89 protein-coding genes, 1 tRNA gene, 1 other RNA gene and 2 pseudogenes (1 of these 93 running past the window's edge) are annotated in these 115,343 nt (G+C 47.6%); 52 read left to right on the top strand and 41 right to left on the bottom strand.

The features are described from left to right. A tRNA-Lys gene (locus BN102_RS08030) sits at positions 1 to 58 on the bottom strand. 144 nt (positions 59 to 202) lie between these two features. Between BN102_RS08030 and tilS the strand changes: the two genes are divergently transcribed. Then, on the top strand, positions 203 to 1,507 hold the full coding sequence (gene tilS, locus BN102_RS08035; RefSeq protein WP_019208608.1) for a tRNA lysidine(34) synthetase TilS: 1,305 nt from the start codon (positions 203 to 205) through the stop codon (positions 1,505 to 1,507). On the opposite strand, the gene pgeF is transcribed toward tilS, so the two are convergent. After that, the gene (gene pgeF, locus BN102_RS08040; RefSeq protein WP_245545375.1) at positions 1,484 to 2,287 is read right to left on the bottom strand and encodes a peptidoglycan editing factor PgeF; all 804 of its coding nucleotides are present in this window, start codon (positions 2,285 to 2,287) and stop codon (positions 1,484 to 1,486) included. The genes tilS and pgeF overlap by 24 nt on opposite strands. Positions 2,288 to 2,351: 64 nt before the next feature. Between pgeF and BN102_RS08045 the strand changes: the two genes are divergently transcribed. After that, on the top strand, positions 2,352 to 2,750 hold the full coding sequence (locus BN102_RS08045) for a YccF domain-containing protein (RefSeq protein WP_019208610.1): 399 nt from the start codon (positions 2,352 to 2,354) through the stop codon (positions 2,748 to 2,750). A 398-nt stretch (positions 2,751 to 3,148) separates the two neighbouring features. Here BN102_RS08045 and htpG read toward each other — a convergent pair whose 3' ends face one another. Both htpG and BN102_RS08055 read right to left on the bottom strand, forming a co-directional pair. Beyond that, complete coding sequence (gene htpG, locus BN102_RS08050; protein ID WP_019208611.1) at positions 3,149 to 5,194, bottom strand: molecular chaperone HtpG; 2,046 nt, start codon at positions 5,192 to 5,194, stop codon at positions 3,149 to 3,151. A 102-nt stretch (positions 5,195 to 5,296) separates the two neighbouring features. Next, on the bottom strand, positions 5,297 to 7,813 hold the full coding sequence (locus tag BN102_RS08055) for an ATP-dependent Clp protease ATP-binding subunit (protein WP_019208612.1): 2,517 nt from the start codon (positions 7,811 to 7,813) through the stop codon (positions 5,297 to 5,299). Positions 7,814 to 8,233: 420 nt separating this feature from the next. Between BN102_RS08055 and gyrA the strand changes: the two genes are divergently transcribed. The 9 genes and pseudogenes from gyrA to BN102_RS08105 all read left to right on the top strand — a co-directional run bounded on the left by gyrA (position 8,234) and on the right by BN102_RS08105 (position 21,747). Next, positions 8,234 to 10,819, top strand: coding sequence for a DNA gyrase subunit A (gene gyrA / locus BN102_RS08060; RefSeq protein ID WP_019208613.1), 2,586 nt, complete (start codon positions 8,234 to 8,236; stop codon positions 10,817 to 10,819). A 12-nt stretch (positions 10,820 to 10,831) separates the two neighbouring features. Further along, on the top strand, positions 10,832 to 12,052 hold the full coding sequence (locus tag BN102_RS08065) for a hypothetical protein (protein WP_036787785.1): 1,221 nt from the start codon (positions 10,832 to 10,834) through the stop codon (positions 12,050 to 12,052). A 360-nt stretch (positions 12,053 to 12,412) separates the two neighbouring features. Next, the gene (gene bamG, locus BN102_RS08070) at positions 12,413 to 13,711 is read left to right on the top strand and encodes a BamG family beta-barrel-assembly machinery protein (RefSeq protein WP_019208615.1); all 1,299 of its coding nucleotides are present in this window, start codon (positions 12,413 to 12,415) and stop codon (positions 13,709 to 13,711) included. A 45-nt stretch (positions 13,712 to 13,756) separates the two neighbouring features. Further along, the gene (locus BN102_RS08075) at positions 13,757 to 15,112 is read left to right on the top strand and encodes a tetratricopeptide repeat protein (protein WP_036787862.1); all 1,356 of its coding nucleotides are present in this window, start codon (positions 13,757 to 13,759) and stop codon (positions 15,110 to 15,112) included. Further along, positions 15,109 to 15,750 (top strand): annotated as a pseudogene (gene lptC / locus BN102_RS08080) (LPS export ABC transporter periplasmic protein LptC); the annotation flags it as partial. The gene BN102_RS08075 and the pseudogene lptC, both read left to right, overlap by 4 nt. 145 nt (positions 15,751 to 15,895) lie before the next feature. Continuing rightward, a complete protein-coding gene (locus BN102_RS08085; protein ID WP_035456517.1) occupies positions 15,896 to 17,152 on the top strand; it encodes a hemolysin family protein in 1,257 nt (418 codons plus the stop codon). 111 nt (positions 17,153 to 17,263) lie between these two features. Next, positions 17,264 to 19,399: a SurA N-terminal domain-containing protein gene (locus BN102_RS08090; RefSeq protein ID WP_036787866.1), complete on the top strand. Its 2,136-nt coding sequence runs from the start codon at positions 17,264 to 17,266 to the stop codon at positions 19,397 to 19,399. 689 nt (positions 19,400 to 20,088) lie between these two features. Further along, the gene (locus BN102_RS08100; protein ID WP_019208621.1) at positions 20,089 to 20,556 is read left to right on the top strand and encodes a nucleoside deaminase; all 468 of its coding nucleotides are present in this window, start codon (positions 20,089 to 20,091) and stop codon (positions 20,554 to 20,556) included. A gap of 60 nt (positions 20,557 to 20,616) precedes the next feature. Further along, entirely contained in the window at positions 20,617 to 21,747 is a 1,131-nt protein-coding gene (locus BN102_RS08105; RefSeq protein WP_019208622.1) for a TlpA disulfide reductase family protein, read from the top strand. Between the two features lie 15 nt (positions 21,748 to 21,762). Here the strand turns inward: BN102_RS08105 and BN102_RS08110 are convergent, their stop codons facing one another. Beyond that, complete coding sequence (locus BN102_RS08110) at positions 21,763 to 22,773, bottom strand: endonuclease/exonuclease/phosphatase family protein (protein WP_019208623.1); 1,011 nt, start codon at positions 22,771 to 22,773, stop codon at positions 21,763 to 21,765. 1 nt (position 22,774) lies between these two features. Beyond that, positions 22,775 to 24,235, bottom strand: a complete 1,461-nt coding sequence (locus BN102_RS08115) for an aminoacyl-histidine dipeptidase (protein WP_036787871.1) — start codon at positions 24,233 to 24,235, stop codon at positions 22,775 to 22,777. Positions 24,236 to 24,420: 185 nt separating this feature from the next. Between BN102_RS08115 and BN102_RS08120 the strand changes: the two genes are divergently transcribed. The 3 genes from BN102_RS08120 (at position 24,421) to BN102_RS08130 (ending at position 27,391) form a co-directional block, all read left to right on the top strand. Next, the gene (locus BN102_RS08120) at positions 24,421 to 24,627 is read left to right on the top strand and encodes a hypothetical protein (protein ID WP_019208625.1); all 207 of its coding nucleotides are present in this window, start codon (positions 24,421 to 24,423) and stop codon (positions 24,625 to 24,627) included. A gap of 52 nt (positions 24,628 to 24,679) precedes the next feature. After that, complete coding sequence (locus BN102_RS08125) at positions 24,680 to 25,291, top strand: OmpH family outer membrane protein (protein WP_019208626.1); 612 nt, start codon at positions 24,680 to 24,682, stop codon at positions 25,289 to 25,291. Positions 25,292 to 25,462: 171 nt separating this feature from the next. After that, positions 25,463 to 27,391, top strand: a complete 1,929-nt coding sequence (locus BN102_RS08130; protein WP_019208627.1) for an NAD(+) synthase — start codon at positions 25,463 to 25,465, stop codon at positions 27,389 to 27,391. Between the two features lie 55 nt (positions 27,392 to 27,446). Here the strand turns inward: BN102_RS08130 and BN102_RS08135 are convergent, their stop codons facing one another. The 4 genes from BN102_RS08135 to mutY are packed head-to-tail and all read right to left on the bottom strand — an operon-like array spanning position 27,447 to position 31,027. After that, the gene (locus tag BN102_RS08135; protein WP_021311913.1) at positions 27,447 to 28,106 is read right to left on the bottom strand and encodes a 4'-phosphopantetheinyl transferase family protein; all 660 of its coding nucleotides are present in this window, start codon (positions 28,104 to 28,106) and stop codon (positions 27,447 to 27,449) included. A 3-nt stretch (positions 28,107 to 28,109) separates the two neighbouring features. Then, positions 28,110 to 29,489, bottom strand: a complete 1,380-nt coding sequence (gldE, locus tag BN102_RS08140) for a gliding motility-associated protein GldE (RefSeq protein WP_035456508.1) — start codon at positions 29,487 to 29,489, stop codon at positions 28,110 to 28,112. A 36-nt stretch (positions 29,490 to 29,525) separates the two neighbouring features. After that, complete coding sequence (locus tag BN102_RS08145) at positions 29,526 to 29,957, bottom strand: single-stranded DNA-binding protein (protein ID WP_019208630.1); 432 nt, start codon at positions 29,955 to 29,957, stop codon at positions 29,526 to 29,528. Between the two features lie 23 nt (positions 29,958 to 29,980). Continuing rightward, complete coding sequence (gene mutY, locus BN102_RS08150) at positions 29,981 to 31,027, bottom strand: A/G-specific adenine glycosylase (protein ID WP_019208631.1); 1,047 nt, start codon at positions 31,025 to 31,027, stop codon at positions 29,981 to 29,983. A gap of 193 nt (positions 31,028 to 31,220) precedes the next feature. Between mutY and BN102_RS08155 the strand changes: the two genes are divergently transcribed. The 7 genes from BN102_RS08155 to BN102_RS08185 all read left to right on the top strand — a co-directional run bounded on the left by BN102_RS08155 (position 31,221) and on the right by BN102_RS08185 (position 38,888). Further along, complete coding sequence (locus BN102_RS08155; RefSeq protein ID WP_019208632.1) at positions 31,221 to 31,496, top strand: HU family DNA-binding protein; 276 nt, start codon at positions 31,221 to 31,223, stop codon at positions 31,494 to 31,496. Positions 31,497 to 31,729: 233 nt separating this feature from the next. Further along, on the top strand, positions 31,730 to 33,304 hold the full coding sequence (locus BN102_RS08160; protein WP_019208633.1) for an Rne/Rng family ribonuclease: 1,575 nt from the start codon (positions 31,730 to 31,732) through the stop codon (positions 33,302 to 33,304). Positions 33,305 to 33,486: 182 nt separating this feature from the next. Next, the gene (locus BN102_RS08165) at positions 33,487 to 35,145 is read left to right on the top strand and encodes an ArnT family glycosyltransferase (protein ID WP_019208634.1); all 1,659 of its coding nucleotides are present in this window, start codon (positions 33,487 to 33,489) and stop codon (positions 35,143 to 35,145) included. Further along, the gene (locus BN102_RS08170) at positions 35,142 to 35,876 is read left to right on the top strand and encodes a glycosyltransferase (protein ID WP_019208635.1); all 735 of its coding nucleotides are present in this window, start codon (positions 35,142 to 35,144) and stop codon (positions 35,874 to 35,876) included. The genes BN102_RS08165 and BN102_RS08170 overlap by 4 nt, the downstream gene beginning before the upstream one ends. Positions 35,877 to 35,879: 3 nt before the next feature. Then, positions 35,880 to 36,512 carry a lipid-A-disaccharide synthase N-terminal domain-containing protein gene (locus tag BN102_RS08175; RefSeq protein WP_019208636.1) on the top strand — a complete coding sequence of 211 codons (633 nt, stop codon included), beginning with the start codon at positions 35,880 to 35,882 and terminating at the stop codon, positions 36,510 to 36,512. A 180-nt stretch (positions 36,513 to 36,692) separates the two neighbouring features. Next, positions 36,693 to 38,123, top strand: a complete 1,431-nt coding sequence (locus tag BN102_RS08180) for a RapZ C-terminal domain-containing protein (RefSeq protein WP_019208638.1) — start codon at positions 36,693 to 36,695, stop codon at positions 38,121 to 38,123. 18 nt (positions 38,124 to 38,141) lie between these two features. Next, positions 38,142 to 38,888 carry a nucleotidyltransferase family protein gene (locus tag BN102_RS08185; RefSeq protein WP_036787877.1) on the top strand — a complete coding sequence of 249 codons (747 nt, stop codon included), beginning with the start codon at positions 38,142 to 38,144 and terminating at the stop codon, positions 38,886 to 38,888. 19 nt (positions 38,889 to 38,907) lie between these two features. Here the strand turns inward: BN102_RS08185 and BN102_RS08190 are convergent, their stop codons facing one another. Continuing rightward, the gene (locus BN102_RS08190) at positions 38,908 to 39,723 is read right to left on the bottom strand and encodes a DUF3805 domain-containing protein (RefSeq protein WP_019208640.1); all 816 of its coding nucleotides are present in this window, start codon (positions 39,721 to 39,723) and stop codon (positions 38,908 to 38,910) included. 13 nt (positions 39,724 to 39,736) lie between these two features. Further along, the gene (locus tag BN102_RS08195; protein WP_019208641.1) at positions 39,737 to 40,117 is read right to left on the bottom strand and encodes a RidA family protein; all 381 of its coding nucleotides are present in this window, start codon (positions 40,115 to 40,117) and stop codon (positions 39,737 to 39,739) included. A gap of 300 nt (positions 40,118 to 40,417) precedes the next feature. On the opposite strand from BN102_RS08195, the gene rho reads away from it, so the two are divergent. Next, the gene (rho, locus tag BN102_RS08200) at positions 40,418 to 42,340 is read left to right on the top strand and encodes a transcription termination factor Rho (protein WP_019208642.1); all 1,923 of its coding nucleotides are present in this window, start codon (positions 40,418 to 40,420) and stop codon (positions 42,338 to 42,340) included. A gap of 100 nt (positions 42,341 to 42,440) precedes the next feature. On the opposite strand, the gene BN102_RS08205 is transcribed toward rho, so the two are convergent. After that, positions 42,441 to 42,824 (bottom strand): DUF3127 domain-containing protein, encoded by a 384-nt coding sequence (locus BN102_RS08205; RefSeq protein WP_019208643.1) that lies wholly within the window; start codon positions 42,822 to 42,824, stop codon positions 42,441 to 42,443. Between the two features lie 149 nt (positions 42,825 to 42,973). Here BN102_RS08205 and dnaN point away from each other — a divergent pair, with 149 nt between their 5' ends. From dnaN to BN102_RS08230, 5 genes are all read left to right on the top strand, one after another. Beyond that, positions 42,974 to 44,098 (top strand): DNA polymerase III subunit beta, encoded by a 1,125-nt coding sequence (gene dnaN / locus BN102_RS08210; protein ID WP_036787790.1) that lies wholly within the window; start codon positions 42,974 to 42,976, stop codon positions 44,096 to 44,098. Between the two features lie 36 nt (positions 44,099 to 44,134). Further along, positions 44,135 to 44,911 (top strand): 3'-5' exonuclease, encoded by a 777-nt coding sequence (locus tag BN102_RS08215; protein WP_019208645.1) that lies wholly within the window; start codon positions 44,135 to 44,137, stop codon positions 44,909 to 44,911. 98 nt (positions 44,912 to 45,009) lie between these two features. Next, a complete protein-coding gene (gene recN, locus BN102_RS08220; protein ID WP_019208646.1) occupies positions 45,010 to 46,689 on the top strand; it encodes a DNA repair protein RecN in 1,680 nt (559 codons plus the stop codon). 4 nt (positions 46,690 to 46,693) lie between these two features. Next, positions 46,694 to 47,452 (top strand): 23S rRNA (guanosine(2251)-2'-O)-methyltransferase RlmB, encoded by a 759-nt coding sequence (rlmB, locus tag BN102_RS08225; RefSeq protein ID WP_019208647.1) that lies wholly within the window; start codon positions 46,694 to 46,696, stop codon positions 47,450 to 47,452. 24 nt (positions 47,453 to 47,476) lie between these two features. Beyond that, positions 47,477 to 49,168, top strand: a complete 1,692-nt coding sequence (locus BN102_RS08230) for a serine protease (RefSeq protein WP_019208648.1) — start codon at positions 47,477 to 47,479, stop codon at positions 49,166 to 49,168. Positions 49,169 to 49,373: 205 nt separating this feature from the next. Here BN102_RS08230 and BN102_RS08235 read toward each other — a convergent pair whose 3' ends face one another. From BN102_RS08235 to lipB, 8 genes are all read right to left on the bottom strand, one after another. Beyond that, the gene (locus BN102_RS08235; protein WP_245545378.1) at positions 49,374 to 50,675 is read right to left on the bottom strand and encodes a glucoamylase family protein; all 1,302 of its coding nucleotides are present in this window, start codon (positions 50,673 to 50,675) and stop codon (positions 49,374 to 49,376) included. A 25-nt stretch (positions 50,676 to 50,700) separates the two neighbouring features. Further along, entirely contained in the window at positions 50,701 to 52,341 is a 1,641-nt protein-coding gene (locus BN102_RS08240) for a glucoamylase family protein (protein WP_019208650.1), read from the bottom strand. Positions 52,342 to 52,354: 13 nt separating this feature from the next. Then, positions 52,355 to 53,191 carry a LamG domain-containing protein gene (locus BN102_RS08245; protein WP_036787793.1) on the bottom strand — a complete coding sequence of 279 codons (837 nt, stop codon included), beginning with the start codon at positions 53,189 to 53,191 and terminating at the stop codon, positions 52,355 to 52,357. Positions 53,192 to 53,211: 20 nt separating this feature from the next. Next, positions 53,212 to 54,729, bottom strand: coding sequence for a RagB/SusD family nutrient uptake outer membrane protein (locus tag BN102_RS08250; protein WP_036787883.1), 1,518 nt, complete (start codon positions 54,727 to 54,729; stop codon positions 53,212 to 53,214). 13 nt (positions 54,730 to 54,742) lie between these two features. Beyond that, a complete protein-coding gene (locus BN102_RS08255) occupies positions 54,743 to 57,745 on the bottom strand; it encodes a SusC/RagA family TonB-linked outer membrane protein (protein WP_019208653.1) in 3,003 nt (1,000 codons plus the stop codon). 233 nt (positions 57,746 to 57,978) lie between these two features. Further along, positions 57,979 to 60,270 carry a beta-glucosidase BglX gene (gene bglX / locus BN102_RS08260; protein WP_036787886.1) on the bottom strand — a complete coding sequence of 764 codons (2,292 nt, stop codon included), beginning with the start codon at positions 60,268 to 60,270 and terminating at the stop codon, positions 57,979 to 57,981. 146 nt (positions 60,271 to 60,416) lie between these two features. Beyond that, on the bottom strand, positions 60,417 to 63,251 hold the full coding sequence (locus tag BN102_RS08265; protein ID WP_083867229.1) for a ligand-binding sensor domain-containing protein: 2,835 nt from the start codon (positions 63,249 to 63,251) through the stop codon (positions 60,417 to 60,419). A gap of 219 nt (positions 63,252 to 63,470) precedes the next feature. Next, positions 63,471 to 64,235, bottom strand: coding sequence for a lipoyl(octanoyl) transferase LipB (lipB, locus tag BN102_RS08270; RefSeq protein ID WP_281032480.1), 765 nt, complete (start codon positions 64,233 to 64,235; stop codon positions 63,471 to 63,473). A 153-nt stretch (positions 64,236 to 64,388) separates the two neighbouring features. Here lipB and BN102_RS08275 point away from each other — a divergent pair, with 153 nt between their 5' ends. The 5 genes from BN102_RS08275 to gcvP all read left to right on the top strand — a co-directional run bounded on the left by BN102_RS08275 (position 64,389) and on the right by gcvP (position 70,111). After that, on the top strand, positions 64,389 to 64,994 hold the full coding sequence (locus tag BN102_RS08275; RefSeq protein ID WP_156810961.1) for a hypothetical protein: 606 nt from the start codon (positions 64,389 to 64,391) through the stop codon (positions 64,992 to 64,994). Positions 64,995 to 65,101: 107 nt separating this feature from the next. Further along, positions 65,102 to 65,956, top strand: coding sequence for an RsiV family protein (locus tag BN102_RS08280; RefSeq protein WP_019208658.1), 855 nt, complete (start codon positions 65,102 to 65,104; stop codon positions 65,954 to 65,956). A gap of 8 nt (positions 65,957 to 65,964) precedes the next feature. After that, positions 65,965 to 66,591 (top strand): 16S rRNA (guanine(527)-N(7))-methyltransferase RsmG, encoded by a 627-nt coding sequence (rsmG, locus tag BN102_RS08285; RefSeq protein ID WP_019208659.1) that lies wholly within the window; start codon positions 65,965 to 65,967, stop codon positions 66,589 to 66,591. Positions 66,592 to 66,597: 6 nt separating this feature from the next. Further along, the gene (locus BN102_RS08290) at positions 66,598 to 67,236 is read left to right on the top strand and encodes an MBL fold metallo-hydrolase (protein WP_035455931.1); all 639 of its coding nucleotides are present in this window, start codon (positions 66,598 to 66,600) and stop codon (positions 67,234 to 67,236) included. Between the two features lie 25 nt (positions 67,237 to 67,261). Next, positions 67,262 to 70,111 (top strand): aminomethyl-transferring glycine dehydrogenase, encoded by a 2,850-nt coding sequence (gene gcvP, locus BN102_RS08295; protein WP_019208661.1) that lies wholly within the window; start codon positions 67,262 to 67,264, stop codon positions 70,109 to 70,111. A gap of 78 nt (positions 70,112 to 70,189) precedes the next feature. Here the strand turns inward: gcvP and BN102_RS08300 are convergent, their stop codons facing one another. Further along, positions 70,190 to 70,690 (bottom strand): redoxin domain-containing protein, encoded by a 501-nt coding sequence (locus BN102_RS08300; protein ID WP_019208662.1) that lies wholly within the window; start codon positions 70,688 to 70,690, stop codon positions 70,190 to 70,192. A gap of 264 nt (positions 70,691 to 70,954) precedes the next feature. Here BN102_RS08300 and serB point away from each other — a divergent pair, with 264 nt between their 5' ends. Beyond that, positions 70,955 to 72,187 (top strand): phosphoserine phosphatase SerB, encoded by a 1,233-nt coding sequence (serB, locus tag BN102_RS08305; RefSeq protein ID WP_019208663.1) that lies wholly within the window; start codon positions 70,955 to 70,957, stop codon positions 72,185 to 72,187. Positions 72,188 to 72,222: 35 nt separating this feature from the next. Further along, positions 72,223 to 73,437: a DEAD/DEAH box helicase gene (locus BN102_RS08310; protein WP_019208664.1), complete on the top strand. Its 1,215-nt coding sequence runs from the start codon at positions 72,223 to 72,225 to the stop codon at positions 73,435 to 73,437. Positions 73,438 to 73,820: 383 nt separating this feature from the next. On the opposite strand, the gene BN102_RS08315 is transcribed toward BN102_RS08310, so the two are convergent. Beyond that, positions 73,821 to 74,615 carry a DUF4738 domain-containing protein gene (locus BN102_RS08315; protein ID WP_019208665.1) on the bottom strand — a complete coding sequence of 265 codons (795 nt, stop codon included), beginning with the start codon at positions 74,613 to 74,615 and terminating at the stop codon, positions 73,821 to 73,823. A gap of 129 nt (positions 74,616 to 74,744) precedes the next feature. Between BN102_RS08315 and BN102_RS08320 the strand changes: the two genes are divergently transcribed. The 6 genes from BN102_RS08320 to cobC are packed head-to-tail and all read left to right on the top strand — an operon-like array spanning position 74,745 to position 79,205. Continuing rightward, complete coding sequence (locus BN102_RS08320) at positions 74,745 to 75,827, top strand: HU domain-containing protein (RefSeq protein ID WP_019208666.1); 1,083 nt, start codon at positions 74,745 to 74,747, stop codon at positions 75,825 to 75,827. Between the two features lie 9 nt (positions 75,828 to 75,836). Next, positions 75,837 to 76,352 (top strand): FHA domain-containing protein, encoded by a 516-nt coding sequence (locus BN102_RS08325; protein ID WP_035455832.1) that lies wholly within the window; start codon positions 75,837 to 75,839, stop codon positions 76,350 to 76,352. Continuing rightward, positions 76,349 to 76,879, top strand: coding sequence for a bifunctional adenosylcobinamide kinase/adenosylcobinamide-phosphate guanylyltransferase (gene cobU, locus BN102_RS08330; RefSeq protein ID WP_019208668.1), 531 nt, complete (start codon positions 76,349 to 76,351; stop codon positions 76,877 to 76,879). Before BN102_RS08325 ends, cobU begins: the two co-directional genes overlap by 4 nt. A 13-nt stretch (positions 76,880 to 76,892) precedes the next feature. Next, complete coding sequence (cobT, locus tag BN102_RS08335; RefSeq protein ID WP_019208669.1) at positions 76,893 to 77,930, top strand: nicotinate-nucleotide--dimethylbenzimidazole phosphoribosyltransferase; 1,038 nt, start codon at positions 76,893 to 76,895, stop codon at positions 77,928 to 77,930. A 1-nt stretch (position 77,931) separates the two neighbouring features. Beyond that, on the top strand, positions 77,932 to 78,678 hold the full coding sequence (gene cobS / locus BN102_RS08340; protein WP_019208670.1) for an adenosylcobinamide-GDP ribazoletransferase: 747 nt from the start codon (positions 77,932 to 77,934) through the stop codon (positions 78,676 to 78,678). Beyond that, on the top strand, positions 78,678 to 79,205 hold the full coding sequence (gene cobC / locus BN102_RS08345; protein ID WP_035455829.1) for an alpha-ribazole phosphatase: 528 nt from the start codon (positions 78,678 to 78,680) through the stop codon (positions 79,203 to 79,205). The genes cobS and cobC overlap by 1 nt, the downstream gene beginning before the upstream one ends. A 3-nt stretch (positions 79,206 to 79,208) precedes the next feature. Here the strand turns inward: cobC and BN102_RS08350 are convergent, their stop codons facing one another. Beyond that, the gene (locus BN102_RS08350; RefSeq protein ID WP_036787893.1) at positions 79,209 to 80,456 is read right to left on the bottom strand and encodes an ABC transporter permease; all 1,248 of its coding nucleotides are present in this window, start codon (positions 80,454 to 80,456) and stop codon (positions 79,209 to 79,211) included. 156 nt (positions 80,457 to 80,612) lie between these two features. Between BN102_RS08350 and BN102_RS08355 the strand changes: the two genes are divergently transcribed. The 5 genes from BN102_RS08355 to BN102_RS08375 all read left to right on the top strand — a co-directional run bounded on the left by BN102_RS08355 (position 80,613) and on the right by BN102_RS08375 (position 86,402). Beyond that, positions 80,613 to 81,848: a hypothetical protein gene (locus BN102_RS08355; protein WP_019208674.1), complete on the top strand. Its 1,236-nt coding sequence runs from the start codon at positions 80,613 to 80,615 to the stop codon at positions 81,846 to 81,848. A gap of 109 nt (positions 81,849 to 81,957) precedes the next feature. Continuing rightward, complete coding sequence (locus BN102_RS08360) at positions 81,958 to 82,431, top strand: DUF4494 domain-containing protein (RefSeq protein WP_019208675.1); 474 nt, start codon at positions 81,958 to 81,960, stop codon at positions 82,429 to 82,431. A 33-nt stretch (positions 82,432 to 82,464) separates the two neighbouring features. After that, on the top strand, positions 82,465 to 83,136 hold the full coding sequence (locus tag BN102_RS08365; protein ID WP_036787895.1) for a YggS family pyridoxal phosphate-dependent enzyme: 672 nt from the start codon (positions 82,465 to 82,467) through the stop codon (positions 83,134 to 83,136). Between the two features lie 213 nt (positions 83,137 to 83,349). Continuing rightward, the gene (locus tag BN102_RS08370; protein ID WP_019208677.1) at positions 83,350 to 85,011 is read left to right on the top strand and encodes an AMP-binding protein; all 1,662 of its coding nucleotides are present in this window, start codon (positions 83,350 to 83,352) and stop codon (positions 85,009 to 85,011) included. Continuing rightward, positions 85,008 to 86,402: an LA_2272 family surface repeat-containing protein gene (locus BN102_RS08375; protein WP_019208678.1), complete on the top strand. Its 1,395-nt coding sequence runs from the start codon at positions 85,008 to 85,010 to the stop codon at positions 86,400 to 86,402. The genes BN102_RS08370 and BN102_RS08375 overlap by 4 nt, the downstream gene beginning before the upstream one ends. A 127-nt stretch (positions 86,403 to 86,529) precedes the next feature. Here BN102_RS08375 and BN102_RS08380 read toward each other — a convergent pair whose 3' ends face one another. Genes BN102_RS08380 through BN102_RS08415 form a run of 8 tightly spaced genes read right to left on the bottom strand, consistent with a single transcriptional unit; the run spans position 86,530 to position 94,078 of the window. Next, on the bottom strand, positions 86,530 to 87,732 hold the full coding sequence (locus tag BN102_RS08380) for a transporter (RefSeq protein WP_019208679.1): 1,203 nt from the start codon (positions 87,730 to 87,732) through the stop codon (positions 86,530 to 86,532). After that, positions 87,729 to 88,373, bottom strand: a complete 645-nt coding sequence (locus BN102_RS08385; RefSeq protein ID WP_019208680.1) for an ATP-binding cassette domain-containing protein — start codon at positions 88,371 to 88,373, stop codon at positions 87,729 to 87,731. Before BN102_RS08385 ends, BN102_RS08380 begins: the two co-directional genes overlap by 4 nt. A 1-nt stretch (position 88,374) precedes the next feature. Beyond that, complete coding sequence (locus BN102_RS08390) at positions 88,375 to 89,883, bottom strand: DUF4836 family protein (RefSeq protein WP_021311404.1); 1,509 nt, start codon at positions 89,881 to 89,883, stop codon at positions 88,375 to 88,377. A gap of 1 nt (position 89,884) precedes the next feature. After that, the gene (locus tag BN102_RS08395) at positions 89,885 to 90,583 is read right to left on the bottom strand and encodes a 16S rRNA (uracil(1498)-N(3))-methyltransferase (protein ID WP_019208682.1); all 699 of its coding nucleotides are present in this window, start codon (positions 90,581 to 90,583) and stop codon (positions 89,885 to 89,887) included. 39 nt (positions 90,584 to 90,622) lie between these two features. Then, on the bottom strand, positions 90,623 to 91,189 hold the full coding sequence (locus BN102_RS08400) for a bifunctional nuclease family protein (protein ID WP_019208683.1): 567 nt from the start codon (positions 91,187 to 91,189) through the stop codon (positions 90,623 to 90,625). An 8-nt stretch (positions 91,190 to 91,197) separates the two neighbouring features. Then, positions 91,198 to 92,469: an MFS transporter gene (locus tag BN102_RS08405; protein WP_019208684.1), complete on the bottom strand. Its 1,272-nt coding sequence runs from the start codon at positions 92,467 to 92,469 to the stop codon at positions 91,198 to 91,200. Between the two features lie 60 nt (positions 92,470 to 92,529). Continuing rightward, complete coding sequence (locus BN102_RS08410) at positions 92,530 to 93,684, bottom strand: MFS transporter (protein WP_019208685.1); 1,155 nt, start codon at positions 93,682 to 93,684, stop codon at positions 92,530 to 92,532. Next, positions 93,668 to 94,078, bottom strand: a complete 411-nt coding sequence (locus tag BN102_RS08415) for a DUF8479 domain-containing protein (protein WP_019208686.1) — start codon at positions 94,076 to 94,078, stop codon at positions 93,668 to 93,670. The genes BN102_RS08410 and BN102_RS08415 overlap by 17 nt, the downstream gene beginning before the upstream one ends. A gap of 97 nt (positions 94,079 to 94,175) precedes the next feature. Between BN102_RS08415 and BN102_RS08420 the strand changes: the two genes are divergently transcribed. Further along, positions 94,176 to 94,838, top strand: coding sequence for an HAD family hydrolase (locus BN102_RS08420; protein ID WP_019208687.1), 663 nt, complete (start codon positions 94,176 to 94,178; stop codon positions 94,836 to 94,838). On the opposite strand, the gene BN102_RS08425 is transcribed toward BN102_RS08420, so the two are convergent. The 3 genes from BN102_RS08425 to BN102_RS08435 form a co-directional block, all read right to left on the bottom strand. Then, the gene (locus tag BN102_RS08425; protein WP_019208688.1) at positions 94,824 to 95,273 is read right to left on the bottom strand and encodes a hypothetical protein; all 450 of its coding nucleotides are present in this window, start codon (positions 95,271 to 95,273) and stop codon (positions 94,824 to 94,826) included. The genes BN102_RS08420 and BN102_RS08425 overlap by 15 nt on opposite strands. A gap of 147 nt (positions 95,274 to 95,420) precedes the next feature. Further along, positions 95,421 to 96,281 (bottom strand): sigma-70 family RNA polymerase sigma factor, encoded by an 861-nt coding sequence (locus BN102_RS08430; RefSeq protein WP_019208689.1) that lies wholly within the window; start codon positions 96,279 to 96,281, stop codon positions 95,421 to 95,423. Positions 96,282 to 96,851: 570 nt separating this feature from the next. After that, entirely contained in the window at positions 96,852 to 98,378 is a 1,527-nt protein-coding gene (locus tag BN102_RS08435) for a trypsin-like peptidase domain-containing protein (RefSeq protein ID WP_036787800.1), read from the bottom strand. A 288-nt stretch (positions 98,379 to 98,666) separates the two neighbouring features. Between BN102_RS08435 and rnpB the strand changes: the two genes are divergently transcribed. Beyond that, positions 98,667 to 99,046, top strand: an RNA gene (gene rnpB, locus BN102_RS10590) — RNase P RNA component class A. A 43-nt stretch (positions 99,047 to 99,089) separates the two neighbouring features. Here the strand turns inward: rnpB and BN102_RS08440 are convergent. After that, entirely contained in the window at positions 99,090 to 100,427 is a 1,338-nt protein-coding gene (locus BN102_RS08440) for a DNA recombination protein RmuC (protein ID WP_019208692.1), read from the bottom strand. A 503-nt stretch (positions 100,428 to 100,930) separates the two neighbouring features. Here BN102_RS08440 and BN102_RS08445 point away from each other — a divergent pair. Together BN102_RS08445 and BN102_RS08450 are read left to right on the top strand one after the other, a co-directional pair. Next, complete coding sequence (locus tag BN102_RS08445) at positions 100,931 to 104,167, top strand: SusC/RagA family TonB-linked outer membrane protein (RefSeq protein WP_036787803.1); 3,237 nt, start codon at positions 100,931 to 100,933, stop codon at positions 104,165 to 104,167. Between the two features lie 20 nt (positions 104,168 to 104,187). Continuing rightward, positions 104,188 to 105,705 (top strand): RagB/SusD family nutrient uptake outer membrane protein, encoded by a 1,518-nt coding sequence (locus BN102_RS08450; protein WP_036787807.1) that lies wholly within the window; start codon positions 104,188 to 104,190, stop codon positions 105,703 to 105,705. 450 nt (positions 105,706 to 106,155) lie between these two features. On the opposite strand, the gene BN102_RS08455 is transcribed toward BN102_RS08450, so the two are convergent. Further along, positions 106,156 to 107,034, bottom strand: coding sequence for a hypothetical protein (locus tag BN102_RS08455; RefSeq protein WP_019208695.1), 879 nt, complete (start codon positions 107,032 to 107,034; stop codon positions 106,156 to 106,158). Positions 107,035 to 107,202: 168 nt separating this feature from the next. Continuing rightward, positions 107,203 to 107,937 (bottom strand): annotated as a pseudogene (locus BN102_RS08460) (response regulator); the annotation flags it as partial. 249 nt (positions 107,938 to 108,186) lie between these two features. Between BN102_RS08460 and BN102_RS08465 the strand changes: the two are divergent. From BN102_RS08465 to BN102_RS08475, 3 genes are all read left to right on the top strand, one after another. After that, on the top strand, positions 108,187 to 109,269 hold the full coding sequence (locus tag BN102_RS08465; RefSeq protein ID WP_245545376.1) for an OmpA family protein: 1,083 nt from the start codon (positions 108,187 to 108,189) through the stop codon (positions 109,267 to 109,269). A 39-nt stretch (positions 109,270 to 109,308) separates the two neighbouring features. Further along, positions 109,309 to 110,580 (top strand): methyl-accepting chemotaxis protein, encoded by a 1,272-nt coding sequence (locus BN102_RS10580; protein ID WP_083867230.1) that lies wholly within the window; start codon positions 109,309 to 109,311, stop codon positions 110,578 to 110,580. 280 nt (positions 110,581 to 110,860) lie between these two features. Beyond that, on the top strand, positions 110,861 to 111,082 hold the full coding sequence (locus BN102_RS08475; RefSeq protein WP_019208699.1) for a hypothetical protein: 222 nt from the start codon (positions 110,861 to 110,863) through the stop codon (positions 111,080 to 111,082). 22 nt (positions 111,083 to 111,104) lie between these two features. On the opposite strand, the gene BN102_RS08480 is transcribed toward BN102_RS08475, so the two are convergent. From BN102_RS08480 to uvrA, 3 genes are all read right to left on the bottom strand, one after another. Then, on the bottom strand, positions 111,105 to 112,622 hold the full coding sequence (locus tag BN102_RS08480) for a peptide MFS transporter (RefSeq protein ID WP_036787906.1): 1,518 nt from the start codon (positions 112,620 to 112,622) through the stop codon (positions 111,105 to 111,107). Positions 112,623 to 112,759: 137 nt separating this feature from the next. After that, entirely contained in the window at positions 112,760 to 113,239 is a 480-nt protein-coding gene (gene ybaK / locus BN102_RS08485; protein ID WP_019208701.1) for a Cys-tRNA(Pro) deacylase, read from the bottom strand. Then, on the bottom strand, positions 113,236 to 115,343 hold the 3' portion of the coding sequence (uvrA, locus tag BN102_RS08490; protein WP_036787909.1) for an excinuclease ABC subunit UvrA. The gene runs 760 nt beyond the window's last position; only the last 2,108 of its 2,868 coding nucleotides appear in the window; its start codon lies off the right edge, out of view — the gene reads right to left on this strand; it ends in the stop codon at positions 113,236 to 113,238. Before uvrA ends, ybaK begins: the two co-directional genes overlap by 4 nt.

Consider the following 115,343-nt stretch of genomic DNA (forward strand, 5'->3'; position numbering starts at 1 on the left):
TCAGGGATTCGAACCCTGGACCCACTGATTAAGAGTCAGTTGCTCTGCCAACTGAGCTAAGGATGCTTCTTTGGTTTGAGCGGCGGCAAAGGTAGGCCATTCCTTTCGATTCGCCAAATCTTTTGGAAGCTTTTTGCCGATGGTAAAAATCAATCTTCCGGCCGATACCTGCTTATCAACAAAATATATTAATTTTGTGCACATGTTACGGCAAACGGTCAAGACATTCATTGAAGACAAAGCATTGTTCTTTCCTAATCAGAAAGTCCTTGTTGCCCTAAGCGGCGGAGCCGACTCCGTAGCGCTGTTACGCATTCTATCGTCCATGGGCTATGCCTGTGAAGCGGCGCATTGCAACTTTCTTCTGCGAGGCGAAGAATCGGATAGGGACGAAGAGTTTGTCCGTCGACTGTGCGAGGAGCAACAGATACCGCTGCATGTCATCCGTTTCGATACGGTAACGTATGCGCAAACGCATCGTCTTTCCATAGAAATGGCCGCAAGAGAACTCCGTTACCATTGGTTTGAACAGTTGCGCAAGGAGATAGGAGCGGATGTCATCGCCCTCGCCCACCATCGGGATGATAGTGTGGAGACGGTTTTGCTGAACCTAATTCGTGGAACCGGTATCAACGGCTTACGAGGCATCCCGGCGAAAAACGGATATATCGTTCGTCCCTTATTAAACGTCAGCCGGACGGAGATTCTGGAATATTTAAAACGATTGGAACAGGAGTATGTAACAGATAGCACCAATCTGGAGAATAAATTCGTCCGGAACAAGATTCGTTTGGAGGTGTTGCCCTTGTTGCGCGAAATAAATCCGTCGGTGAGCGAGAAAATCGCTGAGACGGCGAATCACCTTTCGGAGTCGGCAGTCGTATGTCGTTTGGCTATGCAAGAAGCTGTCAGACGAACGCTTGTCAAGGATGAGCCGGAGGAGAAAATCATGGATATCCCATTGCTTTGGCAAGAGGTATCGCCGTCCTCCGTGCTGTTCGAGTTCCTTTCTCCACTGGGTTTCAATACCGCCCAAATAAAAGAGATCTGTGACGGCCTGCATAGTCAGTCGGGTAAGCTGTTTTTATCCGAAAAATGGAAAGTTTTGCGCGACAGGACTCAACTCGTTGCTTTGAAGAAGGAATATCCATCTATTGAGCCTCAGTTAGTTATGAAAATTGTCGATAAAGGTAGCTCTTTCTGCATCACATCGGATAAAGAGATCGCCTATTTGGATGCCGACAAACTTCACTTACCGCTGAAGGTTCGACGGTGGGAGAGAGGGGATAAGTTCATCCCGTTCGGAATGACCGGAAAGAAAAAGGTAAGCGATTATCTGACCGATCGGAAATTTTCGCTCTTCCGAAAAGAGGGGCAGTATGTGGCATGTTCCGGAGAGGATATCGTGTGGCTCATCGGAGAACGGATCGACCATCGTTTCCGCATTACCGATCAAACCAGACGGGTGTTGATTCTCCGTCTGTCAGAGCAGCATGATTCCGTTTAAAATTCGTCCGGAACGATTGCCCAGACGTCGCGCCGAGAAGAAATCCTCCGAATGGGTATAAGTACAAATCCCTGAAATCTCTGTGTGCCCTTCTCCGACCCCCTGATCCGACAGTATTTGCCGATTAGCTTCCCAGAGATTGATGTGCCATTTTTCGTCGTGTCGGGCTATCGTATTCATGTCGAAGCCGGCATTGCGGAAAGCCTCATAGACTTCGTCGCCGACTTCAAAGGCGTCGACGGAAATGCTCGGTCCGATACACGCCAAAATATCTTTGGCATCGCAGGCATAGTGCTGTCTCATCGTTTGGATAACCGTCTCGACGATACGGATAACCGTTCCGCGCCAACCCGAATGTACGGCAGCCACCACTTTCTTTACCGGATCGTACAGCAAAACGGGCACACAATCGGCTGTAGATACGCATGCACAGATACGGGGGACAGCTGTTACCACGGCATCGATACCTTCTAATTTGGAGGGAATATCGGGAGTATTCACCAAACAAATGCTGTCCCTATGGCATTGATGAGGAATGACGAACGCTTTCGGCGGTTCGGGGAACAACCTCGACAGCGCATGCAAATTCCGTGCGGCATGTTTTTCCGAATCTCCGCCGTGAACCGTACAATTGAACGTCGCATACGTCCCCTTGCTGCAACCGCCGTGGCGGGTCGTGGAGAAAGCGATGATTTCCGGATGGGTTTCCAACAGATGATAAGTGATAAAGTGCCTTTGGGTAAGATACGACATCGTTTCAGCATCAATTATAAATCTCATTTGCTGCGAAGGTACGAAAATATCGTATATTTGCACTGTGGAAAACGATAAATGAGCGGAAAACATGAGATTGATAGGCAATATCGTCTGGTTACTCCTTGGCGGCGGAGCCACGGCCGTAGAGTATTTTATAGCGAGCATCGGACTGATGCTCACGGTCATCGGCATTCCGTTCGGTTTGCAAACGATGAAATTAGGTCTGCTATGCCTGTGGCCGTTCGGTTCGTATGTCCGCCCCGCCGAAGGGCAACCAGGCTGTCTGAGCACGCTGATGAATTTCATCTGGTTCTTTATCGGAGGCGTTTGGATATGCCTTACTCACGTTTTCTTCGGGGTCTTGCTATCCATTACGATCATCGGTATTCCGTTCGGGAAGCAGCACTTGAAGATGGCTCACCTCGCTCTGACTCCTTTCGGGAGAGAGATCGTCGGTCGTCGATCCCGTTCCCGATACGGCATGTAAAAGAGCTTACCACTCGGATCGTTTCTCCCTGCCGACGACTCGTTTAAAAAGCGTATCCCAGCCCCAAATAAGGATAAGATACGTTCGGGATCCCGTCGGCGAGGTTGTTTATCCCGTCGGCGAGGTTGTTTATCCCGTCGGATAGGTTGTACAACCTATCCGGACACGTCCGAAACGTCAAATTTGAGGTTGTCTAACCTCAACGGACAGGTTACCCGACGTATCCGGTGAGGTTCGGGATGTCAACGGACAGGTTACCCGACGTATCCGGCGGGATCCGGGACGTCAACGGACAGGTTGTACAACCTGTCTCGCGAGGTAAAATACCCCGTCGGTTCTATTTTCGACTTCAACAATGGAGTTTGGGACGTCTCCGCCGAGGTACGGCGATCGATCGCTCAAATCAGACGGATGCTCCGTTTAATGAAGGCATCCAAAGCTTCTCCCCGCAAGAGGTTATTTTGCAAGAGGGCCAAGTCGATTAGCTGATGTACAACCTGATTCTCTTTCGCATAATGGGTGATGATAGCCTCTTTTTGGTTCTTCTTGTCGGAAATTTTTTGTTCCGTCTCGGTCCATTCGTCTTTTTCCGCCTGCGGAATTTCTTCTTCTTTCTTTCCTTCTTTCAATCGAAGCAGTTCGTCGCGACGTTTCTCTATGGCGGCGATTTCGGCGTCTATGGGTTCGATAGTCGGTTTGCACTTACGCTCCGCCTCGCTTAATACGTCTTTTATCAATCGATGATCCACGTTCAGCACCACCGTGTACATGTCCGGCATTTCTCCATAGAAGCTCATACCGTTTTGGATATGGGCCATGTCTTTCATCCGTCGCATGTATTCGCTTTGGGTGATCACGACCGGTCCGTTATTTTCGCCCATCGCTTGGGTTTCGACATGGAATTCCATCTTTTCGTGCTTCGGCATCTGCGAGCTGAACAGGGTGGAAAGCATATCCGTCTGAGCAGCTTGAAGCTTCGATTTCTCAGCGTCCGCTTTCGGGATAAGCCGATCTGTCACCTCGCTGTCCACCCGTGTAAAACGCGTTTTTTCCAATTTTTGTTCCAAGAGGTTCACCATCGCCACGTCAATCTCCCCATCCATCAGCAATACGTTATATCCTTTGTTATTGGCGGCCTCGATGTAACTGTATTGGTCGTCCTTGTTATTGGCATAGAGGTAGACTACCGTCCCGTTCTTGTCTGTCTGCTCGCCTTGGATGAGCTCCTTGTATTCGTCCAAAGTATAATAATGTCCTTCCGTATCTTTCAGCAATACGAACTTGGTGGCGCGCGTATAGAACTCGTCCTGGGTCAGCATGCCGAAGTCGATGAAAACTTTCAAGTCGTCCCATTTTTTCTCGTATTCCTTCCGATCGTTCTTAAAGAGCTGATCCAGTCGGTCTGCCACTTTCTTGGTGATGTAGGTGGCGATCTTCTTTACGTTCGCGTCGCTTTGCAAATACGAACGGGATACGTTCAAGGGGATATCCGGCGAGTCGATGACCCCGTGCAGCAACGTCATAAATTCGGGTACGATGCCTTCCACGCTGTCGGTAACGAATACCTGGTTGCAATAGAGTTGGATTTTGTTCTTTTGCAATTCCACATTTCGACGAACTTTGGGGAAGTAAAGAATACCCGTTAAATGGAAGGGATAATCCACATTCAGATGAATCCAGAATAGCGGTTCGTCAGACATGGGATAGAGGTCGCGATAGAAATTCTTATAATCCTCGTCCTTCAGATCTGCCGGCCGACGGGTCCACAACGGATTGACGTCATTGATAATCAAATCTTCGGTCGTCTCCACCTGTTTGCCGTCTTTCCATTCCTTTTTCTTGCCAAATGCGATAGGGATGGGCAAGAAACGGCAATACTTCTTCAACAGGTCGCTCACGCGCGATTCTTCCAAGAACTCCTTGGCATCGTCGTCGATATGGAGGATGATATCCGTGCCGCGATCGGCCTTATCCGCCTCTTCGATGGTAAACGAGGGTGATCCGTCGCATGTCCAACGCACCGCTTGCGCCCCTTCCTGATAAGACTTGGTAACGATTTCCACCTTTTTAGAAACCATGAAGGCGGCGTAGAACCCCAGTCCGAAATGTCCGATAATGGCATTCGCATCGTCTTTATATTTTTCGAGGAAGTCGTTCGCTCCGGAAAAAGCGATCTGATTGATGTATTTGTCGATTTCTTCAGCCGTCATGCCGATGCCTTTGTCCGAGACGGTCAAGGTGTCTTTCTGGAGATCAATCCGAATCGTCAGATCGCCCAATTCACCTTTAAAATCGCCTTTCGAAGCCAACGTTTTGAGTTTTTGCGTAGCGTCGACCGCATTGGAGACCAACTCGCGAAGGAAAATTTCATGATCGCTGTACAAGAATTTTTTAATAACGGGGAATATGTTTTCCGTGGTTACCCCTATCTGACCTTTTTGCATACTGTTATTATTTTGAATTTCAATTTTTGAAAACGAGAGAAACAAAAAAAATGCCAGATACGAACGTATCTGACATTTTGTCGGTGAAGATACCGAATACCGTTATCGAATCGACATGACTAATTTTTCTTTCTCCTTGTCGTAAGAAGCCCGGATGGTGTCGCCGGCTTTCCATTCCGAAGCCAGCATACATTCCGAAAGCTCGTCTTCGATATATTTCTGGACGGCACGCTTCAGCGGACGGGCACCATATTCGATATCGTATCCTTTTTCTGCCACGAACTTTTTGGCTTCGGCATCGATTTCAAAATGATATCCGATCTTTTCAATACGATCGATCAGACCTTTGAGCTCTATATCGATGATTTTGATCAAAGCGTCCATATTCAGCTGTTCGAAATTGATAACTTCGTCCAGCCGGTTGATAAATTCCGGAGCAAACCGCTTGTTCAACGCCTTGGTGATGACGGTGCGGGCTTTGTCTTCCAGACTCTTGCTCAGATCCGTAGTGAACCCGATCCCTTTTCCGAAATCTTTCAATTCGCGGCTGCCGACATTGGAAGTCATGATAAGGATGGTGTTCTTGAAATCGATGGTGCGCCCCTGACCGTCCGTCAAACGTCCTTCGTCCATTACTTGCAGCAAGATATTATATACGTTCTGATGGGCTTTTTCTATCTCGTCGAGCAAAACGATCGAATAAGGCTTCCGACGAACCTTTTCCGTCAATTGCCCGCCTTCTTCAAACCCTACGTAACCCGGAGGCGCTCCGATGAGTCGAGACACGTTAAAGTCCTGTACGTACTCGCTCATATCTACCCGAATGACGGCATCCTTCGATCCGAACATCAACAGTGCCAATTGCTGCGCCAAGAAGGTTTTTCCCACGCCGGTAGGTCCTACGAACATGAAAGTACCGATAGGCCGGTTCGGCTCTTTGAGTCCTAACCGGTTTCGCTGAATGGCTTTTACTAACACGTCGATGGCTTTATCTTGGCCGATCACGGTTGCTTTCAGATCGTCGCGCATGGTCAGCAATCGCTTGCCTTCCGATTGTACCATTCGCTGTACGGGAACACCGGACATCATCGAGACGACGTCTTCGATTTGAGGTCCGTCCACCGTATGCCGGTTCTCTTTCATCTGGAGTTCCCATTGGTCGCGCAAGGCTTCCAATTGCAATTCCAATGTTTTCTCTTTGTCGCGATAGTTCGCCGCCAGTTCGAAATTCTGAGACCGTACAGCCTGATTCTTCAATTCCTTCGTATCTTCAATCCGTTTTTCCTGTTCTTCGATTTCCTTCGGTGCGGCAATATTGATCAGGTGTACGCGCGATCCGGCCTCGTCCATGGCATCGATGGCTTTATCCGGGAAAAAGCGATCCGTAATATATCGATCCGTCAAACGAACGCAAGCCTGTAAGGCTTCGTCGGTATAAAACACGTTGTGATGATCTTCGTACTTATCCTTGATCTGCTGAAGGATTTGCAGGGTTTCGTCTACGGTGGTCGGTTCGATGATGATCTTCTGGAAACGACGTTCCAACGCTCTGTCCTTTTCGATGCTTTGGCGATATTCGTCTAAGGTCGTGGCGCCGATACATTGAATCTCGCCGCGCGAGAGAGAAGGTTTCAACATATTCGCCGCATCCATGGAACCGGCCGCAGACCCAGCTCCTATAATGGTATGAATCTCATCGATAAACAGAATGACATTCGTATTTTTCTTCAGTTCGCCCAAGATGGAGCGCAGGCGCTCTTCGAACTGTCCGCGATACTTTGTTCCGGCAACGACAGCCGCCAGGTCGAGCGAAACGACCCGCTTGCCAAATAATATACGCGATACTTTCTTCTGGATGATTCGTAAGGCCAGCCCTTCTACGATCGCGGATTTGCCTACGCCCGGTTCGCCGATTAGGACAGGGTTGTTTTTCTTCCGGCGAGAGAGGATTTGAGCCACCCGCTCGATTTCCTTATCTCGTCCGATCACAGGATCTAATTTTCCTTCCTCCGCCAATCTGGTCAAATCCGTACTAAAAGCATCGAGAGCGGGGGTATCGTTCTGAGAGGGGCGGGTGCGCGTTTGCTGTTGAGCATTGCCCATAGGCCTGTTCAGATTCCTGCCCGGCATATTCTCCTCTTCCTCCTCGTCTTCGCTAAATCCCAAACCGCTGTGAATATCAGGCTTCAGCGAAAGTTGATCGTAGACCTTTTGGTAGGTCACGCCGTACATCTCCAGCAGGTTACGCGCATCGTTCTTGTCCAATTTCATGATAGCCAATAATATATGTTCCGAATCAGCCACATCGTTATTCAACAATTTGGATTCCAAGATGCAGAGTTTCAATACGCGCGAAGCTTGTTCATTCAAATTAATTTCTTCATCGCCCGTTATTTCTTGAACTTTTGCACGGAGTTTGAGCAACTCCTCGATGCTATACTTTACTTCGGACAAATTAACATGCATCCCGTTCAACACGTCGATAGCTTTGCCGTCTCCGTCTCGAATAAGTCCCAGCAGCAAATGTTCCGGCCCGATGTAGTTGTTTTGAAGACGCCATGCTTCTTCTTTGCTATAGGTTATTATATCTGTTACCCGTTGTGAAAATTGATTTTTCATAAATTATACGCTTCCTAAGTCTAATTACATACAAATATACACGAATTAAATTCAAATCTTCTCTTAAATAAAAATACTTTTTCTTCTTTTACAAAATACGTGCCAAAACGGAAACACCTGTCCCTCGTCGATCGTCTCCGTTAAGAATAAACAAATATACCTCGTTTTATGGTATTTTATCATTTCCAAGCGGTAAATTATTAAAATTGTTTCGGTCGTCGAATCAGTTATGCGCACCGCACACGGGCTAAACACTTGCCTTTTCCTTTTAGAAGTATAAATACAGCAAGAGAATGGCATTTAATAATTACCTCTAAAAACATGTTAAGGAAAAACTTTTTCAAACTTTTTTTTCGTATGTCGCTTGAAAGTCGTATTTTTACAGGGATTTTTGAAAATCCATCTTATATTAAGAATGAAATGCAGGAACAAGACAGAATCATAAAAGTAAACATCGACGAGGAAATGAAGTCATCGTATATCGATTATTCCATGTCGGTAATCGTAGCGCGTGCCCTCCCGGATGTTCGTGACGGATTTAAACCTGTTCACCGTCGTATCCTTTATGGGATGATGGAGTTGGGTAATACATCCGATAAACCATATAAAAAATCAGCGAGAATAGTAGGAGAGGTCCTCGGAAAATATCATCCGCATGGCGACTCCTCCGTCTATGGCGCCCTGGTACGCTTGGCACAGAATTGGGCGATGCGTTATCCTTTAGTAGACGGGCAAGGCAACTTCGGTTCCATCGATGGCGACAGCGCAGCGGCCATGCGTTATACGGAGGCCCGTTTAAGGCCGATCGGAGAAGACATGATGCAGGATTTATATAAAGATACTGTAGACATGGTCAACAATTTTGACGATACGCTCAAAGAGCCTACCGTGATGCCCACCCGTATACCTAATCTATTAGTGAACGGAGCTTCGGGCATTGCGGTCGGTATGGCAACGAATATGCCTACCCATAACCTTTCGGAAGTGATCGACGGGTGCATCGCCTATATCGATGATAATGACATTGATGTGGCCGGATTGATGAAATATGTGAAAGCTCCGGATTTTCCGACAGGAGGCTTTATCTATGGCATTGGCGGTGTCCGCGACGCATACGAAACCGGTAAGGGCAGAATTGTCATGAGAGCTAACACGGAAATCGAAAGCGAAGAAACTCACGATAAGATCATCGTACATGAAATACCTTATAATGTAAACAAAAAAGAGCTCATTGAAAATATCGCTACGTTGGTCAGTGACAAAAAGATTGAAGGAATAGCTTATGTAAACGATGAATCCGACCGCGAAGGCATGCGTATCGTCATCGACATAAAACGGGATGCCAACGCCAACGTCGTTTTGAACAAATTGTTTAAAATGACTGCTTTGCAATCGACTTTCAGCGTAAATAATATCGCTTTGGTGCACGGACGTCCGAAATGTTTGAATCTGAAAGATCTGATCAAAAATTTCGTAGCACACAGACACGATGTCGTTGTCCGACGTACCCGATACGACCTGCAAAAAGCTCGGGAACGTGCGCATATTCTCGAAGGGTTGATTATCGCGTGCGATAATATCGACGAAGTGGTCCGCCTCATCCGCGCCTCGAAAACTCCCCAGGAAGCAGTGGAAAACTTGTGCAAACGTTTTGAATTGGACGATGTCCAGGCCAAAGCTATCGTCGAGATGCGCTTACGCCAATTGACCGGCCTGTCCCAAGACCAACTGCATGCCGAATACAACGAATTGGAGAGACAGATTGCCTATTTCGAGCAAATCCTTTCAGATCCGGAACTTTGCAAAAAAGTGATCAAGGACGAGCTCCTCGAAATCAAAGAGAAATATGGCGACGCTCGTCGTACGGAAATCAGATACGATGCGGACGACAGCTTCAACCCGGAAGACTTTTACGCTGACGATAACATGGTTATTACCATCTCCCACATGGGATATATCAAACGTACTCCCTTAGCTGATTTCCGTACTCAGAATAGAGGAGGAGTCGGTTCCAAAGGTAGCGAAACCCGTGATTCCGATTTTGTAGAACATATCTACCCTGCAACCATGCACAACACGATGATGTTCTTTACCAAAAAAGGCAGATGTTTCTGGCTAAAAGTATATGAAATTCCCGAAGGCACAAAGACTTCTAAAGGGCGCGCCATCCAAAACGTATTGAATATTGAAGCCGGCGATGCGGTGACAGCCTATATCCGTATCAAGGATTTGACCGATACTGATTACATCCACAGTCACTGCTTGATGTTCTGTACGCGCCAGGGCATCGTAAAGAAGACTTTATTAGAGCAATATTCTCGTCCTCGTACAAACGGTATCAACGCCATTAATATCCTGCCGGGAGATGAGGTGATCGACGTCTGTCTGACGCTTCGCGAAGATGAAATTATTATCGCTAACAAAAATGGTCGGGCTATTCGTTTCAATGAACGTACGGTCCGTATGATGGGACGTACCGCAACAGGGGTACACGGAATGAGGTTGGACGATGCGAACGATGCGGTAGTCGGGATGGTCCGCATTAAAGATTCCCAGCAGGAGACAATCATGGTCGTATCTGAACAAGGATATGGAAAACGTTCGGAAATAGCGGATTATCGCTTGACTAATCGGGGTGGGAAAGGTGTCAAAACGCTGAATATCACGGATAAGACCGGTAAACTCATTGCTATTAAGGCAGTAACGAACGATCACGATCTGATGATCATTAATAAGTCGGGAATTACCATTCGCTTGAAATTGGCTGATGTCAGGATCATGGGACGCGCTACCCAAGGCGTCCGTCTTATCAATCTGGAAAAACGGAATGACGAAATTGCATCCGTTTGCAAAGTCAATTCTGAAGCAAATGAAGACAAGATGGAAGAAGATGTGGAAGAGCCCAATAGGGCAACAACGGTACAACCGTCTATCAACGAAAACAAGATCGGAGAAAAAGATGACGACAAGGATGAAAATAACAATCATAATAAAATCAACAATTAAATCCACACAATTATGAAGAAGGTATTATTTACAGTGGCTTTATTAGTAATCGGAACTTTTGCTTACGCTCAAGTTAGCGTAATAAAAGAAGCTAAAAGTTTGAAGAACGATCCTGAAAAAGCAGCGACTGCCATTCTGCCTGCTTTGACTGATCCTGAGACGGCAAATAATCCCGAGACATGGAAAATGGCTGGAGATTTCCAGAAAGCGATCTATGACAGTGAAAATATGAAATTATTTTTACCTAATCAGACGGCGGATACCACCAAGCTGTATAATAGCTTGGTAAACATGTTCGAGTATTACTTGAAAGCCGATAAAGTAGAGCAGGCAGCCGTTCAGAGCGGCGCTTTGAAAAAAGCAAAACTCCATAAGAAATTAGCTGAGGAATTAAAGAAAGTTCGCATCAACCTCGTCAACGGGGGGGCAGACGCTTATAATAAAGGAGATTATCAAAGTGCCTTAAAATATTTCGGCATGTTTGTCGATACGGGCGAAGATCCCTTGTTCGCCGAGGATACTGCTGTTAAAAACGACACGTTGAATGCATTGTATGCCAATTATGCCGTTTTAGCTGCCCAGATGCTAAACGATAAAGATGACGTTATGAAATACGGTGCTATCGGCAAAAATGACAAAGAGGAAGGATATCGCTCATTAATGTTTCTGGCTGAAGCTTATGGGGACAGAGAGACCGGCGATTCGACCAAATGGTTGGAAACGATCAAAGAGGGTTTCCAAAGATTTCCGAAACAAGATTACTTTGTAGGTAATTTAATGGATAATTATATCCGTAAAGGCCAGATTGACGAAGGTTTGAATCAGATTGACCAACTCCTTGCACAGCAAGGAGAAACTTCGTATTTACTTTATGTAAAAGGAGTCTTACAATATGAAAAGAAAGATTATTCCAATGCTGAAAGTACTTTCAACAAAATCATTGCTCTCGATAAGGAACTTCTTCCAGAAGCCAATGCCAAAATAGGTGATTGCTATTTCTTCCCGGCGCAAGCCATTGTGGAAGAAAATTCAAAAATTGCCATCGACGATCCGAATTATAACGCCAATGAAGCGAAGATCAAAGATTTGTATGAGAAAGCATTGCCACATTACCTGAAGGCAAAAGAATTGGCTCCGGACAAAAAACAGTTATGGGGAAATTATTTGCTGAATATTTATTGGAAGTTGAATAAGTCGGAATACGATGCGCTATCTAAGGAATTGGATATCTGATAAGAGCGTATGATAAGTATGCATAAGAGGCCTTGATCTTCGGATCGAGGCCTCTTCGTTATTTTTTATAATCAATATTATGTTTAATTATAAATGGTGAAATTATTTTCGTAGTCAGAATGTTCATTATCTCCCACACCCGCACTACCACAACCTTTGTACAGATCCTGTCGACCTTTCCATATTCAGATGAAAAAATCCATTAAATAATCATTAAATCCTCACAAATACCGCTTTTTATTACCCGACTTATTCTTTTTTTACTTTACTTTGTATTCTGATTTGGATAGAAAATGAAAAAATGACATCTTTGCAAATAAATTTATTTGCTTTTGCAAGATAAGATAAGAATATTAACTAATGATCGATTATAAAAGACTGATAAGTGCTTTGCTTTTAAATACATTGGTTTTGATGGCTTTTGCACAGAATGGTGTGTCGCCGAGCACTAATTCACCTTACACCCGGTATGGATTTGGTCTGTTGTCGGACCAAGGGTTCGGTAATAATAAAGCTATGGGAGGAATCGGCTACGGTTTACGTAATGGTTTTCATATAAACGTCTCTAATCCAGCCTCCTATTCGGCAGTCGATTCATTAACTTTTATATTCGATACGGGGTTCTCTCTTCAGAATGCAAATTTTAAAGAGAATAATATGAAGGCGAACGTAAAAAATGCGAGTTTCGATTATGTAGCCGTGCAATACCGATTGTATAAAAGATTAGGTATGACGGTTGGTTTTGTACCTTATTCTACCGTAGGATATAATTTTCAAACTGCCAAAAACCTCGTAGATGAGCATACGAATGCGAGCGTCACGTCCACTTCAAGCTATGACGGTAGTGGTGGCATACAACAAGTTTTCGTAGGTTTGGGATATAACCTGTTAAAGAATTTATCGATAGGTTTCAATGCCTCTTATCTTTATGGAGACATCGATCATTCCGTTTCGACGAGCTTTAGCAATGCGAATGCTTATATCAGCGTAAAAAGCGACGAAATTGCCGTTCGAGACTATAAATTGGACTTGGGGCTGCAATACACATTGAATATGAACAAGGATCATAAATTGACTATCGGCGCTATTTATGGCTTGGGCCACAAAATGAATGCAAAAGGGTATCGTTATAATGAGTTGAAAATGAACAATAACGGCAGTTTAGTTACCCTTACCTATTCCGGTGACACCATAAGAAGAGGATTCGAATTGCCCAAGACATTAGGTGCCGGCTTTACCTATAATTATAAAGATAAATTGACTATAGGTGCTGATTTCACCTTTCAGCAATGGGGGGATACCTCGTTTTTCGGCGAGAAAAATCAGCTGACCAATCGTAAAAAGCTATCCGCGGGCCTTGAATATCTTCCCGATAAAATCGGGAGAAGTTATTATAAAAGAATTTATTATAGAACGGGAGCCTATTACTCAGAGCCCTACACCAAAATTAACGGTCAACGCGGAGCACAAGAGTATGGCGTTAGCATAGGAGTAGGTTTGCCTATATTTTTATATAACTACAAATCATTCCTGAACCTTTCCGGACAGTATGTCCACGTCAAGCCCAAAGTAAGCGGAATGCTGGAGGAAAACTATTTGAGGATCAATATCGGACTCACATTTAACGAACGTTGGTTTATGAAATGGAAAGTCGATTAATACGGAAATTGCTGTAGAATTTAATTAATAAATAATTATATGACGATGAAAATAAAGACTTTTACGGCATTGTTCATGCTATCTGTGGGTGCGACAAATGCTTTGGCTCAAACAGGAGCATCTGATGGTTCTCGTTTCGGTCACGGTGAAGATAGTCTAAGATGTTTGCAGAATATCAGCATCTATACGGAATATGTGAAGACCGAAAACTTTAAAGACGCTTACACCCCTTGGAAAAGTGTATTTAATGAAGCGCCTTGGGCTCAGTCGGCTACTTACACGAATGGGGCAAAGATCATGCGTTGGTTCATCGCTAACGAACAGGATGCCGCAAAGCGGAAAGCTTATTTCGATGAATTGATGAAAATTTATGATCAACGTCTTCAATACCTGGATAATCTGAATGCGATTGTAAAAACTCCGGTAACAAAAGGATCGGTTATCGGACTGAAGGCCCACGACTACTATACGATGGGATGTCCGGACTTGAAAGTTGCCTATAACCTGTACAAAGAATCGATTGAAGAAGAGAAAGCCAGAAGCGATTATTATGTTTTAACCGAATTCATCGATATTTCGGCAAAATTAGTCAAAGAGGATGAAAATCATAAAGAACAATTCATTCAAGACTATCTGACAGCTTCAAATCTGGCTGATGAAGCGTATAAGGCAGAAACGAATGCATCGAAGAAAAACCTAATGAAACAGACTAAAGAAAATATCGACGCTTACTTCATCAACAGCGGTGTCGCGACTTGTGACAACTTACAGACAATCTATGCTCCGAAAGTCGAAGCTAACAAAACCAATATCGATTACCTGAAACAAGTCATAAGCGTGATGCAAATGTTAGGCTGTACGGAACAAGACGCGTATTTCGCCGCCTCCGAAGCTGCCCATGCGATTGAACCGACTGCGGCCACCGCCTTAGGATGCGGTTATATGTACTATAAAAAAGGAGATTTGGATAAGTGCTTAAGTTATTTCGATCAAGCACTCGACTTGGAAGCGGATGCTATGAAGAAAAGCGACATCGCTTATAAGACTGCCGTCATCCTCCTCTCAAAGAACCTGTTGAGCCGCGCTAAACAATATGCGCTGAAAGCTATCAGCTTGGACGGTAACAATGGCAAACCCCATCTGTTAATTGCCCAGATGTATGCGCAAAGTCCGCGTTGGAGCGATGAAAATGCGTTGAATATGTGTACCTATTTTGCTGCTATCGACAGATGTCAGCGCGCTAAGTCCGTCGATCCCAGCGTAACGGAAGAAGCAAACAAATTGATCAGTACTTATTCCCGCCATACCCCCAAGGATGAAGACTTGTTCTTCCTGGGCCTGAAAAAAGGTGACTCCGTCACTATCGGCGGTTGGATCGGCGAAACCACCACCATCAGATGATGAAGCATACGGTAAACATATCAAAACCCTACCCTGCCATCTTACACATAACAGTTGCTTGTTGGGCGACTGTTATGTTCATTTTATCGCCCTCGTGTTCCAACAAAGATGAAAACTTGGCTAAATCTATTTCGAAGGAAGACACTATCGCTACGATGGAGACGTTGGGAGTTACCACCTATATCTCCGATTCCGGACTGATCCGATATAAAATTGTTGCTGAAAAGTGGGACGTATTCGATAAAAAGAATCCTCCTTATTGGGCTTTCGAACGAGGCATATACTTGGAAAAATTCGATACCCTATTTCATATCGACGCCAATATCAAAGCCGACACAGCCTATTATTTCAACAGGAAAAAACTATGGGAATTACGGAGCAATGTACACCTCCAGAATTTACAAGGCGATAAATTCGATACGCAACTGCTATTCTGGGATGAAGAAAAACAAAAGATCTATTCTAATAAATACATCCGTATAGAACGAGCCGATCAAAGCGAGATCAGCGGCCAATACGGATTCGAATCGAATCAGCAACTTACAGAATATACGATATATAACAACTCCGGCATCTTTACTGTCAGCAACGCAGCTAACGACAGTACTCAAACTTCGGAATCCGCTGCCGAGACAAATGTCGAAAATGCTCCGGACAGCTTGAATACCAGACCTTCGAGCATGGCCAGGCCATCGATAAGGAAAAATTATGACGACAAGCTCCGTCCTCCAGTCGATACGATAAGAACGAATCCCTCTCAACAACCTAAAAGAGAATAATATGATGAATCTTGTTGTAGAATTGCTGATCACCATGACTTTTTCGGCATTCTTCTCGGGAATGGAAATCGCTTTTGTGTCCTCGAACAAGCTTCGTTTCGAGATGGATAAGAGCAACAGCATCACTTCGCGTATTCTTTCCGTGTTTTATAAAAATCCCAACAATTTCATTTCCACCATGTTAGTGGGAAATAATATAGCGTTGGTCATCTATGGCATCCTAATGGCCAAACTGATAGATTACCATTTGTTGCAAGGCCTCATTCAAAACGACTTTTTCAGAGTTTTGATCGAGACGATCATATCCACTTTAATCATTCTGGTGACAGGAGAATTCATGCCCAAGACACTATTCAAAATCAACCCGAATCTGACCTTAAGTATCTTTGCTCTACCCGCGTACTTTTGTTATATCATCCTCTACCCTATCAGCAAATTCGCTGCCGGCGTATCCGGCATCTTTTTACGCCTCCTGGGCACGAAAGTAAATAAAGAAGACAGTGATAAAGCCTTTTCAAAAGTCGATTTAAACTATTTCATCCAAAGCAGCATCGATGAGAAGGATAAAAAGGAAGAGATAGATACGGATATCCAGATTTTCCAAAATGCGCTTGACTTCACGAATGTGAAAATCCGCGACTGCATGGTGCCGCGAACCGAAATCGTAGCCGTTCCATACGAGGCATCTATCGATGAACTGATGGATCGCTTCGTAGAAAGCGGTATCAGCAAGATCATCATATTCAGGGATAATCTGGATCATATCATCGGTTATATCCACTCTTCGGAAATGTTCCGTAATCCGAAAGCATGGAAAGATAATATCCGCAAGCTCCCTATCGTGCCGGAAACCATGGGGGCTCACAAGTTATTGAAACTGTTTATCCAGCAAAAGAGATCGCTGGCGGTGGTCGTAGACGAATTCGGGGGTACCAGCGGCATTATCGCTTTGGAAGATTTGGTAGAAGAGATTTTCGGAGATATCGAAGATGAACACGACACGAGCAATTACATTGCAAAGGCTTTGGGAAACAACGAATACATACTTTCCGGACGACTCGAAATAGAAAAAGTCAACGAACTCTTTTCGTTAGACTTGCCCGAGAGCGACGAATACCAGACCATCGCCGGACTCATTCTGAATCACTATCAAAGTTTCCCCAAACTGCACGAAGTCATCACCATAGGCAAATTCCAATTTAAAATCGTCACGGTCTCGTCAACCCGTATCGAATTGGTCCGACTTAAAGTGGAGGAATGAGCCGAGACTTTTTCAGCCAAAAAGTAGTTAGTAAAATTCTTTTTTTTGTATCTTTGGCGCAATTTACGAATCTCTAATAAAAGAAACGATAATAAAAATTTAATTGATAAAATGGCAACATTACAAAAGATCAGATCTCACGGCCCTTTATTGGTCGTTGTAATCGGTTTAGCCCTTTTCGCTTTTATTGCGGGCGATATGTGGAAAGTTATTCAGCCGCATACGACTAAACAGGATGTAGGTGTTATTAACGGCAAGACAATTAATGTGCAAGACTTCCAGAAGATGGTGGACGAATATTCGGAAGTCATCAAAATGTCGCAAGGCCTTCAGGCACTGAATGATCAGCAGCTCACACGAGTTAAGGATCAGGTATGGCAGGCATACGTCAACAACGAGCTGATCGCTGCGGAAGCGGAAAAGTTAGGATTAGTAGTTACTGATAAAGAAATCCAGTCGATTATCGACGAGGGAGCTCATCCCCTTTTATTGCAGACTCCGTTCCGCAACCAACAGACAGGGGCTTTTGATAAGGACGAATTAAAGAATTTCCTCGTTCAATATGCCAACTTGGGCAAGAGCAGTCAGATGCCCGCCCAATATGTGGAATATTATCAGAAGTTGGGCACCTACTGGAAATTCATCGAACGTACCATCCGCGAATCGACTTTGGCGGAGAAATATCAAAATCTGATTTCTAAATCTTTGCTCTCCAATCCGATTGATGCGGAAGATAATTTCAACAATCGTACTGTTCAAACCGATGCGTTGCTGGCTGCCGTTCTATACACTTCGATCCCCGATTCTGCCATTACGATCGACAAAGAAGAGATTCGAGATCTTTACGCTAAACGGAAAGAGACGTTCAAACAGGCCGTAGAGACTCGCGATTTTCAATATATCGATGTCACGGTCACTCCTTCCGAAGCCGACCGGGCCGAAGTCTTGAAAGAGGTCCAGGAATATGCCGAACAACTCGCCAATCCTAACACGGAGCTGGTTACCTTCGTTCGGTCGACCGGTTCGACTGTTCCTTACAACAATTTGGCCATCAGTAAAACCATCTTGCCGGCGGATATCAGTTCGCGCATCGATTCCGCCGCCATCAACGAGGTGTTCGGCCCGTTCTATAATCAAACCGACGATTCGTACAATGCTTTCCGCATTCTTTCCCGTGTTTCTTCTCCCGACTCCATCCAATTTCGCCAACTGCAAGTCGCTCTCGAGACGGAAGAAAAGACCAGGAACCTGGCCGACAGCATCTTCCATGCATTGAAAAGCGGTGCCGACTTCGCAACGATAGCAAAGGCTTACGGACAAAACGGCGAGTCGACTTGGATCGATACGCATCATTTCGAAGGCACTTCCATGAGCGAAGAAAATGCCGATTTCTTAAATTCATTGATCAAGGCAACGGTGAACGAATGGAACAGCAAAAAAATCGGTCAGGGATATATATTAACCCAAGTTCTTGCTAAAAAAGCATTTCAGGATAAGTACCGGATAGTCGTCGTCAAACGGCCGGTTGAATTCAGCAAGGAAACTTACAACAAAGCCTATAACGACTTCAGTCAGTTCGTAGCTCAAAATACCCAAAAAGACGATGTAGAGAAAAATGCGGAAGAAAGCGGCTATAATTTGTTGGAGCGTACCGACTATAGCAGCGCCGAACACTACGTAGGCGGAGTCAACAATACGCGCGAGGTCATCAAATGGATTTTCTCGGCAAAGGAAGGCGATGTCTCTCCCCTCTTCGAATGCGGGGACAATAATCACATGATGGTCGTTATTTTGAATCGCATCCACAAAGCAGGGTATCGCAATATCAACGCAGTAGCCGATATGTTAAAAGTCGAAATTCTTCGGGACAAGAAAGCGGAGCAAATCATGGCGCAATTGAAAGGTGCAGATTATGCGACGGTAAAGAATACGGCCGATGCGGTAAGCGATACGGTGAAACATATTACATTCGCCGCTCCGGTCTATGTCGCTGTCACCCGTGCGAGCGAGCCTGTCCTGAGCGCTTATGCCAGCAAGACGGAAGTAAATAAAACGACCGCCCCCATTAAAGGGAATGCAGGCGTTTATGTCATGCAGGTGATCGACCGCAATGAAGGTACCGAAAAATTCGACGACGCTGCCGAGGAAGAAGGTATCAAGACGGCCAACGAACGCTATGCAAGCATGTTTATTTCCGATCTTTACGAAAAAGCGAAAGTAAAAGATACGCGTTATCTGTTCTTCTGACGCAACTCGTTGCGAGGATGGGCAGGCGGAAATCGTTATCGGTTTCCGCCTGTGCACTTTTTGAGAGTTGCAACGCCAAGTATCGGGCGGGGAAACCTGTTCGGCGAGGTCGGAAATATCACCGACGGAGAAAAACATCCTGTCGTCGAGGTTCAAGATAGATCCGTCGACGTTCCGGATGCCGTCGGACACGTCGGATAACCCGTCGTCGACGTTCCGGACCTCACCGGATACGTTGAGCAACCTCAAATTCGACGTTCCGAACCTCGCCGGATACGTTGGATAACCTGTCCGTCGAGGTTAGACAACCTCAAATTTGACGTCCCGGACGTGTCCGGATAGGTTGTACCACCTATCCGACGGGATAAACAACCTCGCCGGCGGGGTTCGGAACGTATCCAGCTACGTTGTGGGACGTATCCAGCTACGTTGTAGGACGTATCCGGCTACGTTGTGGGACGTATCCAGCTACGTTGTGGGACGTATCCGGCCACGTTGTAGGACGTATCCGGCCACGTTGTAGGACGTATCCAGCTACGTTGTGGGACGTATATTCGGAATCTCCCATCCCTTTTCCGAAGAGCGGCCACGAATCCTGAAAATTGTTTTTCGACGGTCGATAAGGGTGGGTAAAACTTTTAAAGACAAAATAATTTTCGTTTCTTTGCAAATGGAATAAAAAAACGACCATGACCAAAGAGGAACTGATGCGTGAAGCAATCCGTCTTTCTATCGAAAATATAAAAAAGGGAGGAGGTCCCTTCGCCGCCATCATTGCACGCAACGGCGAGCTTATTGCTACGGGAAAGAACCGCGTGACGGCGCAGCATGACCCCACGGCGCACGCAGAGGTGAATGCCATCCGTGCAGCTGCCCGTAAACTGAAGGCATTCGACTTAAGCGGATGCGAAATCTACACCTCTTGCGAGCCTTGTCCGATGTGCTTAGGGGCGATTTATTGGGCGCGTTTAGACAAGATTTACTATGCTAACAATAAAGATGATGCCGCAAAGATCGGATTCGACGATTCGTTCATCTACGATGAAATGAACCTGAAGCCCGAAGGGCGCGAAAAGCCGTCGGAGAGATTGCTCAGCCAGGAAGCGATGAAAGCGTTCGACGATTGGGTGAACAAGACGGATAAAATAACCTATTGACGGAACCGGCGAGGCTTCGGAAAAGAGGGAGGAACGCCGTATAACATTAGAATAAAAAGAATGAAAAAACTATTTGCCTTACTCTGTGCAAGTGCTATCGCAGCTTGCCAAAGCGGTCCCCGACATCCGAACCGGATCAGCGGACAGTTAGACAGTATCCCGGGCGATCGCCTACTCGCTTTCGTGGTCAACGAAGATTTTACCGCCTTAGATCGTGTCGACACCATCCGGTTGGACAACGGGCGGTTTAGGTACGACTTTAAATACCCCACCGCCCGTATCCTGACATTGTTCCCCGATGGCGAGGGAACTCGCGAAGCCTCCGTTCAAGGCGCTATCGAGCTGTTGTTTATCCCGGGCGAAGAAGCCGTCCTCGGCGGCACGTTAAAAGCGCCCCGTTTCGACGGTTCTGCCTTCTTCAAGGAATTGGACAAGATAGAACAGCAGCTCAGATCTGCGGTTCCGAATTTAGAGGAGAAATATCAAAAGCTTCTGGAAGCCGGCGCTTCACAGGATTCGATAGCCGACGCCTACACCAAAGAAGCGGAGGAAAACCTGAAGAAACAGAAAGAGATCGTCCGGCCATACCTCTTGGCTCACCCCGATAAAAACATCTCCGTCTATCTGGCTGCCAAATACATGGACACGGAACTGTTAGACTGTTTCGACAGACTGCCCGGCCATATAAAGGACGGACCGCTGGCAAACTTCATCCGAACGACTTCGACCCGCGCTCGCGAAGAAAAAGCCCGACAGGAAGTCGCTGACAAAATCCAGGAAGGCAATCCGGCTCCCGACTTTACGCTGAAGGATCATAACGGAAACGACTTTACCTTATCCTCGATCTACAATCAGGGAAAATATATCCTCCTCGACTTCTGGGGGACTTGGTGCATCTGGTGCATAAAAGGTATTCCAAGTATGCAGGAAACTTATACGACCTATAAGCATCGGATGGAAATCGTCAGCATCGATTGCAACGACAAAGCAGAAGACTGGAAAGCTTTCTTGGCCAACAACCGATTACCGTGGATTCATGTCCGTAATGACGGTAATCCGGATATCTCGGGCAGGTACGGCATTCAAGGTTATCCCACCAAACTCATTCTCGATCCCGCAGGAAAGATCGTCAAAATTTCCGTCGGCGAAGATCCTAAGTTCTATGAGGAATTGAAAGATTTGCTGAAATAGCGAACGGAAAAAACGCTACTCGCCTACTTCGAAATCCACACATACCGGGAGATGATCGCTGTATCCGCCGTGATACCTCTTTCCCCAATAGGTTCGGAAAGGAACTTCTCCGCCGTAACGGTCATCCTCTTCCAAGAGAAAAGGATACTTCAGGATTTGTGCTTTCTTGTAATGGGTGCGCATCCCCTCATGTCCCGCCAATAGATAGCCGGAAACGATCAATTGGTCGAGTATTCCCCACATACCGCGGTAGCGATAAGTTCCGCCGTTCCGGCCGTCCATCAGGTTATAAAGTTTTCTCGCCTTGACGAACAGCTTCGGTTTTTTCGCTTTCAACACTTTGTAGATCGCTTCATCTTTGGGATAATCATTGAAATCGCCCATGATAAGTACGTTCGGATGTTTGCGGATCGCCATCACGGAATCGGCGGCCTGCCGCAAGATCTGCGAGGTGAAACGCCGATAAGGCAAGCTGATTTCCTCGCCCCCTGCCCTTGAAGGCATATGGCAAACGAATACGTCCAGCGTATCTCCCGACAAAACCTCCCCCGTGACATGCAGGATGTCCCGTGTAGGAGGCAGTTTTACGATTCCTCGGGGAATCGGAATAGCTTGCTTTCCCAAGAGTTTGAAGGTGCCCCGCTGATACAAGAGTGCGACATCGATTCCTCGTTTGTCCGGCGAATTTGTCATGACGTACCGGTATCCTGCTTCGCGCAGCGGCGAATATTTTACCAAATCTGTCAGGCAACGGTCGTTTTCCACTTCACAAAGTCCTACCAAATCGGGAACATTCTCCGCACTTGCGGCGACAATCACCTTGGCAATCTTGTTCAACTTATCCCGATAACGGGAATAGGTCCATCCTCTGGGACTATCGGGAAGAAATTCGTAATCGTTTTTCAATGAGTCATGTCGCGTATCAAACAGATTTTCTACGTTATAGAACATCACGCGAAAAGGCTGTCCGGCTTGCATTACGGCAGCCAGACAGCCCCAATAAAACAATAAAATACCTTTTCTCATATCAAGCTTTCCGAGGTATGTTCTTCAAAACATCCAGCAGATGATTCCAGAACATGTCGACAGTCGGGATCAGCAAACGTTCGTCGGGGGAATGTACGCCGCGCATGGTCGGGCCGAACGAAACCATATCCAAATTCGGATAGGACTGCAAGAACAATCCGCACTCCAACCCCGCATGGATCGCTCTCACTTTCGGTTCCTTGCCGAACAAACGCTTATAACTGTCGACGGTGATTTGGAGAATCTCTGAACGAGGATTCGGCTTCCAGCCGGGATATCCATCGCTCGTCGCTACTTCCGCTCCTCCCAAGAGGAAGGCGGAACGAACTGCTTCGGAAACATCTTCCCGTTGCGATTCGATGGAACTGCGTTGGCTGGTAACTACATGCACCTGGCCGTCGAGCATCTTGACAGAAGCTAAATTGGAAGAAGTTTCCACTAAGCCTGGAATATCCTGACTCATCGCATATACGCCATTGTGCACGGCATATAGGGTGCGAAGCATCTTCCTCGCTACCTGCGGATCGATCGCCTCTTTCACTCTTGTTTCCGAAACGAGGTCGGCAGCAAGGTTCGGTTCCGTAACGGAAAACTCGTTTTCCAATTCGACCGTATACCTATTCAAATCGATGCGGACGTGTTCTTTTACTTCCATGGGCACCGCACAAAGGGCATGAGCTTCCCGAGGAATGGCATTATGCAAGTTTCCACCATCGATGTGGCAAAGATAAAACGGATACTTATCGGCTATCTTCACCAAGAAACGCACCAACAACTTGTTGGCATTCGCACGTCCCTTATCGATATCGTCGCCGGAATGTCCTCCGCTCAGGCCTTTTATTTGCACGCGGAAGAAATAGAAATCTTCGGGGACGGGTACGCGCTTGAACCTGAAATCGGCTTCGGTATTTGCGCCGCCGGCACAACCGATAAACATTTCTCCTTCGTCTTCCGAATCCAGGTTGATAAGCATATCGCCGCCCTCCATGAAATCGTTTTTCATTCCGAAAGCTCCTGTCATGCCTGTCTCCTCGTCACGGGTAAAGATGCACGCTATAGGGCCGTGCTGAATATCTTTGGCAGCGAGAATGGCCAGGCATGCTGCAATACCGATACCATCGTCGGCTCCCAACGTCGTACCTTTGGCACGCAACCATTCGCCTTCAACATACGGTTGAATAGGGTCTTTAAGAAAATCATGTTTTACGTCGGCATTCTTTTCGCAAACCATGTCTTCGTGGCATTGCAAAATCACCTTCTTACAATGCTCCATGCCGGGAGTTGCAGGTTTGTCGATACGTACATTTCCCACTTCATCGACCATCGTTTTCAACCCCTGTTCCCTACCGAATGCTTTCAGGAAAGCAATAATCTGTTCCTCTTTCTTCGAAGGGCGAGGCACTTTACAGACTTCACTAAAATAGTGAAAAACTGACGCAGGTTTTAAATCTTTAATCTCCATCATAATCGTATATTTAGATTAATATTGCTGAATTTCATGCAAAAATCAGTTAAAATTGCCACTTTCTTCATTTTTCCGTTTTTTTTTAGCCGAAAGACCCAATTAAGTGCGTACAAAAGTTTATATTTGCAACATAAATATGGCAAAAACGGATACGAATGTCGTGGCTTTGCCCTACAAATTTAATGGAAATGATTGAAATGCTGCTGATAACTTTGTTAATAGTTGCTATCTGTGTCGGATTATTAGGCATTGGAGTGTGGATAAAAGGGAAATTTCCGAATTTTCATATCGACGGAAACAAAGCCCTTAACCGTCAAGGTATCCGATGTGTGGAAGCGCAGGACCGGGAAGCCCGAAAAGGGAACGAACATGCCGTTCCTGAGCGTTAGAGGCCGCAACGATTGATTTACATGTGGAAATTATTAAATATGCGAAATAGTTATGAAAACAAAAAACGTCCTTATCAAAGGATTCTTTGCTGCAGCAATAATGCTGCCGTTTACCCAGTGTGCGAACAATCGTAATAAAGCCGACGTGCCGCCGGTAGCTACGGCAGCTGATGAGGTCGCGCCTAACGGTAACCTGAAAATAGCTTATGTAGAAATTGATTCTTTGTTGAGCAAATATAATTTTTGTAAAGATTTGAACGAATTGATGCTGCAAAAAGAAGAAAATATCCGCACGACTTTAAATGAAAAGGCTAAAAGATTGGATGCGGATGCCCGCGAATGGGAACGGAAAGTCCAGAATAACGGCTTCGCTTCGCAAGAACGCGCTCAACAGGAACAACAGCGAATCCTTAAACAACAACAGGATTTGCAACAACAACAACAACGTCTGAGCGATGAGTTTGCCGCTATGCAACAGAAGAACAATTTAGAATTACGCGATTCCATCTCTTCTTTTCTGAAAGAATACAACAAGACGAAGAATTACGATTTGATCTTCAGCAATTCGGGCCTCGACAATTTGCTCTACGCCAAACAAGCGTTCAACATCACCGACGAAATTGTGAAAGGATTGAACGCCCGTTACATTTCGAAGAAAAAATAAACGAACAATCATCGAAAGGAAACGAGCTGTCTCCCCCAACAAAGCGCCCTCGGAACATTTTATGTCATTTCCGGGAGCGCTTCATCTTTTAAGCTCATACAGTTTTTTCTCCCTTTTAACTGTTAAATTGCAATTTAATCCCTATTTTTGTAGCATAAATAAAACTAAAATATGAAATACGGTTTCGTAAAAGTGGCTACGGCTATCCCCATGGGGAAGGTGGCGGACTGCGGATTCAATGCTCAGCAAATAGAAAATCTCATTGCGGTAGCAGAAGGAAAAGGCATCGAAATCATCGCTTTTCCGGAATTATGCGTGACGAGTTATACCTGCGGCGATCTGTTCCGACAGACGCTCTTACTCGAGGAGGCGGAGATTGCTTTGATGAAGATATTGAACGATACTCGACAGATGAACATTATTTCCATTATCGGAATGCCGATCGCATACGAAAAATCTCTTTTGAACAGCGCGGTAGTCGTTCAAAAAGGTAAGATCGTGGGTATCGTTCCCAAAACTTATTTGCCGAACGACAAAGCATGCGATGAAAAACGCTGGTTTTCCGCTGCCGGCGAAGTACCGGAAGGCGAGATGCGGATTTGCGGTCAATTGGTTCCCGTGAGCTCGCACCTGCTGTTCGATACGTCGGAAACATGCTTTGGTATCGAACTGTGCGAAGACCTATGGGCTCCCATTCCTCCCAGCTCGACCTTAGCGCTGAAAGGTGCAGAAATCGTCTTTAACCTTTCCGCCGAGAGCGAATGTATCGGAAAACACGAATATCTGCTTTCCTTAATCGCTCAGCAATCGGCACGCTGCCTGTCGGGATACGTATACAGTTCCTGCGGATACGGCGAATCGACGACAGATCTCGTCTTCGCCGGCAACGGATTCATCTATGAATGCGGACATCAAATCGCCGTTTCCAAGCGATTTCAATATAAAGAACAGTTGATAATCGGCGAAGTGGATGTAGACAGAATACGCAACGAACGTCGCGTCAATACCGCTTTCACCGCGAGTATCGGCGAGTGCAAACAGCTTCCCGTCAAGCATATAAACACCGAATTCCTCAATCGTCCCGACTTGGTATTAACGCGAACCTATTCTCCGTATCCGTTCGTTCCGGAAGATCCGAACAAGTTGGACGAACGCTGTGAAGAGATTTTCCGCATTCAGATCGCCGGCCTCATTAAACGAATGGATCATACCCGATGCGAGAAACTGGTTGTCGGTATTTCGGGAGGGCTGGACTCTACCTTGGCTTTAATGGTCTGTGTGCATGTATTCGACCAACTGAAAATGGGGCACGAAGGTATCATTGCCGTGACCATGCCCGGATTCGGCACCACCGACAGGACGCACCGAAACGCTGTAAACCTGATGAAAGCAGTGGGCGTGACAGTTCGGGAAATCGACATCAAAGAGGCGTGCATCCAGCATTTTAAAGACATTGGGCACCGGGCGGATGTGCACGACGTAACGTATGAAAATAGTCAAGCCAGAGAACGCACCCAAATATTGATGGATATAGCCAATCAAGTCGGCGCATTGGTGGTAGGGACGGGAGACTTGTCGGAACTTGCTTTGGGCTGGGCGACCTACAATGGCGACCATATGTCGATGTACAGCGTGAATGCGGGTATTCCCAAGACGTTGATCGCACATCTGGTCTCCTGGATTGCCCGTAACGGTGTCGACGAAGCTACGAAGAAAATACTCTCGGACATTGTCGACACCCCCATCAGTCCGGAGTTGATTCCTGCCGACGAACAGGGAAACATCCGCCAAAAGACGGAGGACTTGATAGGCCCGTACGAGCTGCACGATTTCTTCCTGTACTATTTCTTCCGGTTCGGCTACCGACCGAGCAAGATCTTCCTTTTGGCCGCCCGCGCTTTCAAAGGGAAATATACAGAAGAAGTCATAAAAAAATGGATCCATCTCTTTTTCCGGCGATTCTTCCAACAACAGTTCAAGCGCTCATGCCTGCCCGACGGACCGAAAGTGGGCAGTGTGGCTCTTAGTCCGCGAGGCAACTGGCACATGCCGAGCGATGCCAGCCCTACCCTGTGGCTGAAAGAATGCGAAGAGCTGTAAGGGATATTCTTTGGTCCCAGGACTTGCCCCTACCCTTTTCATCTGTTAGCGTATGCTATTTATCGACGGTGTAGGTCAACACGAAGTCGGGATGGAGCGAATAATGTATGCTAAAGCGCTTTTGGGCAGACGAACCGTATTCCCTGCCCTCGAATATTCCTTTTTCGCGAAGTTCGAAGGGCATGATCTTGATACGATGAAGCAAATCTACGTCGATGGAGCCCATGATCTTGTAAATGGTTTCTTTGGCAGACCAATGCAGCAAAGCAGCGTATATCTCGTTCGAGCGCAAGGGTATGACGGAAGGAGCCCACGAAGCGTTGAGGATGGTCGCTTCTTCGTCTTTGTGCACGAAACGGGGCATCACTCTTAGAACGCGGTCGCCGTATCGTTCGATATCTATTCCCGTCTCATGATTAGGATGAAGCGCAATCGCTACATAGCCTTTCGTGTGAGAAATACTGATAAACCCCTCTCCTCCTTTCAGGAAAGGTTTGCCGGAAGGATGGTAAAGGACGGATTCTTCTTCCCCGTTCAGCATCGTCTTTAGAAGGATTTGTACGGCCGACCGCTCTTGTTTTCGCACCTCGCTTTTCAAGATGCTTGGATCGTCGTCTTGACAGGTTGCCCGAGTCGCCAGCTCTTCGCCGGATTCCGTTATTTTCCAGATACCGATCGACAAGTTCGATTGCTGAATGATATGAAACAAAGGCATACGTCAGTCTTTTCCGTCGTTTTCTTTCGGCAGGCTTTCTCTTTTCTCAGAACCGTCCGACGGATTGATCGTGACTTTTACTCGCTTGATCCGGCGCGTATCCATGGCTAATATTTCGAAGTGGAAATTCCCGTAATCCATCCTCTCATGAAGTCGGGGAAAGTCTCCTTTGATTTCGAGGAGCAAACCTGCCAGCGTATCGGCTTCCCCTTCAATGTCCTCGAAGACATCGGAATCGGTATCCAGTATCTTATAGAAGTCGCTCAGCAAGGTCTTCCCTTCGAAGATGTAAGTATAGTCGTTCAACTTTATGTATTGCCGTTCGTCCTCATCGTATTCGTCGCTGATTTCGCCTACGATTTCTTCGATAATGTCTTCCATCGTCACGATGCCCGACGTACCTCCGAATTCGTCGACTACGATGGCGATGTGTATGCGGTTCTGTTGAAACTCGCGCAGCAAGTCGTCGATCATCTTGGTTTCCGGCACGAAATAGGCCGGGCGGATCAGACTTTGCCAACGGAAATTCTCCGGTTTATTCAAATGCGGCAACAGGTCCTTGATGTACAGGATCCCTTTTATAGTGTCCGGTGTTTTCGAATAAATCGGAATTCTGGAATAAACATTATCGACAATGCATTTCAGTACTTCCCGATAGGTTGCGTTGATCTCCAAATCGACCATATCCATGCGGGGGGTCATAATCTCTTTGGCGGTTTCTCCGCCGAAACGGATGATACCTTCCAGAATCGTACTTTCATTGGATATTTCTTTTTTATCGGTCAGTTCCAAGGCTTGCGATAAATCGTCCACAGAGATGTTGTATCTCTTCTTCCCCACTATCTTATTCACGAAAAAAGAAGAGCGTACCAACAGGCCGGATAAAGGAGAAAATAACTTCTTCAAACCGGATAATACCGGAGCTGCCGTCCTGACGAATTGCAGTGTATGTTGGACGGAATAAAGCTTTGGCATGATTTCGCCGAAAAGCAGCAGGAGGAAGGTCAGGATGACGGTAATCACAATGAATTGGAGTACGACCGCATGCCCCCAGACGATCACCTTTGAGAAAAAGTAATTTAAAAGTAGGATGATCGTTACATTCACAAAATTGTTGGATATCAAGATCGTCGCCAACAAGTGTTCCGAATCATGAAGTAAAGCTTTGATACGCGAATCGGCCGGTAATTCCTCCTTATCTATTTCGCTCAAATCGGTCGGGGACAGGGAGAAGAATGCGATCTCGGAAGCGGAGACAAAAGCTGAGCAGCCTAACAAGACGACGGCTATGATGAAAGCCACGATGGCTCCGATACTCGGAGTCATCATTGTCACACCGTCACATAAAGATTCTATACCGGATGAATACGAGTCAGGGTCCAAGGAAAATATATTTAGTTAGACATCGAGTGAATTTCGTTAGAATGGCAACCCTTCCTCAGCAGAAGATTGTTCGGTGGAAGCTGAGGGCGTTTCCGCTTGTTGTGGCGTGAATGCCGACTGTCGTGGTTGAGCGCCTTTGTTGGAAAGCATTTCCATATTGTCGGCATAAATCTCGAGTCGCGTCCGACGAACGCCATTCTGATCGTCATACTGGCGGGTGCGAATCTTCCCTTCAATATACAAGAGATCACCTTTATGCACATACTTTTCCGCAACTTGAGCCAAACCGCGCCACAGCACGATATTATGCCATTCCGTACGGTCGGGGACCTGCGTCCCGTTAGCCAAAGTATACCCCCGTTCAGTAGTAGCTAAGGTAAAAGTAGCTACTGCCTGGTTATTATCATAGTATCGCACTTCCGGATCTCTCCCTACGTTGCCTATTAACTGAACTTTATTTAATGACATAACGGCTATGTTTTAGTTTGTTGCTACAAAATTACAGAAAGAAACTGATTAATCAAACGAGAGACGGCAAATTTATGCAAATTACTGATCTTTATCCGCTGATATTCTCGAAAAGAGTTGGATTCCGGAGGCAAAACAACTTCGTAAAAATTGGTGTGGATCACCCGATGCGATAGTACATGCTTTATTCCCCTTTTAACCAGTCGGAAGGAGGGTTTGTCGTGCTTGTCGAACAAGGTCTGCAAATCGGCTGAAGCATAAAATTCTTCTTCGGGAAGATCTTTGTCCGTTTCTATTAAGGGTAATTCGTAGAGATTTTTCCAGATGTCGTCGACCGTCCGCTTATGAATGAATGTTTCGTCTCCCATCCTGACAAACAGGTAGTTGAAATAGCGGTTACTCACCTTGGTACGATGCCGTTTGACGGGAAGCACGTCGACCGTCCCGTGATGTAGGGCGAAACAACTGTCTGCAAAGGGGCAGAACAGACAAGCTGGCGCCGACGGCGTGCATTGCAGCGCTCCAAATTCCATAATGGCCTGGTTGTATAAGGCAGCGCGTTGCTTATCGAGTAATTCTTTCGCGGCGGCGTTTACCATCTTTTTCCCTTCGCTCGAATCGATCGGTCGATCGATTCCCAACCATCGGGAAAGCACTCGAAATACATTTCCATCGACTACGGCATAGGGCATATCATAAGCAAATGAACAAATGGCGGCGGCCGTATAATCTCCTACTCCCTTTAAAGCGCGCACGGCTTCATAGCTTGTCGGGAATCCGCCGGTTGAAGCCATCGTCTTTGCTGCGGCATACATGTTTCTCGCTCTCGAATAATATCCTAAACCTTGCCAATGTTTCATGACTTCGTCTTCTTCGGCAGCAGCCAGTGTGAATACGTCGGGGAATCGTTTCACGAAATGTTCGTAATACTCATAGCCTTGTTCTACTCTCGTCTGTTGAAGTATAACCTCCGAAACCCAGATAAGATAAGGATCTTTGGTCTTTCTCCACGGTAAGTCGCGTTGATGATCCCCGTACCAGTCGATTAAAATATTACTGAAATCGCTCATAATCTATCAGAAGAAAGATGATACTCCTTTTTTCGCATGCAAAATTAAACGATAAATGCTTAACATCTAATTTTTTATGAAATTATTTGGGGAAATGTTTCATTAAAAAACAGAAAAGTACTATATTTGCAGTCCTATTCAATCACATGTGTGAAATATTAATAATTTGTGTAACAATATAATTTAGGCAAAAATGACTAAAGCGGATATCGTTAATGAAATTTCAGGGAAAACAGGAATGTCGAAGCCAGAAGTATTAGCTATTGTCGAAGCATTCATGAATTCAATTAAAGACTCTCTTTCAGAAGGAGAAAATGTTTATCTTCGCGGTTTTGGCAGTTTTATTGTGAAAGTTCGCGCTCAGAAGACGGCTCGAAATATTTCTAAAAATACCACTATTATCGTTCCTGAACATAAGATTCCCTCATTCAAACCGGCGAAGAATTTCAATCTTTTGGTCAAGAAATAATCATATATTACTAACATTTAAACTTTCAGAGCTATGCCAAGCGGAAAAAAGAAAAAAAGACATAAAATGTCTACGCACAAACGGAAGAAAAGATTACGTAAGAACAGACATAAGAATAAATAATTTGTGCTCTGTTACCGACACAAATAAAGAACAAACCTTGTAAAGTATATTTCATCGACTTTCGCGGTTTGTTCTTTATTTAAAAGAAAAGTAAAATTAAATATATAAAAGTGACAAGCGAATTAGTAATTGACGTACAACCTAAGGATATTTCCATTGCGCTTACCGAAGATAAGCAATTGGTGGAATTTCAAAAGGAAGGAAGAAGTGCTTCCTTCAATGTAGGGGATATGTATTTCGGGAGAATCAAGAAATTAATGCCTGGATTGAATGCCTGTTTCGTGGATGTCGGCTTTGGAAAAGATGCTTTTCTTCATTATTTGGACCTCGGTCCTCAATTTTATTCTTTTCAGAAATATTTGAAGCAAGTTTTAAGTGATCGGAAAAAGCTTTTTCCTATTACAAAAGCTACCATGATGCCTGATATTGAGAAAGATGGAACAGTTTCCACCATTTTGAAACAAGGGCAGGAAGTAATTGTACAGATAGTAAAGGAACCGATCTCTACGAAAGGGCCTCGCCTGACGTGTGATTTATCGTTTGCCGGACGATTCTTGGTGCTCATTCCTTTCAACGACAAGGTCTCCGTTTCTCAAAAAATCAAATCGAGCGAAGAACGAGCCCGACTAAAGCAGTTGTTGCAAAGCATCAAGCCGAAAAACTTTGGGGTGATTGTGCGAACGGTGGCGGAAGGCAAGCGCGTCGCCGAACTCGATGGGGAATTAAAACTTCTACTTCAACGATGGGAAAGTATGATCACCAAAGTACAGAAGACGACCAAATTGCCGGCACTCGTTTATGAAGAAACGAGTCGGACGGTCGGCATGCTTCGCGACTTGTTCAATCCCTCCTATGAGAACATTTATGTGAACGACGAAACGGTTCTTCACGAGATCAGGGATTATGTTAAGTTCATCGCTCCTGAACGGGAGAGCATCGTCAAACTGTACACGGGCAAACTGCCGATCTTCGATAATTTCGGAATTACCAAACAGCTCAAGGCTTCCTTCGGTAAAATCGTCACGTATAAAAGCGGCGCTTACCTGATCATCGAACATACGGAAGCATTGCACGTGGTAGACGTAAACAGCGGAAATCGATCCAAATCGGGCAACGGACAGGAGGAAAACGCTATTGACGTTAACATCGGCGCTGCCGACGAATTGGCGCGCCAGCTGAGGCTCCGCGATATGGGAGGGATTATCGTCGTCGACTTTATCGACATGAATTTGGCTGAAAACCGACAAAAACTCTACGAACGCATGTGTAAAAACATGCAGAAAGACAGAGCGAAACACAATATCTTACCCCTGAGCAAATTCGGTCTGATGCAAATTACGCGACAACGCGTCCGTCCTGCTATGGACGTGAGCACCGACGAGGAATGTCCGACCTGTTTCGGAAAAGGACGCATCAAATCATCCATCCTGTTTACCGATGCCTTGGAGAATAAAATCGACTATCTGGTTCATAAACTGAAAATTAAAAAGTTCAAGCTGTACATCCATCCGTATGTAGCAGCCTATATCGCCAAAGGATTTGTTTCCTTGAAACGAAGATGGCAAATACAATACGGATTGGGCATACGAATTATTCCGGATCAAAGTCTGGCCTTCCTGCAATATCGATTTACCGACGAGCACGGAGAGGAAATAGACATGAAAGAAGAGAAGGAAATCAAATGAGAGGAAAAGGGTGTACCATACACCCTCTTCTTTTTATGCTTCGAGGCAAGGGGGACGCGATATGCGCCGGCCTTTGCCAGGCGAAGACTCCTTTTGTAGAGATTATAAAATTTACCTTACTGATAGAAAAGATAACGAAAAGATCCGATATTATTAATAGATTTGAAATATCTTTGCACCGGATGAAAAAACGGAATGAGTCGATCATGAACAGATACATGTGGATCATAACGCTCTGTATAGCTGCTTTCTTCGTGAACAACGGGGCGCTTCAGACGGATATCATGGAATCACGCAATATCGTTACGGCACGCGAAATGGTGTCCGACGGAAATTGGCTTGTTCCTACCATGAACGGCGAACTGAGGTTGGAAAAGCCACCCTTACCCACCTGGGTGGCTGCCGTGGTCGAAACCGTTGTACCCGACAATCTGAAAGCTCAAAGAGCGGCAGCAGGAATGATGGGCGTGGTATGGACGCTCTTCTTCTATCTGACCGCATTGGAAATTTCCAAAAAGAAGGAATATGCCGGTATTGCGACCTTGGTTTTTCTGACCTGTTATAATATCGTCTTGATCGGCCGTACTGCCACGTGGGACGTATACTGCCACGCTTTCATGATGGGCGCCGTCTTCTTTTTATGGAAGGGCTTGTATGCCGATCACCGCGATCGGCGACGCGCCTGTCTGTGGCGAAATTTCTCGCTGGCAGGCATTGGGATGGGGCTGTCGTTTCTCAGCAAAGGACCTGTTTCTTTCTACGCCTTGCTCCTCCCTTTCCTCATCGCAGCACTCGTTTATAGACGCCCTTCCATGAAAGGGAAATGGAGCGCTTTTTGCGTCATGATCCTGCTTTGTGTAGGAATCAGTTCTTGGTGGTATATCTATCTCATCCTCTTTCATCCCGAGGCTGTCCATGCCGTCATACAGAAAGAGTCGGGAGCATGGCTTCACCATAATGTCCGGCCGTGGTATTACTATTGGCGTTTTTTTGTAGAGACAGGAGTCTGGGCACTGCTCGCATTGGCCTCCCTTGCCGTTCCGTACTGGAAAAGGGTGATCGCCGACAGGCGGGAATACTTGTTCACTCTCTGGTGGATGTTAGCCGCTTTGTTCCTCCTTTCCCTAATGCCCGAGAAAAAAATGAGATATTTGGTTCCGATGATGGTGCCCTGTTCGCTGGCGGTGGGCTTTCTTATCTATCACTTCTGCAAGGAACGGGATCTTGATAAGACGAGTCGCCTTTTATTCTATATAAATGGGGGGCTTATTTCGACGATCGCCGCGGCGATCCCTGCCCTGATCTATCTATACGGTTACAGAAAAGAGCTTATCTCGCTTCCCATCGCGATTATCGCCACCATGTCGGTGCTTGGCGTCGCCGTTTGGTTATGGGTAGCGACGGTGCAGTTCAAGCCGAGGCGATTACTGTTTGGGGTAACGGCTCTCTTTATCGTGGCGGAATGTCTTTTATTCGGTGTGATCGGTCGGTCGTTCACGAATCCGGAATTCAACTCTATTCGCGGAACGCGGGAGATCGACGAATTGAAAGGCATACCTTTCTATCACCATCCGGAAGAGGAATTGAGAATCGAACTCGTTTACGAGGCCAACCGTAAGATTTTGCCCTTGGAGATGAACGACGGGGAAGCTTTCCTGAAAGCCTTGCCTTGTGTCCTTATTACGCGAAAACCGGTAAAAGACGAACTTCCCGAAGCGTTACTCCAGAAAGTCGATACGACGCTGATCGGAATCTACGATGACAATCGGCATCCGAAACTCCAAAAGCATTACCATGAAGAATTCCTGAACCGAGTTACTTTATTAAAATTAAAGCAATGAACAATACGTCAGCATATGAATTGACCATCGTCGTGCCCGTTTACAACGAACAGGCTAACATGGAACAGTTGGAACAACGGCTGGCCGCTTTTTTATCGACAGCTTCGGTCTCCGCCTGCATCTTGCTGGTAAACGACGGCTCGAAGGATGACAGTCTGCAGCGCATGAAAGAGATGTGTCGACGAAACAAAGACTTTTATTATATCAGCTTCGATGAGAACCGCGGACTGAGTACGGCCATGAAAGCGGGTATCGATACGGCGCAAAGCAAGTATGTGGGGTACATAGACTCCGATCTCCAAACGGATCCGGACGATTTCAACCTGCTCCTGAAATACGCCCCTCGCTATCAGCTGGTCTCAGGTATCAGAGCCCACCGTAAGGATTCGAGCTTCAAGCGTTTGCAATCTAAAATAGCCAACAGTTTCCGTCGCGCCATGACCGGCGATACAGCCACGGATACAGGGTGCCCCCTGAAAGTGATGTGGACCGACTATGCCCAACGATTACCTTTCTTCAATGGCATGCATCGCTTCTTACCAGCCCTGATGATATTGGAAGGCGGGAAGTTCAAGGAAGTTCCCGTGCGGCATTATCCCAGAATCGCCGGTGTGTCGAAATATCATCTGTGGAACCGGCTGGCCGGTCCGTTCACGGATTGCTTCGCCTATCGATGGATGAAGAAGAGGTACATCCGGTATCGCATTGACGAAAACAATTTCACCGTCTGACCGATGCCTGCCCTCCTCATCTACTCCATCGGCTTCCTGGCTCAGGGATTTTTCTCAGCCCGTATTCTGGTGCAATGGATTATGTCGGAGCGGAGTCGTCGGGTCGTCTCGCCCAGCATCTATTGGATATGCAGTCTGGCAGGCAGCATTCTGTTGTTCACCTACGGCTGGTTGAGGGATGATTTTTCCATTATTCTCGGACAGTTCATCTCCTACTATATTTATATCTGGAATTTGAATATCAAAGGCGTGTGGAATAAAGTGCCATCTGCCTTTCGAATGCTGATTTCTCTCTTACCGCTCATCGCTTTGATCTTTACTCTCCAGGATGCATCGACTTTTGTCGACTCGTTTTTCCAGAACGAAAACATCCCATCGGCTTTGGTCGTCTTCGGCTCTTTGGGGCAGGTTATCTTTACGCTACGTTTCGTTTATCAGTGGTATTATTCGCATCGTCGTCAGGAATCCATTCTTCCTGTCGGGTTCTGGATCATCAGTTTAGTGGGTTCGGGAATCATTGTCACTTACGGCATGATTCGCCTCGACCCCGTGTTGATTCTCGGGCAATCGGTAGGATTTATTGCGTATATACGCAACATGATACTGTTTAAACAAAGCCGGAAGAAGGTGCTTTGAGCGATGCGGCAGGATGAACCGGCCATGAAAAGTCGCAATTCTAGCGGTTGTACCCTCTCTGACACCCGTTGTTGGAGCGAAACCGAACGGATTCGGGCCTCGTTACGGTTCAACGGCAATGCCGACAAATTTGCTTTTAAATCTTAATTTAATTACTTTTACGGAAAAATAAAAAGAATCATGTTTTCGGAGGAATTGCAAGAACTTTATCGGAAATATACGGGAACGCAGCCCGAGCGTTTGACCGAACTCCCCGCTTCGGGCTCGAACCGAAGATACTTCCGCCTGACGGGTGCGAAGAGTATCATCGGTGTTTATGGATCGTCGGTGGAGGAGAACCGTGCTTTCGTATATATGGGAGGCTATTTTCGAGGAAAAGGACTGCCGGTACCCGAAGTATTCGGCGTTTCCGACGATCAACGATGTTATATTCAGGAAGATCTGGGCGATACGCTCCTCTTTCGGGCCATAGAAAAAGGAAGGCTGACGACGATCTTTTCCGAAGAGGAGAAAGATCTGTTGCGAGAAACCATCCGCCTCCTTCCCGTCTTTCAATTCTCCGGAGCCGATGGGTTCGATTTCTCTTATTGCTACCCGCAGTCCGAATTCAACGAGCGTTCCGTCAAATGGGACTTGAACTATTTTAAATATTGCTTCTTGAAAGCGACGGGGTTGGACTTTCAGGAGGATAAACTGGAAGACGATTTCCAGAAGATGTGCGAAGTACTGATGCAAAATACTTCCGCCACGTTCATGTATCGCGATTTTCAAAGCCGGAACGTCATGGTCCATAATGGTCGGCCTTATTTCATCGACTTTCAGGGCGGTCGGAAAGGCCCGTTCTTTTATGATGTGGCTTCGTTCCTGTGGCAAGCCAAGGCCAACTTTCCCGATACGCTCCGTCAAGAACTCTTGGAAGAGTATCTGGCGGTGCTCAACAAGTATCACCCCGTCGATCGTCGATACTTCTACGGCCGGTTGCGCCATTTCGTGCTGTTTCGTACCCTACAGGTGCTCGGCGCATACGGTTTCCGCGGTTACTTCGAGAAGAAACCGCATTTTATCCAGAGCGTTCCGTACGCATTGGCCAACTTGCACCAGCTGTTGAAAGATGATTATCCGGAATACCCCTACCTGTGCCGGGTACTGAAGCAATTGCTCAACCTTTCGATGTTTAAGGACGATTTGCGGAAACAGCAGCTCACCGTCCGCATCATGAGTTTTGCGTACAAGAAAGGTATTCCCGGCGATCCGAGCGGCAACGGCGGCGGATATGTCTTCGATTGCCGCGCCATCAACAATCCTGGGAAATACGATCGCTTCAAACCGTTCATCGGATTGGATGAGCCGGTCGTAAAGTTTTTAGAAGAAGATGGAGAGATCCTCACCTTCCTCGACCATGTTTATGCTTTGGTCGACGCCAGCGTCAAAAGGTATATAGACCGCAGCTTCACCAACTTGAGCGTATCTTTCGGTTGTACCGGCGGACAGCATCGGTCGGTCTATGCCGCACAGCATCTTGCAGAACACTTGACCGAAAAATTCGGAGTGAAAATCGAGCTGATCCATCGCGAGCAGAATATGGAACAGACATTCAACCGTAAAGATTGACCTGTGAAGAAGAAAGCCATGATTTTCGCCGCCGGCATGGGTACCCGGTTACGACCTTTGACCGACCGTTGTCCGAAAGCGCTCATCGAAGTTGCAGGAAAAACGATGTTAGAGCGCCTCATCATGAAACTAAAAGCTTCGGGATTCGACGAAATCGTCGTCAATGTGCATCACTTGGCAGATCGGATTATCGATTTCATTGCGGCGAACGACAATTTCGGAATAACCGTCCATATCTCCGACGAACGAAACGAACTCTTGGAAACCGGAGGCGGCCTGCAACGGGCTGCTCCTTTCTTTGCCAACGATCGCCAAGGTTTTCTCGTGCATAACGTAGATATTCTGTCGAACTGTAACTTGACGGAGCTGATGAATGATCATCGGGAACACCAGGCCTTGGCCACGCTCTTGGTCAGTTCCCGCCGGACAGATCGGTACTTGCTTTTCGATGAGGCAAACAGGTTGCACGGCTGGATCGACAAGAAGACCGGAGCAACGAAACCAGCCGCTTTCGCATATCGCGAAGGTAAATATCGCGAATACGCTTATGCCGGCATCCAGGCCGTCGCCCCGGCTATATACGACATCCTTCCAGCCGGCAAATATTCTATCATAGATTTTTATCTCGCCCGTTGTCGAAGTCTTGAAATCAGAGGGTTCGTAGCCAATAAGTTAATGTTCCTCGACATAGGTAAACCCGAGACCCTCGCCGAAGCGGAACGGTTTATTCAAGCACTGCAGGCAGGCCCGTCCGCTCAGCTCTAACCGTCGAAAGACTTTAATGCTACATACCGTTCATTTTACTCGCTTGTAGACGAATCCGACGATATATTTCTGTCAAATCGATCGGCCAGTTCTCCGATACGAGGTCGGCAGGATGAATGATCCATTCCGAGTCCATAAACTGTAAAACGGGATATTCCGACGCTCCATCGACGTAAGTCTTCCATTCCATACCCTCCGTATTTTTTGCGATAATCGAAGCGAAAGCGATAGCAAGATGATACCGGATTTCTTTCTGATGAATATCGAGTTTACCGCTATCCATTACCTGTTGAATCTTCGCGATATCTTTTTCCTCACCGGTGAAATCTTTTGAAAGTTCTTTTTTTATAGTCTTTTCAATCCAGGAATAGGCTGTATTCACTACCCCAATTTCAAGAATGCGAATGGGAATGATTTCATGGCGGAATCCGTGTTCTGCCAGGGGGACACATATGGTATTTATAATCGTTTCGGCTATGATTTTTTCACCGTTCTTCGTCGTAGTAAAAGAACATTCCATACACATGGCGCCATAGTCCAATACCCAGAAGTAGGTCGTATACACGGAACCGTTTTCTTGAAATGTTTCTAAACTGTAAGCGCAAGGTATCTCTCCGATACGGGAGATTACCGCCGAAGGATTTCCTTTCAATTCGGCACGAAGACAATCCGTTCCATAGCTATCGGCTTTACCCTTAGTGGCGGAGATGCGGAAATTGCCGTTCCATCGACTGGAATTATAGAATAAAAACGTATCTTCCGTATCTTCGAATTCGTTCCAATCGGCAGGATATTCCAAAGAAAACCAGCTTCCCGGAGAAATGTATTTTTTCATAGGCAAAACTCTATTATAGCGTACTTGCGATGCACTCTATTTCAATTAAAGCGCCTTTGGGCAATTCCTTTACGGCAAAAGCGGAGCGAGCGGGGAAATCGTTCTCGAAATAGGATGCATACACCGTATTCATCTCCGCAAATAGAGACATGTTGGCAAGGAAGACGGTTGTCTTTATAATGTGGGCCGTCGTAAGCCCCGATACTGCGAGAACGTTTTTGATATTCTCGAAAACCTGTTTCGTCTGTTCCTGAATGCCGCCGTCGGTCAACATTCCGGTTTTCGGATCTACGGGGAGTTGCCCCGACAAAAAGAGGAAACCGTTTACTTCCACTCCTTGACTGTAAGGCCCAATCGCTGCCGGCGCCTTATCGCTGAAAATGATCTTTTTCATACTCTTCTAAATAAATTGTACATGAATCTGGGTTCTAAATTAGCATATTTTACCGACAAAGTGTGCGTTTTACATTTTTTTACGGATAGGGATTAAAATTTATTCTTTTTATTTCTGCGTCTCAATAATTATATCTACCTTTGTCAGCAAGAAAACCAACTCTGTTGGAGCTAAACGTTTTCTTTCTGATTGAATCAATAATATAAGTATCATCCTAAAAACAATTATTTTCGTGTGAAGTCAGAAAAATTGTCTGTCTGGAGAAATCGTGCACGATAATGCTAATAACTATAATACTTTATGTATAACATCATTCAATTAAATGACAAAAGTTTGTCTGAGTTGCAGAATATTGCCAACGAAATGGGAATTAAAAAAACAGATTCTATTAAAAAAGAAGAACTGGTTTATCGCATTTTAGACGAACAAGCAATTGCGAGCGCTTTAAAGAAAACTTCCGGTACCAATACCAATGATACAAAGTCGCGCAAGAGAACCCGTATCAATGTAAAAAAAGAAGCAGATAAAATATATACTGCTAATCAAAATAAGGCGCACAAAGTAGAGGTTGACAAACCGGAAGTCGAAGTGATTTCGGATGTGGAAACAAAAGTGACGGAAACTCCCGCTATCGTAACGAAGGAAAAGGAAGAAAAGACGCCACCAACTCCTAAAAAGAGAGGCCGAAAATCGGGAAGTACGACAAAAGGAAAAAAGAAAGCAGAGGAAAAGCCTCTTTCAGAAACTTCCGATGCAACCATGCCGGATGTTGCTGAAGAAAAAAAAGTCTCTAAAACTAAAAAGGAACTCATATTACCGGAATTGGAATTCGATAATGAGAGAGACGATTTTATTCCTATCGAGGACCTGCCTTCAGAAAATGCAGATCTACCTTCCGAGCTAATTGGAAAATTCGAGGCCACCAAAATGGAAATCCCTGCACAAGTGACCAAGGTAAACGTCAAATCCACGGGTAATCGTCATAATCAAAAACAAAATCATAACAATCCGACACCGGCTTATGCTCCTGCGACGACGGAAGAAATTCCAGTACAAAATCAACAAAAGATAGTTGAGCAGAAACCTGCAGAAAAAGTGTATGATTTTAATGATATCCTGAATGGATCGGGCGTGTTGGAGATTATTCCCGACGGCTACGGATTCCTTCGTTCTTCTGATTACGACTACCTTTCTTCACCCGACGATATCTATGTTTCTCAATCCCAGATAAAGCTTTTCGGGCTGAAAACTGGTGATGTGGTAGAGGGGCCCATCCGTCCGCCCAAAGAAGGGGAAAAATATTTCCCCTTGGTGAAAGTGAGTAAAATTAACGGCTTGGAGCCTTCGTTGGTTCGCGACCGTGTTGCTTTCGAACACCTTACTCCGCTCTTTCCCGAAGAAAAATTTAAACTGTGCAAAGGCTATAACGACGATTTATCGGTACGAGTAGTAGATATGATTTCCCCTATTGGCAAAGGACAGCGTGCGCTGATCGTGGCGCAACCCAAGACGGGTAAAACCATTTTATTGAAGAACATTGCCAATGCCATTGCGGACAATCATCCCGAGGTATACACCATTATGCTGTTAATTGATGAGCGCCCGGAAGAGGTGACGGATATGGCTCGCAGCGTAAAGGCAGAAGTTATCGCTTCCACTTTTGACGAACCGGCGGATCATCATGTCAAGGTGGCCAGTATAGTCCTTGAGAAAGCGAAGAGAATGGTGGAATGCGGTCATGATGTGGTCATATTCCTCGATTCTATAACCCGCTTAGCACGCGCATACAACAATGTGGCGCCGGCATCGGGAAAAGTGCTTTCCGGTGGTGTAGACGCGAATGCTTTGCATAAACCGAAACGTTTTTTCGGCGCCGCAAGGAATATAGAACATGGAGGGTCGTTGACAATTATCTCTACGGCATTGATTGATACGGGATCCAAGATGGATGAGGTGATTTTTGAAGAGTTTAAAGGAACAGGCAATATGGAATTGCAGCTCGATCGTAACCTCAGTAACAAACGCATCTTCCCCGCCGTCAATTTGGTGGCGTCAAGCACTCGTCGCGATGACTTATTGTTGGATAAGATGACACTTGACCGCATGTGGATCCTTCGTAAATATTTGTCGGATATGAATCCGGTCGAAGCCATGTCTTTTGTTAAAGACAGACTGGAAAAGACCAAAGATAATGAGGAATTCTTATTGAGCATGAATTCATAAAGCGATTAGGACTCAAGCTTAACCGCGCGAGGCTGACTGAAAGAGAAGTCAGCCTCGCGCCATTGTAGGATGCGTATCTTTTTAAATCGCTTCATGAAGATTAAAAAGGCAGATCATCCGCTTTATCATTCGATGCGAAATCTACGGGAAGGGGCGGAATAGATTCCGCATCGACCGAAAGCGCACTTCCTGAAGGGAGCGGGCCCTGAGCTTCCACGCGATCGATTTTCCACGCGCGGATTTGGTTGAACCATTTATCCTGCCATTGCCGGGCATCGATATCAAAAGAAACATTGATTTCTTCGCCTATCTGTATATTGAATTGTTTGATCTTATCCTCACCGAATACTTCGAAAACCATTCTCTTGGGATATTGATCATGCGTTTCGATCACATACGATTGCACCATCCATTTATTACCCGTATTCTTCGATACTCCGTCACGGGGCTGGAGTATCGCGATTACTTTTCCTGCTAATTCCATCTTTTACTATTCATTTTATTGTTAAACGGTACGAATTTACTGTTTTCATTTTTAGCAAACTAATTTTTCCCCGTTTTTTATGTGCAATCGACAATCTTTTTGTAACTTTGGCCATAAATATGTCGATCACAAATAAATAAAATATAACTATGAAGTTCATTGTTTCAAGTACAGGCTTATTTAGTCACTTACAAGCTGTCAGTCGCGTAATTAATTCAAAAAATTCATTACCGATTTTGGATTGTGTGCTGATGGAAGTGAAAGAAGGAATACTGTCGTTAACCGCTTCCGACAGCGAGAGCACTTTAACAACCTCACTCCCTGTCAATGATACGGATGGGAATGGGCGGTTCGCCGTGTCTGCAAGGAAATTTATCGATTCCTTAAAGGAGATTCCCGAACAACCTTTAACCTTTGAAGTCGATACCAATAATTTCAATATTGCTATTTATTATCTGAATGGTAAATACAGCTTGGTGGGGCAGAATGCAGACGATTTCCCGCTGGCTCCCGCCTTAAGGGATAATCCTATTCATATTTCCATGGCGTCGAAGGTTTTGGTGAACGGTATCAACCGCACCCTCTTCGCTACGGCGGAAGATGAACTCCGTCCCGTCATGAACGGTGTTTATATGGATATGACACCGGCGGATATTACTTTCGTCGCTTCTGATGGGCATCGGTTGGTACGCGATAAATCGACGGCCGCTCACGCCAATACGAACGCCGCCTTTATTCTCCCTAAAAAACCGTCCAATATCTGGAAAACTTTATTGACAAAAGGCGAGGATGAAGTCATTATCGACTTTGACGAAAAGAATGCCGTCATTACTGCCAGTGAATATAAAATGGTGTGTCGCCTCATAGAAGGGCGTTATCCGAATTACAATTCCGTTATTCCGCAAGACAATCCGTATAAGGTCCGCATCGACCGTCAGGCTATGATGAGCGCTTTGCGTCGCGTATCCGTGTTTTCTTCGCAAGCGAGCAGTTTGATCAAATTACATTTGGATAACAATCAGCTGCAGATCTCCGCTCAGGATATTGACTTCTCTACCTCCGCAGAAGAGATCTTAACTTGCGAGTATGACGGTAATCCGATGAGTATCGGCTTCAAATCGACATTCCTGATCGACATCCTGAACAACTTAAATGCAGAGGAAGTAATCATCGAATTGACGGATCCTTCTCGCGCGGGAGTGATTGTGCCTGCCGAACAGGAAGAGAACGATGACGTGCTCATGTTGCTCATGCCCATGATGTTAAATGATTAACATAAATACATTCGTTAATCTTCGTAAGATTTAAATATGAAACTTCATTTGAAGAATCCATTGGTCTTCTTTGATTTGGAAACCACGGGCACGAATGTGAATACAGACCGGATTGTAGAAATTTGCTATTTGAAAGTTTATCCCAACGGGAAAGAAGAAGCGAAAACCCTACGGATCAATCCCGAAAAGCATATCCCGGAAGAGGCAGCAGCGGTGCATGGCATCCATGACGAAGATGTGGCAGGCTGTCCGACGTTTAGGGAAGTAGCCAAAGAGATCGCTAACGATATAGAAGGTTGCGATATAGCCGGCTTCAATTCGAATCGTTTCGATGTACCGGTCTTAGTGGAGGAATTCCTCCGGGCAGGGGTAGATATCGGCATGGCGAAGCGGAAATTCATCGATGTGCAAGTCATCTATCATAAATTGGAACAGCGTACGCTCTCTGCCGCCTATCAGTTTTATTGTCATAAGAACTTGGAAGATGCGCATTCGGCCGAAGGTGACACACGGGCCACGTACGAAGTCTTGCAAGCACAGTTGGATTTCTATCCGAATGACTTGAAGAACGATATCTCCTTCCTGGCGGACTACTCTTCCTTCACGAAGAACGTCGATTTTGCCGGGCGAATTATTTATGACGAGCAAGGTATCGAAACATTCAACTTCGGGAAATATAAAGGAATGCATGTCACGGACGTATTGCGCAAAGATCCGGGATATTACGGTTGGATCCTCAATGGCGACTTTACGTTGAACACGAAGAACGTGCTCACCAGAATTCGTTTGCGCGAATTGGGAACGACAAAATAAATTATGATAAGGAAAAGAAACATACTGCTGTAAGGGGCATAGCTGTTCCTGTGAGTGGTTATGTCCGTTTACGGTTCGCTGTCCATAAAGAAACGACAATGTTGCGATCTCTCCATATACAAAACTATGCGCTTATCGATACGCTGGATATTTCTTTCACTTCCGGTTTTTCGGTGATTACCGGCGAAACGGGAGCAGGTAAGTCCATTATTCTTGGAGCGCTGGGGTTGCTTCTCGGACAACGGGCCGAACTAAAGGCTATCAAAGAGGGAAAAGACAAATGTATCGTCGAGGCGACATTCAACCTCTCCGGTTCTTCTCTGAAATATTTCTTCGAGGAAAACGATTTGGTATACGAAGAGGAGGAATGCATCCTCCGAAGGGAACTCTATGCCACTGGAAAAAGTAGGGCTTTTATCAACGACTCGCCGGCTTCGCTCACGCTGCTGAAAACACTCGGAGAACAGCTGGTAGATATCCACAGTCAACATAAGAATCTACTCCTCAGCCATGAAGATTTTCAGAGAGAGATATTGGATATACTCGCTCACGACGAACGGGAGCTGGCTGCCTACCGTCAGTCGTATCAAACATATAAAGCGGTTTCCAAAAGCCTCAACGAGGCCGTAGCGGAATCCGAACAAAACAAACAGGACGAAGATTATGTCCGATTTCAGTTGCGACAGCTGGAAGAGGCGGAATTAGAGAAAAGCGAACAGGAAAACCTGCAGCGAGAAGCGGATATGCTCAACCACGCGGAAGAAATCAAGTCGAACGTATTCAAAGCCTGCCAACTTATGTCCTCGGACGAAGGCGGTTTCCTCGGTGAAATGCGGGAATGTCTGCAAACGCTCGAAGAAATCAGGACGATTTATCCCGCAGCGGAGCCATGGATCGCACGATTGGAAAGTTGCCAAATTGATTTGCAGGATTTGCAACGCGATCTCCGAAAGGCGGAGGAAGAGGTGGAGTTCAACCCTGCCCGACTCGGGATGGTGAACGACCGTTTGAACCTCATCTATTCTTTGGAACAGAAACATCGGGTCGATACGGTTGAAAAGCTCTTGAATGTCGCCGACGAATACCGGTCGCGATTGGAGAAGATCACTTCTTCTGATGAAAGAATCGAAGTCTTGAAACAGGAAAAAGAAACCGCGTATAAAGAAATGGTCGAGCAGGCCGGAATTCTGACGAAAGAAAGAACTAAAGCCGCACGAAAGATTGAAGAGCAGTTGCGAACGTACCTGATTCCGCTCGGGATTCCCCACGTTCGTTTTGCTGTAGAGATGAAAAAGCTCGAAGTACCGGAGATGAACGGTTCGGACAGTGTGAACTTTCTCTTCTCCGCGAACAAGAACGTGGCCTTGCAAGAGGTCGCTTCCATCGCTTCGGGAGGAGAAATCGCACGCCTCATGCTTTCCCTGAAAGCGATGATTGCCGGAGCTGTTCGCCTTCCGACCATCATCTTCGACGAAATAGATACGGGCATTTCCGGTTCTATTGCGGAAAAGATGGCCCTGATGATGCAAGCGATGGGAGCGCCCGACCGACAAGTGATCAGCATTACCCATTTACCCCAGATAGCGGCTAAAGGCGCTGTTCACTATAAAGTATATAAGGTGGATACGGAGGTCGGGGCACAAAGCCACATCGTGCGTCTGAACGACGAGGAACGGGTGGAAGAGATCGCCCACATGCTGAGCGGTGCGACGATGACGGAGGAAGCTGTCGACAATGCGAAAGCGCTATTAGGCTATACGAAACATAAAAGGAAATAGACGAATGATAGACAAGAATGAAACGATATTCGGCGTTCGCGCGGTGATCGAAGCGTTGGAAACGGGAAGAGAGATCGATAAGATTTTAGTGAAACGGGATATGCAGAGCGAACTCTCCCGAGAGCTCTTCGCAGCGCTTCGCGAAAAAACCATTCCCGTGCAACGGGTGCCTGTAGAACGGATCGACCGGATTACCCGGAAAAACCACCAGGGGGTCGTCGCCTTCCTCTCTCCCGTCAGCTATCAGAAAACGGAGGATATCGTACCCTTCCTCTTCGAAGCGGGGAAATGCCCGCTATTGATCATGCTCGACGGAGTAACGGACGTACGCAACTTCGGGGCGATAGCCCGTACCTGCGAATGCGCCGGCGTGGATGCGGTGATCATCCCGGCAACGCACAGCGTAACCGTAAACGCCGATGCAATCAAGACCTCGGCCGGCGCACTCCATACCTTGCCGGTCTGTCGGGAACAAAATCTGACTAATACCATTCGTTTCTTAAAAGAAAGCGGATTCAAGGTGCTTGCAGCCACGGAAAAAGGTGATCCCGATTACTCGGCGGTCGATTTCTCCGGTCCCGTATGCATCGTGTTGGGAGCCGAGGATACGGGAATCCCCTCCGAACACCTCCGATTATGCGACGAAAGGATGCGGATTCCCCTGAGGGGAAAGATCGGCTCGCTCAACGTCTCTGTCGCCGCAGGCATCCTGATTTACGAAGCGGTGAAACAGCGCGGATTCGATCGACCGACAGACAAATAAAGCGAAAAACATAAAAGACGAAATATGAAAAATATACTTGCAGGTTTACTGTGCTGCATCACGCTTCATGCGAATGCGCAAACGCCCAAATGGGCAGAAAAAGCGAAAAAAGCAGTCTTCTCCGTCGTGACTTATGACGATAAAAACAATATAAAAGGAACGGGAAACGGATTCTATATCGGCGAAGACGGAACGGCACTCTCCGACTACACCTTGTTCGACAACGCCGCGAGAGCAGTGGTTATCACTGCAAATGGCAAAGAAACGCCCGTAACCCGGCTGAGGGGAGCGAATTCCATTTACGACGTACTGAAATTCAAAACCGACGCAGTGGACAAAATCGAGGCGCTTCGGCCGACCAAAACTCCTGCCAAAATCGGAGATACGGTCTATTTGCTCCCCTATTCCACCCAAAAGAACGCGGAAATCCAAACGGGCAAGGTCACGGCGGTCGATTCCATCGGTCGGAGCGGATTTTACTATACGCTCTCTCTGAAAACTACGGCGAAGACGGTGAGTTGTCCGGTGTTGAACGTCGACGGACAGGTATTGGGGATGATCCAGCGAAACGCCTCGGAAGAAGACCCCGTCAGCTATGCCATCGGTGCCGATTTCGGCGCCTCACTCGAAATAACCGCACTCTCCGCCACCGATCCAACACTGAATCGGATTCACATTCAGAAAGCCCTGCCGGATACGGAGCAACAGGCCCTCGTTTACCTTTATATGATTTCGACCACCGATCCGACGACCTATGTAGCGGCCTTGGAAGATTTCCTCAGCCGATACCCCCACAGTTACGAAGGATACATCCGTCGCGCCGTAGTGGAGATAGACAGCGGGAAAGAAGAAAACTGGACGGCAGCTCAGGCCGACCTCGATCAAGCGATAACAGTAGCGGACAATAAGGCCGAGGCAAAGTATCGTATCGCCAGAGTGTGCTACAACTATTCGTTGGCTTCGGACGAGGGAAAAGGAAACCCCGCCTGGAGCTTCGATAGAGCTTTGAACCTAATCCGGGAAGCGAATGTGACGGATCCGCAACCGATCTATCTTCAATTGGAAGGCGATATTTTATATGCTATGAAGCATTATCCGGAAGCTTTCGAGTGTTACCAGAAGGTGAACGAGTCGGACATAGCTTCCGCCGCCACGTTTTATGCAGCGGCCCGCGCCAAACAGATGACAGAGGGCAGCGAACGGGAAGAGATCCTTGCGCTGCTGGATAGCGCCGTGGCCAAATGCATCGTGCCCTACACGGCGGACGCCGCCCCGTACCTCTTCGAGCGCGGTATGATTAAAATGAACCTGCAAGATTACCGGGGCGCTGTCAAGGATTTTAATGAAACTTATCGTGCCTATAACGGCAACGTGAATGCCAATTTCTACTTCCAGCGCGAACAGGCGGAAATCAATTGCCGCATGTATCAACAGGCTATCGACGATATCAATCGGGCGACCGAATTGGCGCCCGATGATGCCGTCCTTTGGTTGGAGAAAGGTTCCGTCCATATTCGGGTAGGACAGCTCGACGAGGCGATTGTCGCACTGCAAAAAGTCCTCTCGCTCGACGGGAACGTGGGAGCCGCCTATCGCATGTTAGGCTATTGCCAGGCTCAGCAGAAACAGACGGAAGCAGCTTGTGCCAATTTCAAAAAGGCGAAGGAATTGGGAGACGAAACGGCAGAGCAACTGATGCAAAAATATTGCAAGTAGCGCTCGGCCACGGTTGGCCACCGAGGAGGCGATTAAACCAGAAAACCTTTGCGGATAAACCTCCTAAACTCCATCGGAAAAGATACTAATCTTTCTACAAAAAGATACTAATCTTTCTCGGAAAAGTTACTAATCTTTTGTAGAAAAGTGTGTTTTTTTGCAAATCCGGCAAGGTTTCCTAATTGACCCTCAATTCTTGTAAAGCCTAATCCGCCTTGCCCAAGTAAGGAGAGGTGAAACCTAACCTCTTCAACCCCTTCTGCACATCGGGATGGCTCATGAAGAGCTTCCAAATCAAACCGGTGCGATAGTTCTCTATCATCACGACAATCGGCCCTTGGTCGATAGCCAGATACGAAGGCGCAAACCAGTTCTCTGTCAAGTTGAATGCATCTCTGAAGCCGTATTCACCCCAAAGGAGGTCACCCAGCTCTTCATAAAAATAGCGCATGGTCTCCAAAGAGAACTCCGGCGTATAAGGGATGGACGAAAGAGCGGCGGTAGGAGTAATCACACCACGGTCATTCCCCGGACTATGAGCGGAATAACCCTTATCCCCGTCACTGGCGGTCAGCCCCCAGCACTGCTTGCCGTAGCCCTTATACCCTTTCGGGTTTTCGATGCAGTAAGCTCGGTTTATCAGAGTATGGGCCTTCGCCTGTTCTCCATAGTCGGCGTAGCGGTCTTTCAATCCATATGGGTCGAGTCCCATGTAAGAATAATGAGCGAAGAAGAGGGGGCCTCCCTTGCCGTTATTTTCTCCGAGCGGCAACTTGATGCCGTAATACTCCCGACCGTTCAAGAACGTGTTTGCATTGCTCCAACCTTTATGGTAAACACGCTCCGCAATGGGATAAGTAGGCGAAGACGCCCCCAGCACGTAAACGATGTGGCACTCGTTATGCCCTTTAATCTGATGGTTCATCGCCCATCCGTTGTTGGGTGACCAATGCCAGTACATCACATCCTGTCCCTGAGTGAAGAAGTTCCATTCCGCTTGTCGCCACAGCATATTGACCATTCCGCGGATACGGTTTTCCGTAGGATTATTCCTTGTAAAGTACTGATGAGCCGCAAGCAGTCCTTGGAACATAAAGGCGGACTCCACAATGTCGGCTCCATCATCTTTTCGACTGAAAGGAATGGTCTTGCCGGTCTTCCCGTCCATCCAATGGGGCCATATACCATGATAGGTGTCGGTGTGCTTGTCGCTCAGAAAACTCACTATCTTCAGCATACGCTCGGCTCCTTGTTCGCGGCTGACGAATCCGCGCTCTATGCCGACAATGATGGCCATCACGCCGAATCCCGACCCACCGACGGTCACCGTCTCGTCATCGCCGTTGCTCCGTTCGCGCGCCAATCCGGATTCGGGATGGGCAAAGTCCCAAAAGTAACGGAATGTCTGCCTCTGAACGAGGGTCATCAACTCGTTGTCGGAGAGCCGTTTCGGCCTGTTCTGCCCCCTGCTCATACTAAAAGGATACAGTAAAAGCATCAAATACATCCATATTTTCATCATAATCATTCTTTCAAATTGACCCGGTCTTTTGGAAGCCAAGCTTCTCCAGCCCTTGCTGAATTTCCGGTACGGACATGAATAAGTTCCAAAGCATACCAGTTCTATAATTCTCTATCATACAAATTATCGGCCCTTGGTCGATGGCGATATATTGGGTGTCGTACCAGCCCGCAGTCAGGTTGAAAGCATCTATAAAGCCGTAGTCTTTCCAAAGTTTATCGCCCATCTTATAATAGAAGAAGTGCAATGCTGCCATCGACTCCTGCGGAGTATAAGGAAATGCGGACAAGGCAGCCGTCGGGGCGATTACTCCTTTATCGTTATTAGGCGAATGGGCCGAATATCCAGCATCTCCATCACTGGCTGTCAAGCCCCAGCAAGAGGATCCATATCCTGCATATCCTTTCGGGTTTTCTTTGCAATAACCGTAGTTAATCAACGTATGATTACGGTTCTGCTCCCAATAGTCGGCATACCGGTCTTTCAGTCCGTGCGGATCGATGCCTAAAAAAGAATATTGGGAAAAGAATAATGGCCCTCCCTTATCGGTTCCCAAAGGAAGAGAGATGCCGTAATAGGATTTCCCGTTCTTTATGCCTCCATTCTTAGCCCATCCCGCCTCATATACTGCTTTATCAATGGCATGTGTCGGAGATGAAGCGGCAAGCACGTATGTTATCAAGCATTCGTTCCACCCTCTTATCGCCAGATTCTTTTCAAAGCCGTAATCAGGACTCCAATGCCAATACAACACGTCTTCACCGCCTTTCCGGAACCAAGTCCAGTCGATGGCTTCCCAAAGACGGGTAATGTCGACACGCAACTTATTTTCAGCTTCAGTATTCCCTTTGAAATAAGCCCGTGCGGTGAGCAAACCTTGAAACAGCAAGGACGTTTCCACCAAATCGGCTCCATTGTCTTTCTCGCTGAAACGTACAGTCTTGCCCGTGGCACCATTGAGCCAATGTGCATAAGCACCATGATAGGCCGTGCATTCTTTATCAAGGAACGCGACAATCTTCTGTATTCGTTCAAGGGCTTGCTGACGGGTAATAAATCCTCGTTCGGCGGCTACCAACATGGCCATCACGCCGAACCCCGTGCCACCGGTGGTGACCACATTGCCCGAGGTGGTCCGTTCGCGTGCCATGCCGGAATGTTCATGCCCGAAATCCCAAAAGTATCTGAAGGTCTGCTTCTGCACCAGTGTCAACAACTCTTCATCGGAGATGCGCTCAAACTTGTCCGTCTCGTCCATTCCGGTCTCAATCGTGCAAACCCTGCCGTTGGAGAGCAGCACTCCGGAAGCGGATTTCACTCCCGGATTGACGACCAGTTTATACAATGACAGCATTTTGAACCCGTTTATCGGAGCCAACGAAACCTTATTTTCCGGCAACAGTTCATAAGTGCAGCCTACCGAAGCTTCATGCAATTTTAGAGCAATATTGCCACGAACGGAAGTTTTGTCTACCGCATCGGTAAACTCCAAAACAATACGGGCATCGGGAGCAACGCCACTGAACACCTTCTGATTCTGCTGTGTTCCTACGGTAATGTTTTTCAACTCGAAAGGCACAGTCTCTTTCGAATTTTCACCCTTGCCGCATGCAACCAGCAAAAGACATACTATGGAATAAAAAACTCTCATACCTAATCCTCCGTCACTCCTTTTGGGAGTAAAGACTCTGAACTTCGGATGCAGACATAGCCTTATCATATAAACGGAACTGGTCAAGTTGTCCCGGGAAATTGGAAGCCCAAGACTGCGCACCGGCACCCGTAGTCAGGCTCGGTTGAGTGCTGAACTGGAAAGCTCCGATAGCCAAAGAAGCGGCTACATTATTGAACTTCAAATCGCCGCAACCTGCCAATTCCTTAGTAAAAGCACTCTCGCCGTTACGGTAAACAGTGATGGTAGAAGTCTTTCCTTCGTACACAAAAGCCAAATGCACCCAATCTTCGCCAAACACGTTATCAATCTTCGCCTCTACCCATCTCTCATCATTCTCTTTCGATGTCTGGTTTAAGATGTGTATCTTAAAGAAAGCCTGTGTCGGACTGTTGTGATTCTCTAAGAAGAGGTCGAAGTTGCCCCAGAACTTAACTTTATTGGGAATACTGAACAATCCTTGAGCCGCAGTGTTTTTCGCAGATTTCATCCAGAAAGCGATAGTACAACTACCGATATTAGGAACGACCTCTTTCAATAAAGAAGGTGTATTGGCTAAGATATAAGCGTCCGACGCTCCTTGATATGCCATGCCGGAAACTCCATTCGCTGCAAACTTGGCCTTACCGTTATCCACTACGATGAAGCCATACTCCCCTTTGTCACGGAAATCTTCCCCATCAAACGGGAGATACATCTTCAACGGAGTGTCCGGGACGACGTCACTGCTCTTCGGGTAGTTGAAAGCAGGGTGCTCCATATCTTGAAAACAAGACTGAAGACCTAATGCAAACAGGCAAAAAGCCATTGGTAATATATACTTTCTCATGAGTTTCGATTTTTGAAGATTTAATAATTCGGGTTCTGAATCAATACGCCGTTCGACTTATCTATCTCGTCCTGCGGAATAGGCAACAAGGCATGTCTATCCTGATAGTCGGTCTTACCCGCTGCATGAAGCACCTCTCGTGCAATACCCCAACGTACCAAATCATAGAAACGGTCGAATTCCATTCCCAGCTCGACACGCCGCTCGTGACGGATAGCATCGCGCAATGCGTTCTGGTCATCGGTGGTTACCTCCGGAAGTACGCCGGTATTCGTACCGCGGGCACGGGCACGTACCATCTCCAAATACCTGCGGGCGGAGGGCAAATCATTCAGTTCGCAAGCCGATTCGGATGCCATCAAGACGACATCGGCATAGCGTATCAACCTGACATTCATCCAATATCCGCCTTTCGTGAACTTAGATCGCATGGCGGGATTCGTATATACCTTTTTATTAAAGTATTTGGCTATTACATCCGCATTGGAGACAGGCTTTTCTCCATATGGTTTATTGGCGGGTATCGACTCTGGGTCTTCTCCGTTCCTGATAAAGTACAGCAAGGTTTCGTCCTTTCGCGGATCGCCTTCTTCGAATGCGTTTGCCAACTCTTGGGTAGGAGTGTGCCATCCCCACCCCAAATTCCACTCGCCAGCACCACGGACACCCTGCACGGCGGCATACTGGCTTCCTATCTGGTTGGAGCCGGGCAAGGCATCGGTCGAGGTACATTGAAGTTCGAAAACAGATTCGCTGCAGTTTTCGCCCTCCTCACGGAAGATCTTGTCATAGGGGGTGTTCAAATCGTAGAGACCGGACGCGATGACATCTTCGGCGGCAGTCCTCATATTGCCCCAATCGTTGCGCATCATGTAAGTACGAGCATGCAGGGAACGAGCCGCGCCCCACGTCAGGCGTCCGATATAAATCTTATCCCAGACCCGTGGGAGCGAACTCTCCGCTTCCGTCAAATCTTTATCTATCAACTCATAGATTTTGGCGACCGAGGACTTAGGCACATTAGCTTCAGCAAAGTCATTCACCTTGAAATCAATCAGGGGGACTTCGCCGAAAGCACGGACCAGATTGAAGTAGCAGAACGCACGCATGAACAGCGCCTCGCCCTTGTTCACCTTGTCGCCGTTGGTCAATGAGGGGTTGCCGGCCATTTCGTCCAGCAAGTCGTTGACCTTATGTATCAATGAATAGTTCTCGTTCCAATAACTCTTTATCATTCCGTTGCTGGGGAGATAATTGAAGTCGTCGAACATTCTGCCGATGGCGGCGCCGTCGGCCAAGGTACTTCCCTTCTCGGCATCCTCCGAACGGAAGCAGTGAATGGCCAGTGCCGTGTTACCGGTAGTCAAATGGAAGCTGCGCAGCTGGGCATACATATTGAAGACCTGCGTTTCGTACGTACCGCCGGTCAAATCGTCTTCGGTCTGTTGTCCCAATGGTTTTCTGTCGAACATGTCTTCGCACGAGCTTTGCGAGAGAGCCGTCAGGACAAATGCTATATAATAAAATATCTTTTTCATAATCGTCATTGTTTTAGAAGGTCAAATTAAAGCCGAGCGTATAGACCGCGGGCATGGGATAACCACCGCCGTCGATGCCGAAAGAGATGGCACTGCCACCCACTTCGGGCGTGTATCCGCCGTTACGGCCCCATGTCTTGAGGTTTTGGACATTGGCATAGATGCGCAGCGCTTGCATTCGGATACGGTTCAACAGATGCTTGTCGAAGTTATAACCCAACTCGATGTTGCGGATGCGGAAGAAACTTCCGTCCTCGATGAAGTAGGTGGACGCCTCTTGATTGATTTTGTGCGAGGGGTCGAGCAGCGGTTCCCAGTTGGAAGTGCCCTCTCCATGCCAGCGGCCGAGCTGCTCTGCGCGGTAGTTGAGTTGGGCGTAGCTGCTGCTTCCCCAATTACGGTAGATTTCGTTCCCATAGACTCCCATCATGTCGACGCTCAAGTCGAGGTTCTTCCAGCCCAGTTGCAGGTTGAAGCCGTAGGTGACGTCGGGCGTCGGGTTACCTATCATGGTGCGGTCTTTATCCGTTATCTTGCCGTCGCCGTTGACGTCGGTAAACTTCAAATCACCGGGGGTGACGGTACCGACGGAGTTCATGGGGGAGAAACGAATGTCGTTTTCGTTCTGATAGACACCCTCCACCTTGTATCCGTAGAAGTAGCCGATGGGGTAGCCCTCCGATACCCGCGAGGGGCCGCTGATGATATTATAGTCCTTGTTGACCAGCGAAAGGACTTCGTTATCGATGGTGCTGAGGTTGGCGCTGAGGCCGTAACGCCAGTCTTCCCCTATCCTGTCGTTCCACGAGGCAGTGAGTTCGACGCCGCGGTTACGGATTTCGCCGACATTGCGGAGGCCCGGAACCGTACCGGCAATCCCCGGGATTGAGGTCAGCATATCCTTGGTGGTCTTGCTGTAATAGACGGGCGAGAGCTGTAGACGGTCGGCAAAGAGGTGGATGTCGAAGCCTGCCTCCCAGGAATAGTTGCGCTCCCATCCCAAATCGGGGGAGATGAGTTTGTCCGGGCCTTTGCCTGCGATGATGTTATCGCCGAAGACCGCCGAGCCGGAACTGACGATGGTGGCATAGGCCGGATAACTGGAACCCGTGTTCTGGCTGCCCAGCACTCCCCACGAACCTTTCAGCTTGAGGTAGCTGATGACGCTTTGGCCTTGCATGAACTTCTCTTCGCTCATCACCCAACCTGCGCCGAAGGAGTAGAAATTGTCCCACGTATGGCCGGTCTTATAGAAGACGGATGAGCCGTCGCGACGGAAGGAAGCGTTGAATAGGTAGCGATTGCGGTAGTTGTATAACGAGCGGAACAGGTAGGACATGGTGAACCTGTCCCACTGCGAGCTGCCATTGGTGGCGGTGGAAACATCGTCGATGACGGACAGCCACCACCTATCCGGGTCATTGCCCACGGGTATGCCGTAGCCGGCAAGCTGGCTTCGTCCTCCGCTCAGGCCGGAATATTCGTTGTAATGGGTGGTGAGGCCGGCGGTCAAAGTAAGACCGTGCCCGCCAAACTGTCCGGTATAAGTCAGCACATAGTCCGATTGCGCCGCTAAGGAGTTGGACTTGCTCTGGCTGACGCTTTCCCGCTCCGAAATCAGCTCCCTGCCACCTTTGACGTCAGGATTATAGACGTAAACCAGCGGCGAGTAGGAGCGTGACTGGCTGGAGGAGTAGTCCATTGAGAAGGTAGCCCGAAACTTGAGGTTCTTTAAGAGGTCTGCCTCGCCGAAGATGTTGCCTGCCAAGCGATAGTTCTGCGACCTGTTGGTGCGGCCGCGCAGCTCTGTTTCGATGAGAGGGTTCCAGACTTGTGCACGCTGGAAGTCGGGCAACGTATGTATCAGCCCGCTTGCCGCGTCGTGAGTGGGGGCGATGGGTGCCGCCCGCAGTGCACCGCTTACACCTTTGGCATCGGGATAGAGCACCCGCACGCCATTGACCTGGAAGCCGAAACGCAGGAAGTCCGCCACACTATACTCGCTGTTGAGGTTGACAGTGAGTTTATCCAGCTTCTCGGTCTTGATGGAACCTTCCTCCATCTGATAGCCCAATCCGAGGTAGAACTTGCTCTTCTGCCCGGCGCCTGAGATACTTACATTGTTCTTGGTGAGGAAGCCGGTACGGAAGATTTCATCCTGCCAGTCGGTATCGGCATTCCACAGGGTATAGTCGTATGGATCACTGCCTTGGGATTTCAACTGCTCGTTGTAGAGCTGTCTGAATTCGGCGGCATCAGTCAGCGCTATGCGGTGATGGATGGCCTTCCAACCCACGGACGAGTTGATGTTGACGGTGGTCTTACCCGCCTCGGCTCGTTTGGTGGTAAGGATGATGACCCCGTTGGCACCGCGCACGCCGAAGATGGCGAGCGACGAGGGGTCTTTAAGTATCTCCATCGACTCGATGTCGGCAGGATTCAGATAATTGATGTTATCCGTAAACAGTCCGTCTACCACGTAGAGGGGGCGGAAGCCGTTGATGGAATTGGTACCGCGCACGCGGATTTCAGGGTCTTGGCCTGCCCGGCCGGTATTAACCACCTGTACGCCCGCCACCTTACCTTGTATGGAAGCCAGAGGGTTGGACGAAGGCCGCGAGGCTATCTCATCCGCCTTGACAGTGACGATGGAACCGGTCAGGTCGCGTTTGCGGGCGCTGCCATAGCCCACGACCACCACTTCGTCAAGCAGGTGGCTGTCTTCTTCCAGCGTGACATTGACCACAGAACGGCCGCCGACGACCACTTCTTGTTCGCGCATTCCGATATAACTGAAAATCAAAGTTGCATCAGATGAAACTTCGGTAATCTGATATTTCCCGTCGATATCAGTAATGCTTCCTTTATTCCTTTCTCCTTTCACGCGAACAGAAGCACCGATAACAGTTTCGCCTGTGTTGGTCGTAACAATGCCCGAAACTGTAATTTTGCCCTGTGCCATCGAAGCAATGGGAAACAGTAACATCAGACATGTGATAAATAAACTCTTTTTCATTTTGTATTGATTTAAAATTCTTTTTGCAAACATATCATAAGACTTAATATAAGTCAAATAAAAGACTACCACAAGATTACCACAATTCAACTTCATGATGCGGGATTACTACTACAACACTAAATAAACAGTAGATTATGAGGTAAATAAAACTTCCATGAATATTCAGAAGATATTTCATGTTGATATAGCCGAATAAAAGGATGCCCTAAAAGGTAATTTATGAATGAAAGCTACAACAATTTGAAAGTTGCCCGTTTCACATCTTTGCTGTTGCTTCCAATCATAACCTCGAAGTTTCCCGGCTCGCATACAAAATCAAGACGATAGTTATAGAACCTCAGTAAATCGGAAGTAATCTTGAAAGAAACCTTTTGGGACTCGCCGGCTTTCAGGAAGATCTTTTTAAAGCCTTTCAATTCCTTCACCGGACGGGTCACGCTGCCCATGAGGTCGCGGATGTAAAGCTGAACAACTTCAGTACCGTCTTTCTTGCCGGTATTGGTCACGGTGACGGTGGCGGTCAGTTCGCCCTTATCTGTCATGACAGACTTATCCAGCGTGACGTTGCTGTAGGCGAAGTCAGTATAGCTTAGTCCGAAGCCGAAAGGGTAAAGCGGTTCGTTGTCCACATCGAGGTAGTTGCTGCGGAATTTCCGGAACCATGCACCTTGAGGTAACGGACGGCCGGTGTTCTTATGGTTGTAGAACAGCGGAATCTGGCCCACGTTCTTGGGGAAGGTGGTGGTGAGCTTGCCACCGGGATTGACGTCGCCCAGCAGCACGTCGGCAATGGCGGAGCCTGCCTCGCTACCACCAAACCATACGTTAAGGATAGCGGGCACGTGCCTCTGCTCCCAATCCAGCACCAGCGGGCGGCCGGTAAAGAGCACCAGTACCACGGGCTTACCGGTGCCCAGCAGAGCTTGCAGTAGTGCGCGTTGGGTATCGGTTAACTCAAGGTCGGTGCGACAACTGCTCTCTCCGCTCATTTCAGAAGCTTCACCGAGGGCGGCAATCACCACGTCTGACTGGGCAGCCACGGCCAGTGCCTCGTCTAGCAGCTCTTTGTCAGAACGGCCGTCACGGTGTAGCGAACGACCGAACATAGTAGCTCGCTCCTCGTAGGCGGCATCGCTCATCAAGTTGCAGCCTTTGGCGGTGAGGACGCGTGCTCGTCCGGCGGTAGCGGCTCTCAGTCCGTCGGCCAGCGAGGTGGCTTTGTCCAGCACGGCTGCCACGCTCCACGTGCCCGGCATGTTAGTGCGGCTGTCTGCCAACGGACCTACCACGGCGATGGTTCCCTGTTTCTTCAGCGGTAGCACCTCCCCCTCGTTCTTCAGCAGGACGAAACTCTCAGAGGCAATGCGGCGAGCGGCGACACGGTGCTGGGGAGTGAAGATTTGCCGGCGGGCGCGACTCAGGTCGCAGTACTTGTATGGGTCGGCAAAGAGCCCCAGCTTGTATTTCGCCTCGAGTATGCGGCGACAAGCGGCATCAATAGTGGCTTCGGTGACTTTGCCGGCTGCAAGCGACTGCTTCAGTGTGGTGGAGAAGGCATCGCTCACCATATCCATATCCACTCCAGCATTCAGCGCGAGGGCAGCCACCGCCTGCATGTCTCCCATCCCATGCTCGATCATCTCGGCAATGCCGGTATAGTCCGTCACGACGAAGCCACGGAAGCCCCACTGGCGGCGCAGCACGTCGGTCATCAGCCAGTGGTTTCCAGTGGCGGGGATGCCTTCTACCTCGTTGAACGAAGCCATCACGCTGCCCGCCCCTGCATCTACGGCGGCACGGTAGGGCAGCATGTACTCATTGAACATCCGCTGGCGACTCATGTCTACCGTGTTATAGTCGCGTCCCGCCTCGCTGGCGCCGTAAAGAGCAAAGTGCTTCACGCAGGCCATGATTTCGTCGGAGCGGCTCATGTCCTTGCCTTGATAGCCGCGCACCATGGCCTGTGCAATGGCAGCCCCGAGGAAGGGATCCTCGCCGCTACCCTCTGCAATTCGTCCCCAGCGAGGGTCGCGGCAAAGGTCCACCATCGGGCTGAATGTCCAGCAAATGCCGTCGGCACTGGCCTCCACAGCGGCAATGCGTGCCGACTCTTCCACTGCCTTCATGTCCCACGTGCACGATAATCCCAGCGGAATGGGGAATACCGTCTCGTATCCGTGTATGACGTCCATCCCAAAAAGCAACGGGATGCCCAAACGGCTTTCCTCCATTGCCACCTTCTGCACCTCGCGGATGCGTTCCACACCCTTCAGGTTGAACAGCCCGCCCACTTCGCCGGCACGGATGCGCTGCACTACCTCGCTGCTTTGTGCCTGTCCGGTGATAATCTCACCGGTGACCGGCAGGTTCAGCTGACCAATTTTCTCGTCCAGCGTCATCTTCTTCATCAGTCCGTCGACAAAACGGTTCATCCCCTCAGAGGGGTTTTGCGCACACGCACCACCGGCGACAAACGCCCAGTAGAGCCAAAGGAATCTCAAGTTGGATAGTAAATGTTTCATGTCTTTCATACTTTTTTATTGCAAATAAAAGAAAAGCATGCAGCAGCTCCATATTCCACACTACGACAAAAGTACGCTCATTATAAAAAATAAGAAAGAAGGTACGACATTAGTACCTCTCTTATTGATATGTCGCTAATCAACAGCTATTTGAAATTTATCAAAAAATCTGTCAGACTTTCCTCCGAAAGTAGATTGAATTTCTTACGCAGCCGGTATCTTGCCGCATCGACTCCGCGGATGGAGATGTTGAGCATCTTGGCTATCTCCTTGGTGGGCATGTTCAGGCGGAACAGTGCGCAGAAGCGCAAATCTCCCGAGGTCAGGTCGGCGTACTGACGTTTCAGGTTGCGGAAGAAGTTTTCGTGTATACGGTCGAAATTAGCCTGAAACATGGTCCAGTTCTCTTCATCAGACACGATGTTATTATTTATCAAAGTGAGCAACTTATCCAAATTCTTACGGCTATACTGTCCCGAGAGCTTCTGCTGCTGTATTTCTTCTTTCAATGAACTCAGGAATTCCTGATGGACGATGTTCGTCATCACTACGCTGGACAGTTCCTTACTCTTGAAACGCAGGTCGGCCTCGAGCTGCTCCTTCTCCAGTTCGATGATTTTCTTCTCCTGCCGCTCCAGCTCCGCCTGATGGACGACGCGCTGCCGCTCTATCACCCGGTCCTTCTTCCGCTTTACGAAGCGGTAGACAAGGTATTGCAGCAAGGCCAGTAGGCACAATCCCAGCAAGACGTAGCCTCCCACCGCCCAATACGACAGGTACCATGGACGCAGAATTTCGAAAGGCATCTCTGCCGATGCCCGCACGCCGCCGGCATCGTACACTTCCGCACGGAACACATAGCGCCCGTATGGCAGGTGAGTATACTTCTTCTGCAACTCGCGTCCGCCGGGTGTCCATTGTTCAGAATACCCTTCCAGCAGATACCTTACCTTATATATATAGTCGCCGTATACCGGATAGCTCAACGTGAAGCTCACCGTATTGAAGTCGGGGGCCACTTCCACTCCGGGCTGCACGCTCAGCAGTTTCCGCTTGCCGCTGAACTCGTCCGCCGCCATCATCTCCGCAATCCGGAGCGAACGCACCACCTGTGGTTTATACAAGGAAGAGCTGTCCGTCTCAATACGCGCAATGGCATTATTCAAGCAGAGATAAGAACGATTGTTTCTTTTATCATAAACCACACTTCCCCGATCTTCCACCGCCACGCCGTCGAATAAAGAATAGGGAATCCGGAGTTCGATTTTAAAAGTATTCATTGCACACTTTACCAAGTACACCGTTCTGTCTCCTACGAACCAATAGCCATCTCCGTCTGCCCGGCTCACCGTCTTGATTTCCTTCAATTCCGCCAACTGTTCGTTCATCGTTGTATACGGAACGATGGAGTCGGTCATATCCTCGTACGTATAGAAAGCCTCTCCGTTAGAGAAAACTACGCGACCGTTAATCTTGAATAAGGCAAAACTTCCTCCCTGCACTTTACCCAAGCTATCGTATTTCCGCACCTCCTTCACCTGTCTCATGTCCGCATCGATACGGAAGCGGTACAGACCGTTCCTCAAGTGCTTCGCCCAGATATTCCCCTGGGCATCCACCTCCAGATGCCGAACCATGTGGCTGAACCCGTACAACGAGCGGGTGAAGCGATATCCCCCAGCCGTATCTTCCGTATATAAGTTCAGCAGGGCGTAAGTCCCTTCCAGTAGATAAGACTGGTCTTTCAACTCCACCTTTGCCATGCACATCCCTCCCTTTGCGTCGGATACTGGCTTGGCTTCCATGCCCGATACGATGAAAGTTCCCTTGTTGTGCCCGCAGAAGATGTGCTTTCCCCACTCCTTGACGAACCATGCCTGCTCCTCCATACCCGGAACCGGTTCGGCCTTTCCGTCCTTTAATCGGTAGAGCCCCTGATTGGAAGCGACGTATGCCTCATCTCCCCTCACCAACACATCGTATACCATGCCTATCTTTCGGAACGGAGGCTCGTAATAGTATATCAGGGAATTGTTCTGTATATAGGCGATACCTTCGTCCAGAGCCGCCCACAGATTATTGTTGTCGTCGCAATACAGCTTCAGGACGGTGTTATTCCGCAGCCTGTTGTCCGTACTGATCTTCCACAGCAGTCGTCCTTTCTTATCCAACGCATAGATACCGTCGGATATGGTGCCAATAACGTAGCAACTGTCTTTAGTCATCACGGCACGATTAATGGTATGCTTCCTGAAGAGGTCGTCGCACTCAGTCTTCCACCTTTCCACCGCCCCGTCGCGATAGAGGAAGCCTCCCTGATTGCGGGTAAGCATCAAAACGGTATCTCCATAAGGAAGTCCGGCTAACACATCGCTGTCACCGAAAGCTTTCCTGGGAATCAGTTCTTTCATTTCTCTGTCGGAAAACACGCAAAGTCCACCGTCTATTCTTTGGGAATAACAAATACCTCCAACTTGAAACAGGTTAAGCGGAAGGTCCTTCAGCCGAACGCCTCTCACCGAATTTCCACTATAAAAGAAAAGAGAACCGAACGAATGAAACACGATTTCTCCCTGAACGCAAAGAATATCCCATATTTCGTCGTTATGAAAACTGAAATTCTTCACTTCATTTTTCAGCGAGTGATAGGCAAGCGTGTTGTAAGGGGTACGTTCGAAGTAGCCGAATTCTTCGTAGGAGCCTACATAAATTTTCCCGTCTTCGCCTATATAGATGGCGCGCACAATTCCCTTCGTGGGCAGTTCGTACAGCCTCCAGACGTTTCCGTCAAACTCCAGCAGTCCATTATTATTACCAAAATACATCACTCCTCTTTCATCCTGTGCTATGGACCAATTCTGAATACCGGCATTATAATCCGACACCGAATAATTCCTCACTATAGGAGAAAAAGGTATAGGTGAACCTTGTAGTAAACTACTGAAAACCCAAAGAACGAAAAACGTTATTGCAATCCTCATGAGTACTATTTATAGGTATCTACCAACAAAGATACATTTTTTACGTTTTCGTAAAAACAAAATCGCAGATTATCCTCTTTTATAGAGAGATAACCCGCGACAGAAAATTTCTTTTATCAAGTTAGGCGGGAAGGTACTTTATAAGGCTTCGGACTTGGAAAGGATACAGGAGGAGAACTACAAGGATAATAGTACCGTAATACCTTAATAAAAATGTGTTTATAGCATACGAAAAGGAGAAGTCGAAACGGATTGGGAGCTTTTCGGGGAGAGGTTGGGGGCGATAATCTTCAATAAACCCAACAAAGCCGACTGCAGCCGCAGTCGGACCTCCTCGACAGGTATTTCGTATCCGAGCTCTTCGGCGAGGGAGGTAACGCCTTTATTGACGAACCCGCACGGATGGATATGTCTGAAATAACGCAGGTCGGTATTTACGTTGAGTGCTAATCCGTGCATGGTCACGAAGTGACTGCTCCGAACTCCGATGGCGCAGATTTTCCGTTCGCGGGGAGCGCCCACGTCCAACCATACGCCGGTGGCTCCACTTACTCTTTGTGTCTTGATGCCGTACGAGGCACAAACGCGAATCACGGCTTCCTCCAGGCGGCAGATGTAGGCTTTTAGCCCCAAACTGAACTCCTCGAGATCGAGGATGGGGTAACACACCAACTGTCCCGGCCCGTGATACGTAATGTCGCCGCCGCGGTCGGTACGGAAAAGTTGCGCTCCCACTGCCTCCAATTGCGCTTCGTTCAGCAGTAGATTGGTCGCTTTCCCGCTTTTGCCCAGTGTATAGACGTGCGGATGCTCTACGAATACGATCCGGTTCGTGTAAGGCCGCCCGTTTAGTTTCGCCTCCACGAGGTCTTCGAACAGTTTCTCCTGTCGCTCCCAAGCTTCGGCATAGGGTACCGTTCCCCAATTTTCTACATGCATCGTCGTTCGTTGAAATGATGTACAAAGAAAGTACAAATCTGTCATGTATCCAATAAAAGATAAAAAGAAAAATGGTTTTACCAGACAACGATAAAAAAGAATGAAAGCCGCATACGTTATGAAAAAAAGAACTACCTTTGACAGGCGAACGCGCAGGAAAAGCGGCGTCGCAAGATGTAACGCAAAGAGCCTATCGTCATGAAACATATTTTTTATTTATGCTTGTTGCTCTCGATTTCGCCGAGCCTGTTCGCCCAGCAATCGATGGAAAACGACTCTTCGTCCGTCGGACGAACTCCCCGTATCATAATTCCCGCGGACATCGACTCGCGGAATCTGATCGAGGAACTGAACGGGGTGAAGGAATTAGATGACGGATTCCTCTTGGATTTGAACCTGAAAAGTGCCTTGCCTCCTCGCCTATCCTCCTCGTCATTCCTTCAGAGGCTGATACTCGTCGGCTTCCCGACCGTCGACAAGCCGACGGTCTATTTCAAGAAGGCCACGATCTACGACGTGGTATACGGAGCCGTCCGTCCGTCATACGGCCTTTTCAGTTCGAGTCGCTTCGGGGGGCATGTCTTCCCCGTCGTTCTGCAAAGCGCCGCATTCCACTTGAGCAACGGCTGGAAAGCAAGCGTTTTCGGAACATATAACGCCGAGGGACACAAGTTTTTTATTCCCGGTGCGCTGCCGTGGGAAAGGAACGATTTCAGAGGAGCCTTCGAAATGAAATCTCCCAATGGGAAATTCGGGATTCGGGTCGAAGTGAGCAAGGAGCGCGAAAACGCCTTCGGGTTCTGATCAGACAAAAGATATTTTTCGGCTTTTTTATCGCTCGTTTCACGGAGTTGTCCTATCTTTGCCGATAGACGAAATCAATATTTTATTCATTAAAAACCAAAAAGGAAATGAAAACCATAAAAGCATATCTATCTGTAGCATTTTCCATCGGGGTGTGCGGTGTTTTATTCGCAGGATGCAATCATCGAAATCAGAATGTAAACTATTCTTTCAAGACTGTCGAGAAAAAGGAAATTTATCGGTTGAATGAGGAACAAAATGCTCCCGCCTGCGATTTCGCACTGAAGTTTACTTGCCTCGACGAAAGGGAGGGCGATTCGATCGCCCGGAAAATCAACCGAAACATCCGTAAAAAAGTATGGGGCGAAGACGCCGGTGCCATGGACAATGAAGAAGCCGTCGAAACCTTTTACCGGAAATACATAGCGACTTACAAAGACGAAATAGAAAGCCTTTATAAAGAAGATCAGCACTCTGGAGAGAAACCGGACGAAATGCCGACGTGGTATAATTACGAATATCGACAGGAAACGGCTGTCGACGGAGGAAAACCAGGCATCCTGAACTACCGATCGACCGTCACGGAATACCGCGGCGGCGCTCATCCCGCCACGACAACCACATGGTTCAATATCGACGAAAGAACGGGCGACGTGTTGACTTTCGACGACGTATTCATTGCCGGAGCAAGGGAACAGCTGATACCCCTGATCAAGGAAGAGCTGATCCGTGTAAAAGCCAAACAGCACACCGATCTGAACATTCAAACATGGGACGACCTGAAGAAGAACGGCATCCTGATCGACGATACCGGTGAGGGACTCTTCGTTCCCGATAACTTCCTCCTCGAAAAAGAGATGGTCAGCTTCTTGTATAATCAGTACGACATCGCTCCCTACGCCGAAGGCGCTACGAAAGTCGGCATCTCCTATTCGATGGCGGAGAAGTATATGCTTCATTAACCCCGGTCATGGAACTTATTCTGAAATACTTTCCCGACTTGACAAGCGATCAACAACGACAGTTTGCAGCGCTCGACGCCTTGTACTCGGATTGGAATAGCAAAATCAACGTGATCTCCCGAAAAGACATTGCTCACCTTTACGAACACCATGTGTTGCATTCGTTGGCTATCCCCAAGTTCATCCGTTTCCGTGCAGGCACCAGCGTTTTGGATTTCGGTACGGGCGGCGGTTTTCCCGGTATTCCCCTCGCGATTTATTATCCGGACGTGCGCTTTCACCTCATCGACAGTACCGGGAAAAAGGTCGGAGTGGCTGGCGAAGTGGCTCGAGCCATCGGGTTGAAGAATGTAACCGTCAGCCATCGTCGGGCAGAAGACGAGATAGGCAAATACGATTTCGTGGTCAGCCGAGCGGTGATGCCGATTGCCGATATGCTGAAGATCATTCGGAAGAATATCGTCAAAACGAATAAAAATGCTTTTCCGAACGGGTTGATTTGCCTGAAGGGCGGAGATTTGAACGAAGAAATCAGAACGATCAAGCATCTTAGCTCGGTCTACGAGCTCAAAAAGATATTCGAAGAGACTTATTTTGAAACGAAGAAATTGGTTCACGTAATCATAAAAGTATAAATGACTATGACGATAAAGAAGTTTGAATTCAACATGTTCCCCGTCAACTGTTACGTCCTGTCCGACGAGACGAAGGAGGCGATCATCATCGATGCGGGGTGCTTTTACGAAGAAGAACGCCGGACCTTGCGACATTATATTGATGCGCATGAATTGAAAGTCAAGCATTTGTTGAATACCCACCTGCATTTGGATCATATTTTCGGAAATCCGTTTCTTTACCGCACATACGGATTGAAAGCCAAAGCCAATCAGGAAGACGAATTCTGGCTCGTTCACGCTGACGAACAAGCGCGGGCGTTCGGCCTCGAACTCCCCGAAACGATGGTGCCCTTAGGAGGCTATGTGAACGACGGCGATCGCATTCTTTTCGGTAATACGGCGTTGGAAGCGATTCATATCCCGGGGCATTCACCCGGCGGAATAGCTTATTACTGTCAGGAGAACCAATGTGTATTCAGCGGCGATTCTCTCTTTCAGGGAAGTATCGGACGCGCCGATCTGGCGGGCGGTAACTTCGACCAATTACGCGAACATATTTGCAGTCGGTTGCTCGTGCTCCCTCCCGAGACGGTAGTCTATCCCGGACACGGCGATGCGACGACCATCGGCGAGGAAAAAGTGAATAATCCCTTTTTACGATAGCATTCATTGATAAACAAGACATAGTATGAAAACAGATTTATTAGCCGATAGGCATATCGGCATACGCAAAGCCGATCTTCCGCCGATGTTGAAGAAAATCGGCGTAAAGAGCGTGGACGAGCTCATCGACAAGACGATTCCCTCCGATATTCGACTGAAAATTCCTTTAGCATTGGCAAATCCGATGACCGAACGGGAATTTTTAGAGCATATCGCGCAATTGGCAGCCGAAAATAAACGGTATACTTCTTACATCGGTATGGGATGGTACGATACGATCACGCCAGCCGTCATTCTGCGCAATGTGTTCGAAAATCCCGTTTGGTACACTTCGTATACGCCGTACCAAACGGAAATATCGCAGGGACGTCTCGAGGCGCTGATCAATTTCCAGACAGTCGTTTCCGACTTGACGGCGATGCCTCTGGCAAATTGTTCCCTGCTGGATGAAGCTACCGCCGCCGCAGAAGCATCGACCATGATGCACAATCTCCGCAGCCGTGCGCAACAAAAGGCGGAAGCGAATACACTGTTCGTCGACGAACAGATATTTCCGCAGCATATCGCCGTATTAAAAACACGGGCTGTTCCTCAGGGAATCGATATCGTGACGGGAGATTATAAAACCTTCGAGTTCACTCCCGACGTATTCGGATGCATCGTTCAGTACCCGAACAGCAACGGAAACGTAGAAGATTACAAAGCTTTTGTGGAGAAAGCCCACGCAATCGAATGCAAGGTTGCCGTCGACGCCGACATCTTGAGTCTGGCCCTGCTTACGCCTCCCGGCGAGTGGGGTGCCGACATCACTTTCGGCAGTACGCAACGTCTGGGGATACCTCTGTTTTACGGAGGCCCGTCGGCCGCTTACTTTGCTACTCGCGACGAATTCAAACGGTTCATGCCCGGTAGAATTATCGGCTTATCGAAAGACAGATACGGGAAACTCTGCTATCGAATGGCGCTTCAGACACGCGAACAACACATCAAGCGCGAAAGAGCTACCTCGAATATCTGTACGTCTCAGGCTCTCCTGGCCACGATGGCTGGTTTCTATGCGATATATCACGGTAGGGAAGGGATGGAAGCGATTGCAGCACGCATCCATGCGATTGCGGTTTTCCTCGACGGGGCCTTGTCTCGTTTAGGATACGAACAGCATAACGAAGTATTCTTCGATACGCTGCGCTTCAGTTTACCCGAACATGTCACGACGCAGAAATTACATACCATCGCGCTGAGCAAGGAGGTTAACCTCCGCTATTTCGAGAACGGCGACGTCGGGTTGAGCATCGACGAAACGACCACGTTGAAGGACGTTAACGTCTTGATCGCCATTTTTTCTATCGCCGCCGAAGAAGGCATTCAGGAGGTCAAAGATATTCCGTCGGCCGCATTTACGGGCGAGCTTCGGCGTACTTCTTCCTATCTGACTCACGAAGTGTTTCAGAAGTATCACACCGAAACCGAGATGATGCGCTATATCAAACGCCTCGAACGGAAAGATATCTCACTGACTCACTCCATGATCGCTTTGGGATCGTGTACCATGAAGTGTAACCCTGCCGCCGAAATGATAGCATTGACCGATTTGGGCTGGACAGGCATTCATCCTTTGGTGCCGGAAGATCAGGCGAAGGGTTACCAGTTGTTAATCCGTAATCTGACGGAACAATTGAAAACGATTACGGGGTTCGCCGGTGTCACGTTACAGCCGAATTCCGGTGCGGCTGGCGAATATACCGGTCTGCGCGTCATTCGTTCGTACCTCGAAAGTATCGGGCAAGGGCATCGTCACGTCGTACTGATCCCTTCGTCCGCTCATGGAACGAATCCCGCATCCGCCATTCAGTGTGGATTTACGACTGTTACGTGCGCTTGCGACGAAAAGGGCAATGTCGATGTCGACGATTTGAGAGAAAAGGCCGAAGCGCACAAGGACCATCTGGCGGCCCTGATGATTACGTATCCCTCTACGCATGGCATATTCGAACCCGAAATCGTCAAGATTTGCGATCTGATCCACAGTTATGGCGCACAGGTTTACATGGACGGCGCAAACATGAATGGACAAGTCGGACTGACAAGCCCGGGGATGATCGGTGCCGATGTCTGTCATCTGAACTTGCACAAGACTTTTTCCAGTCCTCATGGCGGCGGAGGTCCCGGCGTCGGTCCCGTATGCGTATCCGAGCATCTCGTGCCGTTCCTGCCCGGACATCCCTTGTTCGGAGACAGCACGAACGAAGTTGCCGCCGCACCGTACGGCAGCGCCGGCATCCTTCCCGTCGCCTACGGGTACATTTGTATGATGGGGACCGAGGGCTTGACCGAAGCCACGAAGACGGCCATTTTGAGTGCGAATTACTTGGCCGCCTGTTTGAAAGATACATACGGAATCGTATATACGGGAACGACAGGCTTCGTCGGCCATGAGATGATTCTGGATTGCCGTTACCTGCACGAACAGGTCGGAGTGAGCGAAACGGATATCGCCAAACGCCTGATGGATTACGGTTACCACGCTCCTACTCTTTCATTCCCCGTACACGGCACCTTGATGATCGAACCGACGGAAAGCGAAAGCTTAGCTGAATTGGATAATTTTGTCGAGGTGATGGAAAGCATCTGGCGGGAAATTCAGGAAGTAAAGAGCGGAGCAGCGGGTCGGGCGGATAACGTACTCGTCAACGCGCCGCATCCCGAATATGAAATCGTTGCCGATGAATGGAAACACGGCTACGCTCGGGAAAAAGCAGCCTATCCTCTTCGAACGGTGCGTGAAAATAAGTTCTGGATCCATGTGGCGAGGGTTGACGACGCGCTCGGCGACCGTAATTTGCTTCCGACCCGTTACGGCAAATTCGAATCGTGAAGTCTTTACGCAAAGAAAAAGAGGTTGGTTCACAAAAGAACCAGCCTCTCTATTACATGAATTCCCATTCGACAAGTTTCAGTTCAAATAGGCCTGCAATTGAGCGGGAGTGACATCTTTCGCCATAATTTCTCCGCGCTCGTTCAGCAAGTAATTTCTAAACCCTCTTTCAAGTTGATAAGCCTTGTAAAGCTCAGAGGTTCGGTCAAATCTGTCAACGTAACAGTTCTCCTCCGAAGATATCCGATCTGTCTTTATTATTTCTTCGAAAACGGACTGGTAATCATCGAATGAAACTGATACTATTTTTATTCTATTTGCTCGATTTCTGACGGCATGACACACCGTTGCGTTGCGCAATCTCGAAGTTGCATCGTAACCGGCCCAGAAACTGAGCAGCACCATCTTCCCCTGCAACTCTTTCAAGTTCACCTCCTGTCCGTTCTCCTGAAGCGTAAAGGAAGGAGCGATGTCTCCTATGCTTATCCCTTCGATATGCGAATCTTTTCCTCTGTACGAAACGGAAAAGACCGAAGTCGCGAGTAACAGAATAAAAATCGATCTTACATTTTTAATCATATACTACACTTTTAGCTCGCTTATCATCGACTCTTTTCAATGTCCTTGTGTTGATAACCTCTTTCATATCCGTTTGAAAATCAATTCGATTTCGGCGATTTAAATTGCGACAAAGTTAAAGACTTTTTATTTTTCGGCCAAAGGATCGACTGATAAATTATGTTATATAGCATAAAATTCCCCATTCCATCGTAAAAAAGGCAGACAAGATAAGGGGGATTTCGGATAATATTGTGTAATTTCGCCGAGTAATAAAGCCATTTTATGGAAACGAAGCGAGAACTCATTCTTATTAGCATCAGCGGTGTCGATCGTCCGGGCCTGACGGCCTCGATTACTCAAATTCTATCCGAATACGATGTAACGATCCTCGATATCGGGCAGGCCGATATCCATAGCCAGCTGTCTTTGGGTATCCTTTTCATGAGTCGTGAAGAGGATTCCGGAAACATTATGAAAGAGCTGTTATTCAAGGCTACGGCATTAGGAATTGCGATCCGTTTCTCGCCCGTGGCTGAAAGCGAATACATGCATTGGGTGAACATGCAAGGGAAGAACCGTTACATCTTGACGCTGCTGGGACGCAAACTCTCCGCTCATCACATTGCAGCCGTAACGAAGATCCTCGCCGACCAGGGATTGAATATTGATTCTATCAAACGACTGACCGGCCGCATGCCGCTCGACGAGCAGAAGGCGAGCGTCCGCGCCTGCATTGAATTCTCCGTTCGAGGGAATCCGCAGCACATGGAAGAAATGCAAAGCCGACTCATGCACCTGAGTTCGGAGATGGGAGTCGACTTTTCTTTTCAGTTGGACAACATGTATCGCCGAATGCGTCGGTTGATTTGCTTCGACATGGATTCTACCCTCATTCAAACGGAATGTATCGATGAGTTGGCAGAACGTGCCGGCGTGGGCGAACAGGTCCGGGCGATCACCGAAAGGGCCATGCGCGGAGAGATCGATTTCAAAGAAAGTTTTGCCCGAAGAGTCGCTTTATTGAAAGGACTCGAGGAGAGTGCTATGCGCGATATTGCAGAACATTTGCCCATCACCGAAGGTGTCGACCGGCTCATGTTCGTGCTGAAGCACTACGGGTATAAAATTGCGATCCTTTCAGGAGGATTCACTTATTTCGGCCATTATTTGAAACAGAAATACGGCATCGATTACATGTACGCGAACGAACTGGAGATCGCTGACGGAAAATTGACCGGCCGTTATGTGGGCGAGATCGTGGACGGAAAACGCAAGGCGGAACTCTTGCGCCTGATTGCGCAAGTCGAACACGTAGACATTGCGCAAACCATCGCCGTGGGAGACGGAGCGAACGACTTGCCGATGCTTTCGACGGCTGGTCTGGGCATCGCCTTCCATGCCAAACCGAAAGTGGTGGCCAATACCAGGCAATCCATCAACACGATCGGCTTGGACGGCGTGCTCTACTTCTTAGGCTTTAAAGATTCCTATCTCGAAGAGAAGGGTAAATTATAACTATTGCATCATATCAAAACTATTAAGCGCACTTCATGAAATTTTCAGAATTCAATTTCGATCCTACCGTCCTTCAGGCGTTAGACGCTATGAATTTTAGTGAATGTACCCCTATTCAGGAGAAGACCATCCCGGTGTTGTTAAACGGTCGCGACGTTATCGGCGTAGCGCAAACCGGAACGGGGAAAACAGCTGCGTATTTGCTGCCCGTCATCAATCAGCTCTGCGGGGGGACGTATCCGAAGGATGCGGTCAACTGCATCATCATGTCGCCCACAAGAGAACTGGCGCAGCAAATCGATCAGCAGATGGAAGGTTTTTCGTACTTTATGCCCGTCTCGAGCGTGGCCGTGTACGGGGGGAACGACGGGACGCGTTTCGAACAGGAGAAACGCGGATTGACGCTGGGGGCCGATGTGGTTATCGCCACGCCGGGACGACTGATCAGCCATATCGGCTTGGGGTATGTCGATTTCTCCCAAGTCTCTTTCTTCATTCTCGACGAAGCCGACCGTATGCTCGACATGGGATTTTACGACGATATCATGCAGATCGTAAAGCTCCTCCCCAAGAAGAGGCAAACCCTCCTGTTCTCCGCCACCATGCCCGATAAGATTCAGCAATTGGCCGAAAATATACTGGATCATCCAGTCGAAATCAAATTGGCCGTGTCAAAACCGGCCGAAAAAATCATTCAGACAGCCTATATCTGTTACCAGACTCAGAAGTTCCGGATTATCCGCACCCTGTTCTCTGACGCGACGCAAAGCCGCATCATTATTTTCGCTTCTTCGAAGTTAAAAGTCAAAGAGATTGCCAAAACCCTGAAAAACATGCGTCTGAATGTGGGCGAGATGCATTCCGACTTGGAACAGTGGCAACGCAACGAAATGATGACGGAGTTCAAAGCCGGCCACATCAACATCTTGGTGGCTACCGACATCGTAGCGCGAGGAATCGACATCGACGATGTCCGGCTGATCATCAATTACGACGTGCCTCACGATTGCGAGGATTACGTGCATCGAATAGGGCGTACGGCGCGCGCTAACAACGACGGATGCGCCATCACGTTGGTCAGCGAAGAAGAACAGTTCAAGTTCAAGCAGATAGAAAACTTCTTGGGAAAAGAGATATATAAACTCCCTGTTCCGGAAGAGTTGGGCGAAGCGCCTGCCTATGAACCGGAAAAGAACTCCGGCAAACGGAGAAGCTCCCATAAGAAACGACCGGCCAAACGGAATCGTTGAGGCGATAAAAGTTAAAATCCGTTTTAGGTGCTGCTGATCCGCTCGGCGGGAGCTAAAATCCATTTTAGGTGCTGCTGATCCGCTCAGCGGGAGTTAAAATCCATTTTAGGCGTTGCTGATCCGCTCGGCGGGAGTTAAAATCCATTTTAGGCGTTGCTGATCCGCTCAGCGGGAGCTAAAATCCATTTTAGGCGTTGCTGATCCGCTCAGCGGGAGCTAAAATCCATTTTAGGCGTTGCTGATCCGCTCGGCGGGAGCTAAAATCCATTTTAGGCGTTGCTGATCCGCTCAGCGGGAGCTAAAATCTATTTTAAGCGTTGCTGATCCGCTCGGCGGGAGCTAAAATCCATTTTAAGCGTTGCTGATCCGCTCGGCGGGAGTTATTACCGGACCAACACATAATCGATATGCCCCTCTTTATCAATCATCAGATTGACGAGGTAGCACGACGCTTCGTCCGGAATGCAAAAGCTGGCTTGAAAACGGTAGCCTTTCGCGTCCACCCCTCCGAAGTCCATATCCGAGAGCACGGCATATTGGTAAAAATCGGGCGGAATCAAGTCTTCAAACATCTGCTTGCGGATGTCCTGAGCGAAAAGACTGGTCTTCCCCTCATACACGCAAATGTGTATGATATTGTCGTAGTAAACGTTGTCGACGGCTATCCCCTCGTCCGAGAGACCCGGCTTGGTGATTCTCATGCGTGAGGGATTGATATAGACATACCCGTGATAGCGATGATTGTTATAATACACTACAGAATCTTTCTTCACGACTTCTTCGTAAACCGGTACATCGGTTTTATGAATAAATGCGTTCACGTCTGCATGTTCATCCGCTTTATGCAAACGGATATGTTCGTCGAAAATGGAATGGAACCAAAAGAGGTGCTGCGTCAGTTTCTCGATCCTGTAACCGTTGGTCACCGCCCCGTAGGTGATCAGGCTGTCGGCATATATTTTAAAACGCACGGGAGCGATCGCTTCATCCGTATAGAAAATCGTATCGCCCACTATGTTCATGAGCGGCTCATCAGTGCCGTCTTCCTGCCAGATGCCTTGCAGCATGGCTTTCGCCTCCTCGTTTTCCTCCATCGAAGCACCGTCCTTCGACGCTTGCCTGCACGAGGCGAAAGCGATAAAAAAAGTTATAACGACGATATAGCTTATGACTCTCATTTCAACAATCTTCTTGCAAATTTTCGCTCGCTTTCTTTGCGTTCGACAAAATTACAATAAATTTGAGAGGGAATCTTATTTTGACGAAAAAACTTCGATAAAACAGAATAATATGCTTACTTTTGCATCATGGATGAATTGGCAAGACATATAGAAATGCTGCTGTTGGAGAACGATTGCGTCATCGTCCCCGAATTAGGCGGATTCATCGCTCACTACGAATCGGCGCATTACGATGCTGCGGAGCATATCTATTATCCTCCCAAACGCACCATCGGCTTCAATTCGAAACTGATCATCAACGATGGGCTGCTGGTTCAATGCTATATGCAGACTTATCACACCGACTTTCCCGACGCTACGCGAAAGATAAAACAGGAGGCGGAAGCGATGAAAGATCGGTTGCATCGGGAGGGAAGCGTAGCGATTCCCCGCGTGGGTAAGTTGTGCTGCAATATTCACGACGTGTACGAGTTTCATCCGAGCGAAGAAGAGCTTGCAACTCCTTCGCTATATCAACTCGATTCGCTTTATATCCGCGAGCTGGACGAAGCTCCCCCGATATCGGCGAAAACGATTCCTTTCGTCCGGAAGCAGATCGAAACGCGCCAAGAGCGGAAAGCTGTTCCCGTCCGGTGGATCGGCAAAGCGGTTGCGGTAGCTGCGGCGATCGTTCTTTTCTTCTTCCTCTCCACCCCTGTCGAGAATACCTATACAGACGACGGGAACTACGCTTCGTTGGAGACGGCCGAATTGGTCAGCGCAATCAAAACCCAGTCGTTAGCCATGAATGTGATCGCTCCCAAAGGAGCCGAAAAACAACCATCCGTACCGCGCAAGCCGGCAAGCGCCGCAACCGAGAAAGCCCCTGAACAGGGACGGATCGATGTCAACGGACCGAACGAGCTGTCGGAACCGGCGGTAACCAACTCTGTCCAGGAACCCGTACCGGAAGGGCCGACAGCTGCGACGATGGAAAATACCCCCCGATACCATATCGTCATTGCGAGCTTGGAAACGATGGCCGGGGCGCAGGCCTACATCGAGGCTCATCAGCAAAAAGAAGAATACAGCCTCAGCATCCGCGAAGGAAACGGACATTTCCGTATCGTCTTATGCAGTTTCGACGAAGAACCGGCGGCCTATAAAAAGTTGAACGAATTTAAACGGCAAGATGTACACCCGAATGCATGGGTGCTTGCTTCCAAATGATCGATCGATATGAAAAGAGTCCGATGTCCCAAATGTGATCATTATATCATGTTTGACGAAACGAAATACGGCGAGGGTCAGGCATTGGTCTTTGTCTGCGAAAAATGTCGTAAAGAATTTCGGATTCGTATGGGCAAATCGAATGCCAAGCCACTTCGAAAAGAGGATTTCGGAAATATCGTCGTCGTGGAAAACGCGTTTGCACCGAAACAGATCCTCCCCCTAAAAGAGGGCGACAACCTGATAGGCCGGCGATACAGAGGAATGAAGGTGGATGTCCCCGTCGAATCTACCGATCCCAGCATGGATTGGCGCCACTGTTATATCCATGTAAGAAAGAATGCGGATGGCGAAATAAGCTATACGCTGCGGGATAACGATAGCGCTACAGGAACATTCTTGATGAACGAACTCATCGAAGGCAGAGACAGGCGCCGAATCGAAGACGGGGCGATTCTCACCTTGGGAGCCACGACCCTCATCTTCCACGCTGCACCCGACAACATAAAAAGTCGTAAGGCATGAAACAGATTATTCTCATCACCGGCGGTGAACGTTCGGGCAAAAGTCAGTTCGCAGAAAAGATGGCACTCGCCCTGTCAAAGCATCCCGTCTATTTGGCCACGTCGAGGATATGGGACGACGAATTTCGCGAACGCGTTTCCAAGCATCGGACTCGGAGAGGTTCCGAATGGACGAACATAGAAAAGGATAAAGAGCTGTATGCCGTCGACGTAACCGGACGAGTGGCGGTGATCGATTGCGTCACCCTGTGGTGCACCAATTATTTCTTCGACATGAAAGCCGATACGACGAAAGCTTTGCAGTGGGTGAAAGAAGACTTTGACCGATTCACGGAAAGAGATGCAACTTATATCTTCGTGACCAACGAAATCGGTTCGGGAGGCGTTTCGAAGAATCGACTGCAAAGACAGTTTACCGATCTGCAAGGTTGGATGAACCAACATATCGCTTCGAAAGCCGATACCGTGTTCTTAATGGTTTCGGGTATCCCCGTTTTGATAAAAGGTTCCTCCCCCATCGCCCTATGACGTTTCGTATGCAATGAAAACTTTTCGAATCGATAGACCGGATCAAACCATCAAGTTCGCTCTGACGGATAAGATCGACAATCTGACTAAACCCAAAGGGGCGTTGGGCATGCTGGAAGAGCTTGCCTTGCAGATCGGGCTGATTCAACAAACCCTCTCCCCTTCCCTGTCCCATCCTCACCATATCTTATGGGCAGGCGATCACGGCATCGCAACGGAAGGGGTCAGCAAGTCGCCCAAAGAAGTCACGTGGCAGCAATTGAGCAATTTCGTTCATGGCGGCGGCGGGATCAATTTTCTTTGCCGACAACATCGTTTCAAGTTGGTAATCGTCGATGCAGGCGTCGATCACGAACTCCCTTACGAGTGTGGCATAGTGAATTGTAGCGTCGGGCGGGGGACTAAGAACTTCCTTTACGGACCAGCCATGACGGATGCGGAGCGCGACCTGTGCGTGGAAAGAGGTGCCGCGATCGTCGACGAATCGTTCGAAGCAGGCTGCAATGTGATCAGCTTCGGCGAGATGGGCGTCGGTAACACGTCGCCTTCTTCGATTTGGATGCATTTAATGACCGGTATCCCTCTGAAAGAATGTGTAGGCGCAGGCAGCGGACTGACCGCCGAAGCCGTCCGCCGCAAATATGAGATTCTAAAGAAAGCAGTCGAGAACTATCGAGGAGACCGTTCCGCAGAGAGCTATTTGAGTTGGTTCGGCGGATTCGAGATGAATATGGCGGTGGGCGGCATGCTGCGCGCCGCCGAGCACGGAATGATTATACTCGTCGACGGTTTTATCATGACGAACTGCCTGCTGGCCGCCAGTAAACTCTATCCGAACATCTCGGATTACGCTATCTTTACTCACCAGAGCGATGAGTCCGGCCATCGCCTCGTATTGAACGCCCTGCATGCACACCCTATTTTGCGCATCGGACTGCGCCTGGGCGAAGGTACCGGTGCGGTATGCGCTTATCCGATCGTAGAGTCGGCGGTCAGAATGATTAACGAGATGGATACTTTTACTCACGCCTCTATTACGAAATACTTTTAATATGAAGCAGATCCTCGCAGCATTCATCTTCTTTACCCGACTTCCCCTTGGGAAAATCGTACAAGTTCCGGCGGAATACTTCCGACAAGTGGTTAGTTATTGGCCGCTGACAGGGTATCTCACCGGCGGCCTGATGGCTTTGACGATCGTGTTCCTGCCCTACCTGTTTCCCATACCTGTAGCCGTGATTCTTGCTATGCTGACGAGGCTATCAGTCACCGGAGCCTTGCATGAAGACGGACTAGCCGACTTTTGCGACGGTTTCGGCGGAGGCACTGATCGGGAACGAGTTCTGAGCATTATGAAAGATTCGCACATCGGCACTTACGGCGTATTAGGACTGATCCTGTATTTCTCTCTATCGATCACGACGTTGGCTTCCATCCCCTATCCACTGATTGGCTCCGTACTACTCTGCGGAGATGTTTGGAGCAAGTTTTGCGCTTCGCACATTGTGAATTTCCTGCCGTATGCCCGAAAAGCGGAAGAATCCAAGACGAAACTCGTCTACGACAGGATGTGTCCGCGAGTCCTTCTTATCAATGCGGCACTCGCCCTGTTTCCCGTTGTCTTTCTAATGCGGCCCGTTTATTGGCCGGCTCTCTTTATTCCCGTTATAGTTTGCGCATCGCTCATCTGGTATATGAAAAAACGCATTCAAGGTTATACGGGCGATTGTTGCGGAGCGCTGTTCCTGTGTAGTGAACTCTCTTTCTACCTCGCTGTCCTTGCTATCCATTATTTATGATGAACGTTTATCTCATTCGCCACACTTCCGTCGCTGTTCCTCAGGGGACGTGTTACGGGCAGTCGGATGTGCCAGTTAAAGATTCTTTTGAAGAAGAAGCCACTGCAGTTTTACGGCAAATAAAGGACATCCGTTTCGATAAGGTATATTGCAGTCCCTTGTCGCGTTGTGTAAAACTCGCCGCTTATTGCGGTTATCCCAATGCGGAAAGAGAAGAGAGAATCAAAGAGATCGACTTCGGAGACTGGGAAATGAAAAAGTATGACGAGATCGAAGATCCGAGACTTCAGGAATGGTATGCCGATTATATCCGTGTTCGTGCGACCAATGGGGAATCGTTTATCGACCAATATCTTCGCGTGAGCCACTTTTTGAACGAATTGAGGCGGAAGGATTACCGGAACGTTGCGCTCTTCACGCATGGCGGCGTGCTGATCGACGGTCAGGTGTACGCCCGCCTTTTTACGTTTGAGGAAGCGTACCGCTATTTACCGGCTTACGGAAAAGTGGTGAAGATTACGATCTGAGCCTTATTCATAACGTATGGAACGTGCCGGATGAATATGCGCGATAAGATAAGACGGTCCGATAAGCATCAGCACCGAAATCGAGAACGTGCAAATATTCAGGATGAGATATATCCAGAGATTCAACTCTATAGGTACATAAGCTACATAATACGTGGCCGGATCTAATCGGACCAGATGAAATTGAGACTGGAGGAAGCAAATAAACAACCCGGCGATGTTTCCGTAAAGCATTCCTCTCCCGATGAGAAATGCGGAGAAGTTTAAGAATATGGTTCTGATCGACCAGTCGTTGGCTCCGAGCGCCTTTAAAATTCCGATCATCGGCGTCCTTTCCAAGATAATGATCAGAAGCCCTGATATCATGGTAAAGCCGGCTACTCCGATCATCAGGATGAGGATGATCCATACGTTCATGTCCAGCAAGCCTAACCAGGCAAATATGTCCGAATTCGCCTCTTCTACGGTCTGCGTATAATAAACGCCGCCGAACTTGTCGGTTTGAATATCCACTTTTTCGTGAATGGCATCCTTGATTGCGCTCAACCTGTCGTAATCGTCCACTTCAATTTCCACGCCGGACACTTGCTCCGTTTTCCATCGATTCAGTTTGTTCACCGTATACAAGTCGGTCACCAGGAAAAGATGATCGTAATTCGTGAAGTTCGTTTGATAAATGCCCGCAATCTCCAGTTTCCTCGCCCGGATATGTTCGTTTTCTATGTAATACGTGAGGATAGCATTCCCCACTTTCAGCCGTAAGCGATTGGCATTTGTTTTTGAGATAAGCACTTTCCGCGAAGAAGCCGTATCGCTGAACAGCGGTATCTCTCCCTCCAACAGATGCTTTTCCAGAAACTTCACGTCATAGTCCGCTGCAATCCCTTTCAAGACCATTCCGGCGAAGTCGGAGTCGGTCATGATCATCCCCGGTTTGACGGAGTAGCGTTGCACATGTTTCACTCCCTTTATCGAATGCAACAGATGGATAAGACTGTCGTTTATCACGATAGGCACCGCTTCGGAAGCGCCTTGTGCCTCAAAGTTCGATATATAAATATCCGACCCGATGCCTACTACTTTGTCGCGAACCTCATGCTTAAACCCGATAACGACAGCTATGGAAACGATCATCACGGCAAGTCCGATAGCTATTCCCGCCATGGCAATACGTACGGCCGGTCGAGACACTTCCTTTCCGCCTTCGCTGCTATGATAAATCCTGCTTGCTATGAATAATTTCCAATTCATCGTCATAGAGATTCGTGATTGCAAATATACGATAATAACTGTAAAGGGTGGATAAAAAGATCTTCTTCGTTTTGTTTTATCGTTAATTTAAGAAAGAAAAAGTTGATCGGATAAATAAATGCATTACCTTTGTTTTGAAATAAATTATGCAGATTTATGAATCTATACCTCATTATATTTCAACATATCCCTTTTAAAAGAGAAAAAGTATACGAGGAACATCAGGAACTATTCGAAGAGATTGAAAAGTATTTTAAACTCTACCTCGTTCCACTCAATAAAATCGACAAAATCCCCGCAGAAGAATACAAGATGGCCTTCATTGCAACTTCGAGAGTGGAGAATATCATCACCCAATACTTCGACGATCTGCCTTATCCCATCCATCTCTTATGCGACGGGCAGCAAGGCTCTTTAACCGCTGCGTTGGAAGTTTCTACCTGGATCCGCAATAAGGGAATGAAAGTACACCTCATTCACGGCACGACGCAAACGATGGTCAAACAGCTTCTCGACCATCATTGGGTTTTTGCAGCCCGCCGGGAGATCAAGACAAAACGAATCGGGGTGATCGGCTTTCCTTCTCCGTGGATTATCGCAAGCAATGTGGATTACCTGATGACCAAACGTCGCTTGGGCATCGAACTCGTCAATATCGATCCCAAACAAGTCTTGAATCTGTACGATAAAGTAACCGACGATGAAATCGGTCCGATGGCCACTCAATTTGTCAATGATGCGGCGGAGTATCACGAAGGGGATCCGGATGCACTTTTGAAAGGCATGCGCTTATACAAAGCCTTGAAACTGCTTGCGGAGCACAATCAGCTGCATGCCCTGACCTTCGCCTCTTCGCCGATGCTCGACAAAATCAATATTACGGGTAATGTGGCCGCCTCACTTTTAAATAACGAAGGAATCATTACGGCTTGCGAAGGTGACTTGCAATCGGTAGTGACCATGATGGTGGCTAAAATTCTGACCGGTCAGTCGAGTTTTATGGGAAACGTCTCGTTTCTGAATGAAGAAGAGAACACATTCGTTATTTCTCATTCGAGCATACCAACTTCCATGACCGAACGTTACCACATTCGCAATGAGGCGAGTACCGAGAAAGGGATTGCCATACAAGGCGTCCTCAATAAGCAGGAAGTGACGGTGCTGAAATGCGGAGGTGAGTGTTTAGACGAGTATTTCGTCTCGCGCGGGAAAATCATCGACAATACCGAATTGCCATTCATCGGACGCACGCAGCTTTGCGTCCAGATGCAAAAGTCGATCGGCTATTTCTATTCGTGCAATTTGGGCAATCATCACATCCTCCTGACGGGTGATCACGTGCAGGTAATCAAGGAGTTCATGCAGCTGTACGAAAGCAAATCCGTATACTGAAACTGTCTTTCGGCACATGACGAAATTACTCGAGATGTTTCCATAAAAAACTGTTCCGACTTGGGAATTTTGGTTATCTTTGCCTCGCTTTAATGAAATAGAAAAGAAAATGGAATCGAATTGGTTTGAATGCAAAGTACGCTATGAAAAAATCATGGAGAACGGCATGAATAAAAAAGTTACCGAACCGTATCTTGTCGATGCGCTGAGTTTCACGGAGGCGGAAGCACGTATCATCGAAGAAATCTCTCCGTACATCAGCGGCGAGTTCACGGTTTCGGACATAAAAAGAGCGAATTATACGGAGTTGTTCTCCTCAGAAGAAGAAACCGCCGATCGCTGGTTTAAAGTAAAGCTACTATTCGTTGCCTTAGACGAGAAGAGCGGTGCGGAAAAGAAAACGACGAGCTACGTATTGGTGCAAGCGGGCGACCTACGCGATGCGGTAAAAAAACTGGACGAAGGAATGAAAAGTACGATGGCCGATTACGTAATCGCTTCGGTCGCCGAGACACCCCTCATGGATGTCTATCCTTTTAAAGTTGAAAAGCCGGAATTCACAGACGTGGATACGGCGAATTGAATCTCCATGATGACAACAGCGTGAAACAAAATGATGAACATTGAGTCGACCATCGGAGAAATCCGAAACGAATTGCCGGAACGCGTCCGCTTGGTGGCGGTTTCGAAGTTCCATCCGAACGAAATGATTATGGAGGCGTATCGCGCCGGTCAACGAATCTTCGGGGAAAACCACGTGCAAGAGGTGACTCGGAAATATGAAACGCTTCCCAAAGACATCGAATGGCATTTCATCGGCCATTTACAGACAAACAAAGTTAAATACATCGTTCCCTTCGTATCCCTGATTCATGGAGTGGATACGTTCAAGTTGTTGAAAGAGATCGATAAACAGGCGGCGAAGTGCGATCGCATCGTCGCATGCCTTTTACAGATCCGTATTGCGAAGGAAGAAACGAAATTCGGCTTTAGCTTCGACGAGTGCAGGGAGCTGTTGGAGCACGGCGAATGGAATTTGATGAAACACGTCGATTTGCGCGGTATGATGGGGATGGCCACTTATACGGACGACAAGGTGGAAATTCGAAATGAATTTCACTCGCTGAAAACCTTCTTTGACGAAATCAAAGGAACGTACTTCAGGGATGACGACCGGTTTAAAGAAATCTCGATGGGAATGACTCATGATTATCCCCTCGCTATACAGGAGGGAAGCACTCTTGTCCGCATCGGTACGAAGATCTTTGGAGAACGGATTTACCATTGACGTTTCCGTAAGGAAAGCAAAAGAATTCCCGTCGAAGTGTTCGCTGATGCCGGAGCGAATTGGAATGATTGCAGACTCTTATTAATTTCCTGATTTCTGTTCCTTTTTTCAGTATTGCAGCAAATAGGCATGCATTTTATTTGGCAGGTGTGTACAAAAACGTATATTTGCACAGTCAAAAAAGATTTGTGCAAATATTAAGATCTCAAATAAATGAAAGAAAGTTATATTGCTCGAATCGAGGAGAGCATCAAGGATAATTGGGATTTGGATGCGCTCACCGATTATAAAGGGGCAACATTACAATACAAGGATGTAGCCAGAAAGATTGAGAAGCTCCATATCGTTTTTCAGGAAATGGGTATACAGCCGGGAGACAAGATTGCCGTTTGCGGTAAAAACAGTTCGCATTGGGGAGTAACGTTTCTGGCGACAATCACGTACGGAGCCGTAATCGTACCTATCCTTCACGAATTTAAAGCCGATAATATCCATACTATCGTCAATCATTCGGAAGCGAAGTTGCTCTTCGTCGGCGATCAGGTATGGGAGAACCTCAATGAAAACGTCATGCCTCGTTTGGAGGGAATCATTCTGATGAACGATTTCACCATCATCATCTCTCGCTCGACGAAATTAGACTATGCACGCGATCATCTGAACGAACTCTTCGGCAAGAAATTCCCGCGAAATTTCCGAAAACAGCACATCAGTTATTACAAGGATCAACCGGAGGAATTGGCAGTAATCAATTACACCTCGGGCACCACCAGCAATTCGAAAGGGGTGATGATTCCTTACCGCGCCCTCTGGTCCAATCTGATGTTTGCGCGCGGCGTGCTGAACATGAAGCCGGGGGATAAACTGGTTTCCATCCTTCCGATGGCTCACATGTACGGGCTGGCTTTCGAATTTCTTTATGAGGTTTGCGGAGGGTGTCACATCTATTTTCTGACCCGCATTCCGAGTCCGAAAATCATTTTCGATGCATTCAACGAAGTCAAACCCAATTTGGTGGTGGCAGTACCTTTGATCATCGAGAAGATCATCAAGAAAAACGTACTGCCTAAATTGGAGACACCGGCGGCGAAGTTCCTGATGAAGATCCCGATCGTCAACGACAAAATTAAATCGAAAGTGCGTGAAGGAGTGATCAATGCTTTCGGAGGACGGTTTCATGAAATCATCATCGGCGGAGCGCCTTTTAACAAAGAGATCGAGGTGTTCTTGAAGAGTATAGACTTCCCCTATACGGTAGGCTACGGAATGACGGAATGTGCACCAATTATCTCTTACGAAGATTGGACGAAATTTAAGTTAGGTTCTTGCGGGAAAGCTGCTCCGCGGATGGAAATCAAGATCGACAGCAGCGATCCGCACCAGATAGTGGGAGAGATTCTTTGTCGAGGCATGAATGTCATGCTTGGATACTACAAAAGTCCGGAAGCGACCCAAGCCATTCTCGATAAAGACGGCTGGCTGCATACGGGCGATTTGGGTATCGTGGACGAAGAAGGCAATCTGACCATCAGAGGAAGGAGCAAAAATCTTATTTTAGGCCCGTCCGGGCAAAATATCTACCCTGAAGAGATAGAAGAACGATTGAATAATCTGCCTTATGTAGCGGAGAGTTTGGTCATCCAACAGGCGGACGGAAAATTGGCTGCCTTGATATACCCGGATTTCGATACCGTCGGCTCTCAGAATTTTTCCGAACAAGAATTGATTCAGGTAATGGAAGAAAATCGCATTCAACTCAACCAGATGATTCCTTCTTATTCCGCCATTTCGACGATAAAGATCTATCCTGAAGAATTTGAGAAGACTCCGAAGAAAAGCATCAAGCGCTTTCTGTATCAAGACGTTATTTCATGAAAGCGTACAAACACATCGTACTGCTTGTCACGTTGGCCTGTTGCACTCTCTACGACGCTCCCGCCTTTGCACAGGATAAGGTCAGAAACCAGAAGAACAGCCCTAATCTCTCACTCAACATCACGGACTCGAACGGGCCGGCGAGGACGTCGTACTTCAATATGGGCTTTATGACCAATCTGCCTCAATTGAAAGGAGTGGGCGTCAATGTTCTGTCGAGCATCATCCACCGCAAGATGGTGGGGTTACAAGTTACGGGGGCGGCGAATATGATCGGAATCGACGCGACCGGACTTCAAATCGCCGGAATAGCCAATGTGGCGGGAAGAGACCTAAACGGGCTTCAAATAAGCGGACTGATGAACGTAGCGGGCAATGACTTGAACGGCATCCAAGCCTCTGCAATAGGGAATATCGGTGGACGAAGTGCAAAAGGCGTCTCTATCGGGGGCTTGATAAATATAGCCGGTCGGCGTACCGAAGCTCTTCAGATAGCCGGATTGGCCAATATCGCAGGTGACGAGATGAACGGAGCCATGATAAGCGGACTGATCAATGTTTCGGGCAACGGAATGAAAGGCGTTCTACTTACCGCTTTGATGAACATTAACGGCGGAACAGCCTGCGGATTGCAAATAGCTGGCATAGGCAATGTTACGGAGCATCCGAAAGGCATGCAACTTGCGGGAATAAGTAATATCGCTACCGATAGGGTTACAGGATTTCAATTGTCAGGAGCCCTTAATATCGCTATCGAAACGGAAAAGGCCTTTCAATTGTCGGGTATTGCAAATGTAACCAATCGGCATCTGCATGGCGTACAGTTGTCGCTGGGAAACTATGCCGGCGGTCTTTACGGCACGCAAATCGGCTTATTGAATCTTTGCGGAGGTAACGTTCGCGGCGTGCAGATAGGTTTGATCAATCACAGTAAAGATACGACAACGATCAAGATCGGCTTGGTCAATGTAAATCCGAGGACACGCATTCAGATGCTCGCTTACGGCGGAACGCGCAGCAAAACGAATTTGGCAGTCCGTTTCCTCAATCATTACACTTATACCATGTTGGGTATAGGGACACATTACGTAGGATGGAATGAAAAGTTTTCCGGATGTCTCTTCTATCGAGCGGGCCTTTATTTTCCTATAAGAAAGAAAATCGCTCTGAGCAGCGATTTGGGATACTATCATATTGAAACTTTCGGTAATAAAAAGACAGAAATGCCGAAACGGATGTATGCCGTACAACCTCGCTTGAATGTCGAATGTCTGATCGGCCGCAAACTTTCTCTATTCGTCTCGGGAGGCTATAGTTGGACGCGTCACTACGATCGGAACAAAACATATGAACACAAACCGCTTGTAGAATGGGGCGTCGTTCTTTTCTAATCTGTTAGAAGAATCTTCCGGAAACGAACCACCTGTTTTGTCGCTTCCGTTAAGATCAAGGTTAAATCATTCGGTTTCGCTTCGGCAGCAGCTGGGAAAAGTTCTCAGTAATCGACGAGCTTTCTATTCATTTTCGGTCGAACCAAATCTTCTTTACTTTATGTCTGATAGCCATCCCATTGAACAACGAAACGAAAGCGAATAGGCTGATGCCGACCGTCAGCATCGCTTTTACGCCTTCGGTGCCCAATCGAGGAAACGTTTCGTTTAACATTCCAACATAATAGGTACGAACGATAAGCACCGAAATCACGGCGACGATCAAGACGAATGCATTCAATAGCACGGTTAATAATTGATAAGGATAGGAGACTCGTACGGGGTGGTAACCGAGCAACAGCAGATTCTCTAACTTGGCCGTGTTCTTCTGCAACAAAAGAAATATGCTCAACATAAGCACGTAGAAGGAAAGCAAACTGATTATCGAGCCTATTGTCAACACAATGCCGACAACGATCTTTAAAAACCAGGTTGTCTTACCCATATCCAGCTTATCGGATGCTGTTTCATAGCCTTTCTTTTGGATGAATCGGGCAATTTGTTCATCGGCAGAGTTGTTCACTTCGAGAATCAGTCTCGACGGATACTGCTTTTTATCCGAAGCATAGCGAGCATTCGCCCATTGCATGAAAGTTTCGGGGACGAGAATCGTATTCAAACGAGTAGAGAAGCCGACGATCTTCCCTCTATAATCGTCCGACTTGCCGTTTCCACTGATACGAATAATCAGGTTGGCCAGCTTCAATAGTTCTTCAGTCAGCTGCGGAAGGTTTCTGCTCTTGGCGAAGCCAAAGTTATACAGGTGGAGGTAATCGCGGGGAAGAATAATCGCAATTTCCGAAGACGACGGACGGAAGGTCCATTCATCTTTTTCTACATCGATAAATGTGTCGGGTACGGATTCAAAGAATAAGGCTGTCGACATTTGTATCCCTATTCGCTTATCACCTATCCCAGCGGAAACATTGAACTGGGACGAAGTGAATTCTCCTATTTGCCGGACGAACGCCTGCGCTTTCAATTCCTCCATGTCTTCCTTCGAGAAGCCGGATTTATTCCCTAACAACGAGCCGATGGTATTTACAGGCTTACTGATTATCAGATAATCTTTCTTCATGAAACCGTCGGCTTGCGTAAATACGGGCGAGACATCCGTATAAAATTGTATGCTTAACAGCACGATGAACATGCCGCAGAAATTTGCCAAGGAAAAACCAATCAATTGCGGTACGCTGATGTGCGTGTACAGTAACTTCCAAACCAAGCTCATAACCGTAACGTTTTACTATAATCCAACGACAAATGCTTGCCTATCGACGTAAGGATGAGGCCTGCACCATGTTTTCGCACTTCGTCTCGAAGAATCTGCGACATTATCCGCACGTTCTCTTCGTCCAAATGGCTGATCGGTTCGTCTAAAAAAATAAAGTCGAACGGTTGACATAGGGCGCGGATAAAAGCCACACGTTGTTGTTGTCCCCAAGAGAGCGTTTCTACCTTCGCGTTACGCTTATCGGCAATGCCCAAACGGTCGAACCACTCTTCAAGTTCATGTTCGTATCGGTAATGTGTCAACGCATTCTTCAACTTTATATTCTCCCATGTGGTAAGTTCCGGAAATAAACGTAGTTCTTGAAAGAGGATGCTCAAAGAAGATTTGCGCACTTTTACCCAATCGTCGATCTTGAGCATGCGAATGTCTTGATGATCGAAAGCAATTGTACCTTGATAATCGTTTCGATAACCGTAGATATAGCTGCACAACGAGGATTTGCCTGCGCCGGAGACGGCTTCAAGCATATAAAATTCCCCTTTTTTGAATTCGACGATCTGATTCCATACTTCCGATCGAAGCTCGGAACGATCCTGAAACACATGAGGAATGATTTGCTTCAGACGAATGACATCCATATCAATTTAAGCTTGAAAAAAATCGAGTAAATTGTTCCAACAGGTTCGTTTGTTTATCTTTTAAAACAAAGTTTATTTCGACAGATCTCCATTCCGAGCTATATGCTTCCATATAATCGAACGGTTGAAGGATTATATTCAACGGATTGTTTTTGCTCAAACCGGAGTATATAAAATCTTTTAACAATTGCTTGCAATTCAACACGAGGAATCCGTTATTATCCTCCACTTTCGAGCCCCATTCGGTATCGTTTAAAGAGTTTGTCAAGTGTTGTCCGAAGTGATCGGCGATAAATTGACTGCTGGTCACAAAGAAAACGTGATTCGACATGCCGAACCAAACCTTCATCTCTGGGTATGCCTTAAAAAGGTAAACCTCTTCATTTACTTTGTGTAAGGATACCATCCCGCCGGCAGAGGTCACAAACGGTTTCAATTCGGCTATCGTCTCAGATAGGAAGTTATCGTTCTCAACGTCCGCATAGATGGTAAAAATAGGAATAGCAAACGAGTTAATGCCTACGGCAACCTCTCCTTGGACGGAGGAAATGACCCGTTCCAAATCCACGGGAATATCCGAGAATTGAATTGTTTTCTTGACCATCGGATTCTCTTTCAGCATTTCTAAAAGCTCTTTTCCTTTCATATTGGAACAAAGCCACCACAACGTGTTCGACGGAAACAAATCCATGAATTTTCCCTTGATCTTGGAGGTAACGGCATACTGTTTTTCAAAGCGCTCTATCAACTTCGTATTTTCGGTTAAATTCTCTATCTTTACGGTTACTTTTCCTTTTTCAAACATAATGGAGGCCAGAAATTTAATATCTTGCAGTCGAAAATCGGCCGGAAGTCCGATTTTCGCTTGAGCTAAATAGTTTTCTGGAATACAATTTAGGTCTATATAGGCAGTCATATCATCGTTCGCTTCGATAACGCGTCGAATCGTTTTCGACGTCTCCTCCTTCGCATTGTCATTCATCAATCTTAGGGCCTGATTCATTAAATTCTCATCACTGGGGTATTGGGATGAAAGGAGCAGCAACGCGCTTTCGTTAAAGGTTATGACGGAATTGTCATTCATGCTGTAATACAATCCTTTTTCGTTATTTAATTTCTTGCTGCCCGCTTCCAAAAATCTTTTCAGCTTTCCTTTATCAGCCACACGTACAACCGCCCCAAAATACTTCGACTGATAACCGGAGAAGACATATACCTTATCCGTCAGCTTTAATCCTGTCTGTTGAGGGTCTTTCAGATATCCTTTCATCTTTGCGTCATTATTCTCCCCTAATCCGTTGAGGAATAAATTTCCCCACGTAGCTGTCAGTTTTTTTCCGGATTCGCCTTGCAATCCGCTTTTCTGATACATGCTCTTGAGGTTGAATCCCAATACAAGAGAAGCATCTTGGGGAATGACACTGGTGTATTCAGCCTTATTTGCACAGTCCGTCAGCAAGGCAATCAATACGACCCCGATAGAGGGTTTCATTAGACGATGTTTCATCATTTCACTGATTTGTTAAATTGAGTATGTGGCAAGCTACAAGAGCTGCTGTTTCTGTTCGTAGTCTGGACTGTCCCAAGCTGATGGGAATAAAACCGACCTCCTGGGCGTGTCCGACTTCCTCTTCGCTAAAATCACCCTCCGGTCCGATCAGAACGAGTGCGTCTTCACCTTTTTTTACGACGTCTTTCAGCAGAGGCTTTCGGCCGGGATGGCAATGTGCAATGAATTTCTGTCCGGCATAAGGCTTGTCAATGAACTCAGCGAAATTGATCATCCCGTTCAGTACGGGGACAGTCGCCTTGAGCGATTGCTTTGTGGCAGCCGTCAATATCTTTACCATGCGGTCGGTCTTCATCGTTTTTCGTTCAGAATGACGACAATTCAGAAATGTCAATTCGTCCAAACCAATTTCCGCAGCCTTTTCGGCATACCATTCCGTACGATCCATGTTTTTAGTAGGCGCCATGGCAATATGCAAATGGCCTGTCCAATTTTTTTGTTCTGGAATCTTTTCGATCACTCTGACTCGACAATGTTTATCTATGATCGTACTGATAATCGCTTTATAGAAAAAACCCTTTCCGTCGGTCAGGGTAAGCTCGTCGCCTGTCGACAGCCGAAGAACCCGAAGACAATGTTTCGCTTCTTCTTCCGGAAGTTCCGGAGAGGTATTGATGTCAGGCGTATAAAATAAATGCATAATCCGATATGATAATGAAACTGATAGACCTCGCGGTTACTACTTTTTTTTCTCTTCTTCTTTTTCCCTGCGTCGAATCTCATCACGCAAAGTGGAAGCGAGTTCGTAATTCTCTGAAAGGATAGCCGATTCCAGCGCTTTCTTTAAAGCAGGAAGACTCACGGTGTTGATAGTCAAAGCCTGTTTTCCCTCGGCATCTTCCAGCAAATGATCCTGTTCCAAAATTGTCCTCAAAGTGTAAATAGAAACATGACAACGCAAGGCCAAAGCGATAGCATCCGACGTTCGCGAATCGAGTTGAAAATTCTCGCCGAAATATTCAAAGAATAAATAGGAGTAAAAAACACCTTCCTTTACCTTATATATCAACACTTTCTGCAAATGAATATTCATTCGGCTGATTAAAGAAACAATCAAATCGTGCGTGAGCGGACGCGGAACCTGATAATTCATGAGAGCAGCTTTGATGGATTGAGCTTCCTGAGAGCCGATAATAATCGGTAGTTTCCGTTCGCCACCAACTTCCTGAAGCAATAAAGCATATGCCTCGGCGGGATGAAGGATGGCAGACATATCTTTGATTTTCAATTCTATTTCCTTTTCCATAGGTATCGTTACTTTTCGTGTTTATATCTGAATACGACTGCAAATAAAATAGCTACCACCAACGCATAGGCAGCAAAAACAAACCACGTATAACTCCAACCTTCTACTTGGGGAATCATACTGTTGGAATGGACAAAGTGATTCACTACCGCTTGAGCGCTCAACGTTCCTATCGTTGCACCGATCCCGTTCGTCATCAATACGAAAAGTCCTTGTGCACTCGAACGGATAGACGGATCAGTTTCTTTATTCACAAATAAAGAACCTGAGATATTAAAGAAATCAAAAGCCACGCCATATACAATCATAGAGAGTACGAACATCCATACTTTCGGTCCGGGATTACCTAAACCGAATAATCCGAAACGTAACACCCAGGCAAGCATGGCGATGAGCATGACGCGTTTGATACCGAAGCGCTTCAGCGCAAACGGTATGAGCAAAATACACAAGGTTTCGGAAATCTGAGAGAGCGAGATCAGTATATTGGCGTGATTGACTCCAAAGGTATTTGTATACTCCGGAATATCTTTGAAGCTTGTAATGAAAGGATTGGCATAACCGTTCGTTATCTGAAGCGAAACCCCGAGCAACATGGAAAAAATGAAGAACAAAGCCATTTTCTTTTCCTTGAAAAGCGTGAATGCACGCAGTCCGAACGCATTGACGAGCGATGTAATCTTATTATCCTTGCTGGTCGGGCACGGCGGAATTAATGTGAAGATATACAGAGCAAGCAACAATTCGAGAATTCCGCTGAAGATAAATTGATTATGATTGCTTTGAAAGCCGAATACATCGGTAATCCACATGGTGCAAATGAAACCGATCGTTCCGAAAATACGAATAGAAGGGAAATACCGAATAGGATCAAGCCTCACCATGTCGAGACAGGTGTATGCAACAGAATTGGCCAAGGCCAACGTAGGCATATAGAAAGCCACGCTGAGTGAATATAAAGTGAATAGTATATACAGGTTGACATCCTTACCACTTATCATCCCATAATAACCGGCGGCGAGAAAGAATATGCCGCACAAGCAATGAGACAGACCGTAAACCTTATTCGCCTGTATCCAACGATCGGCAATGATCCCCATTAGAGCGGGCATAAAAAGGGAAACGATTCCTTGCATGGCGTAAAAGATACCAATATTTGTTCCCAAACCAATCGACCACAAATAAGTGCCCATCGAAGTCAAGTAAGCTCCCCAAGCTCCAAACTGAAGGAAGTTCATCACCGTAAGCCTGAACTTCATTCCCGTAATCTCACTATTCATATCATCTCTTTTCTGTTGGTACAAATATAGACAAAAATATTAGTATCCGCTAAAAAGCACTCAAATACGGCAATGTGTATAAGTGATCCATTCATAATAAACGATTCCTATGGCACCAACCAGCAGACAGATGGTATAAACGGAATCAGAAGGAGGACTTGTCCACATATTCTCAAAGAGAAAGCCTGCCAGTATGCTCCATTCGACAGTCAGAAAATAGGTGTTATTAGCCGTACCGCGTTCACAGTGCTGTGCCATACTGATAAACAACAGGAAGAAACGAGATAGGGAGATTCCCATGCCGATCCCTGTAAGCAACGCGCCAATACCGTAGGAAAGGATGTCGACAGAAAGCCTGAGTACGATTAAACCTGCCAACAATGCGGTGAAACCTACCTCTGTACCGCTGCGAACGGATGCATCAGACAATTTGAAACGAACGGCCAATAGTGCGATAATAAATCCTACGGCCATCAGTAAATAGAACACATCATTGACCACATGACCGATGACGGCTCCTATAATGAAGGCGAAGAAAAACAAATTACCCGCCAAACGCCACGTGCGAGGTAGCAAAAACCTGTCGAACGAAAAGAGCGGCGTCTCGAGCGGAGCATGGAAACGAACCTTCAAGGGAATCGTAGCAAACAGGGCTAAAACGCCTGTTCCTGTCAAGAATGAGAGAAGGGTGGCATAAGGCAACTTGTGATAAAGCAATGAACCGAGCATGAGGCCGCACACCATGCCGAACCGACAAACCCAGACGTAAGAGACATTGGCATCGGTCCGTCGGTGCGAAGGCGTAACATCGATGACAAGCGTGCTTCCCGTAGACATCAGCACTAAACTGAATAATGCGCCTTGTATTATGCGAAGCCCTACAAATAGGCCTATATGTGTTACATATAAAGATAAATAAATGGATAGGAGAAATAGCAAAAGAGAAAGCTGGCATACGGTTTTCCGTTTAAAAATATCTATCAGATAGCTGTTAAATACTCCCGGAAGGAATAGTCCGATGGCAAAAGAAGTCGTATATAAAGCCGACAGTCCGTACGACAGGCCATTTGCCGCCGACATCCGGAGCGTGTAAATCACTAAAAGGCCATAAGCCATCGTATAGAGAAGGAAGCCGTTAAAGGCAAGCAACACGAAATTCTTCGACCAAAGCTTCGGTCTTTCGTATGGACAAAATAAGTTATCGGGCATCATCATTGAATGGGTTAAACTTAAACTCAGCCAATCGTTCGCGAGTCGATCCCGAATAATAAATGTAGCGAATCGTACAGCCCGCAAGAAGGTAATCTTTCATTTCCACCGCGTTTTGAATGGCCCTATTAAGTCCGTTCCAAATGTTTACATACTCGGCTGCAATGATTGAAGGATCATCCAATCCGCGGGTCACGCTGTAATAATAACTTACCGTATTGTTCTCCTTGTCGAAAGTCGTACTGTCGACCGTGATCGAATCGTTCAGCCGTTGAGGAAAAGTCTTGTTCTCCCGTTCGGCTCTCAGCGCAAATTTATCAGTCGAAAATCCGGAACCGCATCCTGCAATGACAAGCAGTACGAAAAGCATGAATAAACTTACTGGAATATGTCCTTTCATGTCTAATTCAGAATATTTAGTATTTTTAAGTACCGCAAATTTAGGAATAAGCAGAATAATATAGACCTTTGCAACGTTAAATCAAACTAAAAAGTCGATGGACGAATGTAAAACGATTGCCGCCCTCTTTGATTTCGATGGAGTAATCATGGATACGGAGCCGCAATATACTTCCTTTTGGAAGGAAATGGGGACCAAATATCATCCTGAACTTCCTCATTTTGAATTGAAGATAAAAGGCTCTACCCTCAAACAGGTTTTCGACCACTATTTCAAAGATAAATTAGAGGAACAGGAAGAAATTACGGCTGCATTGAACAAGTTTGAAGCATCGATGGAGTATCATTATGTGTCTGGTGTCGAGCAATTTGTTCTCGATCTCCGTAATCATAAGGTAAAGACAGCTGTCGTTACCAGTTCGAATACGGAAAAAATGAAAAGTGTCTATCACGCCCATCCCGAAATCAGGATGATGTTCGATTACATCCTCACTGCTGAACGATTTAAAAGATCCAAGCCGTTTCCCGATTGTTATCTTTTAGGCGCCGAGGTCTGTGGCGTTCAACCCAACCAAGCGATTGTTTTCGAAGATTCGTTCAACGGTCTTCAGGCAGGGCAAAATGCGGGGATGAAAGTGGTGGGCCTTGCAACGACTCTTCCCGAGAATAAAATAGAGGAAATGGCCGATATCGTCATTCCTCATTTCTTGGGTATGAATTATGAATCTTTGATACGGCGATTGAGGTCATCGCGTGGTTGACGCCCCTTCCTCTGCGAGTTTCCGAAAGTGAAACGTATTGGGGTTAACTTGCCGGATATATAGGGCGGCAGTTTTTTGATAACGATGTTTCATTTTCGTAATCAATTTATCCATCCTTTTCTTTTTCTTGGAAAAATAGACGAAACAGGTACGGTTCGTCAAGCCTTCTTCTTGTTCCAAGTGTGTTTTTAATTGCTGGCTGTACAACTCTCTGTCCGGCAGCATTCTGCTCTTGCCGATATGTATGCCTTGCAGCTGTTCTATGTCTGTAAAGTAAATCAAAGAATCCGTGAAAGATGCCGCTACGCCGACCATATAGATATGATCTTTCGTGTTTTTTTCAACCTTTACTCTCTCCTTTTTTTTTCCATAAGCGAACGACGAGCATAACACGACGAAGATACCTCCGAATAAAAAGAATTTTGTTGATTTCATACCCCTTTGCTTTATGTTGAACAAATATAGTGCAAATCCTTGCATCTGTCAAAGCGACGAAAAAAAATTTCATAAAAAAAGCCTATGCTTGATGGCATAGAGTTCAAACGATAGGCTTTTATTCGTTTTCGAAAACCAGACTCCTGCTTATCCTAAATAAGCTTTGAGCAACTTGCTACGCGAATTGTTTCTCAATCTCCTAATGGCTTTTTCTTTAATTTGGCGAACACGTTCACGAGTCAGTCCAAATTTATCGCCGATTTCTTCTAACGTCATTTCTTGCGTATTAATTCCGAAAAACATTTGGATGATCTCTTTTTCTCTTTCGGATAAAGTAGAAAGCGCTCTGTCGATCTCCTTCGAAAGTGATTCATTAACCAATTCTTTGTCCGCCATTGGCGAGTCTTCGTTGGGAAGGACATCAAGTAAGCTGTTATCCTCTCCTTCGACGAAAGGAGCATCGACAGAAACATGACGTCCGGAAACTTTCAACGTATCGGAAATCTTATCGACAGGGATATCCAATTCCTTGGCTAATTCTTCCGGAGAAGGTTTCCGTTCGTTCTCCTGCTCGAACTTGGAGAAAGCTTTACTGATTTTATTCAGCGAGCCTACCTGGTTCAGCGGTAATCGAACGATACGCGATTGTTCAGCCAATGCCTGCAGAATAGATTGACGGATCCACCAGACCGCATAACTGATAAATTTGAATCCGCGCGTTTCATCAAATTTCTCTGCAGCTTTAATGAGTCCCAGATTCCCTTCGTTAATCAAATCCGGTAAACTCAATCCCTGATTTTGGTATTGCTTGGCCACTGATACGACGAAACGAAGGTTTGCACGAGTCAATTTTTCCAATGCACGACGATCCCCTTTTCTAATACGTTGAGCGAGTTCTACTTCTTCCTCTACGGAAATCAAGTCTTCACGCCCTATTTCCTGCAGATATTTATCCAAAGACGCACTCTCTCGGTTAGTGATACTTTTGGTAATCTTTAACTGTCTCATTCTTTAAAATAGAATTTGGGTTCAAATATACGACTTTTTCATCGTATTTATATTATAAAAAAGAATAAAATTCTATCATGGGGCTAAATGCACAACGTACGCCAAACAGGAGGGCTATCTGCTCAAATGTCATTAGATTTTCCCGACGGAATACAGCGGGACGATGAGGTCTCCCAACCTGAACATCGACGTCGATCAACCTATCCGTTGACGTCCGGGATACCTCCATTTAGGTCATTTATCCCGTTATTGACGTCGCAAACCTAAACGTTTACGTCAACCAACCTAAACATATCTATTCCGGACGTCAACGACGAGGTTCGGAACGTCATTTTTTAGGTTCCCTTACGTAAACGGATCTATCTCGAACGTCAACGGTGAGATCTTTAACCCCGTCGATTCTATCTGAAGTATTCCGGACACCGTGGGATCGAATTTTCGATTTGTCCTTTGCTTCTCACCCGATGATACTAAAAACTGCTTTTCACGCTCGTCCGTCATGCATAACGAAAAGAGATGCACAAAAGAATTCGTACATCTCTTTCCCTTCGGAACGATCACTTTCTCACTCTATTCCTGATTCAAATCGATAGCATAGTTCATGCGCTTGCCCGACGGATACATACCGCTGATAAACAACGTCTGCTCCGGAGTTTGTTGAGCGGCCTTCAATGCCGATTCCAAATCGCCTACACTCTTCATTGGCTGTAAATTGGCTTTTAAGATAATGAATCCCTTGCGCATACCTGCATCGGCCATCTTGCCGTCGCTGACACCCGTAACTTCCAGGCCGTAGGCCAGATTCAACTGTTTCTTCAAGTTATCCGGAATCTCCCGAAAAGCGGCGCCAAAGATTTCCATACCCGAATTTTTAACGACTTTCGTATTCCCCTGTTCGTTCTTCAGTGTCAACGAAACGGTCTGTTCCTTCTTATTACGCAGAATTTTCAGCGTAACATTGTCGCCCGGACGATGCATAGCTAAGATCTCTTGCATCGTAGCAAAATTATGGATCTTCTTGCCGTCCAGCTCAAGGATGATATCTTCCGCCTTCAATATGCCGGAAGCAGATCCTCCGTCAATGACTTCGCCCACATATACGCCGTATCCTTTCGAACCCAGTTCGTCGAACTTCTTCTTCTGTTCTTCCGTCATATGTTGTCCTTCATCGCTTACGGAAGAACCTCTGATGCCTAACATGGCACGTTGTACCGAACCGTACTGTTTCAAGTCCGTGACGACCTTTGTCATAATACTTGTCGGAATAGCGAAACCGTAGCCCGCGTACGCGCCTGTCGGCGAAGAAAGCACCGCATTGATTCCAACCAATTCACCGCGAGCATTCACCAAGGCACCACCGCTGTTCCCTTGGTTGATGGCTGCGTCAGTTTGAATGAATGACTCTACGCCACTGACAGATTGGTTGCTGTAGACCCCGAGCGTACGGGCTTTGGCGCTTACGATACCTGCGGTAACCGTCGAGGTCAAATTAAAAGGATTACCGACAGCCAATACCCATTCGCCGACTTTCAACGCATCCGAATCGCCAATCTTTAAGGTAGGAAGATCGTCCGCTTCGATCTTGACCAATGCCAAATCCGTACTCGGGTCTGTACCGATGACACGTCCTTTGAATTCCCTGTCGTCGTTCAGCCGCACGCTGATCACATCGGCGCCTTCCACCACATGGTTATTGGTTACGATGTACCCGTCTTTCGAAATGATTACGCCCGAACCGATACCAACTCTTTCAGGCGTGCGATATTCCCGTTCCTGTCCGCCGCCTTGTCCGAAGATATCACCGAAAAAGTCCTCGAAAGGATTTCGTATCCGTACGCGTTGAGTTTTCGACTCCTGTGTAGATTTGATATGCACTACTGCATTGATGGATAATTCCGCTGCTTCGGTCAAATCGACGGGTTGTGCACTTATGCCGTCGAACGAAGCGAGTTTTGCATTTTGCTGAAAAACTTCACTGAATTCCACTTTATCCTTATTGGTCTCGTTCATAAAGGCCGTTGCAGTAAAACCACCTATCGCCGCACTTAAAATAGCGATAGCGCCAATCCCTACAATCAACTTAGATACTTTTTTCATAACTTATATTCCATTAATTTGTTAATTTCTATCCTGTTTTAACTTTCAAACGCTAATATAAGCGCAATTTTCGTACGTTGATGTGATATTGCCTTTAATTTTTTTCTCTTTTAACAAAGTTCTCTCTAACTTAACAACGCTTAACCGCACAAATGACATTTTTACAACCGTTAATGACAACAATGTCAACTTTCTCTTCAATGGTGTCACTCCGGTTTGTATATAATAAAAGAAATAAAGGGGAGTTTGAGAAAACTACTAAATTATTCCGTATATTTGCAATCAGAAACAGTTGGCCAGTCTACCGCTGATACATAAGTAGAAGAGGAAAGTCCGGGCAACACAGAGCATCCTACTTCCTAACAGAAAGCTATCAGTGATGGTAGAGTCGTGTAGAAGAAAACAACCGCTTCGTTTTATTCCCGGTTTGCCGTGAATACTGCAAAGTAAGGGTGAGAAGGTGAGGTAAGAGCTTACCAGCCGTGTGGCGACATATCGGGCTGTACATCTTAGGAGTTGTAAGGTCATGTATACCGGCGTCAATGAGGGCTGCTCGTCCCATGCCGGAGGGTAGACCGCTTGAGCCTGATGGTGACATCGGGTGTAGATAAATGGTAGATGCTTCTTTCGGGAAGACACAGAACCCGGCTTATCGGCCAACTGTTTTTTCATTGTTTTCCATCCTTTTATAGAGAGCAGATGAAAAACTCTTCATTCCGTTTCTGTATCTTCGAGCAAGAGGTCGTCGTCCGTCGCCTTAGGTAGTCTTACCTTTCGCTTGGAATTCTCTTGCGCTCCGTATTTCAATAACTTGTTAGCCGATGTAATAATGCTTGTACCCGTAGGAGAAGTCGACGTTTTCAGTTTTTCAAAAGCCTGATTCGTCTTTCTGAATTGATCTTCCACGTCTAAAAAACGTTCGTAAAAAAGCTGTACCCTGTTAATTAATTCATTGGCGGTTTTCATGATTTCTTCCTGATTCTCCGCCTGTCTGACTTGACGCCAGGTCATTTCCAATACGCGGAGCATCATATATAGGTTTTGGCTGCCAGAAATGACCACCCCGTTGTCGTACGCTTCTTTCCAAAGTCCGGGATCATTGGTCAAAGCTAGTTGCAAAGCGCCTTCACTGTAGATGTACATCAGCACGAAATCCAATTTACGATGTCCATTTGCCAAATAACTGTTATAATTCTTATGGGCCAACTCCTTAGCGTGGTTTCTGACAGATGCGATATGGTTCTTCAAGGCCATGCTCTTTTGTTCATCCGTTTCGGCACGATAATATTCCTCAAAAGCTTTCAATGACATTTTCGAATCGATGATCACATCCCTATTTTCGGGAAAGTGCAGAATCACGTCCGGAATCATGCGACGTCCGTTTTCTTCTTCATAAATGGCATTGCCTTTATCGTCCTTTATGGTCACTTGTTCTTCAAACTGTATTCCCTCTTCCAAATTCATGTTCTCCAACAAAGTTCTCAGCTTCAATTCTCCGAAGTTTCCCTGCGTTTTGTTTTCATTGGTTAATGCTTGAGCCAGTTTATCGGCTCTATCGCCTATTTCTCGAGCTTGTTTCAAATTGGCTAAGATCGAAGCGTCCAATCGTTCCATCTTGGAGGTTTGTTCCCTGTCGCTTTTTTCCACCGCTTCTTTCATCTGTTTCAGATTCTCCTGTAAAGGGTTCAGTATCTCCGCCAATTGAGCCTTATTGGTGGATGACAATTCCTCCGATCGTTTCTTCAAGATTTCTTCCGAAGCCGTATTGATCTGTTCGCGGATGAGGGTGGAATGTTGTTTCAGCTGTTTTTCATTGTTTTCCTCCAAGGTTTTAATTGTCGAGTCGTATTGCGCTTTTAATTCGGCTATTTTCTTTTCATTGTCGACTCGCAGTCCTTTGAGCTGTTCTTGTAGCACATCTGTTCTTTCCTGCAGTACATCCCGTTTGGAAATCAATAAGGTTTTCTCCGAAACATCTTTGCTGCGAGCTACTAAGAAGCCAATCAAGACTCCTGCAGCGATCCCCAGAAAAACATAAATGACAGTCATATTCTTTTCAGTATCTAATGATATTGCTTACTTTTGCGCCCTAAATTTACGAAACAAATTTCAATCCGGCTAATTTGATCCCATCGAAATAATACATATAATAAAAAGAAACGAAGGCATGTATCATTCCGAAAACGGGAACTTATTTCCACGGATGCTCTCGAGGACGTTGAATAAGCGATGCATTGTCCAAAAACTCGCATCGCTTGCAAAGGTCTCCAATCTGCTTTTTTATCACTGTCGATAAAATAAAGTAGAAAAAGATTGTATATGTATTATTTTTTTTCAATTTTTGCAATGAAATAAGCAATGCTTATGCATCTGCTTTTCCCTAAACCGATACTGAAAAAACATCGCATATATTTTTCAGGACCTTAAATCGACGCTTCGTTCTGTACCGTATTTCGAATGAATACGCTGCCAGGTAGGGCATGTATGTCGAATCATGATAAACGAGAGTTCACTTGATAGAATTGATTTGTTTAACTTTAAAGAGAAATTTTATGATTAAGAAATCAAAAGTATTTTTTGCACTCCTATGCTTGAGTATAGGGATTACAATGGCTCAGGTTTCCAAAGTAACAGGCGTAATTATTTCTGCTGAAGACAACGAACCCATCATGGGAGCTTCCATATTGATAAAAGGCACTTCGTTGGGTACTATTACCGATATCGACGGGCGTTATGTCATCCATAACATTCCGGCCGGCGCCAAGTTACTGCAAATATCTTATGTAGGTATGATTACGCAAGAGATACCTATTTCGGATAAGGAGCAGACGACGGTCTTGTCAATAGACTCGAAACTGATCGACGAAGTGATTGTCGTTGCCTACGGCACAGCAAAGAAAAGTTCGTTCACCGGTTCGGCTTCAGTCGTCGGCGAGAAAGCGCTTGAAAAACGCACCTTAACCAACGTAATGTCTGCCATAGAGGGTAACGCCCCGGGGGTGCAAGTCACTTCTGCTTCCGGTCAGCCCGGTTCAAGTCCGTCACTGCGTATTCGTGGTTTCGGCTCCATAAACGGCAGCTCGGCACCTCTTTACGTCGTAGACGGTGCAATTTATAACGGAGCGATGGGTGACCTCAACCCTAATGACATTGAATCGATGACTATCCTGAAAGATGCCGCTTCCACCGCCCTCTACGGGTCGTCGGCGGGCAATGGCGTAGTGCTGATTACCACCAAGAGCGCAAAAGGCGCTAATAAAACGACGGTGACCTTCGATACCAAGTTAGGCATTTCCGGACGTGCTATTAAAGAATACAAGAAAGCAAACCCCAAGGAAACCTATCTCATAGGTTGGGAAATGCTCAAGAACAGTTATATCAACGGTAGCGGCAAGGACGAAGCCACCGCTGCGCAGATGGCTACAGACAACCTGATAGATAACTTCGGTGGCTACAACATTTATGCCGGCGTAAAAAATAACGACCTGGTACGCCCCGACGGTTCTTGGAATCCTGCCGCCACTACCTATCTCTGGGCTGACGATATGGATTGGGAAGACGCCGTCTACCGTACGGGCGTGAGGCAAGAGTACAATGTGTCGCTCTCTAACAAGGGAGAAAAGAGCGACAGCTACGCTTCGCTGGGTTATCTGAAAGAACTGGGATCGCAAGTAAACACGAACTATGAGCGTTTTTCCGGACGGGCTAATTTAAACGTATATCCGGTGAGCTGGTTCAAGGCAGGCATAAACATAGGCGCCACGAAAGTAAATTCGAACACCAACTCTTCGGACAGAGACAGCAACTCCAGCTACTCCAACCTTTCACGCTGGATACGCTTCATCCCCACTATCTTCCCTGTTCACAAACACTATCTGGAAGAAACCGAAGAGGTGCTGCCCGACGGTAAAGTCATCACCCACCAGCCGGGCGAATATTGGTTGGATGCTTTGGGCAATAAACAATATGACTACGAAGGCGACGGCAAAGGCCATGCACGCACTTTCTCCACCGGCCGTGACGCACTGGCCGAAGCTTACTGGAATCTACCCGAGTTCTCCCGCAACATGATGCAAGGCAAGGCGTATGCCGACTTCAACCTGTTTAAAGGATTCACCGCTTCGTTGAACGCTACGTTGAACAGCAACGACTATCGTTCCAGCAAGTGGGAGAATACCCACGTAGGCGACGGTGCCCCTTCGGGACGCTTGCAGAAGGCTTCTACGCGATCTACTATCGTTACGTTCAACCAGTTGCTGAAGTATGTCAACAATTTCGGCAATCACCAGTTCGACTTGCTGGCGGGCCACGAAAGCTATAAATATACTTATAATTACTTCAGAGGTATGAAGAACACTGTGATTTTGGACGGTGGTGCCTACGAATTCGCCAACATGGTGAACATCAATTCGATGAATTCGTATACTGACGAGTACCGCAAAGAAGGGTATTTGGCGCGTGTCAATTACAATTATGCCGATAGATACTACGCCTCGTTCTCCTATCGACACGACGGCACCTCGCGCTTCGCGAAAGAGAGTCGCTGGGGTGATTTCTGGTCGTTCGGAGCCAGCTGGCGCATCGATCAGGAAAACTTCATAAAAAACATAGCGTGGGTAAACAGCCTCAAGATACGCGCTTCGTACGGAGAAACGGGGAACGACGATATCGGTGATCCGGATGAAACCGACTACTACTATCAGTACAAAACCCTTTACAACTCGGGAATCAATAATAAGGACGAAGCAGGCATCTACTTCGCTTCTTACGGCAATCCCAACCTAAAGTGGGAGACACAAATCTCGTCCGATATCGCTGTCGACTTCAGTTTGTTCGACCGCTTGACGGGTACCATCGAATATTTCCGCAAAGATTCCAAGAGTTTGCTCTTCGAGGTTCCTACAGCCTATTCGATAGGCGTCTCTTCGATCAAGGCCAATATCGGAAAGGTGAGCAATTCCGGCTTGGAAATCGATTTGAATTACCAGCTCGTAAGGTCGGCCGACTTTAACCTGTCGATAGGCGGCAACGCCACCTTCCTGCACAACGAGATCAAGAGATTGCCCGACGACCTGCGCGAACAAGGCATTGTGAGCGGTACCAAGAAATACATGGAAGGACGCTCGGTCTATGAGTTCTGGCTCAGACAATACAAAGGCGTAAATCCCGACAACGGAGACCCCGTATATCTGTTCGACGAAACAAACGCGTGGAACGAAAAAACTTGCTACGAGAAGAATGGCGTGAAATATACCTCGAACGTAAATCTGGCGAAGTACGACTACAGCGGCTCGGCCGTACCCAAGATGCAGGGCGGTTTCAACCTGGCAGCTTCCTACAAACACTTCGACTTCGCCGCTATTTTCTCATATAAATTGGGGTCCGACATTTACAATACGGCCTATTCGGGGTTGATGAGCTCGGCGTTCGGCGATGCCTGGCATCCCGATATGCTGAAAGCATGGAGAAAGACCGGCGATGTGACCGACATTCCCCGCCTCGACTCTTCGAACACCACCAGTAATGACGCCTCCTCGTCGACCCGTTGGCTGATGAGCGGGGATTACTTGTCGCTGCGTTCCGTTTCGCTGGCTTATTCCATCCCGCGCACGACCTTGAATGTATTGAAAGTCGGGCTGCAATCGTGTAGGATATCGGTGAGCGGCGAGAATTTGTTCCAGCTGAATCACATGCAGGGATTAGACGCTCAGGCAACCTTCAACGGTATGATATACAACAGTTATTATCCGTCGCGTACCTTTACGATGGGCATCAATATTACATTCTGAACCATTAAAAAAACGATATTATGAATAAGTTAAAACATATAATCTTTATATTCATGGCGGTAGTCGCACTCTCAATGACCGGCTGCAGCGACGATTTCTTAGAAACGGGACCAACCAATGCCATCAGCGAAGATGTGGTTTCGGAATCTTTGGAAAATCTCTATTTGGCCGTTAACGGCATTCAACGCAAACTGATTTCGCAAGACGGCAGTTCACAAGGCATGGGCGGAGAACCCGGTTTCGGCATGGCGCGCGACACGCAAAGCGACGATTTGGAATTCAATACCAAGACAAACGGCTGGCACCGCGATCTGCAACGGTGGACGGCGCAGGGTAACATCAAATCGTCGTACATACGCATCCCCTGGCAGGTATACTACATGCGCATTCTAAACGCTAATCAAATACTCAAATCGGTCGATAAGTTCCAGCAAACAGGCGGCGATTTATACAAACAGGTAAAGGCCGAAGCCCTCACTTTCCGCGCACACAGCCATTTCATGCTGGTACAGTGCTACGGAAAAAGGTATGTAGCCGGCCAAACCAACGATAACTTGGGCGTACCCTATCGCACGACGCCTGTCAACGAGCCGATGGCACGTAATACGGTGAAAGAGGTGTACGACCAGGTGAACAAAGATTTGGACGAAGCCATCCAACTGATAGATGGCATTAGCCTGAAGGTGGACGAGCCCAACCACTTCAACTACGCCTCGATCTGCGGCCTCAAAGCCCGCGTAGCGCTGGCCATGCAGAACTACGCCGAAGCGGCTGATTACGCTGACAAGGCCATTGCTTTCTCCGAGAAAAAAGGCGTCAAGCTCTTCACACCGGAACAAATCGAATCGTGCCCTACCACTTCGCTCTTCGCAGATATTTCGACTGCGGGCGAAATGATATGGGGAGCCATGACCAAAGACGATCAAACCATCTACTTCTACTCGTTCTACGCTTACATGAGCTGGAATTTCAACTCGTCGGCCATCAGACAGGCGGTGAAATGCATCAATTCCAACTTGTACGACACGATGAGCGAAACCGATACGCGCCGTTGCTGGTGGGACCCTACGGGCAATGCTCAAACACCTAAGTCGAGCTTTGTGAAACGCAAATATCAGAATCGCAAATTCACGGCGCGCCACACCAGTAATGCCGTAGGCGACTATGCGTTCATGCGCTTGGCCGAGCTCTATCTGATGAAAGCCGAAGCCCTTGCACGAGCAGAGAAGTATGCGGAAGCACAAGAAATTTTTACCCGTTTTCAAGTTACCCGCGACCCTGCATACGTTGCGAAAGGAAACACCGGCGATGCACTGATTGCCGAAATCATGAACAGCCGCTGGGTGGAATTGTGGGGCGAAGGCTTCAATTGGTTAGATCACAAACGGTTGGGGTTGCCGGTAGACCGCAGCAATTCGAATTTCGACGAAACAGCTTGCCTCGTGCTCGAAGTGAATGCCGATGACAACCGCTGGCAATGGGCGATTCCCGAACAAGAAAGGAACTGCAACCCCTTGTTGGAACAAAATCCGCTGTAACAGGATAAAACATTTATTTCGCAGAGGGCAATCGTTCGGTGATCTGCAAATATGGAAAGCCGTTTCGGCCGATGAGTCGGTGCCGAAACGGCTTTTTGCCGATCCGCTCGACGGGAACAAGATATCGTTCAATCTGTCGCTAAACCGTACTACAGAACTGAAGGTATATCAAAACATTCACATCCTCCCGGATATTTCGCCATCGAACGCCGACGGTAGACCGATCCCGAGTTACCCGGGAGATCGAAATCCGTTCATCTTCTCCCCTCCCTCGCCGAGATGCCTATCTCATGAACAAATAGAGACATGCGTATCTTCTAACCTGCCGCATACGTATGTTGTCTTCAGTACTTTCATGGTTCGCTCCCTTTTATTCTTGTATCGGTCTTATTGCGAAACCCATGCTCCGACCATCGCTATTCAGTGGGAGCACGAAGCCCGAGTTGAAACTCAGGTGTTTCCGACTTCCTTGGGTTTATACTCCTTCTGCTTCAAGGTAAATGTCTTTGTTGCTGCCGGCGTGTACCCTGCCGTAGGTTTCTGTATGAAGCGTACCTGTACGCTGCGTTCGGCGTAAATCACCTCTCTCACGTCACACCATCCCAGGTTGACGGGCATCAGCTTGTAGTTGTGGTGCTGAAAATTGGTAATGATCTTCAGTCCCATACCCAGTTTGTAGTCCGTCACCCAAATATACCAGCTCCACATCACGATGTTATGGCTATTGTACACCGCCACAACAGCATTGCCCTGGTGGATGGTGGTTCGATTGACGCTGAACTCCGAGTAGGCCTGGTCGGCCGACAGCGCCACATCCGTCATTAAGTCCTTCTCGCCCTGCCATATCAGCTTACATCCGTACGGACGACAGTCCGGGTCGTTGTAGATATACGGGTCTGTAATACTGTTACCCAAGTAGTTGATAAAGGGGGTTAGTACCGTGTTGCCGCTTCCTTCTTTGGTAAAGTCGGTGAGCCATGCGGGCGAGTTCGCGCTCCAATTCACTTCCCCGTCTTCGGAGAACTCTGCTTCCCAGGCGATGGGTACGTTCGTCGTGCTCCCACCGCCCGATACGGAGGCATAGCTTTTCACGGTGTAGGTCTTCCTGCCTCCCTTGTAGAGGTACTCCTCCGGGCCCGTCACCTCCAGCGTGGAGGCCATCACGATGCTGCTCGTGGAAATCCGGTAGGTCACAGTCTTCCCCATCGTCCATATGCTACCGGCGATAAAAGTCGTGAGCGTACGCGGCGTGTTGGTCAGCACGTCGGTGTACTTCACCTCGATCTGCGCCCCCGTGGGCAGTGTCTGTGGCAACATCATGAAGATCATCGCCGGCGAGGTAATGAGATAACTGCGTACTTGTGGCGTCGATATGGATAGAAGTGGCCGGATACAAAGACAGAACAAAACGAGCGGAGCATACCCAAAGGCATACTCCGCTCCTTCTTGTCGATATAATTTCCGTTATTGCAGTCTATGATGGAGGGATATGGTGGCTTACACGTTCGCGGCATTCCCCCGCCTGTACTCCGTGGGTGTGACTCCGTAGGCGTTCTTGAACGTTCGCACGAAATTGGAGTAGTCGTTGAATCCGCATCTGTCGACAATCTCTCCGAAGCTCATTTGTGCGTCTCCGTCAAGCAGGCTCTTGGCTTTCTTGATTTTGACTCGCTGGATATATACGGTTGGGGTGTCGTTCGTGAGGGCATTTATCTTGCGATAGAACTGCCGGCTGCTCATGCACATAGCCGATGCAATCTGCGATACCTCCACTTCCTTTCCTCGGTTGAGCTGAAGGTATATGACATCCGACACCTTGGCAAGGAAACGCAGGTCGGCGGCACTCCTTTGCGGGATCACCTCCTTTTCGTCGTCCTGATGTGTTGTCATCATTTGTGCGAATTTCTCACGCAACAACCGTCTGCCGTCTAACAGTTTCTCCACTCTTGTGCGCAGCTCGTCGGCACTGAACGGCTTGGAGAGATAGGCATCGGCCCCTGCCTCCAATCCTTTGATTCGTTCTTCCTCGGTAATCTTCGCCGTAACGACGATGATGGGAATATGGTTGACGATTTCGTTTCCACGCACCTGCCGGCACACTTCCAGACCGTCCATGCCTGGCATCATCAGGTCGGTGATAATAAGGTCAGGCACAAGGTCGAGCGCCTTCTCCATTCCTTCCTTGCCGTTGGCGGCATAGGAAACGGCATAGCGGTCAGCAAAGAGCGAACCGAACCGCTCATCCCGCCGCTCAGCGGCCGATGGGCACGAGTGGGTCTCAGCGTCCTGTTCTCCGCAACCGTAGCCGTCGGCACACAGGCGCAGACCGCTGACAGGGGCGGAACACAGCCGCCGCGAGACCAAAACAGCGAACTGCACACCCGCACCTGGAGCATCTACGCCCAGGGCGGACTGTCGTGGGCCAACGATGTTTGGTATCAGAACCTCGATGCCAAACGCAGTTACCAACAGTCGCCCGCCATGGGTGGCGGCGTGGACTTCACCATCCGCCCCTGGGTGCGCGTGGGCGCCGAGTATCTTTGGTCGCGCTACCGCCGCGAGCAGCGCTTCTCCGTGCTCGACACCAAGACGACGCCCGTCAAGGCGTACGGCAACTACCTGATGAACTACCACAACGCCAAGCTCGGCTTAGGCTTCAACTTCATGGAGCTGTGGCCCCGCCGCGGTGCGCAGTGGCTGAACATCTGGGTGGGCACGGGCGTAGGCTACACCTTCGCCAAGGGCAACGAGTACGGCGTCTACATCAGCAATACGCAGACGCAGGGCGGGCAGACCACACCTATCGGCGACGGTACGACCATCGGCAACGGCTCGGAGATAACCGTCACGGGCAATGTGCGCACGACGAACCGCCACGAGAAGTTCAACAAACTCTACATTCCTGCCTCGCTCCACATCGAGGCCGACGTGAGTCGCCGCTTCACCGTCGGGCTGAAAGGCGAAATGGATTGGCTGATGAACCGCAAGGACATCGCCCCGAAGAACCTCATCCTCGCCCTTGCCACCGTGCGCTACAACTTCGTGGCGAGCCGTGCCAAGGTGCAGCGGGCCTATTACGAAGGCGAGCTCTCCGCGCTCAACGACCGCGTGAACGCCCTGCAACGGGACGTGGCGACGGAAAAGGCACGCGCCGAACGCGAAGCGGCAGAACGCCAACGGGCAGAACAGCAGCAGGCAGAACTGCAACGCCGCCTGACCGACTGTGAAGAGAGACAAGCAGAGCCTCCCGCCACGGTGCAGCCCTCGCACTTCGTGCAGTTTGCCCACAACAGCTCTTATATGAGCCGCGAGGAAGCCGAACACCTCAAAGCCTTTGCCCGCAGCGTACGCGGCCATAGGCTCACCCTCGTGGCCGAGGCCAGCACGCCGGGCGCGGACGGCTACAACCAGCAGCTCTCCGGGCGTCGCCTGGCCCGTGTGGTTGAGGCACTCGTGAAGGAAGGCTTCGACAGGGCCGACCTGAACCCGCAGACAGCTATCGGCGAGCGCAACGGCAAGCCTGCCGCCGAAGGGCGCAGGGTAACCATAAAGGTGGAAAAGTAAGCAACAACAAAGTAAACAACCCATTAAAACAATAGTAAAATGAAACGAATTCAATCCATTCTGCTTGCCATCGCCATGCTGTTGGCAACACCCGCGTTCTTCACCTCATGTCAGGAGGACGCACCTGAGATCAATTACACGATGAACGTGTCGGTCATCAACGACTTCACCAAGGTGGTAGAGGCCATTAACAACGGCTCGTTGAAAAACGAAGAAGCCATCGGGAAACTCACCTCGGCCATCGACAAGATGCATGCCGACCAGCAGACCAAGCTGCAGGCCATCATCGACGTGCTCAACTCCGTGAACACTACGCTTGAGACCAAGCTCGCGGCCATCGAGGCGGCGATGAAGGCGCAGACCCTCTCGCTCGAGGCGAAGCTCGGTCTCATCGAAGCCGCCATCAAGGCGATGCCGGACTACAGCGACAAGTTCGACGCCGTGGTTGCCGCCCTTAATACGATGAAGGCGCAGATTGAGGCGCTCGGCACGGGACAGGCCGGCATCGTCGAAGCCATCAACAACACTACGGCCGCCATCAACAGCCTTGTAGCTGCCGTGAACAGCGGCAACGCCGATGCAGCCGCAGCCCTTGCGCAGATTATCCAGAAGCTCGAGGAACTGAAGGAGAAGATCGGCAACGGTGGAGGTGGAGGCGGAATAGATCCCAACGATCCTGCAAATTGGCCTGTTGCCACTCCAGAAGCTATAGATCTTGGTCTGCCCAGTGGCACCAAGTGGGCTAGCTTCAATCTTGGAGCAACTAAACCTTCAGAGATGGGCTACTACTACGCTTGGAGTGATACTAAGCCTAAACTGGAGTATACTTCCACCAACACTAAGTATTCAGGAACCAAAATGTACGATTACACCAAATATACAATAGATGATGGTAAGAAAGAATACAGCTGGTATGATTCCGAGGGGAACTTCATCGGCGACGGTAAGATAACCCTTGACCCAGAAGACGATGCTGCCACTGTAAATCTTGGAGCTGAATGGAGCACGCCTGAGATTGCACAATTCGTGGAGTTGTATAAATATTGCAAAAAGGAGTGGAAGACCATAGACGAAGTTCAAGGCCGTGTCTACACTGGCCCTAATAAGAATTCAATATTCCTACCATTCAACGGAATGGCAGACCGCAAACAAAAAGATGATGTAGGCAAACAAGGATACTATTGGATGAAATCTCACCGCGGAGAACGTTATACTTTTTTCTTTGAGTTCTTCTCGGTAACAACCCTTGGTGAAGGCGAGAGAGCTACTTTCAGACATTTTGGAATGGAAATCCGCCCAGTTCGTAAGTAAGTCCTTTGCTTATATGCGATGACAAGACAATAAAAACCTCTCCTCCCGCCCACAGAGCGGCGGGAGGAGAGATAAAAGCATCAGCTATCGAGGGCTCGGAAACGCTATAAATAAAGCAACAAAACAACGCCTTTTGTCGCAACGGAGTTACGGCTTCGGTACCCCACGAGTGACCTATCGAGACACCCCACGGGTGGGGTGCAAAAGGCACGATTACATAACGAAAGTCATAAACCAATTAACAGAAAACAGCAATGATAGAATTTTAACTCACGATATTATGGAACGACTGACGCAATCACCCAAATTGGAGATGATCCTCTCCGCACAATCCCCCGACAAGGTATGCCGCGCCACCGAGGATTTCCGCACGGAAATCTTTGCCATGAGCGAAACGGAGACCTCTCTGTCAGCAACGTATTGCATACTACGTTACACCGCATGCCATCTGCTTACCCTGAACGGAACTTGTCGGAAGGGCAGCATGGCAGAAAAAAACTGAAAGAACTTTCGGACATACTCGGTTACTTCGCTACTTTTTCTAAGCGCTTCATCATGCAGAACATAAAGAGCGCCGAAAGCAGACAGAGGATGATGAATACCAGCCAAACCGACCACAACGGCAGGCCGCCCCAAAGGAATCCGCCCACGCTGACTAACATGTTACCGGCCGCAGTGGCCACAAACCATCCGCCCATCATCACGCCTTTGTACTTCGGCGGAGCGACCTTCGACACAAATGAGATGCCCATCGGGCTCAACAGCAATTCCCCGAAAGTAAGGATCAAATACGTCCCGATCAGCCAATTGGCGGAGATGAACGTACCTTCGTCGCCGGCCAGTTTCTGCGCATCCGGCGTATTCAATCCCATCGATGCCACCATCATCAACAAATAAGCCGACCCTGCTACCAACATACCGTAAGCGATTTTACGGGGAGCCGACGGCTCTTTACCCTTCCTGGCAAGCGCTCCGAAAATAGCCATACTCACTGGGGTAAGGGCGACCACGTAGAACGGATTGAAGTGCTGGAAGATGGGGGCACTTACGGCAACCTCGCCGCCGATATGGAGATACTTATAATAAAGCATGGCGAGCGCCGTAATAATAACCGCTACGGAAATGCTCTTGCCCTTAGCCGTTTTACTTTGAAAAAGCGAAAACAATGCATAGATGATGAAGATAATCATTACGAGATTAACGACATCGAACGCCATGCTTTGTACGCCGGCAGACGTCTTCTGCGTAAATTCATCGGCGAAATAAGTCAAGGTCAGCCCGTTCTGATGGAAAGACATCCAAAAGAAGATGACGACGGCAAATACCAGACAGAGTGCGATAATGCGTGCCTTGGTATCTGCGGGAGAAAGTTCTTCTTCGTGTTTGGAAGATGCTACCGACGATTGTACGCTCTCTTCCACGTGGCGGAACGAATAGCGGAATGCATAATAGATAGCAATAGAAAGAACCAAAGAAAGACAGGCCACGGCAAACGAGAAGTGGTAAGCATCGTTGGAAGAAAAACCCAAGCTCGTTTCCGCCCATTCCTTGATCTTCACGGCGGCCGTCGGAGCGAAGAGGGCACCGATATTGATGGCCATGTAAAAGATAGAGAAAGCTGAGTCACGCTTGGGAGCCAGCGCCGGATCATCATACAAATTACCGACCATCACCTGCAAGTTTCCTTTAAACAAGCCCGTTCCGATACTGATCAACAAGAGAGCGGCCAGCATGCAACCCAGCGCGAACAGATTGCCGCCCAGCGGAATGGAGAGAAACAGATAACCGAAGAACATCACGACGATGCCGATGGTCACCATCTTCCCGTAACCGTATTTGTCGGCCAGAATGCCACCGAAGAACGGAGAAAGATAAACTAATGCCAAAAAAGTACTGTAAATCAGGCCGGCTGTTCCGGCGGATAAGCCGAAATTAGCTCGTAGGAATAGAGCAAATACGGCGATCATCGTATAATAGCCGAAACGCTCTCCCGTGTTGGCCAATGCTAAAGCAAAAAGGCCTTTAGGCTGTCCTTCAAACATAATAGATCCTTTAAATTGTTTATAATATTTTTCGTATGCAATGCGCAAATGTATGAATTAAAATCAAGGCGGCAAAGATTTGCCGCCGTTAATTCTCAAATCCCCTTGTAAAGAGAGCGGAAACGGCAACGAGTTCTTCAATACAGCATACAGACGTGAGCTTCCGCCATCCGGATCAGGTCGGCAGGAGCTATTTTCAGTTGTAGACCTCTCACTCCGGCACTGACACAGATGTAGGGATATCGGCTGCACGACGCATGGATATATGTAGGGAAATGTTTTTTCATTCCTATCGGGGAACAGCCTCCGCGAACATAACCCGTAAGGGGCAACAACGCTTTTACCGGAATCAAATCGCATTTCTTGTTTCCGGAAATCTTCGCCACCAACTTCAGGTCGACTTCGTGTTCTCCAGGAATCACGCAGATCAAATGCCCCGTTTTATCGCCTTTCAGCACTAAGGTTTTGAACACCTGTTCGACGGGCTCTCCCAATTGCGTTGCCAGATGGATGGCGCTTAAATCGGTTTCGTCTGCTTCGTAAGGAATCAGTTCGTAGGAGATCTTCGCCTGTTCGAGCAGACGGGCGACATTCGTTTTAGTTATTTTAGCCTTCATATTCCTGTTTTGTCCGAAGCATCGTTTCCGTGTTGGTACAGAGCTAATTCTTCCTCCAAATACTTCGACGTATATCCTTGCTTGTGCTGTGCCACTTCCTCCGGAGTTCCGACCGCGAGGACACATCCTCCGTTTCGTCCACCGTCCGGTCCCATATCAATCAGATAATCGGCCTGTTTGATCACATCCAGATTATGTTCGATGACGATCACCGTATTCCCTTTATCGACCAGTCGATTCAGTACGTTCATCAATACGCGGATATCTTCGAAATGTAAGCCGGTGGTCGGTTCGTCGAGGATATAGACGGTCTTGCCCGTATCCCGCTTCGACAATTCGGTGGCCAGCTTCACGCGCTGACTCTCTCCGCCCGAGAGGGTAGTCGAAGGCTGTCCCAGTTTGATATACCCTAAGCCCACCTCCTGCAATACTTTTATTTTATTCAGAATGGCGGGAATATTCTCGAAGAATTCGACCGCCCGGTTGATGGTCATATCGAGTACGTCGGCGATGGACTTCCCTTTGAAACGCACTTCTAAGGTTTCTCTGTTGTAACGTTTGCCGTGACAGACCTCGCAGGGAATAAGCACGTCGGGTAAGAAATTCATTTCTATCGTTTTATAACCATTTCCTCCGCAAGCTTCGCATCGACCGCCGACGACATTGAATGAGAAGCGACCGGGCTTATACCCGCGGATTTTCGCTTCGGGCAGGCTGACGAAAAGGTTCCGGATATCGGAAAAGACTCCCGTATACGTAGCCGGATTGGAACGGGGCGTCCGTCCCAAGGGCGACTGGTCGACATCAACGACCTTGTCGACGTATTCCATACCTTCGATACTCCGATAAGGAAGAGGATCCTTCAGGGAGTGATAAAAATGTTGCGAGAGTATGGGTTGCAGCGTTTCGTTGATCAAGGTAGACTTTCCGCTTCCGGAAACGCCTGTCACGCAAATGAGTTTTCCCAACGGGATTTCTACATCCACCTTTTTCAGATTATTTCCGCAGGCGCCACGCAGTTGGATCGACTTTCCGTTGCCCGGACGTCGTCTGTCGGGAACGCCTATTTTCAAATCGCCGGTCAGGTAGCGGGAAGTCAGCGTTTGCTTTTGCAACATCTCTCGAGGCGTTCCAGCAAAGACGACCTCCCCTCCCCGCCTCCCCGCCTTGGGTCCCATGTCGACGACATAATCGGCGTTGAGCATCATTTCCTTGTCGTGTTCCACTACGATAATCGAGTTACCCATATCGCGAAGATTCTTCAGCGAACGGATCAATCGCAGGTTGTCTCGTTGGTGCAGGCCGATACTCGGTTCGTCTAAGATGTAGAGCACGTTGACCAATTGAGATCCGATTTGGGTGGCCAAACGGATGCGTTGACTTTCTCCGCCCGAGAGGGAGGCAGAACTGCGGCTCAGCGACAGGTAATCCAATCCGACGTCGAGCAGGAATTGCACTCGCGAACGGATTTCTTTCAGTATTTCCGCAGCGATGAGGCGTTGCTTCTCCTCCAAATGTTCGTCGACGGTGGAAAGCCAATGATAGAAATCTCGGAGATCCATCTCCGAAAGTTCCCGGATATTCTTGTCGTAAATGCGATACGAAAGCGCTTCCCTGTTCAATCGCGCCCCATGACATTCGGGGCAGACGGCGGTTTTAGAAAATTGTTCCGCCCACTTTTGAGCCGTCGTCGAGACGTCTTTTTCTTGAAGCATTTGAATGTACTTCACAATGCCCTCGTATTCCACAAAATAATCGGAAGAAGTATGAATAAGACTGCTCTTGATCCTGATATGTTCGTTCGAACCGTAGAGGATTTCGTGAACGACCTCTTCGGGAATCTCTTTCACCGGATCTTTGAGAGAGAGTTCGTATCGCTCCAGCAAGGCTTCGATTTGCCAGAAGATCATGGTATTCTTATATTTCCCCAGCGGAGCGATCGCCCCGTCGTAAATCGATAATTCCGCATGAGGGATTACCTTTTCGATGTCGATCAGATCGACGTATCCCAAGCCTTTGCAATGCGAGCAGGCTCCTTCGGGAGAATTGAAAGAGAAATTGTTCGGTGCAGGTTCTTGATAGGATATGCCCGATTGCGGGTCCA

It is taken from the genome of Phocaeicola abscessus CCUG 55929, assembly GCF_000312445.1.
GTDB classification, from domain to species: domain Bacteria; phylum Bacteroidota; class Bacteroidia; order Bacteroidales; family Bacteroidaceae; genus Phocaeicola; species Phocaeicola abscessus.

Coding starts and splice junctions, on each gene's coding strand:
- BN102_RS08075 (WP_036787862.1), top strand. CDS start 13,757: ATGAAAATAAAGACTTTTACGGCATTGTTCATGCTATCTGTGGGTGCG.
- ybaK (WP_019208701.1), bottom strand. CDS start 113,239: ATGAAGGCTAAAATAACTAAAACGAATGTCGCCCGTCTGCTCGAACAG.
- BN102_RS08205 (WP_019208643.1), bottom strand. CDS start 42,824: ATGGAATTAGCAGGAAAAGTAATCGCGATACTCCAGCCCCGTGACGGA.
- BN102_RS08390 (WP_021311404.1), bottom strand. CDS start 89,883: ATGATGAAACATCGTCTAATGAAACCCTCTATCGGGGTCGTATTGATT.
- BN102_RS08290 (WP_035455931.1), top strand. CDS start 66,598: ATGACGATAAAGAAGTTTGAATTCAACATGTTCCCCGTCAACTGTTAC.
- BN102_RS08130 (WP_019208627.1), top strand. CDS start 25,463: ATGAAATACGGTTTCGTAAAAGTGGCTACGGCTATCCCCATGGGGAAG.
- BN102_RS08155 (WP_019208632.1), top strand. CDS start 31,221: ATGACTAAAGCGGATATCGTTAATGAAATTTCAGGGAAAACAGGAATG.
- BN102_RS08110 (WP_019208623.1), bottom strand. CDS start 22,773: ATGAGAAAAGGTATTTTATTGTTTTATTGGGGCTGTCTGGCTGCCGTA.
- BN102_RS08105 (WP_019208622.1), top strand. CDS start 20,617: ATGAAAAAACTATTTGCCTTACTCTGTGCAAGTGCTATCGCAGCTTGC.
- serB (WP_019208663.1), top strand. CDS start 70,955: ATGGAAACGAAGCGAGAACTCATTCTTATTAGCATCAGCGGTGTCGAT.
- BN102_RS08045 (WP_019208610.1), top strand. CDS start 2,352: ATGAGATTGATAGGCAATATCGTCTGGTTACTCCTTGGCGGCGGAGCC.
- bglX (WP_036787886.1), bottom strand. CDS start 60,270: ATGAAACATTTACTATCCAACTTGAGATTCCTTTGGCTCTACTGGGCG.
- BN102_RS08410 (WP_019208685.1), bottom strand. CDS start 93,684: ATGATGATGCCCGATAACTTATTTTGTCCATACGAAAGACCGAAGCTT.
- BN102_RS08445 (WP_036787803.1), top strand. CDS start 100,931: ATGATTAAGAAATCAAAAGTATTTTTTGCACTCCTATGCTTGAGTATA.
- lipB (WP_281032480.1), bottom strand. CDS start 64,235: ATGACAGATTTGTACTTTCTTTGTACATCATTTCAACGAACGACGATG.
- BN102_RS08055 (WP_019208612.1), bottom strand. CDS start 7,813: ATGAAAAATCAATTTTCACAACGGGTAACAGATATAATAACCTATAGC.
- BN102_RS08475 (WP_019208699.1), top strand. CDS start 110,861: ATGGAACGACTGACGCAATCACCCAAATTGGAGATGATCCTCTCCGCA.
- rlmB (WP_019208647.1), top strand. CDS start 46,694: ATGATAGACAAGAATGAAACGATATTCGGCGTTCGCGCGGTGATCGAA.
- BN102_RS08065 (WP_036787785.1), top strand. CDS start 10,832: ATGAAGAAGGTATTATTTACAGTGGCTTTATTAGTAATCGGAACTTTT.
- BN102_RS08175 (WP_019208636.1), top strand. CDS start 35,880: ATGCCTGCCCTCCTCATCTACTCCATCGGCTTCCTGGCTCAGGGATTT.
- BN102_RS08120 (WP_019208625.1), top strand. CDS start 24,421: ATGGAAATGATTGAAATGCTGCTGATAACTTTGTTAATAGTTGCTATC.
- BN102_RS08240 (WP_019208650.1), bottom strand. CDS start 52,341: ATGAGAGTTTTTTATTCCATAGTATGTCTTTTGCTGGTTGCATGCGGC.
- BN102_RS08180 (WP_019208638.1), top strand. CDS start 36,693: ATGTTTTCGGAGGAATTGCAAGAACTTTATCGGAAATATACGGGAACG.
- BN102_RS08265 (WP_083867229.1), bottom strand. CDS start 63,251: ATGAGGATTGCAATAACGTTTTTCGTTCTTTGGGTTTTCAGTAGTTTA.
- BN102_RS08245 (WP_036787793.1), bottom strand. CDS start 53,191: ATGAGAAAGTATATATTACCAATGGCTTTTTGCCTGTTTGCATTAGGT.
- BN102_RS08405 (WP_019208684.1), bottom strand. CDS start 92,469: ATGAATAGTGAGATTACGGGAATGAAGTTCAGGCTTACGGTGATGAAC.
- BN102_RS08420 (WP_019208687.1), top strand. CDS start 94,176: ATGGACGAATGTAAAACGATTGCCGCCCTCTTTGATTTCGATGGAGTA.
- BN102_RS08415 (WP_019208686.1), bottom strand. CDS start 94,078: ATGAAAGGACATATTCCAGTAAGTTTATTCATGCTTTTCGTACTGCTT.
- BN102_RS08380 (WP_019208679.1), bottom strand. CDS start 87,732: ATGAGCTTGGTTTGGAAGTTACTGTACACGCACATCAGCGTACCGCAA.
- BN102_RS08430 (WP_019208689.1), bottom strand. CDS start 96,281: ATGAGACAGTTAAAGATTACCAAAAGTATCACTAACCGAGAGAGTGCG.
- BN102_RS08280 (WP_019208658.1), top strand. CDS start 65,102: ATGAAAACCATAAAAGCATATCTATCTGTAGCATTTTCCATCGGGGTG.
- BN102_RS08170 (WP_019208635.1), top strand. CDS start 35,142: ATGAACAATACGTCAGCATATGAATTGACCATCGTCGTGCCCGTTTAC.
- htpG (WP_019208611.1), bottom strand. CDS start 5,194: ATGCAAAAAGGTCAGATAGGGGTAACCACGGAAAACATATTCCCCGTT.
- BN102_RS08355 (WP_019208674.1), top strand. CDS start 80,613: ATGAATCTATACCTCATTATATTTCAACATATCCCTTTTAAAAGAGAA.
- bamG (WP_019208615.1), top strand. CDS start 12,413: ATGATCGATTATAAAAGACTGATAAGTGCTTTGCTTTTAAATACATTG.
- BN102_RS08235 (WP_245545378.1), bottom strand. CDS start 50,675: ATGTATTTGATGCTTTTACTGTATCCTTTTAGTATGAGCAGGGGGCAG.
- BN102_RS08275 (WP_156810961.1), top strand. CDS start 64,389: ATGAAACATATTTTTTATTTATGCTTGTTGCTCTCGATTTCGCCGAGC.
- BN102_RS08145 (WP_019208630.1), bottom strand. CDS start 29,957: ATGTCATTAAATAAAGTTCAGTTAATAGGCAACGTAGGGAGAGATCCG.
- BN102_RS08100 (WP_019208621.1), top strand. CDS start 20,089: ATGACCAAAGAGGAACTGATGCGTGAAGCAATCCGTCTTTCTATCGAA.
- BN102_RS08230 (WP_019208648.1), top strand. CDS start 47,477: ATGAAAAATATACTTGCAGGTTTACTGTGCTGCATCACGCTTCATGCG.
- BN102_RS08450 (WP_036787807.1), top strand. CDS start 104,188: ATGAATAAGTTAAAACATATAATCTTTATATTCATGGCGGTAGTCGCA.
- cobS (WP_019208670.1), top strand. CDS start 77,932: ATGAAGCAGATCCTCGCAGCATTCATCTTCTTTACCCGACTTCCCCTT.
- BN102_RS08360 (WP_019208675.1), top strand. CDS start 81,958: ATGGAATCGAATTGGTTTGAATGCAAAGTACGCTATGAAAAAATCATG.
- rho (WP_019208642.1), top strand. CDS start 40,418: ATGTATAACATCATTCAATTAAATGACAAAAGTTTGTCTGAGTTGCAG.
- BN102_RS08190 (WP_019208640.1), bottom strand. CDS start 39,723: ATGAAAAAATACATTTCTCCGGGAAGCTGGTTTTCTTTGGAATATCCT.
- recN (WP_019208646.1), top strand. CDS start 45,010: ATGTTGCGATCTCTCCATATACAAAACTATGCGCTTATCGATACGCTG.
- BN102_RS08400 (WP_019208683.1), bottom strand. CDS start 91,189: ATGGAAAAGGAAATAGAATTGAAAATCAAAGATATGTCTGCCATCCTT.
- BN102_RS08435 (WP_036787800.1), bottom strand. CDS start 98,378: ATGAAAAAAGTATCTAAGTTGATTGTAGGGATTGGCGCTATCGCTATT.
- BN102_RS08370 (WP_019208677.1), top strand. CDS start 83,350: ATGAAAGAAAGTTATATTGCTCGAATCGAGGAGAGCATCAAGGATAAT.
- cobU (WP_019208668.1), top strand. CDS start 76,349: ATGAAACAGATTATTCTCATCACCGGCGGTGAACGTTCGGGCAAAAGT.
- BN102_RS08115 (WP_036787871.1), bottom strand. CDS start 24,235: ATGGAGATTAAAGATTTAAAACCTGCGTCAGTTTTTCACTATTTTAGT.
- BN102_RS08465 (WP_245545376.1), top strand. CDS start 108,187: ATGGGTGGCGGCGTGGACTTCACCATCCGCCCCTGGGTGCGCGTGGGC.
- BN102_RS08085 (WP_035456517.1), top strand. CDS start 15,896: ATGAATCTTGTTGTAGAATTGCTGATCACCATGACTTTTTCGGCATTC.
- BN102_RS08195 (WP_019208641.1), bottom strand. CDS start 40,117: ATGAAAAAGATCATTTTCAGCGATAAGGCGCCGGCAGCGATTGGGCCT.
- BN102_RS08395 (WP_019208682.1), bottom strand. CDS start 90,583: ATGCATTTATTTTATACGCCTGACATCAATACCTCTCCGGAACTTCCG.
- BN102_RS08300 (WP_019208662.1), bottom strand. CDS start 70,690: ATGATTAAAAATGTAAGATCGATTTTTATTCTGTTACTCGCGACTTCG.
- BN102_RS08375 (WP_019208678.1), top strand. CDS start 85,008: ATGAAAGCGTACAAACACATCGTACTGCTTGTCACGTTGGCCTGTTGC.
- gcvP (WP_019208661.1), top strand. CDS start 67,262: ATGAAAACAGATTTATTAGCCGATAGGCATATCGGCATACGCAAAGCC.
- BN102_RS08455 (WP_019208695.1), bottom strand. CDS start 107,034: ATGATCTTCATGATGTTGCCACAGACACTGCCCACGGGGGCGCAGATC.
- BN102_RS08350 (WP_036787893.1), bottom strand. CDS start 80,456: ATGAATTGGAAATTATTCATAGCAAGCAGGATTTATCATAGCAGCGAA.
- BN102_RS08255 (WP_019208653.1), bottom strand. CDS start 57,745: ATGAAAAAGAGTTTATTTATCACATGTCTGATGTTACTGTTTCCCATT.
- BN102_RS08365 (WP_036787895.1), top strand. CDS start 82,465: ATGAACATTGAGTCGACCATCGGAGAAATCCGAAACGAATTGCCGGAA.
- tilS (WP_019208608.1), top strand. CDS start 203: ATGTTACGGCAAACGGTCAAGACATTCATTGAAGACAAAGCATTGTTC.
- BN102_RS08320 (WP_019208666.1), top strand. CDS start 74,745: ATGGATGAATTGGCAAGACATATAGAAATGCTGCTGTTGGAGAACGAT.
- pgeF (WP_245545375.1), bottom strand. CDS start 2,287: ATGAGATTTATAATTGATGCTGAAACGATGTCGTATCTTACCCAAAGG.
- BN102_RS08440 (WP_019208692.1), bottom strand. CDS start 100,427: ATGACTGTCATTTATGTTTTTCTGGGGATCGCTGCAGGAGTCTTGATT.
- cobC (WP_035455829.1), top strand. CDS start 78,678: ATGAACGTTTATCTCATTCGCCACACTTCCGTCGCTGTTCCTCAGGGG.
- BN102_RS08425 (WP_019208688.1), bottom strand. CDS start 95,273: ATGAAATCAACAAAATTCTTTTTATTCGGAGGTATCTTCGTCGTGTTA.
- BN102_RS08165 (WP_019208634.1), top strand. CDS start 33,487: ATGAAAAAACGGAATGAGTCGATCATGAACAGATACATGTGGATCATA.
- cobT (WP_019208669.1), top strand. CDS start 76,893: ATGAAAACTTTTCGAATCGATAGACCGGATCAAACCATCAAGTTCGCT.
- BN102_RS10580 (WP_083867230.1), top strand. CDS start 109,309: ATGAAACGAATTCAATCCATTCTGCTTGCCATCGCCATGCTGTTGGCA.
- BN102_RS08185 (WP_036787877.1), top strand. CDS start 38,142: ATGATTTTCGCCGCCGGCATGGGTACCCGGTTACGACCTTTGACCGAC.
- BN102_RS08125 (WP_019208626.1), top strand. CDS start 24,680: ATGAAAACAAAAAACGTCCTTATCAAAGGATTCTTTGCTGCAGCAATA.
- BN102_RS08310 (WP_019208664.1), top strand. CDS start 72,223: ATGAAATTTTCAGAATTCAATTTCGATCCTACCGTCCTTCAGGCGTTA.
- BN102_RS08385 (WP_019208680.1), bottom strand. CDS start 88,373: ATGGATGTCATTCGTCTGAAGCAAATCATTCCTCATGTGTTTCAGGAT.
- BN102_RS08215 (WP_019208645.1), top strand. CDS start 44,135: ATGAAACTTCATTTGAAGAATCCATTGGTCTTCTTTGATTTGGAAACC.
- BN102_RS08325 (WP_035455832.1), top strand. CDS start 75,837: ATGAAAAGAGTCCGATGTCCCAAATGTGATCATTATATCATGTTTGAC.
- BN102_RS08090 (WP_036787866.1), top strand. CDS start 17,264: ATGGCAACATTACAAAAGATCAGATCTCACGGCCCTTTATTGGTCGTT.
- BN102_RS08135 (WP_021311913.1), bottom strand. CDS start 28,106: ATGCCTTTGTTTCATATCATTCAGCAATCGAACTTGTCGATCGGTATC.
- BN102_RS08480 (WP_036787906.1), bottom strand. CDS start 112,622: ATGTTTGAAGGACAGCCTAAAGGCCTTTTTGCTTTAGCATTGGCCAAC.
- gyrA (WP_019208613.1), top strand. CDS start 8,234: ATGCAGGAACAAGACAGAATCATAAAAGTAAACATCGACGAGGAAATG.
- rsmG (WP_019208659.1), top strand. CDS start 65,965: ATGGAACTTATTCTGAAATACTTTCCCGACTTGACAAGCGATCAACAA.
- dnaN (WP_036787790.1), top strand. CDS start 42,974: ATGAAGTTCATTGTTTCAAGTACAGGCTTATTTAGTCACTTACAAGCT.
- BN102_RS08315 (WP_019208665.1), bottom strand. CDS start 74,615: ATGAGAGTCATAAGCTATATCGTCGTTATAACTTTTTTTATCGCTTTC.
- BN102_RS08250 (WP_036787883.1), bottom strand. CDS start 54,729: ATGAAAAAGATATTTTATTATATAGCATTTGTCCTGACGGCTCTCTCG.
- mutY (WP_019208631.1), bottom strand. CDS start 31,027: ATGAGCGATTTCAGTAATATTTTAATCGACTGGTACGGGGATCATCAA.